We start from the raw sequence: 114,685 nt of genomic DNA on the forward strand, positions 1-114,685 counted from the left end.
CTCATGCGCCGAAGTCTTTTTCCATGAGAGTGTTTTATGGAGAAGACGTCGAAGCCGTCAGGCTTCGCAAGGCCGACCGGCCGCCGCCGCTTATGCGGCGCGCCCGTGCAGCGCCAGCACATCTTTGATGTGCGGTACGGCGCGTGAACGATAAATGAAGGTCATTTAATGCGAAGCATTTGATGACCGCCTGACAGCGTACCTTTTGTATAATGGGTCAGCGACTTAATTTAACGAGCAAGCTTAAGCCGATAGGTGTAGGCGCAGCGAAAGCGAGTCTGAATAGGGCGATGAGTTCGTTGGATTAGACCCGAAACCGAGTGATCTAGCCATGGCCAGGTTGAAGGTGCGGTAACACGCACTGGAGGACCGAACCCACGCCTGTTGAAAAAGTCGGGGATGAGCTGTGGCTAGGGGTGAAAGGCCAATCAAACTCGGAAATAGCTGGTTCTCCGCGAAATCTATTTAGGTAGAGCGTCGGATGAATACTCTCGGGGGTAGAGCACTGGATGGGCTATGGGGGCTTACCGCCTTACTGATCCTAACCAAACTCCGAATACCGAGAAGTACTATCCGGCAGACACACAGTGGGTGCTAACGTCCATTGTGGAGAGGGAAACAACCCTGACCGCCAGTTAAGGTCCCTAAGTTATGGCTAAGTGGGAAAGGATGTAGGACTCCCAAAACAACCAGGATGTTGGCTTAGAAGCAGCCATCATTTAAAGAAAGCGTAACAGCTCACTGGTCTAAATAAGGGGTCCCGCGCCGAAAATGTACCGGGGCTCAAGCCATACACCGAAACTGCGGGTGCATCTTTGATGCGCGGTAGCGGAGCGTTCTGTAAGTCTGCGAAGGGATACCTGTGAGGGGTCCTGGAGATATCAGAAGTGCGAATGCTGACATGAGTAACGATAAAGCGGGTGAGAGACCCGCTCGCCGAAAGTCCAAGGGTTCCTGCGCAACGCTAATCGGCGCAGGGTTAGCCGGCCCCTAAGGCGAGGCCGAAAGGCGTAGTCGATGGGAATGCAGTTAATATTCTGCAGCTTGGTGGTAGTGACGGATGCAGTGTGTTGTATCTCCTTATTGGATTGGGGGTGCAGCGAATGTGTTCCAGGAAATAGCTCCACCTTATAAACCGTACCCGAAACCGACACAGGTGGACTGGTAGAGCATACCAAGGCGCTTGAGAGAACTATGCTGAAGGAACTCGGCAAAATGCTCCCGTAAGTTCGCGAGAAGGGAGACCTCAGTTCGGGCAACCGGATTGGGGTGGCACAGACCAGGGGGTGGCGACTGTTTATCAAAAACACAGGGCTCTGCGAAGCCGCAAGGCGACGTATAGGGTCTGACGCCTGCCCGGTGCTGGAAGGTTAAGAGGAGGTGTGCAAGCACCGAATTGAAGCCCCAGTAAACGGCGGCCGTAACTATAACGGTCCTAAGGTAGCGAAATTCCTTGTCGGGTAAGTTCCGACCTGCACGAATGGCGTAACGACTTCCCCGCTGTCTCCAGCATAGACTCAGTGAAATTGAATTCCCCGTGAAGATGCGGGGTTCCTGCGGTCAGACGGAAAGACCCCGTGCACCTTTACTACAGCTTCACACTGGTATTCGTCACGACATGTGTAGGATAGGTGGTAGACGTTGAAGCCTTGGCGCCAGCTGAGGTGGAGTCACCCTTGAAATACCACCCTTGTCGTCATGGATATCTAACCGCGGTACAACAATATCCGGGACCGTGTGTGGCGGGTAGTTTGACTGGGGCGGTCGCCTCCCAAATGGTAACGGAGGCGCGCGAAGGTGGGCTCAGAGCGGTCGGAAATCGCTCGTTGAGTGCAATGGCATAAGCCTGCCTGACTGCGAGACTGACAAGTCGAGCAGAGACGAAAGTCGGCCATAGTGATCCGGTGGTCCCTCGTGGAAGGGCCATCGCTCAACGGATAAAAGGTACGCCGGGGATAACAGGCTGATGATGCCCAAGAGTCCATATCGACGGCATTGTTTGGCACCTCGATGTCGACTCATCACATCCTGGGGCTGGAGCAGGTCCCAAGGGTTTGGCTGTTCGCCAATTAAAGTGGTACGTGAGTTGGGTTCAGAACGTCGCGAGACAGTTCGGTCCCTATCTGCCGTGGGTGTAGGAGAATTGAGAGGATCTGTCCCTAGTACGAGAGGACCGGGATGGACGTACCTCTGGTGGACCTGTTGTGGCGCCAGCCGCATTGCAGGGTAGCTATGTACGGAAGGGATAACCGCTGAAAGCATCTAAGCGGGAAACCCACCTCAAAACCAGTTCTCCCTGAAGAGCCGTGGAAGACCACCACGTCGATAGGAAGCGTGTGGAAGTGTGGCAACACATGAAGCTTAGCTTTACTAATAGCTCGTTCGGCTTGATCGCTCTCATTAATCAATGCTTATCTGAAATAGACCAGTTCACGACAAAACTGCGCTTCGCCGGCCTGGTGGCCTCAGCGGGGAGCCCCCACCCGATCCCATCCCGAACTCGGCCGTGAAACTCCCCAGCGCCAATGGTACTGCATCTTAAGGTGTGGGAGAGTAGGTCGCCGCCAGGCCTGCTAAACGCAGTTTGAAACTCAACGATGAAACCCTCCGGGCAACGCCCAAACCAGCACCCAGTCAAAAAATGCGAAGGTGCCGGCACCAGGAGCAGCCCCGCGACGCCCGCAGATCCGCCAGGATCGAGGACGCGCAAAACAAAAATCACCGGGCAAGCACAAGCCCGCGCCGGAAACCTAGGTTCCCGTGCACCAAAAAACAACGCGGGATGGAGCAGCCCGGTAGCTCGTCAGGCTCATAACCTGAAGGTCGCAGGTTCAAATCCTGCTCCCGCAACCAACAAAACAGCCGCCCAACAGGGCGGCTTTTTTGTTGGAAGGGGTCGCCGATTTTAACTTGACGGGGTCCCCGGAAGGAGGACAACGTCCGACGCAACGGGGCAGAAAACAATCAAATCCTGCTCCCGCAACCAAATTCGACAACAGCCTCATCCCGTAAGGGGTGAGGCTGTTGTCGTATCTGGACAGTGGATACAGGCAAGAACCTCTCAGGGCCCCATCAAGGAGGGCAAAGCCCGACGCAGAAGGGCAGAAAACATCAAATCCTGCTCCCGCAACCAAAACACCCACACACAGCCCGCACGGCAATTGCCTGCGGGCTTTTTCTTTGTTCGCACCAGACAGACTTCAGCTTAAATCGGGCTGACGCGTTCATAAGAGGGAGGAGCAACCACCCCCCTCCAAGAACCTATCTCTGCGCCAACCTTGGCCCGAGCTATCCTGAGGCAGCAGCCCCGTGCCGGAACGCAACATGGGAGGCTCCGAGAGTACCGGCGCATACGTCTGCCTGAACGTCCCAATTGGCCCAGGACGGATCTGATGGGCGCTTTTCAGGATGCTCTGACGTGTCATCGTCCGGCGATCAGCTTTTCCAAGTAAGGCCAAACCGCCCAATCATGCCCCGCACGCGGCATCAGACGACCTTGACGGACAGTGTGCCGACGGATTCGATGCTAGCTTCCATGGTATCGCCTGGCTCGACGGCGTTCACACCCGAAGGGGTCCCGGCCATGATCACATCTCCCGCCGCGAGTTCGAAATATTCCGAGAGATAGGAGATCATTTCCGGCACTTTCCAGATCATCTGGTTCAAATCACCTTCCTGCCGCAGGTCTCCATTCACCGTCAGTGAAATCCGCCCCTGATCGGGGTGCCCGACATCGGACACCGGATGCAACGGGCCCACTGGCCCGGACCGCTCGAAGGCCTTGCCGATTTCCCATGGGCGTCCCATCTTCTTCATTTCGCCCTGCAGGTCTCTCCGTGTCATGTCCAGCGACACGCCGTAGCCCCAGACATGGTCAAGCGCGTCAGACAGGGCGATGTTCGTGCCGCCGCTCTTCAGGCCGACCAGGAGTTCGACCTCGTGGTGCACGTCGGAGGTGTGAGGGGGGTAGGGAAATTCGCCCGAAGCATCGAGATTGTTTGGGTTCTTCTGAAAAAAGAAAGGCGGTTCGCGATTGGGATCGTGCCCCATTTCAACAGCATGCGCTGCAAAGTTCCGGCCGATGCAGTAAACACGGCGAACCGGAAATGCGCCGCCGTCGCTCGTGGGAATCGTGTGAACCTTGGGTGTCTCGATAACATGCTCAGACATCGTTTTCCTCGCTTGCGGTCTGTTGTCGTTAGCCTACAGGCTCGCGATACCGATTTGGGACCGCTCACTTTGTGACTTGGACCGAATGCGCAAAAAATAAACGTGTTGGCAACGAGTTTGGGGCAACCATTTCTTAGATTGGTTGGGCTTCAATCTCGCCCAAAACGACTTCCGGCATCATCCGTGAATACACCGAGCGCAGGTGTTGCTGCATCATTTGCTTGGCCAGTTCTCCATTTCTGGCCGTGATTGCGCGCACGATCGCGTCGTGTTCGATGAAGCTGGTATAGCCGGGCACGGGCTTGCGGGTATCGCGCGGTTGGCCCCAGACAATCGAGCGGCGCACCGAATTCAGCGTTTCGAAAAAATACAGGTAGAGCTGATTGCGTGTGCCGCGCGCGATGACGTGGTGCAACTTGTTGTCCCAGGCTTCGTAAGCGCGCCAGTCTTTTGCTTCGCGGCACTTCTCAGCGCAAATTTTCATTTGTTTACAATCAGAATTGCTCGCATTCAGGGCCGCGAGCCGCGCCAGCTCGGGCTCAATGTTGTAGCGGACCGTGACCACCTGTTCCGGCTTTATCTGGTCGCGAAGGTAGGTGACATCCTGAAGGTTCAGGACCGGCCTTGAGCCGACAAACGTGCCGCGTCCGACGTGCCTCCAGATCAATCCCTGAGCCTCCAGATCGGCGAGGGCCTTGCGCAGTTGGTTCCGTGTTGTGTCCAGACGTTTGCACAGTTCGCGCTCGGGCAGGATGCGGTCGTTCAACCGATATCCGGCACTGTCGATCAAGTCGCGCAGTCTTTGTGATAGTTCGGCTGTCTCGTTCATACCGCCGCCCAATTTGCTGATTGGTTGATTGAATTAGAGCGAGAGTCATTCAACTCTTGTCAGCAAGGTTAGCAAGAGATCGCAGAACATTGCGACACTCTGCCGCAAAAAAAGCCAGCGTCGGGAGGAGAAGATCGTGCGTCTAGCCACAGTGTCAGCCGGTGGGGAGAATATTTGTGCGGCCGTCCTGAATGACGACCGTCTTTTGAACCTGTCCAAGGCTGCGCACCACCTGACGCACCCTGCTGCGGAGGCATTGAAGGCGAATTCAATGCTCAATCTGATCGCCGGACCGCCGGAGACGCTCGATATCGCACGCAGCCTCGTGGTCGACGCGGAAGCCGGTGTCCTTGACGCGTCAATTCTGCCGGAAGGCGCGGAACTGCTGGCGCCGATCCCCAACATCCGCAAGAACGTTCTGTGTGTCGGTCGCAACTATGCCGAACACATTACCGAAGGAGACCGGGCGCAGAAGCAACAGGTCGGCGTAACCGAGTACCCGGTTTTCTTCACGAAACCGCCGACGTCCATCGTCGGCCCCGGTGGCGATGTGCTGACCTTTCCGAGCGTTTCGAAGCAAACCGACTACGAAGTCGAGCTGGCCGTGATCATCGGCACGCCCGGGCGCAACATCGCCAAGGCGGACACAATGAAACATGTCTTCGGCTACACCATTTTGAATGACATCTCCGTCCGGGACGTGCAGCGCCGCCATGGCGGGCAGAACTTCAAGGGAAAGGCCTTTGACGGCTCCTGCCCCATGGGTCCGTGGATCGTGACCGCGGACGCTATTGATGATCCGCATGCGTTACCGATTTCGCTGACCGTGAATGGTGAGATCCGGCAGAACGGCAACACCGCGGACATGATTTTCGACATCAAGACACTTATCGCCTCGTTGTCGGAAGGCATGACGCTGGAGCCCGGCGACATCATCGCCACCGGGACGCCGGCGGGCGTGGGATACGCCATGGACCCGCCGAGTTTTCTAAAGGATGGCGACACCGTCGTTTGCAATATCTCAGGGATCGGCACGCTCACGAACTCGGTGCGCGCCGTTTAAGCGATCTTCCGAAGACGCCGGTTGGACGAGGGGGATTGGAAAGAATGCGAAGGGAGGAATAAGCGTATGATGAACCGTAGAACATTCACATCGTTGCTGGCGGCGGTGCCCGTCGCCGGATTGGCTGCAAAGGGTGCCTTTGCACAAGGCCTGCGTGATATCACCTTTGTGCAGCCGAGCCCGTCTGCCATCAACTCGTTTCCGGTCTTTGTCGCCATCGGCGAAGGTTTCTTCGAGGACGAGGGCTTGAACGTGACTGTCGAAGCCATCAACGGTTCAGGCGCCGTTTTGCAGGCGTTGTCGGCAGGACAAGCGCATTTCGGCCGCCCGGGCCCCGGTCCGCTCATCGCGGCGCGCTCGCGCGGCGTGAATGCGGTGCACATTTACAACGTGGCCGCACGGAGCAACTTTGGCATCGCCGTCCAGGAAGGCTCCGACTACCAGTCAATCGAGGACCTGCGCGGCAAGGTTATCGGGACCGGAACGGCGGACGGCGCGGAAGTCGGCTTTGCCCGCAACGTGCTGACAGGTGCCGGAATGGTCGAAGGTACTGACTTTGAGTTCCTCACCGTCGGTGACGGCGGTCCGGCAACCGCGGCGTTTCTGAACGGCGAGATTGATGCCTACTCTGCGTCTACCGCGGATACGGCCATTCTCAATCAGCGCGGCATGAAGGTGCGTGACATAACGCCCGCCGAGTTCGGCCGGTTCTTCGGCAACGGCATCGCCACCATGGCCGATACCATTGCAAACGACCGGGACCTTGTCGAAGGGTGGAGCCGTGCCTTTGCCAAGGGCCATGCCTTCGCGCTCGATGACGCCAATCGCGAAGCCGTCCTTGCCCACCTTGCCGCGGGCAATCCGCAGGAAGGCGAAGACAAGGAGTTTCAGTCGGCACTGTTCGACGCGGTTCGTTCCAAGACGATCGCGGCCGGCGACACGCCGCATCTCGGCTGGTATCCGGAGGAAGTCTGGGGCGAGTGGCAGGACGCTCTTGTCGCCGGCGGAGAGATCTCCGCGCCTCTCGACGATCTGAACGCGATCTGGACCAATGAGTTCGCTGAACTCGGAAGTGCGGCCGTCGACAGATGAACGCCTCGTTGGCACATGAAAACTCCGGCGCTTCATCTGACGCGCCGGTTTACGAACTGACCAATGTCAGCAAGACCTACGCGCGCAACGCGGTGGTCGCGCTGGAGAACGTGGACCTCACCCTGCGTCACGGGAGCTTCACGTCGGTCATCGGATCAAGCGGCTGCGGGAAATCGACCCTGCTGAAGATCATGGCAGGGCTCATTCCACCCACGAAAGGCCGCGTGATCCTTCAGGACAAGCCTGTTACAGGCCCGCGTCGGGACATCGGAATGATGTTCCAGCAGGCCACGCTCTTCCCCTGGAAGACCGCGGTCGAGAACATCGTGCTGCCGATCGAGATCCGTGACGGCAAGGCGGCCGCCAAGCAGGCGAGAGCAAAGGCGCATGACCTTCTCGACATTGTCGGCTTGAAAGGGTTCGAGAACGTTTATCCCAATGAACTGTCGGGCGGCATGGCGCAACGCGCGTCGATCTGCCGGATGCTGATTACCGAACCGGCGGTTCTGCTTCTGGACGAGCCGTTCAGTGCACTCGACGAGTTGTCGCGCGACATGATGAATATGGAATTGCAGAGAATTTGCCGTGAGCAGGACGCCACGGCCTTTCTGGTCACGCACTCCATCCAGGAAGCTGTGATACTGTCGGATGAGATTGTCGTGATGAAACCCCGCCCGGGCCGGATTGCAGAGATCGTCCACGTCGATCTGCCCCGGCCGCGCACGCTCGACATGATGACGACGCCGAGATTTGGCGAGATCGTGGATCACATTCGCAGCATGTTGGACAAGGGAGAAAACATGTGACTGATGCGCCCACCAATCAGCGGCTGGAGACCGGGGCGGCGGACGACACCGTCTGGGTACAGGAAGTAGCCTTCATCGATTCCGTGCCCCGTTCGATCGCCATGACATTCGTGTTCGTGGTTTTCATCGGCACGTGGGATCTGGTGACGCGCCTGGGGCTCGTTTCGCCGATCATTCTGCCCACGCCGTGGGAGACATTCAGCGACATGATTTTTGTCGGAAGCAATCTGTTGAGTGGCGGCTACATGCTTGGCGCGCTTTGGATCACGGTCAAGGAGGTGATCTACGGGTTCGCGCTTGCCATCGCCATCGGCTTCTCGCTCGGCGTCCTCGTCGGCGAAACGGCGTTCGGGGAAAAGGCTGTCATGCCCTATCTGGTCGCCATCGACACCATGCCGAAAGTCGCCTTTGCGCCCCTCTTTGTTGCCTGGCTGGGTTTCGGCATCGAATCCAAGGTGGCCTTGGCAGCGTTTATCGCCACCTTCCCGATCGTGGTCGGAACGGCGGCGGGCCTGCATTCGGCCGATGAGAATGCCCGCATGCTCTTCAAGACCATGGGCGCAAGCCGGATGCAGACATTGATCAAGATGAAGCTTCCCACCGGGCTGCCGCAGATCTTCACGGGGCTCAAGATCGGCGCGGTTGGCGTCATGGCCGGCGCGATTACGGGCGAATTCCTGGGCGGCGGCAAAGGCTTTGGCGAGCTGATCAGGGTCGCGGCCTCCCAGCTCAACACGCCTCGGGTGTTCTCGCTGATCCTGTATCTGAGCCTCGTCGGGTTGGTGCTGTACCTGATCGTGCAATGGACCCAGCGCAGGATCGTCTTCTGGCAGAAGGAATCCGTAGGTGCACACGATCACTGACCCATCCACCATACCGGTGCAGCGCCTGCGCGATTTCGTTTCGGCGGCGCTGCAGTCGAAGGGCGTGCCGCAACATGATGCCGTCAAGGTCGCCACGCTCATGGTGGAGGCGGATATCTTCGGCTACGGCACACACGGTGTTTTCCGCCTGCGGCAGTACCTGGCGCGTTTGGACGGCGGCGGCTGCAATCCGACCCCGTCGGTGACGGTGGCACATGAAACGATTGCCACCGGCGTGATCGACGGGGATGACGGGCTCGGTCATCTTGCAATGTCCGCGGCGCGTGATCTTGCCATCGAAAAGGCACGTGCGGCCGGGATCGGCTGGGTTGGCGTCCGCCGCGGCAATCATGCCGGGCCCCTGGCGCTCTATGTGAGGCCACAGGCCGAGGCTGGTCTGCTTGGCATGGCGGCGGCAGTCGGAAGCGCAAACCACGTTCCTCCATACGGAGGAACCGACCTTCTTCTGGGGACCAACCCGATTGCGTTCTCCGCGCCTGCGGCCGGTGCCGATCCTTTCGTATTCGACATGGCCACCACCGTTGCAGCGATGGGAAAGATAAAAACGCTTCTGCAACAGGGCAAGGAGATGCCGGAAGGCTGGATGGTTGGACGGGACGGCAAGCCGCTCACCGATCCGAGCCGAAAATCAGAGGGCTTCCTCCTGCCGATCGGCGGCCCGAAGGGATTTGGTTTGTCGGTTGCTATCGGCCTTATGGCAGGTGTCCTCAACGGGGCAGCCTTCGGATCAGACGTCGTCGACTTCACGAACGACACGACGTCTTCCACCAATACCGGGCTGTTTGTCATGGCACTTGACCCCGCTGCCTTCGGAATTGGGGACGACTTCGCGAGCACCGCCAGCCGGGTCTTTGACGAGATGCGGGCCTCCGAACCCCTTCCGGGGCATGACCCTGTGCGTTTGCCGGGTGATGGAAAGACCGCGGCGGCCGATGCACGCCGATCCGGCGGCCTTGCCCTGAACCCCGCTCTGCGGCGCGACCTGAATGTGCTTGCTGCTGATTGCGGACTGGAAGCACCGTTTCCGGATGAACCCGCAAGAGGCTGACAAAGTGACTGTGTGGCGCCCGTCCGCGTGAGAAGCGATGCGGGCGGTGTCACTCCGACAGCGGCAAGTCAAAGGCGCACTCAGACCAATGTGCCTTAGGCGCCGTTATCGTCGGGTGCATTCTGCAACCAGCGCATCACCGAGTTCTGCTTGTTTTTCATGTGAACAACCAGGATTGACGCCAGCTTCTTGCCATCGCGCGCTTCCAGCGCCTGAATAATCTGATTGTGTTCGTCAACCGCCTCGCGCCAGCGCTCGTCAGACATGTTGGCCGCATATCGTGCGCGCAGCATGCGTGCTGACAATGCCATGCTGGAGTTGGCCAGGGTCTCGTTTCTTGCTGCCGAAAGTATGCCGAGATGGATGTCCTGGTTGAACTTGAAATAAGCGGCCAGGTCCCTGTCACGATAGCTTTGTATCATCGCGTCGTGAAGCGAGCGGATCCTGGCGATCTCCTCGTCCGAGATCTTTTCGCAGGCCAGTTCCCCCGACAGGCCCTCCAGAACGGCGAGCACCGGAAAGACCTCTTCGACCTCTTCGATCGTGATCGCGGTGACCCATGCTCCGCGATTTGGTTCCAGGCGCACCAACCCTTCTGCGGCCAAGACCTTCAACGCTTCGCGCAAGGGGGTCCGTGAGACACTGAATTGTTCGCAAAGGGCCTTTTCGGGGACTTTTTTGTCCGGGGCCATTTGGCCTTCAATGATCAAAGGACGCAGACGCTCCACCAATTCAAGGTGAAGCGACCTTCGTTCGATTATCATGTTCGCGGATAGATCAGTCATTTTCCTGCGTTTACACTCGTTTCAGTGCCAAGTCGAGAAGTTGGGCGACGTGCATCGGATTGCGATCGGTGTTATCTGCGATCTGGTGGCGACAGGACGTGCCATCGGCCACGATAATGGCATCACCGGACGCGGCGCGCGCAGCGGGAAGAACGTCCAGTTCGGCCATCTTTATCGACGTATCATAGGTGTCCGCACCGTAGCCGAATGCGCCTGCCATGCCGCAGCAGCTGCTTTCGATCTTGGTAACCTTGGTGTCCGGCAAGAGTGCCAGCGTTCGTTCGATTGCCGGCATGATCCCCATTGCCTTCTGGTGGCAGTGCCCGTGCAAAGTGACCTCGGGCGCCGGAGATTGCAGGTGTGACGTGAACTGCGGATTGTCCTTCTGATCGGCAATGAACTCCTCGAGCATTAGTGCCAGCTTTGCGATCCTTGCGCTGTCCTCTCCGGGGAACAGCACCGGTATCTCGTCGCGAAGCGTCAGGAGGCAGCTGGGCTCCAGGCCGATGATGGGAACGCCGCGTTCTGCAAAAGGCAAAAGAGCGTCGACAAGCCGGTTGGCCTCCTGCCGCGCCTGGTCAACCAGCCCGACCGACAGAAACGTGCGGCCGCAACACAACGGACGGCCATTGCCGGCAGGTTTTACCACATCAACCGAACTGCCCGTGGCGTTCAGAACCCGGATTGCCGCGCGCAGGTTTTCGGGCTCGAAATAGCGGTTGAAGCTGTCGGCAAACAAGACGACGTCCGGTGCAGATGTCGCGCTGACCTCGGCGTCCTTGAACGGTTTGGCGTCCCATCTGGGCAAGGGGCGTCTGGCTGTGAAACCCGTCAATCGTTCGGTGGCTTTGGCCAAACCGGGCACCTTGTCCCGCAGGTTCATGAGAAAGGGCAGTTTCGCCGCCCAGGGAGCGTATCTCGGCATGTAGCCAACAAGCCGATCATGAAGGCTCAGGCCATGTGTCTTGGCGCGGGCGGAAAGCACCTCGATCTTCATCCGCGCCATGTCCACGCCTGTCGGGCACTCGCGCTTGCAGCCCTTGCAGGACACGCAAAGCTTCATCGCGTCTGCCATCTCGTCGGATGCCAGTGCGTCCGGTCCAAGCTGTCCGGAAATCGCAAGACGGAGGGTATTGGCGCGGCCGCGGGTCAGGTCCTTTTCCTTGCGCGTCACCCGAAATGACGGGCACATGACGCCCCCCTTCAGTTTGCGGCAGGCTCCATTGTTGTTGCACATTTCAACCGCGCCCTGAAATCCGCCGTCTTTCCCCGACCACTCGGACCAATCCAGTTCGGTTTTCAAGGGTGAGGTCTGGTAGTCCGGTCCATAGCGAAACAGCCTGCGGTCATCCATCTTTGGCGGATTGACGATTTTGCCGGGATTGAACACGTCGGTCGGGTCGAAGCGGTTTTTCACTTCTTCAAAGGTCGCGACCATCCGGGAGCCAAACATCTTTTCATGAAATTCCGAGCGGACGATGCCGTCACCGTGCTCACCTGAATGCGACCCCTTGTAGCGGGCGACAAGATCAAAGCACTCTTCGGCAATCGCGCGCATCGTGGCGACGTCTTTGTCCAGCTTCAGGTTCAGCACCGGGCGCACGTGCAGACATCCGACCGACGCATGTGCGTACCATGTACCTGTGGTGCCGTGGCGTTCAAAAATCTCCGTGAGCCCTGCCGTGTAAGCGGCAAGGTCAGGCAGTTCGACCGCACAATCTTCCACGAACGATACGGGCTTCCCGGCGGTCTTCATGGACATCATTATGTTGAGGCCGGATTTGCGCAGTTCAGCGATCTGTCCCTGCAGGCCAGCATCCGTCACCGCGGTGACGCCGCCCCAGGCCTTGCCGGTCCCTGTCCAGGAGTACCCGAGGTCACCCATCATCTGGTCGAGGTCTTTTAACTTTTGCGCCCCGTTGGCTTGCGTGAATTCCACCAGAAGCAGAGCCTCCGGCGCGCCGGTCACAAAATTCTCGATCGTCCTGGCAAAAAGCGGAATGTCGCGGGCCAGCGCGATCATCGTGTGATCGACCAACTCAACGCCCTCGGGATCGAGCGTCACCAGATGTTGTGCGGCGTCCATTGCCTGATGGAAGGTCGGGAAGTGACACACACCCAGGGCCTTGCCGTCCTGAAGCGGGGAGAGCTTCAGCTCGATCGCGGTGGTGTAGGCAAGCGTGCCTTCCGAGCCGACAAGAAGATGCGCGAGGTTCTGGGTCTCGGGTCCGGAAGTCAGGGCGTCGATGTTGTAGCCACCCACGCGGCGCATGACATTGGGGAACCGGGCAGCGATTTCCGCCGCTTCCCTCTGGCCGATCGCCGCAAGATCATGGGAAAGCGCCTGATAGACCGCATTCTGCTCGGCAAGACCCGTCCCGAATCTGTGTTTGCTGCCATCAGCCAGGATCGCGTCGATCGACAGGACATTGTCCCGCATCATGCCGTATCGGATGGATTTCCCGCCGCAGGAGTTGTTCCCCGCCATCCCGCCAATGGTCGCGCGCGACGCGGTGGAGACATCGACCGGGAACCAAAGCCCATGCGGTTTGAGCACCCGGTTCAGTTCATCGAGCACGATGCCCGGGCGCACCACACAGCGCCTGTTGTCGACGTCGAGTTCGAGAATGTCGTTGAAATACTCGGTGTTGTCCAAAACCAGAGCTTCGTTGACGGTCTGCCCGCACTGGGACGTGCCGCCGCCGCGGGCCAGGATCGGAATGCCTTGATTGCGCGCGCAGTCAATCGCCGCCAGAATGTCGTCTTCGGATCTCGGCGCCAGCACGCCAACCGGCATCATCTGATAGATCGATGCGTCCGTCGCGTAGCGCCCGCGCGAGAACGGATCGAACATCAGGTCGCCCGACACCCTTTTTGAAAGTTCACGCGCAATGTCGTTCAACGGAGGAATCCTCGGCTTGCCTACTCAAAAAATGAATTATGAATTAAAAATTGCATATTCACAACTTCAATGTCATTCTGTGGCGCACGTTCAAACGCAGGTCCCACAAGGTTCGATTTATGAGACAAGCTGGTCGTCATTTTCTGCAAATTCCCGGCCCCAGTTCGGTTCCGGACCGCATATTGCGCGCGATCTCCGGTCAGGTGATTGACCACAGGGGACCAGCGTTCGCCAAGGTCGGTGCGCAGGCGCTGGAAGGGATCAAGACCATCTTCAAGACCGAGCAGAACGTGGTGATCTATCCATCCTCGGGCACGGGCGGTTGGGAGGCGGCCCTGGTCAATGTCCTGTCGCCGGGCGACCGGGTGCTGATGTTCGAGACCGGACATTTTGCGACATTGTGGAAAAAGATCGCCGAAAAACTGGATTTGAAGCCCGAGTTCATTGAAGGCGACTGGCGCGGCGGAGCCGACCCGGACCAGATCGAAGCCTATCTGGCTGAGGACAGAAATCACGAGATCAAGGCCGTCTGCGTTGTTCACAACGAGACGTCGACCGGGTCCGTTTCACCGATTGCCGCCATCCGCAAGGCGATCGACAATGCGGGACATCCGGCCTTGTTCATGGTCGATACGATCTCGGGTCTCGCGTCGCTCGACTATCAGCACGACGAATGGGGTGTTGATGTCACGGTTTCCGGATCGCAAAAGGGGCTGATGCTGCCGCCGGGTCTTTCGTTCAACGCGATAAGTGCAAAGGCCATGGCGGCGAACGGTTCGGCCATGCTGAAGCGGTCATACTGGGATTGGGCGGATATGGTCGGTCCGAACAAGACGGGATACTTCCCGTATACGCCCGCCACGAACCTTCTTTACGGGCTGAATGTCGCCATTGAGATGTTGCACGAGGAAGGGCTGGAAAATGTCTTCGCCCGGCATGCGCGTCACGGCGCAGCTGCACGTACTGCCGTCCGCACCTGGGGACTTGAAGTCCTTTGCAACAAGCAGGGGCAGGAAAGCGGTGTGCTGACGGCTGTCATGGTCCCGGAAGACCACAGCGCAGATGCTTTCAGAGCAACGACTTTGGAGCACTACGATATTTCTCTGGGCAATGGCCTCTCGAAGGTCGCCGACAAGGTGTTCCGCATTGGCCATCTTGGTGACTTCAACGATCTCATGCTGGTCGCAACACTGGCAGGCGTCGAAATGGGTCTGACAAAGGCCGGAATTCCCCACAACACAGGGGGAGTCGGAGCTGCGATGGCGATGCTGGAGAACACGCAAATCGCGGCAGAGTGACGAAAACAGTCACATTTCCAAGGGAGGAAACACACATGACCATCAAGGCAATTCTTATTGCAACAGCCGCTGCGATTGGCGGAACAAGCGGTGCCTTTGCCGCCGACATCACCCTGAAGTTTGGCCATGTCGGCAATCCTGGTTCACTGTTCGAGGCAAGCGTCGACAATTTCGCGGAATGTGTGAACTCGTCGATGAGCGGCAAAGTCGAGGTGCAGACCTTCGGCTCGTCTCAATTGGGCAAGGACAAGGAGCTTCTGCAGAAGCTGAAGCTGGGTCAGGTCGATTTCGCGCTTCCCTCGTCCGTCATGTCTTCGGTCGATGACACGTTCGGCATTTTCGAGATGCCCTACATCATCCGCGACCGCGATCACATGCGCCGTGTTCAGGATGCGATGATGGACAAGTTTCAGGCAGCCGCGAACGGCGGCGGATATCACATCGTCGGTCTGGCCGAGAACGGCTTCCGCCACATCACCAACAACACGCGGCCGATCAATGTGCCGGGTGACCTTGAAGGCATCAAACTTCGCACGCCCAATGGCGTGTGGCGTGTGAAGATGTTCACGGAATACGGTGCAAACCCGACGCCAATGGCGTTTTCGGACGTGTTCACCGCGTTGCAGACCGGCGTGATGGACGGCCAGGAAAACCCCTATGCGCAGATCGCATCCGCAAAGTTCCAGGAAGTCCAGAAGTACCTGTCAATCACCGGGCATGTCTACACACCTGCCTACATCCTCGCGTCGCAGAAGGGATTTGCGAAACTGCCGGAGGACGTGCAGGCCGGTCTGACCGAATGTGCCGCGTCCACGCAGGACTTCACCTACGAAAAGGCAGCCCAGCTGGAAACCGAATTGCTGGACGTCATCAAGGCCGCCGGTGTCGAGGTGAATGAGGCGAACAAGGATGCGTTCGTCGAGGCATCCGCGCCGATCTACAAGGCGTTCGCCGACGAGGTCGAAGGCGGGCAGGACATGATTGACCAGGTTCTGGGCCTGGCAAATACCAACTGACGCTTGTAACGGGCAGCGGGCAATCCGCTGCCCTTTCATTCTTGTAGCCATACAGATCCGCGTGAGCCTCCATTTGGCTCCTGCAAGAAGACAAGGCGCGACGTGAACCAGCTCTCGAACTCACTCCTACCTCGGATTGTCACGATCCTCGGCAAAGTGCTTGAATGGATCACGATCTCGCTGATGGTGCTTCTGACCATCGTCGTGATTTCAGCGGTGATTGCACGTCTCTCGGGCCAGAGTTTTTCGTGGTATGACGAAGTCGCCGCGATCATGCTCGCCTGGATAACCTATTACGGCTCGGCGCTCGCAGCGCTTCACCGCCGTCACATCGGGTTTGACACGGTGCTTCTGGCGATGCCGGTCAAGGCACGGCTGGCGGCCTTGCTCGCAGCCGAAGCGATCGTGTTGATCTTCTTCGTGCTGATGGCGCGCGCCGGCCTTCAGGTTCTTGAAGTTCTCGAAGGCGACACGCTGATCTCGCTCACTTGGGTTCCCGTTCAGTTCACCCAGTCGATTATCCCGATTGGCGCGATGCTGTTCATCCTGTGCCAGCTTCTCAGCCTGCCGAACTACTGGAAAGTCACCGCCGCCGGCATTTCGCTGGAACACGCGGAGATCGAGGAAGAGGTCGAGGCCGAGATGATCAAGAACAAGGATCGTACCTGATGCTGATGGCTGCGATCTTCTGCGCCCTGCTGGTGATGATCTGCATCAATGTGCCGATTGCGGTCGCGCTCGCCATGTGTGGCGTGATCGGGCTCCTGGCGGTCGAGGGCACAGGCAGTTTGGTCACGATTGCCCTGGACATGTATGACGGCTCCACCAAGTTTTCGTTGATCGCGATTCCGATGTTCGTGCTGGCCGGTGCCATCATGAACGCGGGCGGGATCACGGATCGGCTGATCAACTTCGTGTCCGCCATCATCGGCTTCATCCGTGGCGGTCTGGCGATGGTCAACATTGGCGTGTCGCTCTTCTTCGCGGAGATTTCGGGATCGGCTGTCGCGGACGTCGCTGCGATGGGTTCGATTCTGATCCCGCAAATGAAAAAGCGCGGCTACTCGAAGGAGTTCTCCGCCGCGGTCACGTCGTCCTCGGCCTCGCTGGCAATTATTATCCCGCCATCGATCCCCATGATCCTTTATGCAGCCTCGGCCAACACCTCGGTCGAGCAGTTGTTCGTGGCCGGCGTTGTGCCCGGGCTCCTGGGGGCCGCCGGGTTGATGGGCGTCGCCTATGCTTTCGCGAAACGCTATGACTATCCGGTCGAAGAGGCCTTCAACCTGCCGCGCGTACGCGAGACGTTCAAGGACGCGCTGCCCGCTTTTGCGTTGCCGGTGATCATTCTGGGCGGAATATTCGGCGGCTTTGTCACCGCAACCGAAGCCGCAGGCTTGGCCGTGCTTGCGGCACTTGTTGTCTCTGCCTGGTATCGCAACCTGAACCTGGCGCATCTGCGCCGGGCGATGCTCGATGGCGGCATACAAACCGCCGTGGTCATGCTTCTGGTCGCCGCATCGGTTCTGATGGGCGGCTTTCTGACCCGTGCGCAGATCCCTCAGCAACTGGCAGAAGCGATCTTGTCCGTCACCGCTCAGCAATGGGCGATCTTGCTGATCCTGAACTTCTTTTTCCTGATCATCGGGTTCTTTCTGCATTCGGCGGCCGCGATCATACTGGTTGTCCCGATTGTGATCCCGCTGATCTCTGCCGCGGGCATCGACCCGGTGCATTTTGGTCTTGTCGTGACACTGAACCTGGCGATCGGCCAGCAGACACCGCCGGTGGCATCCGTTCTGATCACGTCCTGCTCGGTGGCGCGCGCGAATATCTGGGCCGTGTCGAAAGTGAATATCTTCTTTGTCGCGGTCCTGTTGGCTGTGCTGATGCTCTGCACGTACGTGCCGGCGGTGCCGATGTTCCTTGTCGAGTACTTCTACCGATGACCGAAGAGCTTACGCAGCATCTGGAAGACGGTGTCTTGTGGGTGGCATTCAACCGCCCGCAAGCGCGCAACGCGCTGACATTTGCGATGTACGACGCGCTCGCAATTCTCTGCACGTCGCTGCCAACCGACGGATCGGTCCAGGCCGTCGTCATTTCCGGCAATGGCGGAAAGGCATTCGCGGCCGGCACCGACATGAGCCAGTTTCGCGATTTCAAGACGGCGCAGGACGCGCTGGACTACGAAGCCCGCATCGCGCAGGCGCTGGACGACCTGGAGCGGTGCCCGGTGCCGACGATCGCGGCGATCAATGGCGCGTGCACGGGCGGCGGGGCCGCGATTGCGGCGGCGTGCGATCTGCGCATTACCTCTGCCAGCCTCAAGTTCGGGTTTCCGATCGCACGCACCTTGGGAAACTGCCTTGCCAGCGACAACCTTGCCCGCCTGTCGGATCTGATGGGAGCAGGCCGCGTCCGCGAAATCATCTTCACCGCGCGGCTGATCCTGGCGGAAGAAGCCCAGGCGATTGGCCTGGTAAGCGAGGTTCTGCCGGATGAAGCGTCCCTTATGGCGCGCGCCAGGGAACTGGCGCAATTGGTCGGCACCATGGCGCCCCTGACCTTGCGCGCCACAAAAGAGGCCATGCGGCGGCGCCGTGCCGCGATTGCAGTGGAAGACGACGACCTCATCGCGATGTGTTACACCAGCGACGATTTCCACATCGGTATCGATGCATTCCTGAGCAAATCCAGACCGGAGTGGACCGGGAAATGACGGCCGCCACGGGCCCCTTGACCGGTATGAAGGTCATCGAACTGGCGCACATCATGGCAGGTCCGGTGTGCGGCCTGATGCTGGCGGACATGGGCGCGGATGTCATCAAGGTGGAAAAGCCGCAAGGTGATGATTCCCGCCGGTTCGTTCCCCCCCAGATTGAAGGCGAATCCGCAGCCTACATGATGATGAACCGCAACAAGCGGGGAATAGCGCTGAACCTCAAGGACCCGTCGGCGCGAGACGTCTTGCACAAGCTCCTGTCAGACGCGGATGTCGTGATAGAAAACTATCGTATGGGCACGATGGAACGGCTGGGTCTTGGCTATGACGATCTGGCGGCAATCAACCCGCGCCTGATCTATTGCGAAATCTCCGGGTTCGGACGGACCGGCCCCTACGCGGAGCGCGGTGGTTTCGACTTGATTGCCCAGGGCATGGCCGGCCTGATGTCGATCACCGGCGAAGGGCCGGGGCGTCCGCCGGTCAAGGTGGCCGCACCGATCTCGGACATCAATGCCGGTATTCTGGCGGCCATGGGTGTGAGCGCGGCTTACGCAAATGCGCTGAAGACCGGCCGGGGTCAAAAAGTTGACACGTCGCTGTTCGAGGCCGCGATCGTGCAAACATACTGGCAATCGGCAATCGCTTTTGCCACGGGAGAAAATCCAGAGCCGCTTGGCTCCGCGCATCCGCTCAATGCACCTTATCAGGCGTTCGCGACCAGCGACGGCTGGATCAACGTCGGTGCCGCGAACCAGCGCAACTGGCTCCGTTTGCTGGATGTCATCGAGACGCCTGAGCTTGACGCCGACCCGCGGTTTTCATCGAACCTGGCGCGGATGCAGAACCTGCCCGCGCTTGTCGAAATCCTGAATGAAAAGCTGCAGCGGGACACGACTGCCAACTGGTTGGCCAAGATGGAAGCGGCAGCGCTTCCAGCCGGTCCGGTTCTGGGCATTCAGGAGATGCACGAGGACCCTCAGGCGGTCGCGCGGGACATGATCGTGGAGACAAGGCACGCCGTTGCGGGCGATGTCAAAACCATCGGGCATCCGGTCAAATTCAGCGAAACACCTGCCAAGGTTGCAAAGGCTGCGCCGGTGCTGGGACAACATAGCCGCGAGGTGCTGGAACAGCTCGGGTATGACCGGGAAACGGTCGCGGGCCTGATAAAAAGCGGAGCGGTCATCGCGGCGGTGTCCGCCAATCCGTCAAGGTGAAGATGCAGATCGGGGGATGGAGTGAAACTTGATTTGGATACAGCGCAGAAAATTGTCTCGGCCGCACTGGACTGGCGGCGCGACCATGGCATGAAGCCGATAACAATCTCGGTTCTTGACAGCGGTGGCTTTTTGATCGCGCTGGCCCGCGAAGACGGCACCAGCAATCTGCGTCCGGACATTGCGCAGGGCAAGGCGCGGGGCGCGATCGGCATGGGGCTTGGCTCGCGTGCCCTGTTTGAGCGCGCACAGTCACAGCCCTATTTCATCCAGGCAATGAACAGCATTGCCGAAGGATCGCTTGTGCCGGTTCCCGGTGGCGTTCTGGTTAAAGAGGAGGGCCAGGTCCTCGGCGCGGTCGGAATAACCGGTGATTCCTCCGACAATGACGAAACCTGCGCAATCGCAGCAATCGAGGCCGCCGGATTTACGGCAGACGGAGGCTAATCGACGCAAGGCCGCCAGAAACAGTCAGGCCGCTCCACCCTCAGGCCTTCCAGTCAGGATTGCTCTGAAAGCACGGGTCCGAGAAACTAGCCGGTGCAAAAACCCGAAAACGGCGCGCGCAGACCCGGTCTATGTCAGCCATCCGAGCGTGTCTTCGGTCTTTTCCGTCGGCCGGTACTCTGCCCCAAGAGGCTTCGTCCATCCCAGGGCTTCAATTTCCGCAAACACCGTTTGATAGTCGATTTCCCCGTGATCGGGGGTGCCCCGGTCCGGAACGGATGCAAACTGGATGTGTCCGATGATCGGCAACAGGTTCTTCAGCCGGGTGATCACGTCTCCTTCCGTCCGGCCGACGTGGTAGCAGTCGAACATCAGTTTCAGATTGTCTGCGCCGACGTCGTCGATGATGTCGGCCGCCTGTTGCGTTGTGCGCAGAAAATATCCGGGAGCGTCATGCTCGTTGAGCGGTTCGATCAGCATTGTCAGGCCGTGCCCTGCACCCCGGCTGCAGGCATAATCCAGATTGTCTATGAAACAGTGCCCGCCCGCGATGCTCTGATCGAACCCCGCCATGACATGGATGCCGCTTGCACCGATGTCCACTGCATAAGCGATCGCTTCGTCAATTGCGGCGCGGGCTTCTTTCTCTCTCCCCGGGATCGCCGACAAGCCGTTGTCCCCGCGCGCCACGTCGCCGCGCCGCGTGTTCAGCCCAAGCATTTCCAGACCGGTTTCGGCAAGGGCCTGACGCACCTCGGATGACGGTGTGTCATAGGGCCAGTGACACTCGACCGCGTGAAATCCTGCGGTTTTGGCTGCGCGGATCGCGTCTGGCAGCGGTCTGTCGCTGAAAAGGAAGCCGAGATTGGCGGAAAACCGGATCATCCGTCCCACTCCACATTGAATTTCGTGACAACTTGCCGGACCTGGTCACCGGTCAGTGCCCGCGCATTGACACCGCGCAGCATCATGGCCAGCCGGGCGGTTTCCTCAAGTTCCTCGATCGCGTTGCAGGCGGCTGCCACGTCTTGCCCGGCGACCACCGGACCGTGGTTTGCCAGCATCACGGCGCTGCGCTTGCCGGCCAGGCCGCGCACCGCCTCGCCCATCGCCGGGTCGCCCGGCAGGAAGAAGGGCAGGAGTTTGACCTTGCCGAGTTGCATGACCGCATAAGGTGTCAGCGGCGGCAGGAAATCGTCCTCGTCCGCGTCAGGCATCATCGACCAGGCCACAGAGTGGCAGGCGTGAAGGTGGACGACCGCGCCGGCGCTGCCGCGCGTCTCGTAGAAGGCCGTGTGAAGCGGCATCTCCTTGGTCGGCGGGTCGCCCGAGATCAGGACACCTTCGGCGTCGAAGCGGCTGAGACGGTCCGGATCCAGGCGTCCGAAGCTCGTGCCGGTCGGGGACACCAGCAGACCGCCGTCCTCCGTACGTGCGGAGATGTTACCGGTGCTGCCATGCGTAAGGCCCCGGTCGAAGAGCGATTTTGCCAGGAGGCACATCTGTTCTCGAAGGGTGTTCTCGCTCATGCGTCACCTGCGAGCAGCCTGTCGGCCTTTTCGAAAAAGTCTTCGGACCCGAAATTTCCGGATTTCAGGGCGATCACCAAATCATCGCCCGCCCTGAGCGCGGGGACTCCGGGATCGATCTCCGGCCCGATTTCAAGACTGTCCAGGCCAAGGCCCTCGACGACGGCGCCGGATGTTTCGCCACCCGCAGTGATGATGCGGCATGCCCCGCCCTGAACGGCCAGCCTTGCGACTTCTGCAAAAAAACTTTCCAGCGATTCGGACGAAGCCGCGCGGCCGTGCGCTTCCTGAACCCGTGCGACCTCTTCCGGATCGGCGGAACTGTAGGCGAGCGGCAGCCCGTCCGCGCCAAGGAGCCAGTCGGCAACGTCCCGGGGCGCAAGGCGGTCATTGATGACATCCACGGCGTTTATTTCCCGGGCGGGATGCCGGGCGGCGTGGTAATCAACCTGCGCACGTGTCGCAACGGAGCAGGATCCGGACAGAACGACCGATTTTCCCGCCTGGCCCGCCCACGGGGGGCGGGAGGCCGTGCAGCCGAAATTGCCCGGAAGCCCGAGCGCGATGCCGGACCCGCCGGTGATCAGCGGCAGATCCCTTGCTGCCCTGCCGATCTCGATCAGGTCCTCGTCGCGGATCGCATCGACGACGATATGCCGATGCCCCGCATGCTGCTGGTCGTCCAGGGCCTGTTTGATCTCTGCGGCCCCCGCAAAGACCTGTGCGGCGGCAACATGCCCGACCGAATGCCGTGTCTGCGGCGCAAGCCAGCGGCGGATATCGGGGTCCGTCATCGGGGTGAGCGGATGGTTCTGCATGCCGGATTCGCTGAGCAGCCGGTCTTTCACGAACAGGTGCCCCTGGTAGACGGACCGGCCGGTCCCCGGGAACGCCGGACAAACGATAACCTTTGCGGCATCAAGCGCGTCAGCCAGCGCATCCGCGACCGGGCCGATGTTGCCGTCGGCGGTGGAGTCGAACGTTGAGCAATACTTGAAGAAGAACTGCGTGCAGCCCTGGCGCGTCAGCCATTCCAGCGCGGCCAGGGACTGTTCGACGGCTTTGCCGGGATCGATGGAGCGGGACTTCAGCGCGACGACCCCGGCCTGGACGTCATCGCCGGCGGGTCCATCTGGCACACCGGTGTACTGAACGGTGCGCATGCCGCCCTTGGCCAAAGTGTTGGCCAGGTCGCTTGAGCCGGTAAAGTCGTCGCCGATACATCCGAGCAGCATCATGCTTCTCCCGGCAGTGTGAGCCCTGCATTGCGGGCATAGACCTTCGCCACTGCCGCGTCGTCCTCGCGGCCCAGCCCCATTCCCGCGGCCGCGAGATACTGCTGGAGCGCGGCTGCCGTGATCGGTGCGCTGAAACTGGCCGACTTCGCGATGTCCAGCACGATGCCCAGATCCTTCGGCCAGATATTCACCTGGCTGAGCGGCGTGTAGTCGCCTGCCACGATATGGGGAGCCCGGTTTTCCAGCATCCAGCTCGTGCCCGCACACTGGCTGATGACCTCGACGAATTTATCCGGTGGCACGCCCTGGGTCATGCCGAATGTCAGGGCTTCGGCCATCGTTGCGATGTGAACCCCGGCGAGCAGCTGGTTGACGGCCTTCATTGCCGAACCGGCTCCGGCAGCGTCCCCCAGCTCGAACACGGTTTCCGCGGCGGCGTCCAGAACCGGGCGGGCAGCAGTAAAGGCATCGGCCGATCCGGAGGCCATGACCGACAGCTGGCCCTTGGCCGCCCTGGCCGAGCCGCCGGAAATCGGTGCGTCGAGATAGTGGATCCCGGCGGCGTTGCACCTGGTTTCCATGTCCCGGGCGAATTGCGGGGGCACCGTGGCACAGGCCATCACGACGGATCCTTTGCGCATTTCCGGCACGATACCCTTGTCGCCGAACAGGACCTCTTCCGTCTGTTCGGCGTTCAGGACTACAAGGACGGCGGCATCCAGAACCCCGGCGGTCTCGCGGAGCGAACCTGCAGCGCCACCCTCGGACTGAAATCGCTCGACCTGCGACGGAACAACGTCAAATCCATGCGTGACCAGACCGGCCCGTAGGCACGACTGCGCAATTCCATAGCCCATGGACCCAAGGCCAATGACAGCAGTTCGGAACGGATCCGTCATTTCGTGAACCTCATTCAGCGACAACATTTACAATCGGCTTCATGACTGGTATCGATACCGGTACCGATACCAGTTGTCAATTGGCGGTGGTCTCGTGGCCGGCCGATTGTGCCGGAAGCGCTGAGGCGATAGATCCGTCAGGGGCAGAACCATCGGGGAGAACAGGCGCTTGGACGAAAAGAACCGCATTACGCTGGCGGAAGTCGCCACGGCGGCGGGCGTCAGCAAGATGACGGCATCCCGCGCGCTGCGCGGTGCAGGCGACGTGTCCGGAAAAAATGTCGAGAAGGTCCGGCAGGCGGCGCGGGAGATGGGCTATGTCGGGAACCACCTGGCGTCGTCGCTCTCGGGGCAGCGGTCCAGCCTGATCGGTGTTGTCGTGCCCAGCATGGCGAACATCGTCTTCGCCGAGGTGCTTGCTGGGATCGCCGAGGGCATCGAGGGGAGCGGCATGCAGCCGGTCTTCGGGGTCACCGACTACGATCCGGAGAAAGAATACGAGGTCATCCGGAACATGCTGTCCTGGAGCCCGGCGGGTCTGATTGTCACCGGACTTGATCAGTCGGACGACGCACGGCGCATGCTGGAAAAGGCAAACATACCCGTGGTTCAGATCATGGACCTGGACGGTACCCCGGTGGATGCCTGCGTCGGCTTCTCCCAGCACGCCGCCGGGGTGGCAATGGCCGAAGCGCTTCTTGGCCTGGGCCGAAAGCGATTTGGGTATGCCGGTTGCGGTCTCAACGTGGATTTTCGCGCCCGCAAACGCTTTGAAGGCTTCAGCGAAGCGCTTTCGCGTGCCGGCCTGGCCTTTGAAATCACCCGGATCGCCGCTGGTCTTTCGAATGTGAAGGCGGGGCGGCAACTCACGGCGCAATTGCTAGAAGCGCAGCCCGGCCTGGACTGTATCTACTTTTCCAACGACGACTTGGCCGCTGGCGGGGCGTTTCACTGCATCTCGGCCGGGCTGTCCGTGCCGGACGCGCTGATGCTCGCCGGTTTCAACGGGCTCGAATTTGTGGAAAGCCTGCCGGTCAAGGTGGCGACCTCCCGGACCCCGCGCCGGGAAATCGGCCAGGCGGCAGCCAGGATCGTGCTCGGATCGGCCGGGGGCAGTCAGGCGGAAACACCGGCACAGATCGCGTTCCTGCCCGAAATCGACCTCGGTGTCTGAATCCGGAGGAGTTTCGGCCCGGCTTCGACAGCCTAGGTTCTTTTGCTTTGGGGAATTTTTACAAAAAAGCCTTAGGGTACGGCTTCATTTACGAGCCCGTACCCTTAGGGTCGCAATTGTTTGACGATGCCCGTTATGGTGTCGGTCAGCCGCCGACCAACCGATGGAAACACCTCGCGGAACATGCCGATACCACCCAAGACCCAGCACTTTCTGAAAAAGCTGAAGGCAACCGCCGACCCGGCTGACATTGCCGCACGCCTGAAACCGCGTGAAGACGCGCCGCCGCCGCTGATGACCATGCCGAAACCTTCAAGGTCGGCGATCGCCCGGATCTGGTCGCGCCTGATCAAGTTCGGCGTTCCGGACACCGCCAGAACCGTGCTGGCGGATGAGCAGACGCTGGCTGACGCCGGGCACTATGTCGGCAATATCGAGAACATGATCGGGACCGTGAAGGTTCCCGTCGGCGTGGTCGGACCGCTTCGGGTCAACGGTGTCTTCGCAAGGGACGATTTTTTCGTGCCGCTGGCGACCACGGAAGCCGCGCTTGTAGCCTCCTATGCGCGCGGTGCGAAAGCGGTCGGCAAAGCCGGCGGTGTCAGTGTCGCAACACTCGGTGAAGGTGTCCTGCGTTCGCCGGCATTCCGGTTTGCCTCGATTGCGGAGGCGGGCCTGTTTGTGGAATGGGCGATCGGGTCAGCTGAACAGCTGGTTGCCGCCGCCGAAAGCACGACCCGCTACGGCAGGCTTCTATCCATCGATCCCGTAATCGACGGCGAACTCGTGTTCCTGATGTGCCGCTACGAAACGGGTGACGCCGCAGGCCAGAACATGGTGACATTCGCAACGGAAGCCTTGTGTGAATTCGCGCTGCAGTTTTCTCCTGTCACCCCACGATCGTGGTTCCTGGAGGCGAATTTTTCTGGCGACAAGAAAGCGAGTTTTCTCGGTGTGATGCTTGGCCGCGGGCGCCGTGTCACGGCACAGGCCGACATTCCGGAAGAGGTCGTGGAAGCAACGCTCGGCTCGCCGATCGAGCAGATCCTGGAATATGGCCGCGTTGCAAATCTCGGGGCGCTCATGACGGGCCAGGTCGGCGCGCAGGCGCATTTCGCCAATGGTCTGGCAGCGCTTTACCTCGCGACCGGCCAGGACGTTGCCTGCGTCGCCGAATCCGCTGTCGGTTTCACGCGCATGGAACGCAGCAGCACGGGTCTTCTTGTCACCGTAACCTTGCCCAATCTGATCCTTGGAACCGTTGGCGGGGGAACGAAACTTCCCTCGCAATCGGCCGGTCTCGATGTGCTCGGCCTCAGGGGAACCGGCCATGCCCCCGCGCTGGCTGAAGTTGCGGCTGCGCTGTGTCTTTGCGGGGAGCTGTCGCTGACCGCGGCCGTGGCGGGCGGCCAGTTCGGCAGCGCGCACAAGCGCCTGGCGCGCGGGGACAAGTCGTGACAGGCACGCCGGAACGGGACGCGTCCCTTCTTGCGCGGTTGTGGATCTATCAGGGAGAACGCTTTCCCCTGATCCAGACGGTTCCGCTCCTGGGTGCTTTTTCCGCGGCATCGGTCACGGCGTCCGCCAGATTGGCGGGGCGGCCGCTGCCGGATGTCGCGACCTACCTGGCCGCGTTCCTGATCGTCATGGTGTTTTTCTGGCAGATGCGGGCGCTGGACGAGGTCAAGGATGCGGAGATCGACCGGTGCTACAGGCCGGAGCGTCCGATACCGCGCGGACTGGTGTCGCTGCGGCTGATCCTGGGGCTCGCTGCGGTGGCGGCGGTTCCGGCGGCTGCCGCAGCCTATGCGCTTTCCCCGGGCGTGCTGATCCTGGTGCTCGTCGCCTGGGCCTGGCTGGCCCTGATGGGGTTCGAGTTCTTCGTTCCGGAATTCCTGAAGAAAAGTCCGGCGCTCTACCTGGTTTCGCACATGGCGATCATGCCGCTGATCGATCTTGTTCTGACCGGGTGTGAATGGGTGCCTGCAGGCGCGGTGCCGGAGGGTATCTGGACGTTCCTGCTGATGAGTTTCTGCAACGGCTGCGTCGTCGAGTTCGGCCGCAAGATCTGGGCGCCGGAGCAGGAGCGCGAAGGGGTGGAGACCTACAGTTCGTCCTGGGGCATTCCGCGGTCCCTTGCGGCCCTGGCAGCAATGACCGGCGTCGCCTTTCTGTCGCTCGTCATTTGCGGCTACTATCTTGACCGGCCGCTGCTGACGACGGTCTGCGGGCTGGTGTTTCTGCTGCCTTTCCTGTTGGTATTGGCCGACTTCTGGAAGACACCTGACGGCAGGCGGCAGAAACGGCTGGAGACCCTTTCCGGGATCTGGGTGCTGGCCTGTTATCTGATCGCCGCGTTCACACCGGTTCTGGGGGGGCAATCGTGACCGCACTCGTCAATGACAAAGACGCGCGCACAAGGTCGTCGCAGGCGATCGGCGGCAAGGCGTTGGCGCTCGCCGAGCTTGTGGAAGCCGGCTTCAAGGTGCCGCCTTTCTTCGTGATCCCGTCGAATGTGTTTCAGGACGGCGGTCTGCCGGAAGACCGGCGATCGGCGATCGATGAAGCCTGCAGGGCGCTGGCGGGCGTGCGGTTTGCCGTCCGTTCCTCCGGCGCTGCCGAAGACGGTGCTGAAGAATCCCATGCCGGACAATTCCTGTCGCGCCTGGAGGTCGCCGTGGAAGATGTTCCGGCAACGGCCGAGGAGGTGTTCGCATCCGGGCTCGCCGACGGCGTGGCGGCTTACCGTGAAGCGCGCGGGATTGCCGATGTGAACATGCCGTCGGTGATCGTGCAGGAGATGGTGGATGCCAGGGCCGCCGGTGTCGCGTTTGCTGCCGACCCGGTGACCGGCCGGCGCGACCAGGTGCTTGTAACCGCCACCGAAGGCCTCGGCGACGCGCTGGTTTCGGGTGAAGTCAGCGGCGAAATCTGGCGGTTTTCCTGTCCGCGGCTGGAACCACTTGAGCGGCCTGGTGAGAAAAGCGCGCTTTCGGAGGACGAGGCGCGCGAGATCGCCCGGCTGTGCCTGTCGGTGAGCGAGTTGAAAGGGGCACCGCAGGATATCGAATGGGCCTTCGCGAAGGAAACGCCGGAGCCGTATCTCCTGCAGGCGCGGCCGATCACCACGCGTCTTTTGCCGGCCGGCGTGGCCGAACAGCGCCTGCTTGTCTTCGACAATTCCAACATCGTCGAGAGCTATCCGGGGATGGTATCGCCGCTGACCTACAGCTTCGCGGTCGCGGCCTACGCGCGGGTGTACAGATCCTTCCTGCAGCTGATCGGAACCCGGCCCGGCGTGATCAAGACGCATTCTCCGGAACTCGACAACATGCTCGCCCGCATCGACGGGCGCTTGTACTACAATCTGGGCAACTGGTACCGCCTGTTGTCGCTCCTGCCGTTCTTTTCCAGCAACCGGGAACACATGGAGACCATGATGGGGGTCTCCGAGCCGTTGCCGGACGAAGTCATGGCCGGGATTTCGCCTGCAACGGGCCTCGCGTCGGGGGGGAAGATGGTCGCAAGGCTTGGGCTTGCCGCCCTTCGCCTGAAAGCGACAAAGTCGCGCTTCATGAACCGGGTCACCGCAACCGTGCCGCCGCGAAAGGAGTGGTCGTCGCTCACCCGGCTGCCGCTCTCTGCACTCGCCGTGGAATACCGGAGGGTCGAAGCGGCTCTTCTGGACGACTGGGATGCGCCCATCGTCAACGATTTCCTCTGCATGATGGCTTTCGGCGGATCCCGTGCACTCCTGCTCCGTTGGGCGGGGGAGCCGGGTCTTGCGCTGCATAACGACGTGATGATCGGCCAGGGGGATATCGTGTCCGCCGAACCGGCCCGCCTCATCCGGCAGATGGGCGAGCGCGTTCGGGCAACGCCCGGTGCTGCCGACATCCTGGCATCTGGTGACGGGGACGCGATCTTCGCACTTCCGGAGATCGGACCGCTTCTGCAGGCCTATCTGGAAAAATTCGGCGACCGGCGCATCGGCGAGCTGAAACTGGAGGAGCCGACGCTCGATGAAGCGCCTTTGCCCCTGTTTCGCGCCGTGACGGCGGCCGCGTCCCGGTCCGGGGCCGAACCGGAACGGACGGAACCGGATGCGGAGCTTGCGCGCCTGTTCAAGGGCCGCCCGGCGAAGCGGCTTCTGGCACGATGGGCGCTCAGCTACGCCAAGGCGCGGGTCAGGGATCGCGAGAACCTGCGTTTTGAAAGGACGCGGATTTTCGGCTACGCGCGCCGAGTCTTCCTCGCCATGGGGGCCTGCCTTACGGCAACGGGGCATCTCGAGCAGCCGGAGGATGTCTTTTTCCTGACGCTGGATGAATTGCTGGCCGCCGCCGAGGGGTCTGCCTTGAACCCGGCGATCACGGATCTCGTTGCACAGAGGCGGAAGGAGCAGGAAAATGCGACGCGCCTGCCGGACCCGCCAGAGCGCATTCTGATCCGCGGATCGGTGCTTGACACTGCAGGCAGGCTGGCGCTGGCGGCCGGACCCGGGGAGGCCGGAGTTTCAGACGATGACCGGCAGCGAAAGGGCACGGCTTGCGGCGGCGGCCTTGTCCGGGGAACGGCGCGGGTGATCCATGAGCCGGCGGAAGAGCAGGTTCAGCCCGGCGAAATTCTCGTTGCCCGCCACACGGACCCGGGCTGGATTTCTCACTTCGCCAATGCGGCCGCCGTGATCGGCGAGCGCGGCAGCGTGTTGTCCCATTCCGCGATTGTTTCGCGTGAACTCGGCATTCCCTGCGTCGTCGCGGTTCCTGGGGCCTGCGACTGGATAAAAACCGGAGATCAGCTCGAAGTGGACGGCTCCGCAGGCTGGGTGACAAAGATCTCATGACCGCATCGATTGATCAGCGCGCCAGTTTCGAGGCGGTCCGGTATGCCCAGGCCTGGGAAGACGCCGATGTTCTGCTGGGAGCCTTCCACAAGCGGCCGGGGCAGCGCTTCCTCTCGATTTGCGCGGCGGGCGACAATGTGCTGGCGCTTCTGCTTCTCGATCCGCGGGAAGTCGTTGCCGCGGACCTGTCCGACGCCCAGATCGCCTGCCTGCGCCTGCGCATGGCAGCCTTCCGCGTTCTCCCGCACGATGCGTTCCTTGAGCTGTTTGGCGCGCGTCCGTCTTCCCGAAGGGCTAAGTTGCTCAACGAGGTCCTTGTTGCCTGTGATCCGGAAACCAGGGCATTCTGGCAGGCGCTGGAACCGCAGGTCGCGGAATTCGGTGCCGGCAATGTCGGCAAGTTCGAGAACTATTTCCGTCTTTTCCGCCGCTATGTCCTGCCCCTGATCCACTCAAGGGCAACCGTCGAGAGCGTCTTTGAAAAACGCGACAGGGCCGCGCGGGTCCGGTTTTTCGAGGAGCGCTGGAACAACCGCCGCTGGAACCTGTGCACCAGCCTGTTCTTTTCCAGGACCGTCATGGGGTGGCTCGGCCGGGACCCGGCTTTTTTCGATCATGTGGAAGGCAGCGCCGGCGCGCATGTCCGCAACAAGGTCCGCTTCGCCGCGGTCGACCAGGACCCGAGCGAAAACCCTTATATGCGCACGGTCCTGACCGGCCGTAGCGCCGCTGTCCTGCCGACAGCCTGGAGGGAAGAAACCTACCGGGCGATCGCTGATCGCGTCGACCGGATATCGGTCGTGAAAGGACCCGTTCAGCGCGCCGCCGAGGGACCGTTCGACGGCTTCAATCTTTCGGACATCTTCGAATACATGTCCGTGGACGAGACAGCGAAGATTTACGCCGAGCTGTTCGCGCAGGCGGCCCCCGGCGCACGGTTTGTCTACTGGAACATGATGGCACCACGCTCCGCGCCGCCGTCCCTGGCCGGCAGCATCGCAAGGCTTTCCGATCTGGAAGCGGAGCTCAAGCAGATCGACAAGGCCTTTTTTTATGCTGACCTGATCGTCGAGGAGAAGACGCCTTGACGGCGCAGGTACTGATCGCGGTTGCGTCCGTCGTTGCGCTCTTCGCACTGGCCACGGGCATCCGGCGGATTGCAGGCCGGTTCGTCATCGGCGCGGAAAGCCAGCGCAAGGCCGTTCATGTCGGCGTCGGCATTCACGCGATGCTTCTCCCGCTTCTGCTCAACCGGGAGGGGTTCCTTGTTTTCGCGGGACTGGCCGCCGCCGCACTGCTGGTGCTGCGCTTGCCCGGAATCGCGACGGATGGCATCGGCGCATCGCTCCACTCCGTGCAGCGCCGGTCCTGGGGAGATTTCCTGTTCCTGGTCGCCGTGACGCTGCTCTTCGTGCTTTCGGCGGGGCATCCGGCGCTCTACACGCTGCCGATTGCCGTGCTCACGCTCTCAGATGCCGCTGCCGCCCTGGTCGGTACCAAATACGGTCAGCTCAGGTTCGGCGGCGACGACAGGATCAAGAGCGTCGAGGGCAGTGTCACGTTTCTGGTCGTGACCTGGATCGTTGCCGTCGTCATCCTGCAACTCGGCACCGAGATCCCGCGGGCCAACGTCATCTGGCTCGCGACCCTCGTGGCGCTGTTCGCCACCTATGTCGAGGCCGACAGCTGGCGCGGACTGGACAATCTGTTCGTGCCGGTCGGGATCTTTGTCCTTCTGAGAACCTGGTCGGACTCTTCCCCGGTCATCTTGGCTCTCATCACGTTCGTCTGGCTGTTATTGCTGGTGGCAGCGCAGCTTTTTGCGCCGCGCCTTGGCATGACGGCGCACGCGGCCAGAACCGCGCTGGTCGCGCTGATCCTGTCGACGATCGCGGCTTCCCCGATCAACTCCGTCCTGCCGGTCATGGCATTTTTCGCGGCGATGATGGCAAGATCAGCGGTCGAGGACACGGAGCCGGTCCTGGACTTCGTGGCAACGCTGGTTCTGACCGGTGTCATCTGGCTTCTGACGGGCAATGTCTTCGGAGACAATGCGGTCGCCTACTACTCTGCGACCTTTGTTGCGGTCGGGTCGGGCTATGTTGCATTTGCTCTGCGCAGGACCGGGTTGCGGTTTCCGGCGGGAGCGGCCGCCGCCGCCGCATTTCTTTGCGTCTATTGGTTCCTGCTGCCTCATATCGTCGAATTCATCGGCTGGAACCCGGAAATCCCCTTGTTGCTGGTGGCCGGGATCGTCACGATTGTCACGTTGCTGAGCGAAGTGTTGCGGCCGAGATCCTGGGGCAATCGGAACCCGGGTCTGCGGCTGGCCATCACTGCGCTCGTGATGCTTCTTCCTGTTTATGTCTACGAGGTTCTGTCATGACAAAGCCGCCGAAAGTTCACCGGGACGTTCCCGCCTGGAAGGGATTGCGCACCGCGGCGGTCGGAACGGCTGCGTTTGATGATGCGGAAAGCGGTGCCGCGTTTCTGGAGGAGGCCTGCGACACGCTGCGCGGTGAAGGTTTCGAGGCGGTGGTCGGCCCGATGGACGGATCGACATGGGGGACCTACCGGCTTCAGACATGGTCGGACGGGAGCCCGGCATTCCTGATGGAACCCGCAGGTGGTCCCGAAGATCTCGCCGCCTACGAACGCGCGGGCTTCAAGATCGCGGAGTTGCATGTTTCGGCGACGGCAGCGCCCGGATCGCGCGGATTTGCCGAAAGGGTCCGGGGCGTTTCGGTTGAAAGCTGGAACGGCAGGGATCCCGAAGCATTGCTCTCCGGTGCACATGCGCTCGTGATGGAAGGCTTCCGCACGACACCCTTTTTCACGCCCGTACCGGAAGCCATGTTCCTGGAGCGCTACGCGCCGTTGCTGGCGCACGCCGATCCCCGTTTCATCCTGCGCGCGCTTGACCACGACGGGAACCTGCGCGGCCTGACCCTCGCGTTTCCCGATCCGATGCGTCAGGGCGCCATCGTGCTCAAGACCTATGTCGGAACCGTTCCGGGCGCCGGGCGGGCAATGGCGGACCGCATTCATGCCCTGGCCGGTGAACTCGGCTTCAGGGAAGTTGTTCATGCATTGATGCGCTCGGGGATCGCGTCGGAAGCGCAAAGCCGGAAATTCGGCGGAACGGTCTTCCGCCGCTATGCGCTGATGGGCCGTCTGCTGTGAATCTCATCAACGACTTTCTGCGTGAAGCGGAGCGTCATCCGGAGCGCACCGCGATCATCGACAGGTCGGGTACCGCGATCAGCTACGCCGACCTTGAAAGGAAGTCCGCGCGCCTTGCGGCGACATTTGCCGCAGAGGGGATCGGCAAGGGAGAGAGGGTTCTTGTCGGAACCTTCCCGGGCATCGGTCTTTATGCAGGCCTCGCCGCGCTCTGGCGGCTCGGTGCGGTCGCGGTCTTTCCGGAACCGGCAATGGGGCTCGCCGGGTTCCGCAACGCGGCAAGCGCTGCGCGACCGGCGGCCCTCCTTGCAAACTGGAAAATCGGCCTGCTCGCGCGTCTTCTGCCGGAGACCCGGCGCATACCGCTGCGACTGTCCCCCGAGGCGGAAGGGGCCGGTTCCCTTGATCATTGCGAATCGCTTGCGCCGTCGGAATCGGCCCTGATTTCCTTCACCAGCGGCAGCACGGGCCTGCCCAAGGCCATCGAGCGCTCCCATGGCCTCATGCGTGCCCAGCATGTGGCGCTGGGACCCGTCATTGCCCCCGGTGAGGGCGTCGAGACCGACATTGTCGCCTTTCCGGCCTTTGTCCTGACCTGTATCGGGCATGGCGGGACGGCGGTGATGCCCAATTGGAACCTGCGCCGTCACGACAGAACGCCTCCAGACGCAGTCTTCCGGTTGGCCGAAGAAACCGGCGCGACACGGCTCCTGGTTCCGCCCGTCGTCGTCGAGCGTCTGCTCCGGATCCGGCTGCCGAAAACCGTCAAAAGGGTCATGACCGGCGGCGGGCCGCTCTATCCGGACATCGCCCGCCGGTTTCTCGACGCCAATCCCGGCAAGGGCCTGACGGTGGTCTACGGATCGACGGAGGCGGAACCCGTTTCCCACATTCATCTGGAAGAATTGAGCGATGCCGACTGGGACGCCGCGGCGTCCGGAAAGGGGTTGCCGGTCGGAACGCCTGTTGACGAGGTGTCGCTGAAATTCGTCGACGGCGAGATCCTGGTCGCCGGCCCGCACGTCAATCGCGGTTATCTCGACCCAAGCCGAGATCGGGAAACCAAATTGATCGAGGGCGGCACGGTCTGGCACCGCACGGGCGATGCCGGCCGCCTGGACGAGCGCGGCCGCCTCTGGCTGCTCGGACGGCACAGCGCTTTGAGCGGGGACTATTCCGCCTTCTCAATCGAAACCGCCGCGCGCCTCTGGCCTGGTGTTTCCGGGGCAGCCTTTGCCGTCGATCCGACCGGAACGCCGGTCCTGTTCCTGGCAGGAGATGTGCGGCACCGGGAAGAGTGGCAAGCGCGCGTTGTCACGCTCGGGAATATCGACTTGCAGATCGTGAGCGAAATCCCGACCGACCGCCGGCACAGGTCCAAGCCGGACACGGCGAAATTGTTGGCAGAGTTCCGGGCTCGCCGAAAGGCGCCCTGATCCTAGATGTGCAAGGAAGACATGTTTCCATTCACGCCCTGACCGGCAGGAGAATCACCTGATGATCACGCTTCCACCGCTTCCCTATGCCGACTGGTCCGATACGAAGGACACGCTCCATCTCTTCCTGCAGATCATCGGAAAGATCAGGCTTAAAGCCCACCCCAAGCTGAACCACTGGTGGCATGTGACGCTCTATCCGCATGTGCGCGGCCTGACGACGGGACGCATTCCGTATGAGGACAGCGGTTTTGAAATCCTCTACGACATGTTCGATCACGAGGTCATCGTCAGCCGCAACGACGGACGGCAATCCTCCTTTTCCGTTCCCGGACTTAACGTTTCGCAATTCTACGAAACCCTGTTTTCGCACCTGAGCGATCTCGGCATTTCCGTTGCGATCGTGGCTGTTCCCTATGACAACAAGTCGAAGACCCCGTTCAGGGAAGACCACGCGCCGCGTGCCTACGACGCGGCGGCGGTATCCGCTTTCTGGAAAGCGCTATGCGCGATCTCGAGCGTGTTTGAGGACTATCGCTCCCGCTTCGTCGGTAAGCAGACCCCGGTCCAGCTTTACTGGCATTCCTTCGATCTGGTCGTCACGCGCTTTTCAGGGCGTGCCCACCCGCTTGAAGGCGGCACCCAGTCCGACAGGGAAGCCTATTCGCACGAGGTCATTTCGATCGGTTTCTGGCCAGGTGATGACAGTTTCCCCGAACCCGCGTTCTACGGCTACGCCTATCCGGAGCCGGAGGCGATGAACGAAGCGCCGCTGCAACCCGCAAGTGCCTTCTGGGCCGAAAAGAACGGCGGTGCGCTGGCCATCCTCAAATACGAAGATGCCCGCACGGCGGCAAACCCGGCAGAAGCGATCTCGGCTTTCCTTGAAAGCCTTTACGAAGGCGCATCGGAAAAGGCGAACTGGCCCACTGATGACCTGAAGCACGTTTACCGCTGACACATCCGGCCATAGGATAGCTGCATGAGTGAATCGCACCCTGCCATTTCCGGTTGCCGTGTCAGGCCCGTGCTGGCGCCCCTTGCAATACCGCACAAGACCGCGTCCGGAACCCTTGAGGCCGCGCCCCTGGTGCTGATCGACATCACGGCGGAAGACGGTGTCACCGGCTCCGCCTACATCTTCGCCTATACGCTGGTAGCGCTGGAGCCTCTTTCGGTTCTGACCCGGAACATCATCGACGGCTTGTCGGGTGAGGCCGGCGGTCCGGCAGATATAAATGCCCTGCTGGATGCCAGGTTCCGCCTGCTCGGCAATCAGGGCCTGGTTGCCATGGCGATCGCCGGGATCGACATGGCTCTGTGGGATGCGGCGGCCAAACGTGCCGGGAGGCCGCTGTCATTGCTGATCGGCGGCAGTTCTGACCCCGTGCGTGTCTATGACAGTCTCGGTCAAATGCCGCCGGACGAGACCGCGCGCGAGGTTGAAGCCTCACTGGAGCGCGGCTTCCGTGCCTTCAAGGTCAAGGCGGGTCATCCCGATGTCGGTGTCGATGTCGCCGTGGTCCGTGCGATCCGGAAGGTGGCAGGGGCGGACACCTGGGTTGCGGCGGATTTCAATCAGGCGTTCAGCCCGGGCGAAGCGGTGCGCCGCATGAAGGTGCTCGACGACGAGGGGCTTGCCTGGATCGAGGAACCCGTCCACGCGACCGACCACGACGGACATGCCGCCGTGCGCGCCGCCATCCGGACACCCGTTCAAACCGGCGAAAACTGGTGGGGCGTTGCGGACATGCGCAAATCGGTTGCCGCGGGCGCGTCGGATTTCGCCATGCCGGATGTCATGAAAATCGGCGGCGTCACCGGCTGGCAGGCGGCGGCCGGTCTCGCGCAGGAAAGATCCGTACCCGTTGCGAGCCATCTGTTCCTGGAGATCTCTGCTCATCTTCTGGGCGCGACGCCGACCGCCATGATCCTGGAGTGGTTCGACGTTGCAGGGACCCTTCTCACCAGCACACCAGCCGTGAAAGACGGCCATACGGTTCCGTGGAGCGAACCGGGCATTGGTGTTGTCTGGAACGAAAACGCGATCTCGAAGCTGACAGGGTGATCTATCCAAGGACACGAAATCACCGCAGGTGTGCGGGGCAAAAGGGAAACCGGTATGGGCGTCAAGATCAACGCGGCAGCGTCAACTCTGGCTGCAGAGGAAATCGAGGCCTGGCGGGAGATCGCCGTCAGCATTGCCGTTGACCTGCTGCCCGAACAGCAGATCGATCCGGCGATACGTCCGCAAACTTTCGGCGGCAACCCTTTGCGTCTTCTGGGGCCGGCCCTGACGGTCGAAGTCACGCCGCCGGATTTCGGAGCTGTCATCCATGCGCTCGATCACGTGCGCGCAGGCGACGTGGTCGTCATTGCCGCCGGTGGCCAGATCGACAACGCCATGATCGGCGAAATTCTCGGCGGACACCTCAGGGAAAAGGGATGCGCCGGTGTCGTCGTCGACGGCGCGGTGCGCGATATCGATGTTCTCGGCAACTGGCCGGATTTTCCCGTCTTCTCGCGCAGCATCACGCCGCGCGGTCCGGTCGGGGCCGGGAAGGGCGAAATCAACGGAGCCGTCAGTTTCGGAGGCTGCACGATCAACCCGGGCGACCTCGTCATGGGGGACCGCGACGGCCTGATTGCGCTGTCACCGGAACTGGCGCGTGCGCAGCTAGACGATGCCCGCGCAAAGCTGGTGATCGAGAGCGACTGGATCAAGGGCCTCAGGAGCGGCAGGCCCGCAACGGAGGTCTTCGGTCTGAAGATCTGATAGACGTCAGCCCCGCAGCCGAGCAAAATCCGGATCATAGGGGCTGGCCGCGATGACGGTGACATCTGTCAGGTCGCCGCACAGATCGAGCTGCATCCGGGTTCCCGCCTCCGACAGACCCGGATCGACGAACGCGTAGGCGAGGTTCATGCCGACGCGATGCCCCCAGTCGCCGGACGTGACCGTGCCCACCACCTTGTCGTCCTGCATCAGCGAGGCACCGCCCGGTGCGGGTGCGCGGCTTGTCCCTACCTGGAGCGTGACCATCTTCTTTGCCGGACCCCTGGCCACAAGCGCCTCCAGCGCCGCTTTCCCGACGAAGTCGCCCTTCGACAGTTTGACGAACCGGTCGAGACCGGTCTCGAAAGGATCGAATTCCGTCAAAAGGTCCGCCTTCCAATGGAAGAACCCCTTTTCCATGCGCATCGATTCAACCGCGCGTGCTCCGAAGAGCGACAGGTTGAAAGGTTTCCCCGCCTCCCGGATTGCAAGATAGGCCGCATAGAGGGACGCGTTCGGCACGTGGATTTCATAGGCCAGTTCCCCGGAGAAGCTCACGGATATGACCGTTGCCGGGGCAAAGCCGACGAAACATTCCCGGACACTGAGCCAGGGAAACGCGTCTTTCGACCAGTCGCCGCGCGCACAGGCCGACAGGACCTTGCGTGCATTCGGCCCGGCGAGAACCAGGATCGTCTGGTCGTTCGTAAGGCTCCGGATCGTGACGTCCTCGCCGTCACGCAGATGCGCGGTCAGCCAGTCCATGTCATGAAATTCACTGGCAGCGGCCGACCCGTACCAGACCCTTGCCGGGCCTCGGTCGCTGGCGGGCAGATTTGTGAATGTGGCCTCGCATTTGATCCGGCCATGATGATTGAGCAGGTATCCGAGACCGACCCGCCCGTCGCGCTTCGGAACCGTGCCGCAGGCGAGCCGGTCCAGAAAGGCATGCCGGTCCGTGCCGGTGATTTCGAAGCGGTTGAAACCGTTGACCTCGCACAGGCCGACATTGTCCCGGACGTTTTCCACTTCCCGTTTGACCAGGTCGAAGGCCTCGTCGAAATCAAAGCTCAAGCTCGGATGAAAATCGGCGCTCGGTTTGATGTAGTCGACACGTTCCCAGCCGTTGACCACCGTGAATTCCGCGCCCTCTGCGGCGAGCACCGGTGTGAGCGGGGTTGTTTTGGCCGGTCTTCCGGCGGGCCGGTGTTCATGCGGAAAATGGAAGCGGAATTCGTTCTGGTAGTCTTCGATCGCCTTGAGAGATGTCAGCTCCACGTTCGCGTGGCCGGTGAACCGGCGCGGGTCCAGGCACCAGGTGTCGTAGCAGGCCTCGCCATGAACGATCTGCTGGGCGAGCAGCCAGCCATGTCCGCCGCCTTCACCGAGACCGGCGCGCAGGCCGATGATGCAGAACGCGTTGCGCTTGCCGGGGATGGGGCCGACCAGCGGCGCGCCGTCGATCGTGTAGGTGATCGGGCCGTTGATCACCGAGCGGATCCCGGCCTCCATCAATGCAGGCATGCGCGCAAAAGCGCCTTCCAGCACATCGGTGATGCGGTCGAGGTCATCCGGGCAAAGCGCGTTGACGAAATTCGGGTCGATCCCGTCCATGCCCCAGGTCTTGCAGCCCTGCTCGTAGAAGCCGATCAGCAGGCCGTTCTTTTCCTGCCTACAGTAATAATCGCTGATCGGACAACGGATCAGCGGCATGCGGTGCCCGGCCTGAACGATCTCCGGAATGTCCTCCGTCAGGAAATACTGATGCTCCATGGATGCCACCGGATGGTGAACATTCATCATTGCCGCCACTTCGTTGACCCGGTAGCCGCAGGCATTGACCACGATGTCGCAATCGATGTCGCCGTGTTCGGTGTGCACCGTCCAGGTATCGTCCCGGTGCTGCGTCAGCGCCGTGACGGGCGTGTTCCGGTAGACCTCCGCACCGGCCTTCCGGGCGTGAAAGGCAAGCGCCTGGCACAGCTGCGCCGGGTCGATGTCGCCGTCGAGGGGATCCCACAAACCGCCCAGAAGATTATCCGTCGACACCAGCGGATGCCGGCGCGCGCATTCGTCCGCGTCGATCACTTCGAAATGAACGTCCATCCCGCGGGCCATGGAGGTGAAGTGCCGGTAGCCCTGCATTTGTGCCTCGGTGTTGGCCATGCGGATGCCGCCGTCGCCATGATGGTAGTTGATCGGGTAGTCCGGGTTCTCGGCCAGTTCCTTGTAGAGCCGGATGGAGTGGGTCTTCAGGCCGACCATCGTCTGGTTCATGCCGAAATTCGTCACCTGCGCGGCGGAGTGCCATGTCGTGCCGCTTGTGAGTTCGTTGCGCTCGACCAGGACAACGTCGCTCCAGCCTTCACGGGTCAGGTGATAGAGGGTCGAGCAACCGGCAATGCCACCTCCGATGACGACGACTTTGGTGCGGGATTTCATAAAACATCACTCCGGGCCTTCAAGGAAGACGCATAGAGCCCAAGACCTGGTCATGCCACAATACGCTATTCTTTAAATTCGAAAAAATCGAAGTTTAGCACTCAAAAAAATGAAATAACTCTATTTCTGTTGCGCGAAATCCAGGCATCTCATTCAGTGGCGCTTCTAACTGATTTGGGAGAGTGTCGAATGAGCGGTGGCCGCGCGAAACGGGGAGGCCGGAAGGAACGCCTGGCGATGCGGGCCGCCAAGCCGCAGGTCGATCCGTGCCCGCCGGGGCAGGCGGGGGGTAGGTACAAACCGCTTCTGGACGACGAACTGCAGCAGATCTACCGCACGGCGCTGGATCTGCTGTGCAGGCTCGGGATGGGCGAAGTGCCGGAGCGCCTCAAGGCGGACCTTCTGGCGGCAGGGGCCGAAGACGCCGGAAATGACCGTGTCACCTTCCCGGTCGAGCTGGTCGAGGCCGCCATCGCGTCCGCTGCCAAGACCTTCACATTCCATGGCCGCGATCCGGCGAAATCCATCGTGGTCGGCGGCAGCAATGTCTATTTCGGTACGGGCGGCGCGGCGGTTCAGACGCTCGACATGGAAACCGGTCTCTATCGCCCGTCGACGCTGGAAGACCTGCACAACTTCACCCGGCTTCAGGACGTTTTGCAGAATGTCAGCTGGTTCACCCGCTGCTGCGTGGCGACCGACGTGCCCGACACCTACGATCTGGACGTGAACACGGTCTACGCGCTGCTGAGGAACACCACCAAGCCCGTTGCGACCTCGTTCACGCTGCCCGAGCATGTCACGCCGATCGTCGGTATGCTCGACATCGCCGCCGGTGGCGCGGGGGAGTTCGCCAGGCGGCCGTTCCTGAAGGCCCATATCAGTCCGGTCATTTCACCGCTGCGCTACGGCGAAGATGCGGTCGGTGTCGTTTACGAGTGCATCCGGCACAACATCCCGATGTCCTGTATCACCGCCGCCCAGGCCGGCGCGACCGCACCGGCAACGCTTGCTGGCTTTCTGGCGCAGTCACTTGCCGAAACGCTTGCAAGTCTTGTGATGGTGCACGCGATCCAGCCGGGCTTTCCGATGATCTTTTCCAACTGGCCGCTCGTCATCGATCTGAGAACCGGCGCCTTTTCGGGCGGGGGCGGCGAGACTGCCGTCCTGAATGCGGCGTCTGCCCAGTTGACCAACTGGCTCGGTCTTCCCTCCGGCGTGGCCTCGTCGATGACCGACGCCAAGGCGATCGATGCACAGGCCGGGGTTGAGAAGGGCATAACATCGCTTGCTGCCGCGCTGGCCGGCGGCAATCTGATCTATGAAAGTTCCGGCATGACCGCATCGCTGTTGGGCGCCAGTTTCGAGGCGTTCGTGCTCGATGACGAGATGCACTCCATGACCTATCGGGCCCTCAGGGGGATCGAGGTGACGCCGGACACGCTGGCCTTCGACGCGATCTGCGAAGCGGTTCTGGGAGAAGGCCACTTTCTGGGTGGCCAGAACACCTACCAGGCCATGGAGCGCGACTATTTCTACCCGTCGCTGGCGGACCGGGATGAGCCGAGGACCTGGGCGCAGAATGGAGCGCAGGATGCCTGGACGCGCGCCCGGGCCCGTGCGGGCGAGATCCTGGCGAGCCACCACCCGGCCTACCTGTCCCCGGAGCAGGACAGGACCATTAGGGACCGTTTCAACATTCTCTGAAGTCGTCCACACGGTCTAAGGCGCTCAGTCGATCAGCTTCAGGCTGTCTTTCAGCCACGGCGTCTTCTCAAAGAACGGCGTGAGCAGGGTGTCGTCAATGAGGGTTCTTATGGACTCGTCGACAAGGTTGAGCACCGATCTGGAGCAATCCGCATTGGCCAGGATCGCCAGCGTGCGCGCAAATCCCTTGCCCGGAAACCGGTGCATCTCGACCTCGGGGTGAAAGCGCCGTGCCCTGGAAAACAGCAGAGGTGTGGTGATGGTCCAGCCCGTTCCCGCCGCCACCATGGCCAGAAGTGTCTGGTTGTTGCCGCATTCAAACCGGTGCGGCGGCGAGATGTCCATGCGTCGGAGCTGGGCTTCGATATGCTTGGCCATGATGAGATTGCTCGTGAATCTCAGGAACGGAAGCTCGGCCTTGCCGTGGATGATTTCGCTCGGTGTCCTGTCCAGCCCCTTGGGAACGACCATGACATAGGGATCGCGCAGGAGCGGCCGCTCGATGAAATCGCGCAGGCGTTCGTTTGATGTTGCCGCGACACCGATGTCGAGCTGCCGGTTGCGCAGCATCTGCACGATCATGTGACTGGAATCGGTGTGGTACAGGAAATCGCAATTCGGCATGGCCTCGAACAGCGAGACGGCGAGTGCGGGAAAAACGTCGCTGTCGAAATCCTCGATGGTTCCGAGCCGGAGATAGCTTGCCTCGGCCATGGTGCCGCCCGACGCTTCCGCCCTGGCCCTGCGCAGCGCGTGCAATGCATCGTCGATGTCGCGCAGAAAGATCTTGCCTTTCGGTGTCAGCACGAGGGGGCGCCGGGAGTGGTCGAAAAGCTCCACGCGCAGCGCTTCTTCCAGGTTGCGCAGATGATGGGAAACGGTGCTTGCCGAAAGGCCCGTTTCCGCCGCAACGGCCTGAAGCGAACCGCTGCGGGCGCACAGCTGGAACAGCTCCAGTCCCTTGAGGCTGAGATCCTTGATGTCAGGGCGTTGCGGCATGGGTATCCCGGGCGCTCTTCATTACAAAAATTTATGCTGATTTTTTCGAATTTGTACTGCAAACTTTTCGAAATTTCCTGTCGTTCCTGTTTTTGTTGGAGAAAATGTGGAAGCGTTGTAGGAATTATATTCACAGGGCCGCAAAAAGGTCTGAGCCAAAAACAGAGGTGAGAACACAACAAGCAATAAACAAACGCGTTCGTGCTTCGGTCATTCAGAACAATGTTTGCGCTCGATCCGGCGGCACGACTTCAGCGATACAAATCAAATTCCGACAGGGGAGCCTGACAATGAGTGATGGAAAGTTTTCAATAGGGTCGATGAACCGCCGCAGGTTCTTGCAGACAACCGGTGCAGCCACCGTCATGGCCGGCAGCACGTTGTCGCTGACCGGTACCGCAAAGGCGGCGCCGAAGCGCGGCGGCACGCTCCGCGTCGCCAAGGGTCACGGACAGACCACGGACACGCTTGATCCGGGCACATGGGAACATGGCTTCGTGATCGCGCTGGGGTATGGCTATTGCGGTTACCTGACCGGTGTTGCGCCCGATGGCTCCGTTGAGCCGCAGCTTGCCGAGAGCTGGGAAGCGGACGACGAAGCAAAGGTCTGGCGCTTCAAACTGCGTCCGGGAACAACGTTCCATTCCGGCAAGGCCGTCACGCCGGAAGACGTCATCGCGTCGATCAATTTCCACCGTGGCGACGATTCGACATCTGCCGCCAAGCCGCTGCTGGCCGCCATTGACGACATCACTGCCGAAGGCGACACGGTTGTCTTCTCGCTGTCGTCCGGCAGCGCCGACTTCCCGTTCACCTTCACCGATTACCATCTGCCGATCCAGCCGGCCAAGGACGGCTCCGTCGACTGGAAGTCCGGCGACGGCGCGGGCCCATACAAGCTGACGAACTTCACGCCGGGTGTTTCCGCAACGCTGACACGGAACGAAAACGACTGGAACAGCGATCGCGGTTTCTTCGACACGATTGAGCTGCTGGCCATCGTGGATCTGAACGCGCGTACGACCGCCCTGATTTCGGGCGATGTTCATGTCATCGACAAGCTGGACCTGAAGACAATCGGACTGATGGGGCGCCGCCCCGGCCTGACGATCCACGAGGTCGCCGGCAACCAGCACTACACGTTCGCCATGTCCACCAACAAGGACCCGTACACGGACAGAAATGTACGCCTTGCGCTCAAGCATGCCGTCAACCGCCAGGAAATGGTCGACAAGATCCTCTTCGGCTACGGCGCGGTCGGCAACGACCATCCAATCGGACAGGGCCAGCAGTTCTTCAACAGCGAACTGGAACAGCGCACCTACGATCCGGACAAGGCCAAGTTCTACCTGAAGGAAGCCGGTCTCGACAGCCTGTCGGTGACCCTGTCTTCAGCCGACGCGGCCTTCCCGGGCGCGGTCGATGCAGCTGTTCTGTTCCAGCAGTCGGCCAAGGATGCCGGTATCAATCTGGAAATTAACCGCGTGCCGAATGACGGCTACTGGTCGGATGTCTGGATGAAGGATCCTTTCACCGCGGTTTACTGGGGCGGCCGTCCGGTCGAGGACGCCATGTTCTCGACGGCCTACGCGAAAGGCGTCGCCTGGAACGACACCTTCTGGGACAATGACCGTTTCAATGAACTGCTGGTCACCGCGCGCGCCGAACTCGATCCTGACAAGCGCCGCACGATGTACTACGAAATGCAGGCCATCGTGAACGAAGACGGCGGCGTGATCATTCCGATGTTCGCGAACTACGTCTTTGCGACGTCGAACGACATCGTTGTCAGCGACAGCATGGCCTCCAACTGGGACATGGATGGCGAGCGCTGGATGGAGCGCTGGTCCTTCGCCTGAACCTGACAGGCATGAACGAGACGGGGCGGGTTTTCCCGCCCCTTTTTTTTGGCCTCGATCACTTGGTACCGACCGCCGTCTGCGCTTCGCCTATAGACCAGGCAGCCACAAAGCGATCTGCGGAAACAGCACCAGAAGCGCGACGAGCAGCAGTGAGCAGCCGATGAACGGGAAGGCGGACGTATAGATCGTCCGCATGGTCGTGCCCGGTGGCGCCACGCCTTTCATCACGAACAGCAGCAGCCCGAAGGGGGGCGTCGTGAAGCTGATTTCCAGTGCCAGCAGCATGATCAGTCCGAACCAGATCGGGTCGTAGCCGAGATTCATTGCGAGCGGAAAGAAGATCGGCACGGTCAGGAGCATCATGGAAATCTGTTCCATGAACATGCCGAGAAGCAGCAGCACCGCGAACATCACCATCAGCATTGCGAGAGGTGCCAGTTCGAACGAGATGGCCCAGTTCACCAGGCCGCGCGAGGCCCCTGAAAACGCCAGCAACTGGCTGAATGTCGCCGACCCGAACACGATCAGGTAGGCCATCAGCGTCACCTTGAGCGCGCCGGTCACGGACTTGCGCATGGCCTCCCATGTCAGGCACCGGAATACGGCCGCGAGGATCAGAACACCCAGGGCCCCGAATGCGGCCGCTTCCGAAGGTGTGACGAAGCCGTTGATCATCAGGATGATGATGACGACCATCACGCCGACCATTGGAACGACTTCGCGCAGCAGCAGTCCGATCTTGCTGGCAAGGGACATCGGCGCGACGTCATAGGCAGGGGCTGCCGCCGGATCCAGTTTCGTCTGCAGCCAGATTGTGCCGATATAGAAGCCGGCGAGGATCAGCCCGGGAATGACCCCGGCAATGAGCAGGGCGCCGACATCGATCTGTGCGAGCGTGGCAAGCAGGACTGCAAGAGCCGAGGGAGGAATGATGATCGCGAGGCCGCCCGTGCCGAGGATCGGGCCGATGCTCATGTGCGATTTGTAGCCACGCTGGCTCATCTCCGGAACCATCAGCGAGCCGAGCAGGGCTGTGGACCCCATCGACGAGCCGGACAGGGTCGAAAAAGCCGTGCCGCCGAGCACGGTGACATAGCTCAACCGGCCCGACAGTCTGCCGAGCAGCTTGTCGATGGCGTTGAACATGCGCCCGCCCAGCCCGGTATGAAAGAAGATCTCGCCCATCAGCAGGAAGAGCGGGATCGGAACGAGCGCGAATTTCGTCAGTGATCCGAGGCCGTTGTTCAGGAGCTGGCCGATGCCGCGTTCGCCGCCCATGAACACCCAGGCGCCGACGATGTTGGCGGCCAGGAACGCGAGAGCGACCGGCATGCCCATCGCCATCAGAAACACGATGACACCCAGCAGGAGGGCGAGAGCCTCGTACCATTCCATTATTCGTGTATCCCCGCTTCACCGGTATGCATCAGCTCCGAACCGACGACGAAACGCATGAATTCGACTGCCATCAGGCCGAAGCTCAGCGGAAAGGTGACCGTCAGCAGCCAGCGCGGGTAGTAATAGGCGCGGGTGTCGTAATCGCCCCGCTCGATATTCTTCAGAAACAGTTCCAGGCCCTTCCAGGCCAGGATGACGCAGACCAGCACGCAGGCGAGCGCGACAAGGCGGCTGACGACGTGGCGCGGACCTTCCGGCAACGCGGACGTGACCAGCTCGATATGAACGTGGCCCTTTTCGCGCACCAGCCACGGTGCCCCCAGCATGGTCATGTAGAGGAGGCCGTATTCGGACGATGTGAACAGCCACGCAAAGGGCTGCAGTCCGAGGTTCCGCATCACGACGGAGATGACGACGGACACCATCAGCCACACCAGTGTTGCACCTGCAAACACTGCCATGGCGTCAATCACGTGCCCGTAAATCCTGGAAACAGCCTTCATGCATCAGCCCCGGCATCATGCGTGATCAGGCCCGCCGGGGGCGGGCCTGTCTTACCGTTATTTTGCTGAATCGAGATCGTAGAAGAGTTCGATCAGCGTGTCGTAGTTGTCGGTCCCGCCCGGCTGTTCCGCCATGAGGCCTTTCATGCGCTCCCAGGTCTTCTCGCGCGCGGCGGCCAGGTAATTGGCTTTCGCCTCGCCTTCCAGTGAGACCACCGTCATGCCGGCAGCTTCCAGCGCGGCGAAATCCTCGTCGCGCTTGGCGCGCAGGGCTTCGACACTGTCCTTCTCGTGCTGGATGGCGACATCCTGAAGGATCTTCTTGGATTCGTCCGACAGCGAGTCCCACTTCTCCAGGTTGACGATCACGCCGAGATCCGTTGAGAAGAAGCACGGCTCGATCCGGTAGTTCAGGAACTCGTTCCACTTCAGGTCGATCAGGCCGATCTGCGTCCAGCCGGTCGCATCGACAACACCGCGCTGAAGCGCGGAATAGACTTCGCCGGTCGGCAGATCGATCACCTGTGCACCGAGATAGTTGGTGAAGAAGGCGTTGTAGACGTTGTTTCCGCGCAGCTTGAGGCCTTCGACTTCCAGGTTGCCGTTCTCATCGAAGGTCGGCTCGTTGCGCGTCCAAAGATTGTAGCAGACGCCGCTGTCGAACCAGCCCAGATACTTCAGGCCCATCTTGTCCTGGTGGATCTTGTCGATCAGCTCGGTGCCGCCGTTCTGGCGTGTCTCGACAGCGGTCAGGTTGGACGCGACCATCGCGTCCTTTTCCGGCAGCGCGCCGCCGTAGAAGGACCCCGGCGTGTAGACCATGTCGACAATGCCGTCGCGCACCGCGTCGGGCTGCTGGAACATGCCGATGGCTTCCGGCCCGCCGCGCACCTCGATCTGAACCACGCCCTTGCCGGCCTCGTTCACCTTGTCCACGAAGGACAGGAAACTCTTGGTGTAGATCAGCGTTTCGGGAAACGCGTGAACGGCGGTGATCTTGTCTTCCGCCTGCGCAGACGCTGCCATCAGCGCCGATCCGGCAACAAGGCCGGCGAATATCATCCTCATCATTTTCTCTCTCCACTTCACAGGATGGCTTTTGCCTTTATCCCTCTGGTTGTTCAGGCTGTGCCCTGATGCTTTGTGCCCTTGCGCTTCAAGAGCCGGTTCATGTCGGCGATGGCCGTACCCATGGGGCTTGACCGTCGAGTCTCCGTTTGTGTTGTCCGATTGCTTCTGCGTGCTGCATCGTCAGATCGATGTCGTCCCAGCCGTTGATCAGCTTCGTGCGCCAGCCCGGATCGATGTGAAATTCGATTGTCCTGTCATCGATGTTCAGGTGACCGGCCTCCAGGCAGAGATGGGCCGGTCTTGAGCTGTCTTCGAGCACGCGCAGCAGGACATCGAAATCCTCTTCCGAGATGCGTGCCGGGAGAAGTCCGTTGTTGACGGCATTGCCTGCGAAAATGTCGCCGAAGCTTGGTGCGAACACGGCCCGGATGCCCGCATCGACCAGCGCATAGACGGCCGCTTCACGCGACGACCCGCTGCCGAAATTGCGCCCGGCGACCACAATCGACGTGTCCTTGTGCCGGTTCAGCGGAAAATGCGGATGTTCATCGCCGCTCTCGTCCCTGCGCAGATCATGCAGCAGAAAGCCGCCATAGCCTTCGCTGCGCGGCGTTGACATGAAACGCGACGGGATCAGCTGATCCGTGTCGATATTGTGAAGCGGCAGGGCAACGGCCTGTCCGCTGTGTTTGGTCCAGCCGCTCATGGTGCGCGTCCCTTCAGGAGCGGCCGAACGTCCGTGATGGTTCCTGTCACCGCCGCTGCGGCCACCATGGCGGGAGACATCAGATGTGTCAGCGCACCCGGTCCCTGACGCCCGCGGAAATTCCGGTTGGTCGAAGAGGCGCAGCGCTTGCCGGGGTCGACGAGGTCGCCGTTCATGCCGACGCACATCGAACATCCGGACGCGGCCCATTCGAGCCCGGCATCGACGAAGATGCGGTCGAGACCTTCCTGCTCCGCCTGCGCCTTCACGAGGGCCGACCCGGGCGAGACCAGACCGGACACCCTGGCCTTGCGCCCCGACAGGACGGCGGCCGCCTGCCGCAGATCCTCGATCCGGCCGTTCGTGCAGGACCCGATGAAGACCTGGTCGACCGGCACGCCCTCGATGGGACGTCCCGCCGGCAGCCCCATATAGTCCAGCGCATCGCGCACGGCCTGCGCCCTGCCGTTGGCAAGGGCTTCCGGGTCGGGGATGGGAGAGGTCACCGGGATTGCGTGTTCCGGGCTGGTGCCCCAGGTCACGGTCGGTGCAATGTCACCTGCGTCGAGCCGGATGTCCCGGTCAAACGGGGCCTCTTCGTCAGATGACAGTTTCGCCCAGTGTTCCAAGGCGGCGTCCCATGCGGACCCCTGCGGGGCATGCAGACGCCCCCTGACATAGGCAAATGTTGTTTCATCCGGCGCGACCATCCCGAAGCGGGCCCCGCCTTCGATCGACAGGTTGCACAGGGTCATCCGGCCTTCCATCGACAGGCAGCGTACGGCGCTGCCGGCATATTCGATCGCATGTCCCTGGGCGCCGTCCGCGCCGAGCATTGCGATCCAGTTGAGCGCAATGTCCTTCGCGCTCACACCCGGACCAAGCTCCCCGTCTATCCGGATGCGCATGGCGGCGGGTTTTTTCTGCCAGATCGTCTGCGTTGCCAGCACATGCGCCACTTCCGTTGCACCGATGCCGAATGCAAGTGCGCCGAATGCGCCGTGGGTCGAGGTGTGGCTGTCGCCGCAATTGACCAGCAGGCCGGGAAGGGTCAGGCCCTGCTCCGGGCCGACGACGTGAACGATCCCCTGTCCGGGATCGTTCAGGTCGAACAGCTTCAGACCATGTCTTGCGGCGTTGGTCCGCAGCGTCTCGATCATGTAGGCAATCCGGGGTGCAAGATCGCGATCGCGCGTGCGCGTAGGGGCATAGTGATCGACCACTGCAAAGGTCAGCGCCGGTTCCGCGACCGGAGCTCCGCGCTCCGCCAGTTTTGCGAACGCATGGTGCGAGCCTTCGTGAACAAGGTGCCTGTCGACCCACAACAGGGAGGACCCGTCTGCGCGCAGCACGATCTCATGCGCAGCCCAGAGCCTGTCCAGAAGTGTGTGCGGCGCCGTCATGCGGGATCACCCGGGGGTTTCCCGATCGCAGGTTCCCAGTGGCGCGTGTTGCCGTCGCCGACCCTCGTGAGCGGCATTTCGAGCCGGAACATGTCTGGCCGGTAGAGCCCGGACAGATATTCAACCCCGTTGCCGTTGACATCGCGCACCACGCGCCGCAGCGAAAGCAGGGGCGATCCGACAGCAATTCCGAGTGCCTCGGCAACGTCCGGTCCGGCAAGCGTGGCCGAGACGGATTGATGGGCGTCCTTGATCTGGACCCCGCTCAGCTCCAGAAGCTTGAACAGGGGGGTCGTCGCCAGATCGTTTTCTGAATAGTTCGCGGCAATCGTCGCGGGCACGTAGGTCGTCAGATGCGAGAACGGCGTTCCGCCGGTGCTGCGCACGCGCGTTGCGATCTGAACCTGTTCCTTGGGCTCGAGCCGCAGCGAACTGGCAACGAATTCAGGCGCAGGTCCGTAGGAAAAGGACAAGAGGCGGGCAGTGGTGTTCTGTCCCATCTCCACAAGCTGGGGCATCAGCGTGGCGAGGTTCATCGCCATCGGTTTTTCCCGTTGCCCCGATGTGCGTACCGTCGTGCCGCTGCCGGCACGCCGGACGATCAGACCGGCCTCGGACAGTGCATCCAGGGCCTTTCGGATCGTCACGCGGGAGACGCCGAACAGCTCGGCAAGCTTTTGTTCGGGGGGAAGGTTCTTGCCGTCTTCGAGCCGGCCGTCCGCGATCTGGTCGCGGAGGGACAGATAGACCTGCCGCGCCTTGGCCCCTTCCGGAAGCAGCGATTTTGCAGGCTTGTTCACGACCAAAAATCCTCCCTGATCCTCGCATAATGTTATCGCCGGTTTTAAAAAGATCAAGCTTCGGTACGATTGATTTGTCTTTTTCTGTCTTAACAACATATACAAATTAGTATTATAAAAAATACAAATATCGGGAGGGAGGCGGAATGCCGATCGTTGAACTGCATCTCTTGAAAGGCTATGGGGCCGACGAGAAACGCCGCCTCCACGAGGCGCTGACGGATGCCGTCCGCCTTGTCGTGCCAGCCGGGCCGGATGCCATCACGGTCATGGTCCACGAGATGGAAGCCGAAAACTACTCCCGCGGCGGCAGGCACCGCGCAGGCGCCCCGGCATTGCCGGACCCGGCCGACATCGTCCGACGGTTCCTCAATGCCATGGAGGCTCGCGAGATTGAAAAGGCCGAGTCGATGCTGGCGGCCGGCTTCTCGATGCGCTTTCCGGGAACGAAGCCGATGCACACCCTGCCGGAACTGCTCGACTGGGCCCGGCTGCGCTATCGGTTCGTCAGGAAAACCTATGACGGATTCGACGCCATGCAGAGCCGTGACGAGGCCGCAATCGTGTACTGCCGGGGCACCCTGTCCGGCGAATGGCCTGACGGGACACCGTTCGAAGGCATTCGTTTCATCGACCGGTTCGAAATCGAAGCGGGCAGGATCACGCGACAGGACGTGTGGAACGACATAGCGGAGGTTAGGGCGCAAGCATGAGCGAAATCGATGCCATTACCTTGTCGGTCCTGTCCGGCCGCATGGAACAGATCGCCGACGAGATGGACGCGACGCTGTTCCGGGCGGCGTTCAACCCGATCATTGCCGAGGCGCATGATGCCAGCCACGGACTCTATAACGCGGCGACCGGCGACACGCTGGTGCAGGGAAAATCCGGGTTGCCGATTTTCGTCGGCGTGATGGCCTTCGCAGTCAAGGCCGTAATTGAAAAGGCCGCCGCCGACGGTGATTTGCAGGACGGTGACATCTTCATCTTCAACGACGCCCATATCGGTGGCACGCATCTGTCGGACATGCGCCTTGTCCGCCCCTACTTTCGCGACGGAAAGCTGTTCTGTTATCTCGCATCGGTTGGCCACTGGCACGATGTCGGCGGTGCTGTTCCGGGCAACTACAATCCGGCGGCAACGGAGGTTTTTCAGGAAGCCTTTGTTCTGCCGCCCGTGCGTCTCGCCCGGGCCGGTGCAATCAATCAGGACATCATTGACATCCTGCTCAGGAACACGCGGCTGCCGCAATCGGCAATGGGCGATCTCAATGGCCAGCTCGGTGCACTGGATCTCGGCGTCAGGCGGATGGACGAACTGCTGGATGAATACGGGGCGGAGACCGTATCCGCCGCGCTTGATGCCCTTGGTCACCGTGCTGAAGCGCTGATGCGCTCGGAACTTCAGGACCTGCCGGACGGGCGCTGGGAGGCGGAAGACTTCCTCGACAATGACGGCATCACCGACGAGCCGCTTGCAATCCGGGTCGCGCTGGAAATCAGCGGCGACCGGATGACGCTCGATTTTGCGGGGTCTGCGCCGCAATGCGCCGGGCCGGTGAACATTGCCCTGCCGACGACGGTCGCCACCGCCTATGTCGCAATCAAGCATATTTTTCCGGCGCTTCCTGCAAATGCCGGCGTGATGCGGCCGATCACCGTAGAAGTCCCCGAAGGCTCGCTGCTCTCGGCAGAGTTTCCAAGTCCGACGGGCGGATACACCGAAACGATCCTGCGCATGATCGACGTGATTTTCTCCGCCTTTGCCAAGGCGGCACCCGAGCGAGTGGTCGCCAACGCCTACGGCACGATCAACGCGCTGTCGATTGCGGGCAAGCGCAGCAACGGCAAGCCATGGGTCATGTTCAGCTTCTATGGCGGCGGCCATGGTGGTTCGCCGGAAAGCGACGGCCTCAATCACGGCAACGCGCCGATTTCGACGGCGACGATCCCGCCGATGGAAATCCTCGAAGCCGCCTATCCGGTGATGTTCCGCACCTGGGCTCTGCGCCCGGACAGCGCCGGCGCGGGCCAGCATCGCGGCGGGCTGGGTGCGGTTTACGAGATCGAGGTGCTGGAGGAAAACGGTGCAGAAGCGTTTCTCTTCGGCGAGCGCGGCCGGTTTGCACCCAAGGGGATCGCGGACGGCGGTGATGGTGCCTTGAATCGGTTTTCCTTCGAGCAGGATGACGGCTGGCAGACACCACCGCTCGCCTCGAAAATGCGCGGCATCAGGCTGCGTCAGGGACAGGCTGTCCGCCTGGAAACGCCAGGCGGTGGCGGCTATGGCAAGGCGGAAGACCGCGCGCCGGCAGACGTCGCGCGCGACGTGGCAAGAGGCATGATGGACGAGGGCAGCGCTGACGAGCTCTATGGCAACAGCTGGCGGGAGGTGTCCTGATGAGCGGTCGCATGATCGGGGTCGATGTCGGCGGCACCTTCACGGATGTCTTCGTTCTGAACGAACAGGACGGAACCGCGGAAGTCGCAAAGGTTCCCACCACCCGGCCGGACCAGTCGGGAGGTTTTCTGGACGGGATCTCGCAGCGGGTGTCGGATCTTTCGGAGATCTCCGTCGTGATCCATGGAACAACGGCCGGCACCAACGCCCTTTTGGAGCGCAAGGGTGCAAAAACCGGGGTCATCTGCACTGACGGCCTGCGCGACGTGTTGGAAATGCGCCGCCGGGACCGGCCGCGCACCTGGGGGCTGCGTGGCGATTTCGAGCCGGTGGTCGATCGCCGCGACCGGTTGGAGGTTCCCGAACGAACCCTTGCGGACGGCACGATCCGCACACCCGTCGATCTTGAAGCGGTGCGCGGCGCCGCGCGTCAGCTGCGCGAGCAGGGCTGCGAAGCCGTGGCGATCCTTTTTGCCAATGCCTACGCCAATGCGCAGAACGAGGCAGCGGCGGTTGAGGCCGTGCGCGAGATCTGGCCGAACCCGCACGTGTCGGCTTCCTCGGAAATCCTTCCCGAGATCCGGGAGTTCGAGCGGTTTTCGACAACGGCGCTGAACGCCTATCTGCAGCCGGAAGTGTCCGGATACCTGCACAGGCTGGAAAACGCGCTGAAAGCGGGCGGGTTCGACGGCGAGTTCATGATCGTGCAGTCCAACGGCGGTGTGATGGCAGTTGATACCGCGTGCCGCCTGCCGGTGCGCACCGCCCTGTCCGGTCCTGCCGCAGGCGTGATCGCCGCGGGCTACATCGCTTCGTCCGCCGGATTTCAGAACGTCATCACGGGCGACATGGGCGGTACCAGCTTCGACGTCTCGCTCATTTCGGACGGGCATTCCATGCTGTCGCCACAGACCTCGATCGATTTCGGCATGGTGGTACGCACGCCCATGATCGAAATCACCACCATCGGCGCGGGTGGCGGCTCGATTGCCTGGGTGGACAAGGGCGGTTTGCTCAATATCGGTCCGGAAAGTGCCGGATCGGACCCCGGCCCGGTCGCCTACGGCCTCGGCAACACCCGTCCGACGGTGACCGACGCCAACGTCGTCCTGGGACGCATCGATCCGGACAACCCGATCGGCGGAAAGCTGACGCGGCTTGACGTCGAGGCTGCAGCCGCGGCGATCAACACACATGTGGGCGAGCCCCTTTCGCTGGATACGGTCCAGGCCGCCGAGGCGATCCTCCGGGTTGCCAATTCCAGAATGGCAGGCGCGATCCGTCTCGTCAGCATCGAGCGCGGGTTCGACCCGAAGCATTTCGCCTTCATGCCCTTTGGCGGCGGCGGGGCCTTGCATGCAGGTGCCATGCTCAGTGAAGTCGGGATCGCCCGGGCCATCGTCCCGCGCTATCCGGGCGTCACGTCCGCCATGGGCTGCGTCATCGCGGACATGCGCCAGGACTTCGTGCAGACGATCAACACGCTGGTCGATACGCTCGATGAAGCTGCGCTGGGCAGCTTCATGCAATCGCATGTCGACCAGGGCATGTCGCTGCTGGATGCGGCCAGAACCAGATTTGAAACCCGCGGGCTGACGTTCGAACTCGACATGGCCTATGTCGGTCAGACCCACACCGTGTCTGTCCCGCTGAGCGTTTCAGCGGAGAACGGCAAGGTGACGCCACCGACGCGGGCCGACATCGAAAGCGCGTTCGATACAGCCTATCAGGCAACGTTCGGCCGGCTTCTCAAGGGGGGCGTCAGGCGGATCCTGAATCTCCGCAGTTCGGTTACGGGACTGCGTCCGAAATTCGATCTCAGGGCGCTCGCGCCTGTGGGCACCGATGCGCCCGATCCCAAGGCGCGCCGCAAGGTGCACTTCGGCAATGAATGGCACGAGACGGGGATTTTCGACCGGCTGTCGCTTCCGGTCGAAACAGTGATCAACGGCCCGGCGATCCTGGAACAGCCGGATACGACGGTGCTTGTCGAGCCGGGCCTGCAGGCCAGGGTCGACGCCTTCGGCAATACCATCATCGAACCTTCGGAGGGCCAGTCATGAGTGAACCGACCCAGTGGGATCTGAAAAGAACCGCCCTTCTGACAATCGATCTGCAGAATGACTTCCTCCATCCGGAAGGCGCCTATGGACGCGCCGGTCAGCGGTCCGACAGCATTGCGGCGCTGCCTGCCCGCATCAGGCCGCTTGTCGATGCCTTGAGAAAACGCGGCGGCCACTACATCTCGGCGCAGTTCACGCTTGTGCCGGACGCCGACGGCGAACCGTTGATCGCCGCACACCTGAAGAAGTTGAGACCCTTCCTCGGCAAGGGCGACTTTGCGCCGGGCAGCTTCGGCAACACGCTGGTGGATACGCTCTACCCGGCGGACTTCGTTGTCGAGAAGGTTGCCTATTCGGCCTTCTACCAGACCCGCCTGGAATACATCATGCGGGCCGTCGGTATCGACACGCTCATCGTCGGCGGCATTGTCACCAATGGCGGTGTCGCGTCGACTTTGCGGGACGCGCATCTGCGCAACATCGACACGGTTCTTCTCACCGACGGCTGCGCGGCCTTCGACAGCAAGGTGCATGAGGCAACGCTGCTGTCGCTCGGAACGGTGACCACTGAAATGTCGTGTGAAGAAGTGCTGGCCTGGCTGGAGAAAACGTCATGAGCCTCAAAACCCGTCTCCAACAGCACAAGATCCTTGTCGCGCCGGGTGTCTATGATGGCCTGACGGCGGCAATCGCGGCCTCGGCGGGCTTCGAGGCGCTCTATCTCAGCGGCGCGGCGGTGGCCTATACGCGTCTCGGCAGGCCCGATATCGGGCTGACTTCCGTGACTGAAATGACGGAAACCATGGCGCTGATCGCGGACCGGACCGACCTGCCCGTCATCATCGATGCGGATACCGGCTTCGGCAACGCGCTCAACGCACAGCGCACGATGGGGCTGTACGAGCGGGCGGGCGCGTCGGCGCTTCAGGTCGAAGACCAGACATATCCGAAACGCTGCGGTCACCTGTCGGACAAGTCACTCATTCCGGCCGCGGAGATGGCGGGCAAGGTGAAGGCGATGGCGGATGCGCGCCGGTCGGCCGAAACATTGATCATTGCGCGCACGGATGCGATTGCCGTTGAGGGATTTTCAGCGGCGATCGACCGCGCCGAAACCTACCTTGAGGCCGGTGCCGACGTTCTGTTTGTCGAAGCGCCGCAATCCCGCGAACAGCTTTCCGGCATCGCAAAGCACTTCGAAGGAAGGGTTCCGCTCCTGGCCAACATGGTGGAAGGCGGCGCTACCCCGATCACCGGGGCGGATGATCTGGAAGAGCAGGGCTATTCCATCGTGATCTTTCCAGGCGGGATCGTGCGCGCCATCGCGCGCACGGCGGGCGATTATTATCAAAGCCTCCTTGAGAACGGCAGCAACAGGCCCTTCGCCGCGCGGATGTATGATTTCGACGGTCTCAACGGAGTGATCGGAACGGCCGAGTTGCTGGCGAAGGGGGCCGCCTATGATCGTGACGAAAGCTGAGGTCGCGCCACCACCCGACACGTTCGACCTGGACTGTGAAACCCTGATTGTCGGTGCGGGTGCGGGCGGGCTGGTTGCAGCGCTTGCCGCACACGAAGCCGGGCAATCCGTTCTCGTGATCGAGGCGGACCCGGTTCCCAGGGGCTCGACCGCGCTTTCCGCCGGCCTGATACCGGCAGCCGGAACGAAGGCACAGGCACAAGCCGGGATTGAGGATACTGCCGCGCAGTTTGCCGCCGACATACAGGCGAAGGCCGGCAACGAGAACGAGCAGGCGCTGGTCGACCGGCTGGCGGTCAATTCCGCTCCCGTGATCGACTGGCTGACCGAAACACACGGCCTGCCCTTCACGGTGATTACAAATTTCGACTATCCGGGTCACAGCCGGCGGCGGATGCATGGCCTGCCGGCAAGGTCGGGCGCTGAACTGATCGACACCTTGCGGGCGACCTGTGAAAGGTCGGAAATCGATATCATCTGCGAGCGGCGTGCGGTGCGCCTCTTTCGCGACGGCGATCATGTTGCAGGTATCGGGGTTGTGTCTCCGGACGGCGGCGCTGAGACGATTGGCTGCCGGAAGCTGATCCTTGCCTGCAACGGTTTTGGCGGCAATCGGGGACTCGTGACAAAACATCTCCCCGAAATAGAGAACGGCCTCTGGTTCGGTCACGACGGCAATCGTGGCGAAGCCGTCTTGTGGGGCAGCGAGATCGGTGCGGATCTCAAGCATCTCGGAGCCTACCAGGGGCATGGAAACGTCGCCCATCCGCACGGGATCCTCATTACCTGGGCCGTGATCACCGAGGGCGGCGTGCAGGTGAACAGGAATGGCAGGCGGTTCTGGAACGAGGCGCAGGGCTATTCGGAAGCCGCGCGGGCTGTCCTTTCCCAGCCCGGCGGAGAGGCATTCGCGATTTTCGACAGCCGCATTGCGGAGATCGCGCGCCAGTTCGAGGATTTCAAACAGGCCGAAGCCGCCGGGGCGATCAAGACGAGCGCGACGCTCGAGGGGTTGGCGCTGGAACTGGGTCTACCCGATAGGCCTTTTGCGGAAACCATCGGCTCGATACCGTTGGGCGGTACCGATGTTTTCGGCAGACGGTTCGCAAACCAGAGCCTGGAAGCGCCCTATTGCGGGGTGCGGGTCACGGGAGCTCTGTTTCATACGCAAGGAGGTTTGCGCACCGATGAGCAGGCGCGCGTCATGCGGATCGATGGATCGTCGTTTGCCAATCTCTTTGCCTGCGGCGGCGCCGCGTGCGGCGTTTCAGGCATGTCCGACAGCGGTTACCTGTCAGGCAACGGCCTCTTGAGCGCCGTTGTTCTGGGCCGTCTGGCGGGAGCTGCACCGCTGGTCTGACGCGAAGCGGTCGCGTTCGGGCCCGCCGCGCCTTCACGACGCCTGCAGGAGTGCCTCGGCTTCGATTTCAACCTTGTGGTCGCCGATCAGTCCTGCGACGACAACAAGCGTGTTGGCCGGTTTGATGCCGGAAAAGACGCGTCCATGCGCCCGTGAGATGTCGAGTACATCCGCCTCGTCGACGATGTAAATTCGCGTCCGAACCACGTCATTGGCGCTGGCGCCCAATGCGGTCAGTGCCGCCAGGATCTTGTCGAGTATGTAGGTTGTTTGCGCACCGGCATCGCTGGGCGCGACTGCCCGGGCAGCGCCGGCGACGGCCGTCGTGCCCGAGACGAGGATCCTGTCGCCGATCTTCTGGGCACGGCAATAGCCGGCAATCTCTTCCCAATCAGACCCCGTCAGCACTTTTGTGGCGTCCGGACGATGGGTTGCGGCGACCGCATCATGGGCGAGCGGCATCTCTGCAAGATGATGGCTCAGGTCCCCCGACGCGGTCAGGAACGGCGGTTTGCGATACTCGTCGCCGCAGTCTCCCGGAACCTCCTTGGTTGCGTGAAACGCCTGTTCGAGCCGCGCGTGATCCTCGGGGTCGAACTGGAAGGAAAAGGGCCTGCGGTTGTCGGCGATATGCTCTGTTTCACCGATCCGGGCGCCGACGATGATCCCGGCGACCGCCTCCTGTTCGAGAACCCAGCGTGTTGCCACATTTGCGATCGAGACGCTATGCTTTGCGGCAATCTCGCTCGCGGCGGAGAGGATACCCTGAAAGCCTGACCACCCACCGGCAGCGTCGATGAAGCGCTTGTACTTCATCTTGGACCAGTCGGTGATATCCGCGGGTTCAGGCTTTCCGAGCCACCGGTCCGACAGGAAGCCGCCGCACAGCGTGCCGTAGCCAAGCAGCCGGACACCCCGCTCGGCGCAAAGCTGCGACAGCGGACCGCGTGCGCGCCGGTCAATCATCGAGAAAGACACTTGGTTGGTGACCAGCGGGATGCCGTCCGACAGAGCCAGCCGGAGATGTGCGGCATCGAAATTGGTGACGCCAAGCGCCTTGATGAGGCCTTCCTGTTGCAGCCGCGTCATCTCGTGGAGCGCATCCAGCCAGGCGGGATGCTCGAAGCTCCACCAGTGGAACTGCAGAAGATCGATACAGTCCGTGCCGAGCCGGTCCAGCCGCTCCTGAACGCCCCGTCGCACGATGTCCGCCGTCATCGGACCGGGTTCGGGGCACCACTTGGTGAAGACCTGGGGGCGCTTGCCTGCGCCATACCTTGCCAGCAGACGGCCGGAAATGATCTCGGCGCTGCCGTAGTGATCGGCCATGTCGAAGGTGGAAAAGCCGGCAGAGAAATAGGCCTCCAGGTCGTCGGCGGCTTTCTCCGGATCAAGCGTGACCCCGTCCTTTTCCATGTCCGCCACCTGCCAGAGGCCGGTCAGGATGCGGCTGATCTCCAGTCCGTCTGCAAGTGTCTGGCGGGGCGGTACGGCTGTCATCACGGTCCCTCAGCTTTCCGGCAGCAGCAGTTTGAAACTGCGCTCAATATCCAGCGCAAGCGCCCGTTGCGCGGCCTTGCGGTCGGATTTCCTCAGGGCGGCGATGATCTCTTCGTGGTGAATGTGTTCGGGGATTTCGTTCGCGGCCCGCTCCTGTACCACGAGGTTCAGAAAGGCGCCGTATTGAAGCCAGAGCGCCTCGACGAGCGGCAGGATCACCCGTGAGCGCGCGTGGCGGTAAAGGCTGAAGTGAAAATCGTAATTCTGTTTGAGGTCCGGCATGTCGCTGTCGGTGCGTGGCGCTGAAATGATGTCTTCAAGCGCATCGATACCGCCCGCGTTCAAATGATCCATCGCCTCTTCAAGCAGCAGCGCCTCGAGGGCAAGACGTGCGGATTTCAGTTCGCGCATCCGCTCCGCGTCGAACGGCGGAACTTCCAGCGTCCGGCTCGGCGTATCGACAAGCGCACCCTCGGCGACCAGACGCCTGACCGCCTCGCGGACCGGCGTCATGGAGGTGCCCAACTGGTCCGCCAGCGTGCGCAGGCTGACCGTCTCCCCCGGGGCAAACGCGCCGCGCGTGAAGGCCTCGCGCAGAGCGTCATAGGCACTCTCGCGCAGTTTTGACTGGTCTATCCTTGCGATTTTCGGCGCACTCATCTCCGCCCCACGGACCCGTGCCGGGTTTCTTTCCTTGACAAGCTCATTTTGTGACATGGTATAAAATATCACAGATCACACGCAAGGCGCCAAACCTAAAAAAGTGGGGAGCGGTGGCGGGTAAAGGGAACACACACCTGGATGACACGATGCCCGAGCGAGACGACGGTTTCTGGCTGTATGACCTGAAGGTCGAAACGGTGCTGGACGGCCGGACGCCGGTCTGCCGGCATATTGAGGGGGAAAGTTTCTCCGTCGAGGGGGAGGCGCTCGTGTTCGACAAGTGTCAGCGTGTCTCCATGTATGCGCTTGCGGCGGTCTTGCCGCTGCTGCCGGCAAAGCAGCGTGACACGCACCCCAATGACTGGATGTCGACGGATGCCGAAGTCGCCTGTGCCGACCCGCATTGCGGCGGCCGGTTCCGGATCACACGCACCGCCAGGCGCTGGTTCACCCATTCTGAAACGACGGGCCTGCCGGAGACGCGCAGCACGCCGTATTGGCGGAAGGAAGACGCCAAATGAGCGTGGAAACCGCAGCGCTGCGCCCCGGCTACGAGATCTCGCGCGTCATCAAGGGCGGCTGGCAGCTTGCGGGCGACCACGGGCCGGTCGAGCCGCAGGCAGCCATCGCCGACATGGAAGCCTTCCTGGATGCAGGCATCACGGCATTTGATTGCGCCGATATCTATACCGGTGTCGAGGACATGATCGGCACTTTCATTGCCGATCTGCGCAAGCGCCGCGGCTCGAAAGTGGCTGATAGGGTACAGGTGCACACGAAACTCGTGCCCGATCTCGAACGCCTGGAAAACCTCTCCGATGCGGAAGTCGAGGCAATTGTCGACAGGTCGCTGAAAAGGCTCCGGATCGAGCGTCTGCATCTGGTCCAGTTCTACTGGTGGGACATGTCGCTCGGCAGTCCGGTTCGCGCGATGGAAGTCCTCAAACGCTGCCAGGAAAAGGGCAAGATCGCCAATCTGGGCGTGACCAACTGGGATGTTGCGGAGACCGCGCCCTTTCTCGACGGCGGGATCAATCTCGTGTCGACCCAGGTTCAGTATTCGCTGCTCGACCGGCGGCCGGAAGCCACACTTGTTCCCTGGTGCGCACGGAACAATGTCGGCCTGCTGTGCTACGGCACCCTGGCCGGCGGATTTCTGACCGAAGCCTGGCTCGGACAGCCCGATCCCGGATACACTTTCGAAAACAGGTCCCTGGTGAAGTATCGCCTGATCATCGATGAATGCGGGCCCTGGTCCGCGTTTCAGGCCTTGCTGCAATGCCTCAAGCAGATCGGCGACAGGCACGGCGTGTCGCTGAGTTCTGTCGCAACCCGCTGGGTTCTGCAGCAGCCGCAGGTCGCGGCTGCGATCGTCGGTGCAAGATATGCGCGGCACTTGCCGAAGACACTGGAGGTTTTCCGCTTCCACCTTGATGAGCAGGATCTCGCGCGCATAGCCGGTTGCCTCGACGCGGCGCCGGGCCCCTCCGGCCCGGTGTTCGCATTGGAGCGTGACAGAAACGGCCGCCACGGGCGCATCATGAAGTACAATCTGAACACGAGGCCTGACGACGCGGTGCTGGGGGCGTCAAATGGATGATGCGATCCTCAAGCTGACCGGTGTCAGCCGGTCTTTCGGTGACTTCAAGGCGGTGGATGACGTCACGCTGGCTATCCGCGAAGGATCGATCACCGGCCTGATCGGACCGAACGGTGCGGGCAAATCGACGCTTTTTAACGTGATTGCAGGCGAACTGGCACCGTCATCCGGGTCGGTCAGCCTGTCCGGCACGGACGTCTCCCGGCTTCCGCCTGACCAGCGGTTTGCGCTTGGACTTGGCCGGACCTTCCAGGTCCCGCGTCCCTTCGCCCGCATGAGCGTTCTGGAGAACGTCATGCTCGCTCCGCTGCAGCAGACGGGAGAAACACTTCTCGGTGCCGTGTTCGGCAAGGCGCGCATTCGCGAACAGGAAAAGGCCATCCGCAACCGCGCGCTCGAGGTGTTGGACTTTCTGACGCTACGCCCCGTCTCGGATCAGCCGGCCGGCAAGATTTCGGGCGGCCAGATGAAGCTCCTGGAGCTCGCGCGCGTGCTCATGGGTGACCCGCGACTGATCCTGCTGGACGAACCCGCAGCCGGCGTCAATCCGGCTCTGACCGAAGTGCTCATCGAAAAAATCGAGGAACTCAATAGGGGCGGGAAGACCTTCCTCATCATCGAACACGACATGGACTTCGTGATGCGCCATTGCGATCCGGTGATCGCACTGGCCGAGGGCAAGGTGGTGTTCCAGGGCACGTCCGCTGAAGCCCAGTCCAACCCGGTTCTGCTGGAAGCGTATCTGGGGGCGCCGATCGATGCCTGACACGTTGCTGCGGATCGAGACACTGACGGCGGGATACCGGCCGGACCTTCCGATCCTGCGCGGTGTGTCGCTGGAAGCGCGAGCCGGGAAACTGACGGCGATCATCGGCCCGAACGGGGCCGGCAAGTCCACCCTGATCAAGGCCGTTGCCGGTCTCTTGTCGATCACCGAGGGCCGCGTCCTGCTGGAAGACAGGGAGATCACCGGCCTGGCGCCGGACCGCCTGTCGCAGGCCGGGATCGCCTATGTGCCCCAGACCGACAATGTCTTTCGCACGCTCACCATCCAGCAGAATCTCGATCTGGTCCTGAAGTCGCATCGCAATCCGGCGGAACGGGTCCGGGCGCTCTTTGAGCGGTTCCCCGTGCTTGGCGAAAAAAGACGCGACAGGGCCGGGTCGCTCTCCGGCGGGCAGCGACAGTTTCTGGCCGTTGCCCTGGCACTCGCGGTCGAACCGCGGCTGATCCTCATGGACGAACCTTCCGCGGGCCTGTCGCCCAAGGCCGCCGAAGAGGTGCTCGATCACGTGAAGCAGCTGACCCGCCAGGGCGTTTCCGTGCTCTTGGTCGAGCAGAATGTGAAGCAGGCCCTCAAGCGTGCCGACCATTGTTACGTGTTGGCCGAAGGCCGGAACCAGATCGACGGCCCGGCGCAGGAGCTGCTGGCGGATCCGGCGTTGGGCCGGATCTATCTCGGCGGCGAACGGAAGGGGGCGGCATGATCCAGCATCTTGTTGACGGCATCCTGGTCGGTTCTTTCCTGTCGCTCGGCGCGATCGGACTGACGATGGTGATGCACATCCTGCGGTTCGCCAATTTCTCGCACGCCGAACTCCTGTCGATCGGCGCCTATTGCGCGCTGGTCTTCGACAGGCTGTTCGAGAGCCTGCTGCCAGTGCTGGCGGCAAAGATCGGCCCCTTGTCCATGACGGGCGCGCTCCTGCTTTCGATCCTCTTTTCCATGGTCGTGACGGGCCTGTCTGCGGTTCTGATCGACAAGCTGGTGTTCCGCCGGGTCCGGCAGAAAGGCGGCGAACTGTCGATGGTGTTCGCCTCCTTCGGCATGTCGCTTGTCATCCGCAATGTCATCGGGCTCGTCTTCGGCCTGTCCAGCGAGCTTTACTCCCGCGACATCGCCTTTGCCATGGTCCTGTCCCGCGACCCGCTGCTGCTGGTGAAGCCCGATCAGGTGTTCGTTTTGATTGCCGCCCTGGTCATCATGTTCGCGCTCTATATCCTCTTCTCGCGCACGACGATCGGGTTTGCGCTCAGGGCGATTGCCGAGAACCCGAGCCTTGCCCAGGTGCACGGCGTCAACCTGAAGAAGATGATCGCGCTTGTCTGGATCATGGGTGGCGCGCTGGGCGCAATTGCCGGTGTCTTTTACGGCCTGAGCTACCAGATCACGCCCGTGATGGGGCGGGACCTGGTGCTGCCGATATTCGCCGCGACAATTGTCGGGGGGATCGGCAGTGTCTACGGCGCGGTGCTCGGCGGGTTCATTGTCGGCGTCGCGTCCAACATTGCCCTGGTGGTTCTGCCGTCCGGCTACAGCCCGTCAGTTCCCTTCCTGATGATTCTTCTTGTTCTTCTCATCCGGCCGAACGGTCTCTTCGGGGAGGCGAGGACATGATCGGCGTCGTCTCCTATCTCGTGTTCTTTACGACGGTTGCCGCCATTCTCGGCATCGCGGTGCTCGGCCTGAACCTGCAATGGGGCAACACCGGCCTCTTCAACGGCGGTGTCGTCGCTTCGTTCGGGGCCGGCGCCTATGGCACGCTCATCCTGGGCGGCGCGCCGCAGGACAGCCAGCTGGGCGGGTTCGAGCTGTTCTATCCGCTCGCACTCCTGGGGGGCATGGTTGCGGCCGGCATTCTGGCATGGGCGGTGGGGCGGCTTACCCTGCGGCTGCGGCACGACTATCTGGCGATTGCCACATTCGGTGTGGCGGTCGCCTTTGAAAACGTCATGCGCAATGCGACCAGCATCACAGGCGGCGCCCAGGGCATCCGCGGTTTCGAGCGCCCGTTCAGGCAGATGCTCGGCGACGGCTTCACCTACAACGTGGCGTTCCTGATCGTCGTCCTTCTCATTCTCTGTGCGGTCTACATTTTCCTTGAGCGCCTTACTGTCTCACCGTTCGGCCGGTTGCTGCGCGCCATCCGGGAAGACGAAACCGCGGCCAGATCGCTGGGCAAGTCACCGGACAGAATCCGCCTGATATCCTTCGTGACCGGTTCCGTTGTCATCGGTCTAGCCGGAAGTCTCTACGGTACGTTCTACGCCTTCGTCAGCCCGCAGGATGTTCTTCCCATCCTGACGTTCCAGATCTGGGCCATGCTGATCGTGGGCGGCGCCGGAAATGCCAGGGGTGCACTTGCCGGCGCCTTTCTGATCTGGGGCGCCTGGACCTTCTCCGGCTGGGCCCTGTCCCGCTTCGCACCTGTCGAAGCTCAACTCTACACCGGCTCGATCCAGTTTGTGCTGATCGGTCTGGTGATTGTCGGTATGCTGCTCTGGAGGCCTCAGGGCCTGTTCCCCGAGCGGCTGATCGTTTCCCAACCCGGCCGGAGCCGGGAGAAAACACAAGCAGAGGGGTTCACATGAGAACGTTACTTACGATTGCGGCCTTCGCGGCCGGCGTGTCGGCTCTTGGAACGGGAGCGCACGCACAGGACTGCACGACCAAGATCGGTGCGACGCTGCCGACGTCGGTCGACTGGGGCCGGCCGATTGCCGAGGTTGCGCAGTTCGCCGTCGACCAGGTGAACGAGGCCGGCGGTGCTGCGGGATGCCAGATCGAAATGGTTCTGCGCGACACCCAGGTCGATCCCAAGGTCGGTGTCGATGCAGCCAAGGCACTGGTCGATCTGGAAGGCGTCAATGTCCTGCTCGGCGCGGTCTCGTCGGGTGTTTCGATGCCCATCCTGACCTCCGTCACGGTCCCGGGCGGCGTCATGCAGATGTCCTGCTGCTCGTCCTCGACAGCCTTCACCAAGCTCTCCGAGGAAGGCAAGACCAACGGTCTCTGGTTCCGCACATTCGCAACGACGGCCGTCCAGTCCGCGATGGCCGCGAAAGTGGCGTCCGACAAGGGCTACAAGAAGATTGCCGTTCTCTACAAGAACGACGACTGGGGCCAGGACATGGCCCGTTTGATCGCGGCTGACTTTGCAGCGGCGGGGATCGAGATCACGTCGTCCGTCGCCATCAACGATGCCCAGCCCTCCTACCGCGCCGAAGTGACCGAGGCGATCGGCGGCCAGCCGGAGGCGCTTTACCTTGCGCTTTACCCGAATGAAGGCACATCTGCAGTCCGCGAGTGGCTGTCGCTCGGCGGGACACAGGACATGATCCTGGCGAACTCGCTCAAGTCCGACGAGTTCAGGGACAATGTCGGCCTGCAATATCTCGGCAATGCGCTTGGCACCGACACCGCGTCGCCGCGTGTTGCCAGCGCCGATGCGTTCAAGGCAGCCTATGTGGAGAAATTCGGTTCCGAGCCGAACGGTCCCGGCCTTGCCAACAGCTTCGATGCCGCAATGCTGGCCCTTCTGGCGATGGAAGCGGCCGGCAAGGACGCATCCGGCGCCGATATCGCCGCCGCGGTCGCGAAGGTAACGGATCCGAACGGCACCCCGGTCACGGCGGATGTCGCCGGCTTCACCGCCGCCAAGGAGACGCTCGCGGGAGGCGGCACGGTCAAGTATCAGGGCGCAACCGGCGATGTCCGCTTCGATGCAAACGGCGACGTGTCCGCACCGGCCGTTGTCTGGAAATTCACCGACAGCGGCACCGAAGAAGTGGAGTATCTCTCCCTCACCCAGGTCGATGACTTCATCGCGTCGTTGAAGAAGTAACCGAAAAATTGATCGATACCCGCCGTTGCTACCGGCGGGTATCGATCAAAGACCTAAAGCTCGTTCACCGGCACTTTCAGGAATGTCTTGCCGCTGTCATCGGCGGGCGGCAGCTTGCCTGCGCGCATGTTGACCTGGATGGACGGAATGATGAGCTTGGGCATGGAGAGCTGCGCATCCCGTTCGGTGCGGAACTTCACGAACTCTTCCTTCGTCTTGCCGCCGCCGACATGGATGTTGTGTTCCTTCTCGTCGCCGACGGTCGTTTCCCACTGGATGTCCCGCCCGTTCGGGCCATAGTCGTGGCACATGAAGAGGCGCATGTCCTCAGGAAGCGAGAGCACCTTCTGGATTGAATCGTAGAGGATCGCCGCGTCGCCTCCGGGGAAATCCGCGCGGGCCGAACCGCCGTCCGGCATGAACAGCGTGTCTCCGGCAAAGGCTGCATTGCCCATCACGTGCACCATGCAGGCCGGCGTGTGGCCGGGAGTTGCCATGGCGAAGGCCGTCATCTCGCCGATCTGGTAGGTGTCGCCATCCTGAAACAGGCGATCGAACTGGCTGCCGTCACGCTGGAACTCCGTGCCTTCGTTGAACACCTTGCCGAAGGTTTCCTGAATCACCGTGATCTGATCGCCGATGCCGAGCTTGCCGCCGAGTTTCTGCTGGATATAGGGGGCGCCAGACAGGTGGTCCGCATGGACATGGGTTTCGATCAGCCATTCAAGCTCAAGCCCGTTTTCCTCGATATAGGCAATGATTTCGTCCGCATTGTCATAGGTGATGCGGCCGGCGGCCATATCGATATCCATGACACTGTCGACAACGGCGCAGGCCTTTGAGGCCGGATCCTTGACGACGTAGCTGATCGTGTTCGTTGCCGGATCGAAAAAGGCCTTCACGTCCGGAACGATCGCCATGTCGACAGGATAATTGGACCTGATCATCTGTGTCTCCTCTGACAGGTGCCTGCCCCAACGATATTTTTTCAAGAATCGCCCATCCGAAGGACCGATGCAACGTCTTTCGCCGGTCATCGGGCATCAAAATCGTCACAGGAGAACGTGAAGTGACAGCGCCGTTCAAGCCCGCCCGGGCGCCGTCAGATGTGTTGCGCGACATCGTCGGCATGGATGCCGGCACAGTCGACAACCGGAAACGCTGTCTCATCGGCTGTGAAAACGGCGTTCAGATCCGTGCCTCCCAGCAGCACGGCCTCGGCTCCCCGGTCGACAAGCGCGCGGCCTGCGCGAAGAAAGACGTCTCTCAGTTCGTCTTTCAGTTCCCGGCTCGGCACTCCCGACTGTACCAGCGTCACATAGGCCTCGTGGACATGTTTCAGGTCACTCCCTGCCGGTGCCAGGACATCGACGGGTGCGAGCTTGCCGTACATGCCGGAGCGCATCACCGGTTCCGTGCCGAGGATGCCGACACGCGCCATGTCCTTTGCACGCAACCAGCTGGCAAGGCTTTTGGTGAGATCGAGGATCGGCAAGGGGGAAATCTCCGCGAATGCATCGATGCAGAAGTGACCGGCGATGGAGGTGATGACGACGTTGTCGGCGCCGGCCGCCTTTAGTCTTCTGGCAAGGCGCAAATAGATGTCGCACTGTGCAGCGCCGTCGTCCGCCGTCAGGTTGGCGAGCAGGGTTGGAGCGTCAGCGTGAACAATGGTCAGTTCCAGGTCGCGGCCCTTCTCGGCGGCCAGTCTGATCAGCCGGCGGTAGTAGAAGTCGGTGGCAGCTGGGCCTATGCCGCCGATCAAGCCGATGTGCAAGATGCGCCTCGTGAATGTGAAAGAACTTGTTCGCAGAACCTTAGCCGGACCAACTGCAAACTCAAGTCAGGTCGTTTCGATCGGTTTGCTTCTGAGCCGTCCGACCGTTTCCGGCTCCGCACGCCGGCAGGCAACGGGGGGCAGGCCCTTCGCGATTTGCGTCATGTCTTCAAGGACGAGCGCGCCGATCTGCTGGAGGGCTGAGGTCAGGGCACCCGCGCGATGGGCGGAAAACAGAATGCCCGGCACCTTGCGGATCGGGTCGTCGGCAGCGACGGGTTCTTCCGGAAACACGTCCGTCGCGATGCGCAGGCGGCCGCTGGAGGCTTCTTTCGCGAGCGCGTCGAAATCGGCAATCGCCGCCCGGCTCAGGAGAACCAGCATCGCCTGATCCTGCATCATCGACAGCTTTTCGGCGTCCAGTAGGTGGGCATTCTCGGTGGTAATCGAAGCCACCACGAAAACCACCCGGTTCTGCCGCAACAGGTCGTCCAGCGAAACGGGTTCGACACCGAGACGGCGCAGGTGATTGTCGGGCAGCCAGGGATCGAACGCCGAGACCTTTGCCAGGAACGGGGCAAGCAGCTTGTGAAGGGCGCGTCCGAGGTCGCCGAAGCCGATGAAGCCAATCCTGCTTCCGGTGATAAGTTCGGCCTGCGTGTTGCCCTCAAGACCGTATTTTTCGGTTCCGGACAGAAAGTCGCTGTGGCTGGAGTGTACGCCGCGCGCCAGTGACAGCGCCATGCAGAGCCCCATCTCGGCGACGGGCAGCGCAAACACGGACGCCGGCGTCAGAACGTGCACGCCGCGCCGCAGGCAAGCGCCATAGTCCACATTCGGGAGAAAATTCGTCTCGACATTGATCAGGGCCTTGAGCTTCACCGCCTGCTCAAGCCGGTCGGCCTCCATGGTGTCCTGGCTGATGACGATGTCGGCTTCCGGCAGATATCGGTCGAACGCCGCGTCGCGCTCGGCTGGGTCTATCTCGATCACGTCAAATTCGGAAAAGAACCTGCTGCGGTCGGCAGCGCTGAAGATCTCGTCAGTCTGGCGCGGAGCGGGATCATAGAGAACGCGCATGTTTCGTTTCTCCCAAAAAACGATTTACAACATAAAACGTTTTTTCTAGCATTGACGCAAGGAGGAGTTTGTCGATGCCCGACAAGGCTGCGCAAAAGCAGCGGGGGTCGAGGCCGTCCATCCGCGATGTCGCGCGGCGGGCGGGCGTTTCACCCGGTTGCGTTTCCAATGTGATCAACGGCCGCCGCAAGCTGGACGATCCCATCGGCCGCGCCGTGCTCCAGGCGGTGCGCGATCTCGGATACCGCCGCAACACCATGGCCTCCAATCTGCGCAGAAGCCAAAGCCGCATCATCGGCCTCGTCATTCCCGATTTCGAAAACCCGTTTTTCGCCGAACTGGTCGCAAAGCTCGAGCATCGCGCCGAGGCTACCAATTACCGCATCGTTGCCACATCCAGCCGCGAAGACGCGGACATCGAGGCGCGGGAGATCGACGAACTGGTGGGCTGGCGCGTGGCGGGCGTCTTCGTGATCCCCTCGCTTTATTCCCGGGCCGCGGAGCTTGTTCAAACCAACGAAACACCGTTCGTCTTTCTGGACCGCATCCAGCAGAACGCGGCAACTGACGGTGTCGGCGTCGACAACGCCGCCGCCAGCGCGGCACTCATGCAGAAACTGTTCGATGCCGGGCATCGCCGCATTGTCGTGGCGTATCTGGGAGACGGCATCGCCAACGTCGCCGAGCGGCTGGACGGGGTGCGTGCCGCTGTCGACAGCCATGTGCAGGATGTCACAGTCGATTACGTTCCGACCGGGGACAGCATCGAGGGCGCGCGCACCGCGCTGGCCGCCTATCTCGACAAGAACCCGGCTCCCGATGCAGTGTTCTGCCTGTTCAACACGGCAACTCTGGCCGCCTATGGCCTGTTGCAGGAACGCGGCCATGTCATCGGCACGGACACCGCCTTGGCCGGTTTCGATGACAGCGCCTGGATGGCCCATGTGCATCCGCCTGTCGCAGCCATTGTCCAGCCGACGGAGGAAATCGCCCGGGTCGCTTGGGAGCGTCTCCTGGCAAGGATCGAGGGCGGCAACGCCTCCCCGGAGACGATCCGCATCAATTGCCGGCTCGAGGCAAGGCAGTCGCTCGGTCCGCTGCACAGGTAAGCGGGCGCAAGCAACAGCGCCGGTGCCTGAGCGCCGGTCACAAAACAGAAGGTGACGAAGAAGCGCCGGTACAGCAGAGACGAAAAAGTGGAGGAAAGCAAATGTTCAAGCAATTGACCGTAACTGCCCTCGTGGCGCTGCTGGCGGTACCAGCACAGGCCGAAACTTACGGTGTTCTGATGAAAACCCTGTCCAACCCGTTCTGGGGTGCCATGGAACTCGGCGTCCGCGACGGGGCCAGCGAAGCAGGCGTGGAATATTATCTGCAGGCCGTCGAGAGCGATCAGGCGGCTGAGCCGCAGCTCAATGTCTGCAACACGATGCTGGAGCGCCAGCCGGACGCGATGATCACCGCAGCGATCAACTCGACCATTCTTCTGCCCTGCCTGAAACGGGCAACGGAGATGGGCATTCCGGTCGTCGATCTCGACGGCAATCTCGATCACAAGATCGCAACCGATGCCGGCGTCGACATCGCCTTTTCCATCGGCTCCGACAACGTTGCGGCCGGTGCGCAGGGCGCCGAGTGGCTCGTCAGCCAGGTCGGTGCGGATGCCAAGGGACCGGTTCTGGTCATCGAGGGTCTGTCCGGTAACGTGACCGGGCAGAAACGCGCCAACGGGTTCTCCGAAAAGCTCGCCGAATTAGCGCCGGGGCTCGAAATCGTCGCCTCCCTGCCGGGTGACTGGGACCGGGGCAAGGCGGCCAACATCACCAACGATATCCTGACCTCCAATCCGGAACTCGTTGCCATCTTCGCCGCAAATGACGGCATGGCGCTCGGTGCGGTCGAAACGGTTTACGCTGCCGGTAAGGGCGATCAGGTCACCGTCATCGGCGTCGACGGCAACTCGGATGCGGTCAAGTCGATCAAGTCCGGCCGTCTGAACGCCTCGGTCGCGCAGTTGCCCTACCTCGTCGGCAAGCAGGCCGTTGAAATGGTCAAGGCCGGCGGCGACCAGCCGGACTGGGTCTATGTTCCGACCATGGTGCTGACCAAGGAGGTGCTGGAAAGCGGCTCCGACCCGATGCTCGAATACGTCAAGTAAAAGCGGCCATGCGGGCCTGGAGCCTGGGGCGTTCGCGAGAACGCCGAAGATCCTCCGGGCCCGCGTTTTCCGGGTGGGCATATGCTGAAAATTCTTGAAAGAACACACGTTCGGGCGGAGTCGCTGGCCGTTCTGCTTGTGCTGGTCGTCGTCATGGCGATCCTGTCACCGGTAACCGGCTCCGGGGTGCGGGTCTTTCTGACCGCGAACAACTTCTTCAATATTATCCTCGCCAGTGCCACCTTCGGCATCCTGGCCATCGGCGCGACCTTCGTCATCAGTGCGGCGGGGATCGATCTCTCGCTTGGCTCCGTTCTGGGCCTTGCGTCGGTCACGGGCGCTGCCCTTGTCGTCACCCTCGAACTGCCTTGGTACTTCGCCATCATCGGCGCGCTTGGCGCCGGCGCGGCCGCCGGTGCGGTTAACGGCTTCATCATCACAAGGGGTCACGTGCCCGCCTTCATCGTGACCCTCGGCATGCTCGGTATTGCCCGGGGTCTTGCGCTGATCATCTCCAGCGGACGCGGTATTTACGGTCTGCCGGAAGAGATCCTGTTTCTCGGCCAGGCGCGCCCGTTCGGAGTGCCGACCCCCGTCTTCATTCTCCTGTTCGTCGCACTGGCCTCCCACTACGTGCTGGCGCATACCCCGTTCGGGCATCACACCCTGGCGCTCGGCGACAATGAAAACTCCGCACGCGCGACGGGCATCAACATCCGGCGTCAGCGGATGCTGCTCTATACGATCTCCGGCCTGATGGCCGGCATTGCCGGATTGATCTTCACCGCGCGCGTGAACACCGGCGATCCGACCGCCGGTCTCAATTACGAACTCCTTGCGATCACCGCCGCCATCATCGGCGGGACCAACCTTTTCGGCGGCCGGGGTTCGATCCTCGGCACGATGATCGGTGCGCTCATCATGGGTGTGCTGCAGAACGGTCTCAATCTGATGGCCGTTCAGGCCTACTACCAGCAGATGGCGATCGGCGCCGTCCTGATTGCCGCCGTCTGGCTCGACCAGATCCGGACACGGGGGAGGTCGCTGCAATGAGCCTTCTTGAGCTTTCAGGCGTAGAGAAGAGTTTCGGTCCCGTGCAGGTGCTGCACGGCGTCAACCTGACGGTCGATGCGGGCGAGGTGATCGGCCTTGTCGGCGACAACGGCGCCGGCAAGTCGACGCTCATGAAAACGATCACCGGCGTCTACACGACGGACAAGGGACGTATCAGTTTCAACGGTACCGATGTCACCGGACGGAACCCTGGAGAGCGCCGCGAAAGCGGCATCGAAATGATCTACCAGGATCTTGCACTCGCGCCGCAACAGGACGTTGCCAACAACATCTTCCTCGGACGCGAACCCACCAAACGCTTTCTCGGTCTGTTGCCGGGTTTCGTCGACAAGTCGAAGATCGATGCCGAGGCCCAGCACATGATCGACCGGCTGGGTGTGCACGTACCCTCGATCCACCTGCCGGTCGGCATGCTCTCGGGTGGCCAGCAGCAGACCATCGCGATCGCGCGCGCGCTCACCTTCAAGCCAAAGCTGGTGATCATGGACGAACCGACGGCGGCCCTGGCCGTGCGCGAGGTGGAAAGCGTGCTGAACCTGATCCGGCAGATGCGCGATGAAGGCATCGCGACGATCCTGATCAGCCACCGCCTCAACGATGTCTTTGAAGCCTGCGGCCGTATCGTGGTACTTCGACGCGGAAATGTCATTGCCGATCTGAAACGGGACGAAACCGACATGGCGGAAGTCGTTTCATACATCGTCGGCGCACACGGATAGGATTGCGATATGCCCCGGTTAGGACTGCATGGCCTCGCCTTCACCCCGCTCTGGAATCCGGCAGAGGCGGACCGCCTGCTTCCGCCGATCACGGCGCATGGCGTAACGGTCATCGAGACGCCTCTGCTCGACCCGAAAAACTACGACAGCGTCGGCACCCGGCGCGCGGCCGAACGCAATGGCGTGGAAATCGTCTGTTCGCTCGGTCTTCCGGCCGAGATCGATATCCTGCGCAATCCGGGCGATGCGGTGGACTATCTGGGCTTTGCCCTTCAGGTGGCCCGGGATGCCGGTGCTGCTGCGCTTTCCGGCGTGACCTACGGGACCATCGGCAAGACCAGCGGTGCGCCGGTCACTGCGGCGGAAAGCGATGCCATCTGCCGGCTGGTCGACCGCGTCGCCCAGAAGGCACGCGATCTCAACATGCGTCTCGGGCTTGAACCCTGCAATCGCTACGAAACCCACTTGCTGAACACGGCCCGGCAAACGGCCGAGATCATCGAGCGTGTCGGCGCGCCCAACGTTTTTATCCATCTCGACACCTATCATATGAATATCGAGGAAGCCGGCATGGCCGAGGGGTTTGCCGATGCGGGCGAGCATCTGGGATATGTCCATCTGTCGGAATCCAACCGCGGTGTACCGGGCAGGGGCACGCTCGACTGGGCGGCGACGTTCAAGGGCCTGGCCGACGTCGATTTTCAGGGAACGATGACATTGGAAAGCTTTGTCTATCTGGCGCCGGAGATCGCATCCGGACTTGCGGTCTGGCGCCCGGTGGCTGACCGCGCGGAGGATGTTGTGGAAGTCGGCCTGCCCTTCCTTGCCGAACAGGCCGAAGCCGCGGGGTTGAGCCTGTCGTGACCGCTTCGCAGGACATTTCGGTCGAGGATCTCGCGGCACGGATCGTGGACCGCGGACAAACGAACCGCAGCATAACCGCCGTCTGCGGCCCGCCCGGAGCAGGCAAGTCGACACTCTCCGACGAACTGGCTGCAAGGCTGAACGAGAGAGATCCGGGCAGTGCCGCCGTCTTTCCGATGGACGGCTACCATTATGACGATCTGATCCTCAATGCCCGTGGATGGCGCCCCCGGAAAGGCGCGCCGCACACATTCGATGTCGGCGGCTTCCGGCACATGCTGATGCGGCTCAAGCGAAACGAGGAAGACGAAATCGCCGTCCCCGTCTTTGACCGCAGCATCGAGATCGCGCGCAACAGTGCCCGCGTCATTCCGAAGACGGTCCGGCACCTGATCGTCGAGGGCAACTATCTGCTTCTTGACGAAGCACCCTGGCGCGACCTTGGTCCGCTATTCGACACCACCGTCTTTCTGAGCGTGCCGCTTGCCGAACTGGAGCGGCGTCTTGCCGAACGCTGGCAGGACCTGTCGGAAGCGGACCGCAAGGCGAAGCTGGGAGAAAACGATCTTCCCAACGCCCGCAAGGTCGCCGGCGGCAGTCTTCCGGCCGAGTTCCGGATCGTCTTCACGCCCTGAAACGGATCCTGCAACTGCCGCGCGCCGCTATCGGCCCATCCAGCCTCCGTCGACGGTCATGACGGTGCCGTGCATATAGTCCGAGGCGGCGGAAGCCAGGAAGACGGCCGGACCGGCAAAGTCCTCCGCGTTGCCCCAGCGCCCGGCCGGGATACGTTCCAGGATGGATTTCGACCGCACGGGATCGTTGCGCAGCGCCTCGGTATTGTCCGTCGCGATGTAACCTGGGGCAATCGCGTTGACATTGATCCCCCTGGCGGCCCATTCGTTTGCGAAGGCCTTGGTCAGCTGGCCGATTGCGCCCTTGGAGGCCGCGTAGCCCGGCACCGTGATGCCGCCCTGGAAGGTCAGGAGCGAAGCCGTGAAGATGATCTTGCCGGAACCGCGCTCCACCATGCGCGCGCCGATTTCGCGCGTCAGCACGAACTGGGAGGACAGATTGACCTCGATCACCTCGTCCCAGATGTCGTCACCATGTTCGGTCAGCGGCGCGCGTTTGATCGTCCCGGCATTGTTGATGAGGATATCGATCACCGGGTGCGCTTCGTTGACCTTGGCCGCGAAAGATTTCAGAGCCTCACGGTCGCCGAAATCGCAGCTGTAGCCGGTGAAGTTCCGTCCGAGGGCACGGACCTCCTTCTCGACGTCGCTGCCCGTGCTTTCAAGGCTGGCGCTGACGCCGATGATATCCGCGCCGGCATCGGCGAGGGCGACGGCCATCGCCTTGCCGATCCCGCGCTTGGCGCCCGTGACAAGCGCCGTCTTTCCGGCGAGGCTGAAACTGTCCAACACACTCATTCTGCATTCCCGCTGATCTGGATCATGGATTTGATGGCGCTCGGGTTCTGGGTCAGCGCTTCGAACGCGCCCTGAATATCCTTGAGCGGTTGGATATCGGTGATGAAGGAGGAACAGTCCACGACACCTTCAGCCAGAAGCTGCATGGCCTGGTCGTAGTCCTCGGGCCGGTAGACACGGGCGCCGAAGAGTTCAAGTTCCCGCCAGAAGAACCGGAACATGTCGACGTCCGGCTTCATGGCGTGGATGGCCACCATGACGATACGGCCGCGCGCGGCGGCGGCATCGGTCATCAGGTCGACGCCGGGCTGGCTGCCGGAGACTTCGAAGACGACATCCGCCCCCTTGTTGCCGGTCAGCGCGTTCACCTGCTCTGCCGCGTCCGACAGTTTCGGGTTGATCGTGGTGAAGCCGAGCTTTTCCGCGTAGGCAAGACGGCTCTCGCTGATCTCGCTGATCGTGACCTTGCCGCCTGCGTGCCGCGCGACCAGCGCGACCAGGAGACCGATCGGGCCGCCGCCGATCACGAGAACGTCTTCCCCGGATTTCACCTGTGCGCGGTTGACGTCGTGACACGCGACCGCCAGGGGTTCGATCAGCGCCGCATGCGCAAGATCGAGGCCCTCGGGAAGCACGTGGATGGTGTGAGCGGGGACGTTCCAGTATTCCTGGAAAGCGCCTTCCGTGTCGATACCGATGAATTTCAGGTTGTGACAGATATGCTCGTGACCGGCGTGGCACGCGGGACACTCGCCGCAATGGTCCAGCGGCCTGACGACGATCCGGTCACCCGGCTTCAGGCCGTCGACGCCGGTGCCGACCGCGGAGATGGTTCCGGACATTTCGTGACCGATCGTGCGTTCAAACCCGACGCGCTGGTCCATGTGGCCAAGGAAGATGTGCAGGTCGGTTCCGCAGATGCCGCAATAGGCGACCTTGATCTGAACTTCGCCGGGACCGGGATCGGACACCTGCTTCTGTTCAAGGGAAAACGTCTTGTCGCCGCGATAAACGGCAGCGTGGCTGAGCATGAGGACCTCTAGAGTGTCAGGACTTTGTGGGGGGCAAGGAGCGTCCAGTCGAATTCGACGCCCGTGCCCGGGGTTTCCGGCGCAACGGCAAGGTGGTTTTCCACCTGCAGCGGGCGCCGCGTGTATTGGTCGATCGGAAACGAATGAACTTCGATCCAGCCGGCATTCACCTGCGCGGAAACAAGACTGACGTGTAACTCCTGCATTCCGTGACTGCATACCGGGATCTTGTGTTGACGTGACAGATCAGCAACCTGAAGGAAGCCGGTCACGCCGCCGCAGTTGGACGCATCCGGCTGGATGAAGCTGAGTTTGGACTGGTCGAATGCATATTCGAATTCATGGATAGTATGAAGATTTTCGCCCATGGCAAGGGCACATCCGGTTGCATCCGTGATCTCGGCGTATCCCTTGTAATTGTCCGGGATCGTCGGCTCCTCGAACCAGAGAATGTCATAGGGGGCGAAGGCCCGCGCCGCGGCGATCGCTTCGTCCACGGACATGGAGTAGTTGGCATCGACCATGAACGCGACATCGGGACCGATGAGTTCCCTGACGGCCGCGATCCGCGCAACGTCCTCTTCGAGGGTTGGCTGGCCGATCTTGATCTTGACCCCGTTGAACCCCTTTTCAAGATAGCCCCGCACACTCTCCAGCAGTTTCGGCAGCGGGAAATTCAGATCGATGCCGCCGCAATAGGCCTTGCACCTGTTGTCGGCGCCGCCCGCCAGCTTCCACAGCGGCCAGCCCCGTGTCTTGCCGCGAATGTCCCATAGGGCGATGTCGACGGCCGAGATGGCGAATGAGGCGATCCCGCCGCGCCCCACGTAGTGGATGTGCCATTGCATGCCTTCGTAGAGATTTTCCACCGCGCCGGCATCCTGACCGATCAGGAAGGGCGCCAGATCGTGATGGATCATGGCCGCGATCGCCGACCCGCCCTTTCCGCCCGTATAGGTGTAGCCGGTCCCTTCCGTGCCGTCGGCCAGGACGACGGTCGCCGTCACCAGTTCGAACAGGGTGTGGTCGCCATGTTTGGCGTCCACCAGGACCTCGGCCAGCGGAACGTGGAACAGCTGCGTGCGGATCTGCTTGATCGCGGTCATTTGGCGAACTCCACGCCCGACTGCCGGTTCATGACCCGCGTCTGGAACAGGATGACCGCGAACAGGAACGCCCCGCGGATGACCATCTGCCAGTAGGCGCTGAAGCTGATCCAGCCCTTGCCGTTTTCAAAGTTCAGGATGTTGAAGACCAGGCCAAGCAGAAGCGCACCCGCCACCGTCGCCGGAATCGACCCGAGACCTCCGGTCAGGAGGGTTCCGCCAACGACCACCGAGGCAATCGCCGAAAGCTCCCAGCCGACACCTTCGAGAGGCTGACCGGCCCCGAAACCGGAGGCAAGAAAGACACCCGCCAGCCCGGCACATCCGCCGGACAGACCGTAGGCAAAGACCTTCGCCCGGTTGACCTTCAGGCCCATCATCACGGAGGCGTCCTCGCCGCCGCCGACGGCGAGAATGGTCCGGCCGAGGCTGGTCATTTCCAGGACCACCCAGAGACAGACCACGAGAATGCCGACGAGGACGATCGTCCAGGGAACGATGCCCATGGCCTTTTCCATGCCGAGCTGGGTGAAATTCGAGCCCCAGTCGACGGCAATCGTCTGGGCGCCCGAGATCACCAGCGAGCCGCCCTTGGCGCCGAGCATCGTGGCAAGCGTCGCGATGAAGGGCGGGATGCGCCCGAAGACGATGCAGACCGCATTGAAGAGACCGAAGCCGACACCCGAAAGCACCGCGAGCGGAAGCGCCACTTCAATCCCGTAGGGGCTGAGATAGGCGGCAATGACGGAGGTGAAGGCCGCCACGGATCCGACCGAGAGATCGATCCCGCCGGTCAGGATGACGAAACACATGCCGACTGAAATCGCGATGAACATCGCGTTGTAGTTCAGGAACGAGGTGATGTTGTAGGCACTGCCGAAATTGTCGTAGCGCAGCAATCCGAAAACGATCAGCACGAACAGGGCGATCCAGACCGCGACCGATTGCGGGTTGCGGGAAATGTATTTCCGCATGTCGAAAGCATTTTGATCAAGCACGGCTTCTATTCCTTTCGCGCTTGCTGAATGTAGACCGCAGCCAGGATGATCGCGGCCTTGGCAATCAGAGCGACTTCGTCTTCAACGCCGTTGGCCAGAAGCGTGTATTTCACCAGCTGGATGATGACGGCTCCGAGGATGGCGCCGAAGATCGGAGCCTTGCCGCCCTGGAGCAGCGCCCCGCCGACAACGGCAGCCGCGATGGCGTCGAGTTCCATCAGGTTGCCATTGCGGGCCGCGTCGGAGGCCGAATTGATCGCGACGACGATGAGCCCGGCGAGGCCCGACAGGACCGAACAGATCACATAGGCGCCGATCTTGACCTGGCGCACCGGACCACCGGCAAGCTTGGCGGCGCGCTCGTTGCCGCCGATCGCGAGCAGGTAGCGACCGAAGACGGTCCGGTTCACGACCCAGAAGAGAAGGCAGGCGATGGCAAGCGCCAGCCATCCCTGAAACGGGAAACCGAGGATCTTTCCGGTGCCGAGATAGCTGAACTCGGGATAGGAGAAGGTCTGCAGGTTGCCGTTCGTCAGCACCTGCGCGATGCCGCGTCCCGAGATGAACAGGATCAGCGTCGCGATGATCGGCTGAACCCGCAGCACGGCGACGATCACCCCGTTGAAGAGCCCGCAGACAAGGGCGGCAACCAGTGGCAGGAAGAGCGCGCCGATCAGCCCCAGCACAGGGTAGGCCTGACCGAAATCCGACAGGAAGATCAGCGGAGCCAGCGCTCCTGAGAGCGCCATGACCGCGCCGACCGAGAGATCGATCCCGCCCGTTGCAATCACCAGGGTCATGCCCATGGCGACGATGGCAATCGTCGCGACCTGCGAAATGTTGACGGCCAGCGTTTGCGTTTGCAGGAAATTGGGCGTGACGATGATGTTGAAGATGAGGATCAGGCCGAGCGCGATCAGACCCCCGTGGTTCTTCAGCTTGGCGGTGACGTCGGTTCGCATCGTGTCTTCTGATGTCAGGCTGGTCATGCGGTGCCCTCCTCATGGTGGGCAAGCGCCTTGACCAGGGCGTTTTCGGTGATCCCGGGATTGGTCAGCTCGGATACCGCCTTGCCTTCATGCATGACGACGATGCGGTTGGCACCTTCCACCAGTTCCTCGAATTCGGAGCTGATCAGGATGACGGCATGTCCGTCGTCGACGAATTTCCGGATGATGGACTGGATCTCGCGCTTCGCGCCGACATCGACCCCGCGCGTGGGCTCGTCGAGGATCAGGATATCCGGCCTTGTCGCCAGCCAGCGCGCCAGCAGAACCTTCTGCTGGTTGCCGCCCGAGAGCTCGCGGATCGGCTGATCCATGTGCGATGTCTTGATCCCGAGCTTCTGGATGAACTCGCCGACCAGTTCCTTTTCGCGGTCCCGGTCGATCTGACCGTTCTTGCGCAGGTTCGGCAACAGCGCGAGCGTGAGATTTTCGCGAACCGACATGTCCGGGACGAGCCCCTCGGCTTTGCGGTCCTCGGTCAGGAACCCGATCCGGGACCGGATGGCCACGGAGGGCTCGGACGGTTCGAATTCCCGGCCCTTCAGATGCATGGACCCGGCGGTCAGGTGATCCAGCCCGAAAATGCTTCTGGCCGCCTCGGTGCGTCCGGACCCGAGCAAGCCGCCGAGGCCGACGATCTCGCCGCGGTGAAGCGTCATGGAGAAATCGCTGAGGCGCGGTCCCGTAGCGACCTTGTCGACTTCGAGAACCACCTCGTCAAACGCGGCGCGGCCGCCGGCCAGTTCCGTCAGTCCTTCGGCGGCGATCTCTTCCGCATTGCGTCCGAGCATGCCGGCGATCAGATCGAGCTTGGTGGTCTCCGGGATGGGCTGGCAGCCGACCGTCCGGCCGTCACGCATGATGGTGACCCGGTCGCAGATCTGGAAGAGTTCGTCCAGAAAGTGGGAAACGTACAGGACCGAAACGCCCGAGGACTTCAGCTCCCGGACGACACCGAACAGGATTTCCACTTCGGAGCTGTCCAGCGACGAGGTCGGTTCGTCCATGATGACGAGCTTTGCGTCCATGGAGACGGCGCGCGCAATCGCGACAAGTTGCTGGATCGCCGTTGAATAGCTTCCGAGCGGGGCCGTGACGTCAATCTCGATGCCGAACCGCGCGAGGATTTCGCGTGTGCGCCGGTGCGCCTCGGGCCAGTTGATCATGAAGCCGAAGGACCGCGGCTCCTGTCCCATCACGACATTTTCGCTGACGGACCTGAGCGGGACCAGGTTCAGTTCCTGGTAGATGGTGGCGATACCGGCATTCTGGGCTTCGCGCGGCGAGGCAACGTGGCTCGGTTCGCCGGCGAAATCGACGGTGCCTTCGTCACGGCGGTAGAGGCCCGTCAGAATCTTGATGAGCGTTGATTTTCCAGCACCGTTTTGTCCGATGAGTGCATGGACTTCGCCGGGTTCGACCTCAAGAGACGCACTTCGAAGAGCCGGAACGCCGCCGAAGTGTTTCTTGATCCCGGCCATGGTGAGCAGAGGTGCCATGGTGGCTCCTGTCAGCATGAGAGCATCGCGTGATCGCGGAAACGCGCCTTGATGCCCGATCACATCAGAACCGATCAGCCGCGGAATGTTCAGGCAGGTCCGCCTGAACATCCGCTGATCTGGGAGAAAGAAGCCGGAAGGGTTTACCCTCCCGGCAGAGGGCCTCAGTAGGCTTCGTCAATGTGCTCCGGGGCATTTGCAGCCGTGAAGATCCGGTCTTTCACCTGCACCCAGGGCTCGATGGTTTCGCCGGCGGTATAGCGTTTCATGGTTTCACAGGCGAGCGGTCCGAAGAACGGGGAACTCTCCACAGTGACACCCATCTTGCCGTCGATGATGGCCTGAAGCGCATCGCGCGTTCCGTCGATGGAGACGACCAGAACGTCTTCGCCCGGCTTGCGTCCGGCAAGCTCGAGGGCCTGGATGGCACCGATCGCCATTTCGTCATTATGGGCATATACGATGTTGACGTCCGGGTGGGCCTGCAACAGCGTTTCCATGACCTGACGTCCGAGATCGCGGGCGAAGTCGCCAGACTGGGATGCAACAATTTCAAAACGCTCGTCCTGAACGATGCGGTCGTCGAAACCCTTCTTGCGGTCATTGGCCGGCGAGGATCCCGTGGTGCCTTCCAGCTGGACGATGATGCCCTTGTCGCCCTTGAAATTCTCGATGGTCCATTCCGCGACGCGTTTGCCCTGGTCGATGAAGTCGGAGCCGAGGAAGGCGACGAAGTCCTCACCCGGCTTCGCTGCATTCGGGTCGACGGAGCGGTCGACGAGGAAGGTCGGAATGCCGGCGGCCTTGGCCTTCTTCACGGCAGGAATGAGCGGCTTTTCTTCGCGCGGCGGCAGGAACAGCACGTCGATGCCCTGGGCGATCATGCTGTCGACATCGGCGACCTGCTTTGCCGCGGAGCCGGCAGCATCGGTCGCGATCAGATCCCAGCCGCAGCTTTCGGCCGTGTCATGGAAGGACTTGGTTTCGGCGATCCGCCAGGGGTTGTTGGACTCCATCTGCGCAAAACCGACCTTGTAGCGGTCCTTCTGCTCAAGCGGCGGCAGCCCGGCAGCCGAAGCGATTGAAGTCACTGCGCCAAAAGCAATCGCAGTAGCCAGCAAGAGAGTACGTTTCATCATTTCCTCCACTATGGTGCGACCAGAATCCCCCCGGTCGCAAGAGCTTGAGGCGCTAACCCCAATTCAGGTAGGCCGTCTGCTTGCGCAGATAGCCATCGAAGCCGTAACGGCCGTCTTCTCCCCCCAGCCCGGACAATCCCCACCCGGTGTGGAAGCCTTGCACGGCCTCTCCGTTGGAGCGGTTCAGGTAGAGTTCTCCGAACTTCAGGCGATAAGGAGCTTGTGCGAGACGCTTGTGGTCCCGGGTGAAGAGGTAGGCGGACAGCCCGAAAGACGTGTCGTTGGCAAACCGGACCGCCGTGTCGAAATCATCGACCCTGACGGCCGTTGCAACGGGGCCGAATACCTCGTTCTGGACGGCCGGATTGTCGTTCTTCGACGCTTCCAGGACCGTCGGCGCGAACCAGTGGCCCTTGCTGTACGGGCCATCCTCGCGGATGCCGCCTTCAAGATGGATATCCGCGCCCGCACGCACGGCCTGCGCAACGATATCGGCAACCTTGTCCCGCTCGATGCGGCTCACCTTGGGACCCATGTCGACGCTGCCGAGCGGGTCTCCGAGGGTCAGCGCTTTCGAGGCGGCGACGAATTTTTCCAGGAACTCGTCCGCGACGGCACGGTGCAGATACATGCGTTCGTTGCAGGTGCAGATCTGGCCGCAATTCGTGTAGCGCGCGGCAACCGCCGCCTGGACGGCGCTGTCGATGTCGGCGTCTTCCATGACCAGGAACGGGGCCTTGCCGCCCAGTTCCAGGCGAACGACCTTGATGTTGTCGGCGCCGGCCCGGTAAATTTCGCGTCCCGCGCGGGTGCTCCCGGTCATTGTGACGAGATCGGACATCGGGCTCTGCACGAGGGCTGCGCCAACGAGGGGCCCGCGGCCGGTCACCACGTTGAAGACCCCGGCGGGAAGACCGGCCTTTTCACTCAGACGTGCAAGGGCGAGCCCGGAAAGCGGGGTCGCCTCGTGGGACAGCAGCACGAAAGTGTTCCCGGCCACCAGCGCCGGCCCGAGCTTTCTTGCCGCCAGCGCGAACGGGTAGTTCCAGGCGGTCAGCCCGACCACGACGCCGTAGGGGTGCCGCCGGATATGAATTTCCTCGTCCCGGTTGTCGGACGCAACGATATCGCCTTCGATCCGGCGTGCATTCTCCGCCGCGTATCTCAGGAAAGTTATGCCGGCGTCGATCTCCTGGTTCGCGTGAGCGAGCGGCTTGCCCTGTTCGAGGGTGACCAGGCGTGCCAGCTCTGCCTTGTGCGCTTCGACTTCGTCCGCAAGGGCTGCGATCAGTCTTCCGCGCTCGATCGCGGGACGGCCGGCCCAGGCACCAAAGGCACGGCGCGCGGCGTCAAGCGCTTCGAGCGCGTCGGTCTCGGTCCCTTCCGTGATTGTCGCGATGATGGTCTCGTTTGCCGGGTTCTCCACCTCCACCGCCGCCGATGACGGCGCGCGCGCAATCCACTGGCCGTTGATGTACATCCCGGCAGCGATCGGACTTTCCGAGGAGAGGGTAATATCAAACACGAACGAAACGCCCTTTGGTATGACCAAACTAATCAAAGTAAGTTAAGAAAAGAGACCAAAGTCAATCTTAAATTGAGAAATTTAGTACGTAAAAATAATAAACACATGAAAAATAACGGAAAACTGGCGAAAATTTCTGACGCTTCGAAAAAATTGCTTTACGAACATCAATTTTATGTCGTACCAAAAAGCGTGAAATTGATGACAAGGGAGAGTTTACGCCCAATGGACATCGGCAACGAAACGGGTCGGGCAGCGGACAATGTGGTCGCAATGCTGGAAGCGAAAATCGTTTCCGGTGAGCTGGAAGACAGGACGCCCTTGCCCGCCGAGCGGGAGTTGATGGAACAGTTCGGCGCAAGCAGGACCGTGATCCGCGAGGCGATTTCCCAGTTGTCCAGCCGCGGGCTGATCGAAACGCGGCCCCGCTTTCGCCCGATCGTGCGCAAGCCGGATTACGCGACCGTCCTCCACGCCTGCGGCAATGTCGTCCAGCATCTCCTGACGGACAAGACCGGCATCAAGAACCTTTACGACAGCCGGGTCTTCATCGAACGTGCCCTGGTGCGCGAAGCTGCGTTGTCGGCACGCAAGGAGGACATCGCCGGCCTGCGGGAAGCGCTCGAGGAAAACCGGAAAGCCATTCCGGACTCGAACGAATTCTACCGGACGGATGTCGCCTTCCACGGTGTTCTCTACCGCATTCCCAGGAACCCGATTTTCCCCGCCATGCACGAAGGCTATACGTCCTGGCTGGCGCCCCAGTGGGACCGCATGCTGCGCTCTCCTGAACGCAACGAGGTCAACTACCTGGCGCACAAATCCATACTCGACGCGATTGTCGAGCGCGACCCGGTCGCGGCGGAAGAAGCGCTGAACAACCATCTGAAGGCGGCCTGGGAATTCGTTCGCGTCACATTTGAGTGGGGGGACGAATGACCTCGGACTACGACTACATCGTCATTGGCGGTGGTTCCGGCGGTGCTGTCGCGGCAGCGCGGCTCGTGAGCGAGGGCGGCGCGCGCGTGCTCCTGCTGGAAGCAGGCTATTCCCATCGGCATCCGCTGCTTGATATGCCCCCCGGCATCTTCAAGATGATCAACGGTTCCAAGTACATGCGGTATCACAAGACGACGCCGCAAGCGCATCTGGACGGCAGGGTCCACGACATCCCGCAGGGCAATGTCCTGGGCGGCGGATCTTCCGTCAACGCACAGGTCTACATGCGCGGCCGGCCCGGCGACTACGATGCCTGGAACGATGTGCTGCGCGCCAACAACGACAACCCCGGCTGGGGCTGGGCGGACGTGCTGCCCCACTTCAAGGGAATGGAAGCGAACAACCGGCTTGCCGGCGATCTTCACGGCACGGATGGCGACGTCATGGTCTCCGACCCGGGTTATGTCGACACCATGTCCCGCTGGTTCGTGCAGTCGGTCCAGACCCTTGGCGAGCCCTACAACACGGACTTCAACGGCCCGTCGCAACGCGGTGTCGGTTTCTACCAGTTCACCAACAGGAACGGCCGCAGGAGTTCAACGGCCTACGCGTTTCTCGAACCGCTGCGCGGCAATCCGAAACTGACCATCAAGCTGCAGGCGGCGGTGGACAGGATCATCGTGGAGAACGGACGGGCAGTCGGCGTGTCCTACACCGATCCCTCGGGGACACACACCGTCAATGCGTCGGCGGAGATCATCTTGGCGGCGGGGGCGCTGGTGTCGCCCAAGATCCTCATGCTGTCGGGGATCGGTCCTGCGGATCATCTCGGCGCGTTCGGTATCCAGGTTCATGCCGACATGCCCGGTGTCGGCCAGAACCTGATCGATCATCCCGAAGTCCCGATCACGGCCTGTGCCAGCGGGCCGCACGGCTATTACCGTCAGGGCGAAGGCTGGCGCATGCTCCTGAACGGACTTCAGTTCAAGCTCTTCGGAAGCGGCCGCATCACCTCCGCCGGCGTCGAGGCCGGGGCTTTCGTCAACCCGCGCAACCGCGACGGCGAACCGACGATCCAGGCCTTCTGCGTTCCCATCGTCTACCTGGACCGGGATGCGCAGTCGGAGCTGAAAGACGGCTACGGGGTCACGGTCACGACGGTCGTCGTCAAACCCAAGTCCCGCGGTGAAGTCAGACTGGCCTCCGGATCGCCGGCCGACATGCCGATCGTGTGTCCGAACCTTCTGAAGGACGAAGACGACATGCAGGAGATGATGGCGGGCCAGCGCTTCTTCCTTGAGGCGCTCCAGTCGAACCCGATCGCCTCGAAGCTGAAGAAAGTCGCAATCCCCGACCCCGGCAAGTGTTCCGACGAAGATCTCAGGAGCCACTGCAAACGGTTCGTCAAGACCAACTATCACCCGGCCGGAACGGCGCGCATGGGGGCAGATGGCGATGAAATGGCCGTGCTTGACGGCAGGCTTCGGGTCCGGGGTGTTGACAACTTGCGGGTCTGCGACATGTCCGCCGTCCCGGACATCAACGCGGGCAACACCAATGCGCCAGCCATGATGCTGGGCTCGCGCTGTGCGGAGTTCATCCTCCAGTGACGTCGACACAAAAGCGGACGCCGGCGCCAAAGGCTTACCGGCCCTGGCGAAAATCTTCTATACGTTTGACGACACGGACTTCGAAGGGTTGAACGCATGAAGATAACAGGCGTCAAAAGCCATGTGCTGCAATACGACCTGCCCGGTGAACTGGGCTACTCCCAGCAATATTACGAAAAACGCACGGCCCATCTGGTCGAGGTTCAAACCGACGAAGGCGTGACCGGCTGGGGGGAGTGTTTCGGTCCGGGCAATGTCGCGGTCGCAAACAAGGGGATCGTCGAGAAGGTCATCCAGCCGATCATACACGGCAGCGACCCGTTGGATCGCGACGTGCTCTGGCACCGGGTCTACAATCTCATGCGAGATCACGGCCAGAAGGGCATGCCTCTGCAGGCGCTCTCCGGGGTGGATATCGCGCTCTGGGACATTGCCGGCAAGGTCGCCGGACTGCCGCTTCACAAGCTGATCGGCGGGGCGCACCGCGATCGCATTCAGGCCTATGGCTACGGCATGATGCTCAAGCGTGAAAGCGTCGACGATCACGTCGCGCGCTTCCGCGACGAAGCGGCCGGGATCATGGACATGGGATTTGCGGCGGCCAAGATGAAAACCGGGCTTGGTCCTGAAAGTGATGTCAGGCTCTGCCAGGCGGTTGCCGAAGGCGTGGAAGGCCGCGGCAAGTTCATGGTCGACGCCAACCATTGCTACACCACGTCCGACGCCTTTTATGTCGGCCGGGCACTCGAGGAACTGGGCGCCTACTGGTTCGAAGAACCCGTCGCGCCGGAAGATCTTGACGGATACCGGGAGCTGCGCAGCGGCCTGCGTGTGAACATTTCCGGCGGCGAAGCGGAGTTCAATCGCTGGGGCTGGCGCCAGATCCTGGAGAACCGCGGCCTCGATATTGCCCAGCCCGAGGTCTGCGCGCTTGGCGGTGTCAGCGAGTATCTGCGCGTGCTCGCCCTGTGCCATGCCCATTTCACCCCGGTGATCAATCACGTCTGGGGATCGGCCATCGCGGTTGCCACAAACATCCAGCTCCTGGCGGCAATGCCAGCCCTGCCTGGCGGTCTTCATCCCTGGGAACCGATGCTGGAATTCGACACGACGGACAACAGGTTCCGCGACGAACTTCTGCAGGAGCCTCTGGATATCCAGGGGCAGGTGAAGTCGTCCGGTGGATATGTCTCCATTCCGCCGGGTCCCGGGCACGGCGTGACCCCGGACATGGATTTCATCCGGCGCTTCGAACTGGATCTCTGAATGGGTCAGGCCCAGACCTGGTCGGGGTCCGGCAGCGGAATCGCGTCCAGCAGCGTGCGCGTATAGTCCGCCTGCGGATTTGCAAAGAGGTCGGCGGTCGCCGAATTCTCGACAGTCTCGCCGTGATGGAGCACGAGGATACGCGAGCACCGGCGGCGGATCACCGAGAGGTCATGACTGACGAAGTCAAGCGTATAAGAAGCTATGATCAACCATTTTGTTGCTTCATCCCAAGTATTTATCAAGTTGTTCAAGGTATATTTCGCTGGAATTTATTTCCTCTGGCCATTTACCGTAGCTATAATCAAAGGCAGCGAAAAGACGTTTTATTATATTTGAATATTTTGAAATTTCTTCCGGGTACTGACTAAAATAAAAAGAAGTCTTTGCATGCCTCACGATGTCTACTTTACCGTCGCCAGCATCTCGTATTTCTTCTTCGACAATTAAATCAATATCTTTTTTGCCGTCGAAAATTGAAAACACCTCGATACCTTCGTTTGCTCTTGATTCTGTCCGTGTCAAAAATATTCCTGTTTCAACATCGATCGTCTTTCTGTTTTCTGGTTCACTTAGAATCATCGTTGCCTCTTTTTTCTTCCCGACGGCCGTATTGCAAAGTCTATGGTATCGTCAAAAAGCGCGCCTGAGGACGCTGTAAAGCCACCCGCCTTCTAAGAAACTCACTTTTGAACTCAACGATTTGTGCTCCTTACAAACTCAACAATTGAATAGCCCCTAAATTTGTAGACGGCTTCTTCCCTAGCTTTGAGGCAAGGAGGTCATGATGGGCGCAAGCGACTTCAGTGTCGATTTCAAGCGGGACACGGTGGCTCAAATCACGGAACAGGGCTATCCGGGTCGCGGTCGCGAACAAGCGGATCGTCGAGAAGGTCATCCAGCCGATCATACTCAGCAGAGATCTCGTGGATCGCGACGTGCTCTGGCGCAGGGTCTACAATCTCATGTGCGATCATGGTCAGAAAGGCATGCCTTTGCAAGCGCTCTACGGGGTGGATATCGCGCTCTGGGACATTGCCGGCAAGGTTGCCGGACTGCCGCTTCACAAGCTGATCGGCGAGGCGCACCGAGATCGTATCCAGGCCTATGGCTACGGCATGATGCTCAAGCGCGAAAGTGTCGACGATCACGTTGCACGCTTCCGCGACGAAGCGGCTGAGATCATGGAAATGGGATTTGCGGCGGCGAACCGGCGCTTCGAACTGGATCTCTGAATGGGTCAGGCCCAGACTTGGTCGGGGTCCGGCAGCGGAATCGCATCCAGCAGCGTGCGCGTATAGTCCGCCTGCGGATTTGCGAAAAGGTCGGCGGTTGCCGAATTCTCGACGATCTCGCCGTGGTGCATCACAAGAATGCGCGAGCACAGTCTGCGGATCACCGACAGATCGTGACTGACGAAGGCGAGCGTCAGGCCGAGGTCGCGCACCAGCTGTTCCAGCAGGTTCAGCACCTGCGCCTGCGAAGAGACGTCCAGGCCCGACACGATTTCATCGGCCAGAATGAAATCCGGTTTCAGGGCGATGGCGCGCGCAATGCCGACCCTCTGCCGCTGGCCGCCCGACAGCTCATGCGGATACCGTTCGGAAAAGTTCTTCGGCAGGCCGACCATGTCGAGGGCCTCATCGACCCGCGCCGGAATGGTGTCGAAGCCCTGCAGGCGCAGCGGCCCGGCGATGATGCCGCCGACGCGCCGGCGCGGATTGAGCGACGACATCGGATCCTGAAAGATCATCTGGAACCGCTTGCGCAACGGTCTCAGGGCGTCCTCGTCCAGGTGCGCCACTTCGGTTCCTTCGAACAGGATCGAGCCGGAATCGGGCCGGAGCAAACGGATCATGGCGCGTCCGAGGGTCGATTTGCCGGAGCCGGAGCCGCCGACAATGCCGAGCACATCACCCTTGGCGACATCGAAGGTCAGGCCCTTGAGCACCTGTGTGCGCGGTGCGGAACCGAACAGCGGCTTGTGCGCCAGGTCGGGGAAGGACACCTTCAGGTCGCGGACTTGATAGACGGGATCGCTCATGGTCCTGCTCACTCCATCAGCTGTGCGTCGAAGGCGGCGACTTCCTGCTCCACCGCGGAAATGACGCTGTCCGGAACCGGCATCAGCGAGCCGTCGGGGTCGGTGTATTTAGGCGTCGCCGCCAGGAGGGCCTTCGAGTAGGCATGTTTCGGCGCGGCAAAGAACGACCTGACATCCGTATCTTCAATGACCTTGCCGGCGTAGAGCACCGTCAGGGACTGACTGATCTTGGAAACGACGCCGAGATCGTGCGTCACGAACAGAAGCGCCGTGTCGTGTCGTTCCTGCATCTCGCGGATGAGCTTGAGGATCTGTTTCTGGACCGTGACATCGAGCGCCGTCGTCGGTTCGTCGGCGATGATCAGTTTCGGTTCGGCGGCAAAGGCGGAGGCGATCAGGATGCGTTGGCGCATGCCGCCGGACAGCTCGTGCGGATAGGATCTCATCACCCGGTCCGGCGACTGGATATGCACTTCGTCAAGGAGTTCGACCGCGCGGTCTTCTGCCTTCTTGCGCTGCCATCCGAGAATGTCGACGAGACGATCCGTGATCTGCGGCCCGACCCTGCGCGACGGATTGAGCGCCGTGAGCGGGTCCTGCGGGATCAGCGCGACCTTTGCTCCGATCCTTGTCCGCCGCGCCCGCGGCGGCAGCTTCAGAAGGTCTTCGCCGTCGAGCAGGATTTCACCGCCGGTGAGCTTCGCGGCACGCGGCAGGATGCCGAGCACGGCCTTGCCGATCATGCTCTTGCCCGCTCCGCTCTCGCCGACCAGCGCGCGGACCTCACCCGAATTGACGTTCAGCGAAACCTTGCGCAGCAGCGGCGCGCCGTTCTTCAGCCGGACCGTCAGGTCCTTGATCGTCAGATAGCTCATCGCAGCACCGGGTCGAAATAGTCCTTCAGGCCTTCACCCAGCTGCGAGAAGCTGAGCACCGTCAGGAACAGCGCGGCAAGCGGGAACACCAGAACCCACCAGGCCTGATAGATCGATGTGCGCCCCTCGGCGATCATGCCGCCCCAGGTCGGCTGGTCGGTCGAGATGGACAGGTTGACGAAACTCAGGATCGCCTCGACGATCACGGCGATGCCCATTTCAAGCGTCAAGAGCGCAACGATCGTCGGCAGCACGTTGGGCAGGATCTCGGCAAGCGCGATGCCGAGCCGGCTGCGACCGGCGACCTGCGCGGAGGCGACGTAGTCCATCGCACCCTGGCTCATCGCTTCGGCGCGCACCACGCGCGAAAACCGTGTCCAGTCGATCACGACGATGGCAATGATGATCGACGTCAACCCCGTTCCCAGAACGGCGATCAGCAGGATCGCGAAGAGCACGGGCGGAAAGGCCATCCAGATGTCGACAAGCCGGGAAATCACCAGATCGGCCCAGCCCCGGTAGTAACCTGCGATCAGGCCGAGCGTCGCGCCGACAAGGCAGGTGAGTGTCCCGGCAACCAGCGCAACGGTCAGCGCCAGCCTCGCCCCGTAGAGCATCCGGCTCAGGAGATCGCGGCCAAGGGAATCGGTTCCGAGCAGATAGGCAGGATCGGCGCCCTGCTGCCAGAAGGGTGGCAGCCGCGCTGCGAAAAGATCCTGTTCCAGCGGATCGTGCGGACTGATCATCGGCGCGAAGATGGCGGCGAGAATGAGAATGAGCAGCCAGCCGCCGCTGAGCCAGAGACGAAGGCCGGGCAGGCGGCGGATCTGACCACGGGCGTCACGCATGGCGAAGCCTCGGGTTGAGCGCCGCGTAGGTCATGTCGACGAGCAGATTGACGAGCGTGAACAGAAGCGCGAACACCAGGACAATGCCCTGGATGAGCGGCAGGTCGCGGTTGATCACGGCATCGATCGCCATGTTTCCCAGACCTTCATAGGAAAACAGGCGCTCGATGATGACGGTCCCGCCAATGAGGAAGGTGAACTGGACGCCGACGAGTGTCAGCGTCGGCAGGATGGCATTCGGCAGCGCGTCCCGCGCAATGATCGATGTTTCCGAATAGCCCTTGGTCCGTGCCAGCGTAATGTAGTCGTCGTGCATGCATTCCTTGAGTGATTGTTTCAGCAGCTGAAGAATGATGGCCGCCAGCGGGATTGCCAGCGCAAGCGCGGGCAGGAACATGTGGCCAAGCAGATCGAGCACCACGTCGAAGCGAAACCGCAGCAGCGCCTCGATCAGGTAGAAGTCGGTGTTGAAATCGAAGCCGAGGGAAGGCGACACGCGTCCGGAAATGTGGAACAGCGGCCAGACGACACCAAGCACGAGGATGAGCGCGAGACCCCAGAGAAAATCCGGCAGCGAAAGGGCAACGCCTCCGGCGACGTCGATACCGCCCTCGACCTTCGTGCCGCGGTAGAGCGTGGCGGTCAGTGCGGCCGAGCCACCGGCGACAATCGCGATCAGCAGCGCCATCACGGACAGCTCCAGCGTTGCCGGAAGGCGTCCGATCACAAGATCGAAAACGGGCTGCCGGCTCGTGATCGATGTTCCGAAGTCGCCCTGCAGGACGTTTCCGATCCAGATCAGGAACTGTTCGAGGATGCTCTTGTCCAGCCCGTACAGAGCCTCCAGCCGAGCAATGTCGGCATCGGTTGCGCCGGGCGGCAGCATCATCGCGATCGGATTTCCGGGCACGACCCGGATCACGACGAAAACGATGATGGCGGCCCCCAGGAGGGTGATGAGTGTCGTCGCCAGGCGCGTCAGCAGGGTACGCACGATTTGCATGAAAAGCTTCGCAGCCCTTTATTCAGGAAAAAGAGCCGCCGCAGCACCCTAAGGAGCAAGCAGGAAGGGCACTGCGGCGAAGGTGAGGTAACGTTTTCCTGACTTAAGAACGTGTCATCAGATGCGGCAGCAAGGCACCCGATGCGTGCGGTGTAACCTTGACCTGGTCACTGTGCAGGATTGGCTGCACGTACTGGATCAGCGGCAGAACGAGCGCGTTTTCGGCGATGTGCTTGTCGACGGCCTTCCAGCCTGCGATGCGTTTTTCCTCGTCCGCCTCACCCCAGAGCGGCAAGATCATCTGCATCAGGTCTTCACCGTCCCAGACAGAGTGCGGGGACGGGCCGAACATGGCGAAGCCGGTGGACGTGGTCGGATCGCCGATCGCGTTGCCCCAGTTGTAGAACGCCGCCGGGGCCAGTTGATCCGCTGCCCGCAACTCGAAATGCTTGGCGATTTCGTAGACCTCGATCTCGGCCTCGATACCGACCTTGCGCCACAGGCCGACGATCACCTGGATGATCTCGTAGTCCTTTGGTTTGAAGCCGCGGGTGGTCTGGATCTTGAATGTGACCGGGTTGTCCGGACCGTAGCCGGACGCGGCCAGCAGTTCCTTGGCCTTCTCCGGATCATAGGGAACGGTGATGGACGGATCATAGGCGGTGTAGTCCGGTGTCTGGAGCGTATCGATGGCAACTCCGTATCCGGACAGCAGCCGCTCGATGATGGTTTCCTTGTCGATGGCATGTGCCATGGCCATGCGCACGTTCGGATCGTTCATCGGCTCGACATCGTTGATGAAGATCATGCCGATATCGGAAATCGGCGCGGCGGTGCCGACAATGCCGTCCTGTTCCTTGAGGCGGTCGAATTCCTCGTAAGGCATTTCCAGCGTCACGTGAGAATTGCCCGAGCTGACCTCGAAGGTGCGGCTGGAGGCATCTGTGACGAACTTGATGGTGACGGTCTTGAATTCGGGCGCGCCGCCCCAGTAGTTCTCGTTGGCTTTCAGGCGCACGAACGCATTGCGTTCGAAATTGTCGACCATGTAGGGGCCGGTTCCGATCGGTTTGGCCTCGAAACCCTCGGCGCCGACTTCCTCGTAGTACTTCTTCGGCAGGACATACCCGGTCAGGAAACTCATCCACTTGAAGATTGTCGGCTCGTATTCCTTGACGTCCGCCGTGACCCGGTTGCCGTCGATCTGGAAGTTGCCGATCTTGCCCCAGATGAACTGGATGGGGTTGCCCGTATCGGGATTGCCCGCCCTTTCAAGCGACCAGACAACGTCCTCCGGCGTGAGCGGATCGCCGTTGTGCCAGGTGACCCCTTCCCGGACTTCCAGCCAGATCTTGGATCTGTCCTCGGTCCATCCCCATTCGCTGACGATGCCCGAGCCGAAGCTGAGGTCCGGATTCTGGTGGATGAACATGTCGAAAACGGACTGGTAGATGCCCTGGATGGTCGGATTGACCGCGGAGGGGCCGACCGTCGGATCCCAGCTGGGCAGATTGACGTTGTAGGCAATCACCAGTTCATCGATCTCGTTCGCAAAAGCGGGCGTTCCAACGGCTGTCAGCACTCCGCTGGCAGCGGCACTTTTCAAAAGCGTGCGTCTTGATACCTTCATTGTCCTGTTCCCCATGTTTACGTTGGCCGGATGTGTTTTCGTTATCGCTATCCGGCGAGCTTCTGCGCGAGCAGATATCCGGGCCCGGCGCCGGTGCCCGCACCCGGCCAGACGGCTGCCCCGGTGTGGAACAGGTTCCCCACCGGTGTGCTGCCGTCGGCAAAGCCGCGTACGGGCCTGAACATGAAATGCTGCGTGAGGTGATGGCTGCCGCAGATCTGGTCGCCGCCGACCAGATTGGGATTGTCCGCCTCCAGCATCAGCGGTGTGACGACGTGCCGTCCGAGGATCTTCGAGCGCGTGCCCGGCGCATAGCGTTCCAGGATATCGAGCACCCGTTCGGCATATGTGTCCGCGACAGTCTCCCAGTCGGTCTCCCCGATCTGCCCCGCCGCATCTCCCTTGATCTCGGCCGGAACCATGCGCACCTGAAGCCAGAGCACGTGCTTGCCGTCCGGTGCGCGGCCCGGATCGATCACGGTCGGTTGTCCGCAGACAATCACCGGCTCGTCGGGCAGCAGGCCCGCCTGAGCCTGGGCATAGGTGCGTGCCATCTGGTCGACACTCGGCGCCAGATGAACATAGGCAAATTTCTTCAGCTCCTCGCCGGCACTCCAGTCAGGCAACGCATCGACCGCCAGGTGGATCATCATGGTGCCGGGCGCGTGGGAGAAGGTCTTTAGCCCTTTATCATAGCGTTGATCCCCGGTCTGCCCGGCGAGCTTCAAAAGGGCTTGCGGCGCAACATTGGCGATCACGGCATTGCGCGCCATGACCTTGCGCCCGTCGGCAAGTTCGATGCCTTTCGCTTCGCCGTTCTCGACAAGAATGCGCGTGACCTCGGCGTTCAGCGTGACGCTGCCGCCGCGCGCTTCGAGCGCGGACACCATTGCATCGATCGCCGCACCCGCCCCGCCCTTGCCGAGAACCATGCCGAATGCCTGGTTGGCCATGCCTTCCAGATACGGAAACAGCGCGCCGCCGGAGATATCCGGCGCGAAATCCAGATGCATGCCCCAGGCGCCGAGCAGGGCACGCACCTTCGCGGAACGGAACGTCTCGTTCAGCCAGTCACGCGGCGAGGACAGCAGGAAGCGGCTGAGGTCAAGCACGCCGTCCGTGCCGGACTTTCGCCAGTGCTTGTAGAGAATATATGCAAATGCACGTTTCTTTGCCGGGCTGCCAAGCAGGCCGACAAGCGGTTCGGCCATGGCCGGAAAATCGGCAGTGAGTTGCCGCCAGGTCTTGCCGTCTTCAACGTCGATGGCTTCGATCCGCTTTGCCGTTTTTTCAAGATCATTGCTGACGCCAAGCCAGGAGCCGTCTGGAAAAACGGAAGAAAAACAATCGGATGCAGGTGCAAATTCCAGCCCGTTCCGGACCAGCTCATCGCCGTATTCCTTGAAAAAGGCGGAGCCGGCGAAGAGGGACAGGTTCATGGCGGCCCAGTCGTGACTGTATCCGGGGAGCGTGTATTCACCGGTCTTCACCGCACCGCCGGCAACCGGTGCGCGTTCGAACACACCGACGTTCCAGCCCTGCGCTGCCAGATGAACGGCGCAGGCGAGACTGTTGTGTCCGCTGCCGATTATCACGCCGTCCAGAGTGTCATCCATGGTCCAAGCCTTGCCTCCCTCGAAATAGATAATTGCAAATACAAATAAATCTGTCTAGCATCAAAGTTGCGATAAGGAGCCAAGCGGCCAAGACGTAGAGAGGGAGCATCAGATGTCAGCAGAGAATGCACTCAGCGGACTGGGATCAAAGATTTTGTCCGGCGAAGTCGAGGTGGTGGACTGCACCGGCGTCCTGGGTCCCAACACGCCGATTATCCAGTTGCCGCCGGACTTCGCCAAGAACACGCCGAAGGTCGAAATTCACAAGATCAGCGAATACGATTCGGACGGGCCGTTTTTCGCCTGGAACTGGATGGTGCTGGGCGAGCACTCCGGAACCCATTTCGATGCGCCGCATCACTGGATCACAGGCAAGGACTACGAGGACGGCTTCACCGACACGCTGAATGTCCAGCGCCTGGTCGCACCGGTCAATGTGATCGACTGCTCGAAGGAAAGCGCGGAAAACGCCGATTTCCTTCTGACCGCCGACCTGATCAAGGCATGGGAAGCCGAGCATGGCGAAATCGGTGCCGGGGAATGGGTTCTCATGCGCACCGATTGGGACAACCGCGCCCACGACGAGGATCTGTTCCTGAACACGGATGAAACCGGTCCGCACAGCCCCGGGCCGACGCCCGATGCGATCGAGTATCTGCTGTCGAAAAAGATTGTCGGCTGGGGTACGCAGTGTATCGGGACCGATGCCGGCCAGGCCGGCGGCATGGAGCCGCCCTATCCTGCGCACAATCTCCTTCACCGGGACAACTGCTTCGGACTGGCCTCGCTCGCCAATCTGAGCAAGCTGCCGGCAAAGGGTGCCATCCTGATCGCCGCGCCGCTGAAGATCGAGCGGGGAACAGGCAGCCCGATCCGCGCCCTGGCGCTGGTGCCCAGGAGCTGAGGCCGATCCCGTGACCGCGCCGCATGTCATTATCGGGTCCGGGATCAACGCCCTTGTCGCGGCCGCGCTGCTGTCGCGCAAGGGTGAGAAGGTGCTCATGCTCGAGCGTTCGGAGCATCTTGGCGGATGCATGCGGACCGAGGAAATCACCTTGCCCGGCTTCCGGCATGATGTCCTGGCCGCGACCTTCGTTCTGTTCCTGACGTCTCCCGCCTACGCGGAGCTCGCCGAGGACCTCGGCCGGCACGGACTGGACTTCTGCCACACGCAAAATCCGACCGCCGTGCTGCGTCCTGATGGCCAGTCTGCGGTGCTCACCATGGACCGGGCTGCGAACATCGCGGCTTTTGACGTGCTTTCAGCCGGTGACGGCAAGCGGCACGGGTCTGATGTCGGCGGTGTCGAGGCGGATGCTGAATTCCTGTTCGCCCTGCTGGGCAGCCCGCTGTGGTCGGGGAAGATGGCCCGCCTGATGGCGAAACAGGCCTGGAAGCGCGGCCTGAACGGGCTGAAGACCTGGTTCGGAGATGCGCTGCAGCCGGCGCGGGCCTGGCTGGAACACGGCTATGGCAGCGAAACGGTGCAGGCGCTCTGGGCACCCTGGGTGCTGCACACGGGCCTGACGCCGGAAAGCACCTATTCCGGTCAGATGGGCCGTGTGATCGCCTTTGCACTTGAGGCCGCCGGCGCGCCGGTGGCCAAGGGCGGCGCAGGGTCCGTGCCCGATGCCTTCCGCAAACTGATCGAGGAAAAGGGCGGGGAGATCCGCACCGGCGTCGACGTCACGCGCATTCTCGTGCAAGGCGGCAAGGCAGTTGGCGTCGAAACAGCGGCCGGAAACAAGATAGACGCTCAGTCGGTCATCGCGTCGGTCACGCCGACACAGCTTCATCAGCGCCTTCTGGGCGATGAGCCGCCACCGGCCCACGCCGAACGCTACAGGTACGGCCGCGGAAATTTCCAGCTGCACTATGCTCTTGACGCCGAGCCGGAGTGGATTGCCGGCGGGCTGGAAGACGTTGCCTTGATCCACCTGACGGACGGGATCGACGCCGTTTCCAAATCCTCGAACGAGGCTGAGCGCGGTCTGCTGCCGGAAACACCGACCCTTTGCGTCGGGCAGCCGCACAGGCTTGATCCCGCGCGCGCACCGGACGGCAAGGCCATCCTATGGGTCCAGATCCCGGATGCGCCGCGCGTGATCAAGGGAGACGCGGCGGGGCAGCTTGAAACCAGTCCTAACTGGACGGAGACCATCCGGGAGGCCTTTGCCGATCGCATCGAAGCCATTCTTCAAAGGCACATCGGCAACTTCGACCGGATCAAGCTGGCAAGGCGCGCCTATTCGCCGGCGGACCTGAACCGGCTCAACATCAATCTCGTCGGCGGAGACCCCTATGGCGGGTCGTGCAACATCGACCAGTTTTTCGTCTGGCGTCCGTTCACCCGTTCCGTTAACAGCGCCACCACGATCGGCAACCTCCACATGATCGGCGCGTCGACCCATCCGGGTCCGGGCCTCGGGGGCGGGTCCGGCTACAATCTGGCAAAAGGGATGGGGGCATGAAGAACGAAAACGGGCTGGAACTGGCGGAACAGAAGACCCCGGTGCCACGCCTGGGTGAAATCGGCCTCGAGAATTTTCCGCCCTACCTGATGAACCGCATCATGGGACGTTACAACGGCGCCTTGCGGGACGAGATGGCAAAGCTCGGCCTGACGACGCCAAAGATGCGGACGCTCGCCGTTTTGTCTGTCCTCGACGGTCTGCTGATCCGTGACCTCTCGGTCTACGCCGTCGTCGAAACGTCCACGCTCAGCCGTGCGCTGGATGCGCTGGAACGGGACGGGCTGGTCAAGCGCGTCACCGACAGTGAAGACAGCCGGGCCGTGCGCATTCACCTGACGACAAAGGGCCGCCAGACGCACGACATGCTCTGGCCGCACCTGGCAACCGCGTATCAGCAGATGTTCCGCGGCATCAGCGACGCCGAGCAGCGGGCTTTCACGGCAACGCTGCAGGCCATTTTGAAAAACATACGCAAACATCCGATTTAGCACCTGGAAACTGTGCAGGGAGGGGCCGATGGCCGAAAGGTCGTTCAAGGCTGAGGTAGAGCATCTTCGCAAGGGAACCGGAGACGTCTTCACGGGCGAGGGTATCCTTGCGATTACAAAGGCGCTTCTGGAAAACGGCGTCGGGTATGTCGGCGGCTATCAGGGTGCACCCATCTCCCACCTGATGGATGTGCTCGCCGATGCCGAGGACCTCATGAGCGAGCTCGGCATCCGTTTCGAAGCCAATGCATCGGAAGCTGCCGCAGCGGCCATGCTGGCCGCCTCGGTGCATTATCCGATCCGCGGTGCCGTCACCTTTAAGGGCTCGGTCGGCGTCAACGTGGCCTCCGACGCCCTTGCCAACCTGTCCTCCTCCGGCGTGAACGGCGGCGCCCTTGTCATCGTCGGCGAAGACTACGGCGAAGGCTCCTCGATCATGCAGGAGCGCTCCTACGGTTTCGCCATGAAATCGCAGTTCTGGCTGCTCGATCCACGCCCGAACCTGCCCTCCATCGTCAAGGCCGTCGGCGACGGCTTCGCCTTGTCCGAGGCCAGCAACACGCCCGTGATGCTGATGGTCCGCATTCGCTCATGCCATGTCACCGGCAGTTTCGATACTGCCGACAACGTACCGCCGCCGCTTTCGGTCCGGGACGCGCTGTCCAACCCGCAGCGCGATTTCAAGAGGGTGGTGCTGCCGCCCATGTCCTATGCTCACGAGCATGACAAGATCGACAATCGCTGGCCGGCCGCCGAAAAATACATCCTGGAAAACAAGCTCAACGAACGGTTCGGCCCCGAGGACGGCAAGGTCGGGATCATGTGTCTCGGCGGCATGTACAACAGCGTCATCCGTTCCCTGCAGCGCCTCGGTCTAGCAGATATCAGCGGCAACACCTCCGTGCCGCTCTACGTCCTGAACGTCACCTATCCGATCGTCAAATCGGACGTTCTGGAATTCTGCAGCGGCAAGGACGCGGTCCTGCTGGTGGAGGAAGGACAGCCCGAGTTCATCGAGCAGCAGCTTGGCGCAATGCTCTACAAGGAAGGCGCGACCACGAAGCTCGAAGGCAAGGGCATCTTTCCAAAGGCCGGGGAATATACCGGACAGATCATGTTCGACGGTCTGGAGGCGTTTGTCCGTCAATACGCACCTGAACTGCTGCCGGGCAAGGTCCTGGCACCGAACACGCCCAAGACGGAGCTGCCCGATCTCAGCAAGACCGTGCCGATCCGGCCCCCGGGCTTTTGTACCGGCTGTCCCGAGAGGCCGATTTTCGCGTCCCTGAAACTGGCGGAACAGGAGCTGGGATCCCGGCAGATCACCGGCGATATCGGCTGCCATTTGTTCGCATGCCTGCCACCGTTCGAGATCGGCGGGTCGACAATGGGCTACGGCCTCGGACCGGCCTCGAACGCTGCCTTCGATGGCGGCGGCGAAAAACGCGCGATTTCCATTCTCGGCGATGGCGGTTTCTGGCACAACGGGCTCAGTTCCTCCATCGGCAACATGGTCTTCAACAAGTCCGACAGCGTCGCGATCATTGTCGACAACTATTATTCGGCGGCGACCGGTGGGCAGGATGTCATGTCCAGCCGCGCTGACAACGACACGAAATCGACCAACAATCCGATCTCCAAGGCCCTTGCCGGTGTCGGCGTGGAATGGATCCGTCAGATCGACCGTACCTATGACGTGACCAAAATGCGGGACACGATCCGCGAAGCGCTGACGACGGACTACAAGGGGCCGAAGGTGATCGTTGCGTCTTCGGAATGCATGCTGAACCGGCAGCGGCGCGAAAAGCCGCTCCGCAACAAGGCCATCGCCGACGGCAAACGTGTCGAGCTGCCGCGTTTCGGTGTTGACCAGGATGTCTGTACGGGCGACCACGCCTGCATTCGCCTGTCCGGCTGTCCGTCGCTCTCCCTGAAGAAACTCGACGATCCGCTCCGGGACGATCCGGTCGCGCATATCGACCAGTCCTGTGTCGGCTGTGGCAATTGCGGCGAGGTTGCCGATGCAGCAATCCTCTGTCCGTCCTTCTATGAAGCCATGGTGGTGCACAATCCGTCCGGCTTCGAGACCTGGTACGCGGGCGTCCGGAGGAAGGTCATCACGTGGCTGCAGAACCGGCGGTCCGCCAAACGGCTGGTCTTTTCGGGGGAGAATGCCTGATGTCGCTCGCCCTGCCTCTCGACGCCCAGCCGACGGATCCGGCCCTGGAAGGCATTATCAAGCTCGCGGTCATGGCCGTTGGCGGCCAGGGCGGCGGCGTCCTGACCAACTGGATCGAGACGCTCGCACGGTCCGAGGGCTATCACTGCCAGGCGACCAGCGTCGCCGGTGTCGCCCAGAGAACCGGCGCGACCATCTACTATATCGAGATGGCACCGGGCGACGTCGCCTCGCCGGTCTTCTCGCTTGCCCCCTCCGCTGGTGATGTCGACATCACGATTGCAGCCGAGATGATGGAAGCAGGCCGTGCCATCATGCGCGGCTTCGTGACCCCCGACCGGACCACGCTGATCGCGTCCACGCACAGGATGCTGGCGGTTTCGGAAAAGACCGTGCCCGGCGACGGCATGGCGTCTTCCGAAGAGGTCAAGGCCGCGGCGGAAGTCGTCGCGCAGAAACTGATCCTCGCGGATATGGATACGGCCGCCGTTGCTGTCGGTTCGGTGATCTCGGCGTCCCTGTTCGGGGCCCTGGCGGGCTCCGAAGCGCTGCCCTTCAAACGCGAAGCCTTCGAGGAGGCCATCCGGACAGGCGGCAAGGGAGTCGAGGCGAGCCTCAGGGCCTTTGCTGCCGGGTATGATCTGGCGCAGAACGGCGAAGCGCCGAAAGCGCCCGAGCCGGGACCTGTCGAACAGGAGATCGTCGAACCCCGGGGGCCGGCGGCCAGCCAGACGGCCTGGGCCGCGCTTCAGGCGCGCGTTGCCGCGCTGCCGGAGAACATTCAGGACATGACAAGGGCCGGCCTCGCGAAGGTGGTCGACTTCCAGGATTGCGACTACGGCTCCGAATATCTCGACCGGTTGCAGACACTTGTGAATGCGGACAGCGCCGGGATGAACTACGAGCTTTCGCTGGAGGCGGCCAAGTACATCGCCAATGCGATGACCTATGACGACGTCATCCGGGTCGCGGACCTGAAGACCCGCGCGCAGCGCTTGCGCCGCATCGAGGATGAGATGCGCGTCAAGCCGGAGAACCTCATGCACCTGACCGACTATCTGCATCCGCGCGCGGAGGAGATTGTCGGCCTCATGCCGGAAAAACTGGGCCGGAAACTGGAAAACGATCCGGCCTGGATGAAGCGCATCGACCGCTGGTTCAATCGCGGGCGCCGGATTCGGACCGATAGCCTGCGCGGCTTTGCAATGCTCTATGTCCTCGGAGGTCTGCGCAAATGGCGGCTGAAGACGCTGCGGCACAGGATGGAACAGGATCATCTTGATGCATGGCTCAAAATGGTCTCCGGCTATCTCCCTGACCGCTACGACATGGCCGTGGAGGTCCTGCGCTGCCGGCGGCTGATCAAGGGCTATTCAGACACCCATGCGCGCGGCCTTTCCAAGTTTGACAAGGTGCTTTCCGGCGCCCGGCTCGTGGAAAACCGCGAGGATGGCGCCGCGTGGGTCGCCCGGTTGCGCGAGGCGGCACTCAAGGATGAGCAGGGTACCGATCTCGACGGCGCGTTGAAAACGGTCGAAAGTTTCGCCGGCTGAGCGTCAACTCAGGGCGCGTGCCCCCGCAAACACGTCAAGAAGCGCGCGCGTTGCTTTTTCGGTGGTCTGAACGCCGGGGGAAAGGCGGAGGGTGGCGCCGCGCGTATCTGCGGAATACCCGGCCCGCTTCAGATCGGTGAGCATCTTCGCGGCGGCATCCGTCGTTGTCAGGTCCAGCATCAGGCTGCCGCCGCGCTTTGCGCGGTCGCGCGGTGACAACAGGCCGACACCGAGATCATCCATGCCGTCGATCAGGATGTCGCACAGCAACCTGTTGTGGTGGAGAAGCGCCGCGCGATCCGTTTGCGCGTGCCACTTAAGCGCCGGCACGGTGGCCGCGGCTGGCAGGATCGCCGGCGTGCCATTGTCGAACCGGCGGATGTCGGGTGCATACTCGAATGCACCGATGTCCCAGTTGAACGGGTTGTCCTGGCTGAACCAGCCGCGCAATTCGGGCCGGCAGTCTCCGATCAGGTCGGGCCGGACATAGAGCATGCCTGCGCCTGGCGCGCCGCACATCCATTTCAGGCTCGTTGAAACGGCGAAGTCGATCTGGGGCTCGAGAACGGAAAAGGGCAGAAGCCCGGCCGCCTGTGTGATGTCCACGCCGATGAGACTGCCCATGGCGCGACCATGCGATACCAGCGCCTCAACGTCGGTCTTGTGCGAGGTTGTCGAACTCACCCAGGTGATCAGGGCAAGGGCGACATCACCGTCCCATTCCGCAATCATGTCCTCGTCGGCAACCCAGTGCGCGCCCTGTCGCGGATGAACGGTCTTCAGCTCGAAACCGAACCGTTCCTGAAGCCTTGAAAGCAGAAAGTGGTTCGAGGGAAAGCAATCGGCGGCGACCAGAACCTTCCGGCCACGCAGAAGATCGGCAGGCAGCGAGGTGGTCAGCATGTGAACGCCCTGCGTGACATTCTCGCAGGTGGTGACCGAGCCTTCCGATGCTCCGATCAACTGGCGCCACAGATCGATGAACTCCGCGCGCTTGCCCAGCATGTAAGTCCATTGCTGGTCGTCGTTAGCGCTCCAGACGGACGCAAGCTCCGCCATCGCATCGCTGAGATCCGCCTCTTTTCCAGGATACTGGCCAATGGAGTGGTACAGGAAGTAACCCGCCTTCCTCTCTGTCATGCCTGTCTCCCGAAAACCGGTTCTTGGAACGTTTACCCTTGTTGACCGGGCACGGAATATTCGTATACAGTTTTGAAGTTAGTTCAAGCTTAAAAGACCGGGAAATCGCCAGATCGAACGGCTTGAAGCAAGGATGGGAGCGTCATGCTCCTTTTTCTGTATACGGTTTTGCGGCTGAAACAGGGAGGAAAACATCGCGATCTTGAAATCCTCCCAGACCTCCAGCGCACCGCCGGGCACCAGCGTCCAGATCCACGACGTTCTCATGGCCCGCATCCACAATGGCGAAGTCGACCCGCAGACACGGCTCGTGGATACGGCAATAGCGACCGAGTTCGGCGTGTCGCGCATGCCGGCGCGCGACGCACTGATGCGGCTCGCTCACGAAGGATATCTGGAGCAGACCACCAAGGGCTTTGTGCTGCCGAGAATTGACCATCGGGAAATCCTGGAAATCTTCGACCTCCGGCGGCTGCTTGAGCCGCGGGCGGCGGCCCTGGCCGCGCAATCCCTTTCCGAAGACGCGGTCTGCCACCTTGAGACGGCACTGCAAAACGCGCGCCGGGCGATGACGGCGCGTGACCGGGAAATGCTGTTCCGGTCCTGCGAGATCTTCCGAAACGGCTGGATCAACGCCGTCCCGAACGTGTCGCTCCGCAAGGCGGTGCAGCGCTACATGACCCAGGTCCAGGCCGTGCGCATGATGACATTCGCCGATCCCGCGAACCATCCGGTCATCGTGGACGGCAACAAGGGTCTCCTGGAATCCTTTCGCCGCCGGGACGCCGTGGCGGCTGCCGACCGCATATTGCGCTTCGTCTTCGACGGAGAAAGCGCCTATCTCGCTGCGCATGAGGCAGCGGAAATGAACGACGAATCTGAAACGCGGGCAGCTTCCGGTGCCCGGAAAGACATCACGCTGACGGGACCGCGATAATGGAAACGCGCGCTGAAATGCGATTGCCCACCGACGATCTTGCGAAGGATCTACCGTTTTTCACCGGGACGCTGAAGATGCGCCTCGACATGATCTATCCTGCGGACAATCCGGAAATCGCGGTCTTTTCCGGCCATGGCATGCGGGTGCGGATCGAGAAGGGCGCGCCGGAGGGGCCAGGAACGCTGCGCATCCTGACGGATGCGCCCGACGACTTCGCCGGCGGCGAACGTGTTCTTCTTGCACCCAACGGCACGCGCGTGGAGATCGATGAACTGAACCCGCCCCTGGTTCTGCCGCAGACGGAACATGCCTTTGTTGTTCGCAGGCTCGCCGACCAGGCCCCCTGGGTGATCGGCCGTGCCGGGATGGAGTACCGCGATCTGGTGCCGACACGCCTTGGCGGGGCCATGATCGCGTCCCACATCCGCGTGCCGGACGGCCCGGTGCCCGACATGGTTCATTTCCACAAGGTCGGTTTCCAGCTGATCTACTGCGTCAGGGGCTGGGTCGACGTTCTCTATGAGGACCAGGGCGGCATGCGCCGGCTGACGGCGGGCGACTGTTTCATCCAGCCACCGGAAATCCGGCACAGGGTCATGCACGCCGCCGACGGCATTGAGGTGATCGAAATCGGCGTTCCTGCCGAACATGTCACCGAGATCGATCATAAAATGACGCTGCCGACGGAGACCGAGCGCCCGGACCGGGAGTGGCAGGGTCAGAAATTCGTGCACAATCTTGCAAAGGACGGGGTTTTCGACCCGTTCAGGATCCCGGGCTTCGAGGCCCGCGACACCACCATCTCCGACAACACCAAAGGAGTGGCATCTGTTATGGTGGCCCGTGCGACCGGAGAGACCTCTCCATGGACGCGGCACGATTGCGATATTCTGTTCAACTTTGTGCTGGCAGGTGAAATGACACTCGAGGGCGAAGGAAAAGACCCTTACCGCCTGTCCGCCGGAGACGCCTTTGTGATCCCGCCTCAAATGGCGACACGATACACGGGCGCGACGACCGACCTGGAGCTGCTCGAAGTCAGCCTGCCGGGACGGTTCAAAACCGAAGTTCTGGAATCGCCCGGGAGGTAGGGACGGGCGTATCGGACACAATGAAAAAGCGATGAGGGGAAGTAGCATGAAAAAACTGACGACACTCGCAGCCGCAGCACTGATGCTGGGCACCAGTTCGCTGGCCCATGCCGAAACCAAGATCGGCATTCTGATGGATATTACCGGACCGATCGCGAACTTCATTCCACCGCTGCAGAACGCTGCGAACCTGGCCGTCAAGCATGTGAACGACCAGGGCGGTCTGCTCGGCGGGGAAGTGGTCGCGGTCTATGGCGATACAACCGGAACCGCGCAGGGCGCCGTCGATGCCGCCCAGAAGCTGGTCAACATCGAGAACGTGCCGATCGTGATGGGCTCCCTGATGTCCGGGACCACCATCGCGGCAGCCGAAGCTGCCATCATTCCGGCAGGGGTCGCACAGATCTCGCCGACGGCAACCTCGCCGGCCATGACGGACCTTCAGGATGACGGTCTCGTTTTCCGGATCGTGCCTTCCGACAACTATCAGGGCGAAATCCTGGCCAAGATGGTTCTCGACGAAGGCCTCAACAAGGTCGCGGTCACCTATGTGAACAACGACTACGGCGTCGGCATCGGCCAGACCTTCATGGACGCCTACAAGGCTGCCGGTGGCGAGATCGTTGCCGAAAACAAGCACGAGGAAAAAAAGGATTCCTACCGCTCCGAACTGGCAAGCCTTGCCAAGGGTGATGCGGACGCGCTCGTCGTCATCGCCTATGCAGGGGACAGCGGCGGCAAGATCGTGCGTCAGTCGATTGAAGGTGGTCTCTTCGACAAGTTTGTCGGCACCGACGGCTTGCGGGACGAACTCCTGATCCAGAATGTCGGCGCGGATGCGCTCAAGACCTCGTTCTTCTCCTCACCGACATCGCCTGCGGAAAACCCGGCGCAGAAAACACTGCATGATGCGTTCAACGCCGAATATGGCGAAGGCGCGGACAAGGCCTTCGTTGACCAGACCTACGATGCGACCTTCCTGGCTCTGCTTGCCGTCGAAAAGGCCGGATCCACGGACCGCGCCAAGATGGCGGAAGCCCTGCGCGAAGTTGCCATGGCACCGGGTGAAAAGGTCGGACCGGGCGAGTGGGCAAAAGCCGTTGCGCTGATCAAGGAAGGCAAGGACATCGACTATGATGGTGCCAGTGGCTCCGCCGAGTTCGACGAGAATGGCGATGTCGGCGGTTTCATCGGCAAGTTCGTCGTCGACGGCGACGGGTACAAGCAGATTGCAATCGTCGAATAAGCCGCGTCTGACGTGATCCGGCTGGACGAGATCTGCGTCGATTTCGGCGGTTTGCGGGCGGTTGACCATGCAAGCTTCGAAATCGGCGCAGGGCGCATCACAGGTCTGATCGGACCCAATGGTGCGGGCAAGACGACGGCATTCAATGTCATCGCGGGGGCGATCCGGCCGAGTGCGGGCCGCGTTTTCTTCGACGGCGGGGACGTCACCGGGCTGAAGCCTTACCAGAGGGCCGAGGCGGGCCTGGCGCGCACGTTCCAGATACCGCACGAATTTGCCCAGCTCTCGGTGCTTGAGAACCTGATGGCGTCCGCGTCTGCGCCACAGGGCGAAAACGTACTGAACGTCATCTTCCGGCGGGGGCGCTACTCCGCCGAGGAACGCGCGATCTACGAGACGGCGCGCGACACGGTGCGCCTGCTCGAACTGGAACATGTCATCGACGAAAAGGCCGGCAACCTCTCCGGTGGCCAGAAGAAACTGGTCGAACTCGGCCGTGCCCTGATGCGCGACCCCAAGATCATCCTGCTGGACGAGATCGGGGCGGGCATCAACCGGACGCTTCTGGGAAAACTCGCCGACAAGATCCTGATGCTGAACGCGGAGCGTGGCCTGACGTTCTGCCTAATCGAACACGATCTCGACTATGTCTCGAGGCTGTGCGACCACGTCCTTGTGATGGCGCAGGGGTCTCTTCTGACGGAGGGGACCGTCGACGAGGTGAAGCGGGACGAACGCGTGATCGAAGCCTATTTCGGCGGCGGTAAATACGAGGCCCAGCTATGACCGAACAGCTTGCCGTATCCGGGCTGTCGGCCGGCTATGGCGGCCCGCCGATTATCGAGGACATCTCGCTCACGGTGGAAGCCGGTGAAATCGCAGTGGTGCTCGGGCCGAACGGGGCGGGAAAATCGACTCTGCTGAAATCGATCTTTGCGCTCACCGCCGTTTCGGCCGGGTCGATCCGGCTCGGGGAGCGGGAACTGGCCGGGTGCAAGACCTCGGCTCTGGTTCCCCTCGGTGTGTCGGCTGTGCCTCAGAACAAGAACGTGTTCGCCTCCATGACGGTTGACGAAAACCTCGACGTCGGCACCTATGCCGCACCGCCCCCCGATCAGAAGGCGACCCGCGAGAAGGTGCTGGCGTTGTTTCCCGACCTCAGGGACAAGCTGAAACAGCCGGCAGGTGAATTGTCCGGCGGGCAAAGGCAGATGGTCGCCATGGGCCGCGCGCTGATGAGCGAGCCCAAGCTGGTGCTCCTGGATGAACCGACCGCGGGTCTCTCGCCCGCCTATCTTGAACGCATTTTCGACCTGCTCCTGGACATCCGCAAGACCGGGATAACGGTGCTGATGGTGGAGCAGAACGCGCGCCAGGCGCTGCAGATCGCCGATCACGGGCATATCCTGGTGAATGGCCGAAATCATCTCAGCGGCACCGGCGAGGAACTGCTGGCCGACGAGGACGTGCGCCGCCTCTTCCTCGGAGGCACGGCCGCATGAGCGAATTCGTCAATTTCTACCTGTTTCCGGCACTCACCATCGGCAGCATCTATGCGCTCGGCGCCGTCGGCATCTCGATGATCTTCGGCATCCTGCGCTTTGCCCACTTCGCCCATGGCGACCTGATGACCCTCGGCGCCTACGGGATCATGGCGGCGACGGCGCTGATGCCCGTCAATCCCTTGCTGCTTGTCCCCTTCGGCATGGCGCTGACGATCTTCTCCGCGCTCTTTGTCGACCGGTTTTTCTATCGCCCGCTAAGGGATCTGCCGACCATTTACACGGTGATTTCCTCGTTCGGGATCGCGCTTGTCTTCCGGTCGATGATCCAGCTCATCTGGGGGTCGGAGAACCAGGTGCTGGTTGCGGGCGTTCGTCCGCCGCTGGTGCTCTTCGATACATTCCGCGTTTCCGTCCTGCATCTGCAGGCGATTGTCACGACAGCCATAATCGCCGTCCTGCTGCACTATTTCCTGACGGCCACGAAGACGGGCCGGTCGATGCGGGCGGTTGCCGACGATCCCGAACTTGCGGAGGTCTCCGGTCTCGACACGGCCAAGGTCGTGCGCTGGACCTGGATCATCGGCGCGGCGCTCGCCGCGGTGGCAGGCGCGTTCGCCGCCCTCAACACCAGCGCCCATCCCAATCTCGGCTGGAACCTGCTGCTTCCCATGTTTGCCGCCGCCATTCTGGGCGGGATCGGCAAGCCGATGGGGGCGATGGCGGGCGGTTTCATCATCGGCATGGCGGAGGAGCTCTCCTCCTATCACTGGATCGGCGATGACGCGCTGATCTCGCCTTCCTACAAGACGGCGATTGCCTTCGTGATCATGATCGGACTGCTGATCTTCCGGCCGCAAGGGCTCTTCAAGGGGAGGTTGCTATAGGTCATACCCTCATAAACCAGGCCGCAATGGTATGGATGAATTTGTTCGGACACGCGGCGCGAAGCTGCAGGAAACCGTCCGGTTTTCAAAGCGTCGCAACAAAGTGTCCGGGCAAATTCACCTTATCCCGGAGGGACGCAGAAACGGCTTCGATCTGCTGCGTCAAAGCGCTTAACCGGGCAGGAAGCCCGCTTTTCGCGCTTTTCCTTGCATTTCATCGCCGTTTGCTGCGCCATTGCGACCTGTTTTGTGAGGGTTTGACCTAATGGAATTGACCGGTCTCTTCTTCTACATTGTCAGCCTGCTGATCCTGGGCGGCATCTACGCGCTGCTGTGTCTTGCGCTCAATGTGCAGTGGGGCATGGGCGGGCTGTTCAATGCCGGGATTGCCGGTTTCTACGGCGTCGGGGCCTACACGTCCGCGATCCTGACGACGGCGGCCTCCGGCAGGCACCTCGGCGGCTTTTCCATGCCCGTTCCGATCGGCCTCGTTGGAGCGGCGATTGTTGCGGGCGTGACCGGCTGGGCGGTTGCCAGGATCTGCGTGCGCCTCAAAAGCGATTACCTCGCCATGGCCTCGATCGGCATCGCGGAGATCCTGCGCCTGGTGTTCGTCAATGAAAGCTGGCTGACCAATGGCAGTCTCGGCGTGTCGCGCATCCCCCGGCCGTTTGCCGACTTTACCACCGGGCGGATGTCAGACGTTGCTTTTCTCGGCTTTGTCTGGGTCATCGTCCTTCTGGTTTATGTCGCGACCACCCGGCTCTACGACAGTCCCTGGGGACGGAGCCTGCGCGCAATCCGCGACAATGAAACCTCCGCCTCTGCCGCCGGCAAGAACGTGGAGAAATTCCGCGTCCAGACCTTCGTCATCGGCTGCGCGGTGATGGGCATCGCGGGCGGTCTTTCAGCGCATTATTTCCGCTTCCTGTCGCCGACGGCGACGGACCCGTTGCTGACCACTTTCCTGGTCTGGGTGATGCTGATGGCGGGCGGCTCCGGCAACAACAGGGGTGCGATCCTTGGCGCCCTCAGCATCTGGACGATCTGGTCCGTGACGGAAATCTTCACCAACCGCCTGCCGCCGGAATGGGCGACACGCAGTTCCTTCATCCGTATGCTTCTGGTCGGACTGTTGCTGCAGGTCGTGCTGCAGCGGTTCCGGGCGGGGCTCCTGCCGGAAAAATCGCCGCCGGTCCGGTTCAGGAAGGAATAGCGGAAGAAATCGCCGATGGAAAACGGAGTGCCGCGCCGAATTGGGACCCTTTCTGCCTGCTGCAGATCTTTGGGCAGACCGCTCCCGAAACGGTGTGTCTGACATGCGCCTCGTCTTCTGGAACTGCAACATGGCGCTCCACCGCAAGGCGGATGCCCTCTTGTCCGAGCGTCCGGACATTGCCGTCATATCGGAGTGCGCACGTCCCGACATACTCGAAAAACGGGGCGAAACGATCTTCTCGGCAGCGTCGGCACTCTGGATGGGAACCAACCCCAACAAGGGCCTTGGGGTCTTCGCCTTCAACGGCTACGCGGTCACGCGGTTCGACCCCTTCTATCCGACGCTCCGCTTCATCCTGCCTGCGAGGGTCGAGGGTCCGCGTGCCTTCAATCTGATCGCAGTCTGGGCTCAGAACGCCAGCGCCGGCGTGACCCGCAAACACCAGAGCGGGCCGCTTCGGCGGGCGTTTTCGAAGTACCGCGACTTCATCACGTCCGGTCCGACGGTGATCGGCGGTGACTGGAACAGCAACAGGATCTGGGACAAGCCGGGCTGGCGCATCAATCACATGGCCAAAGTCGACATACTGGAAGGGATGGGGATACGAAGCGCCTACCATGACGTGACAGGTGAGCCGCAGGGCGAGGAAACAACGCCGACACACTATTGGCGCGACAGGCGCATCGACGGGCCCACATATCACATAGACTTCGTCTTCGCACCGAATGACTGGCTGCGCGGGATCAGGGAATTCTCGATCGGAAGCTTTGAGGACTGGGTTGGAAATGGCCTGAGCGACCATGTTCCGATCACGATCGAGTTCTGACGCTCACGCGGTATGCTTCGGGCTGAACAGCAGTTTCAGATAGGTGCGGAACAGCATGATCTGCTCGGACGCATTGTTGTGTTCGCGCAGCGCACGCTGCAGGACGAGACCGCCTTCGACAACCCCTGACACCATGTCGCCGAGCGCGTCCAGATTGACTTCTTCGCGTGGTTCGTAAAGGTCCGCGATGTCCTCGAACATGCCTCGAAACCGCTTGCGCCAGCCGAGAATGGCCTGCCGGTTCAATTCCCGCACCCCTTCATCGAACAACCGGTCCTGATAGGCGGTCGAGGCGATTACGCATCCCGGATGCCCGGTCGGCATTTCCTCCAGCATCTCCGCCAAAAGCTTCAGGCCGATGAGCATGCAATGGAGCGGGTCGTCATTGAGTTCCCTTGCACGGGCGAACAGGTCGTCGTAGAGCGCGTTCTCGACCTCGATATAGCGTTCCAGCATGGCCCGGGCGAGCGCATTCTTGTCCTTGAAATGATAGAAGAAACCGCCCCGGGAGATCTCGGCGCCGGCAACGATTTCCTCGATGGAGGTTGCCTCGAAGCCTTTCTCCAGCACCGCGGCTTCCGCGATGTCGAGGATCCTCGTCCGCGTATCGGTTTTACCGGTCACTGCTTCCCCCACTGTACCGCGAGTCCAGTTGACGCCCTGCCGGGCACGAGTCAAACGAAACAACCACGCCTTACGCACTGAAAATAAAGCGGAAAATGAATCCCCGCAACCGGACCACGCGACCACTATCTGCTTGACGGCGGAACGCATATCTCTCCTGGCATCGAAACAGGAGAAAAGTGCCATGCGATTTCATGATCTTATTCATGCCGAACGGTTCTATCTGTCCGATGGTGGACTGGAGACCTATCTGATCTTCGACAAGGGCTACGAGCTGCCATGCTTTTCCGCAGCGGTTCTGCTCGACAGCGAGGAAGGACGCCAGGACCTCGCCGAGTATTACGAACGTTTCCTGCAGATTGCCCGACAATCCGGCCGCGGATTTGTGCTGGACGCGCCGACCTGGCGTGCCGGTGTCGCCTGGGCGGGACCGCTCGGCCAGTCGGTCGCCGACGTTCTGAAGACCAACGAGCGGGCCGTGCAGTTCGTCTCCAAGATCCGGGACCGGCATGAGACGCCGGCGCTGCCGATCCTTGTCAACGGGCTCGTCGGGCCGTCCGGCGACGCCTATGCTCCGGATGAGATGCTTTCGTATCAGGACGCCCTTCTGATCCATGCCCCGCAAATTCATGCGCTGGGCCGCGCCGGCGTGGACATGATCAGCGCCATGACGCTGACCCATGCCGGTGAGGCCGTGGGTATCGTGCGCGCGGCGGCGGAGATCGACATCCCCGTTGTTATCGCCTTCACGCTCGAAACCGACGGGCGGCTGCCGTCCGGCCAGTCCCTGGCGGATGCGATCGGCGAGGTTGACGAGGCGACAGTCAACGGCCCCGCCTATTACATGATCAACTGCGCCCATCCCGATCATTTCCGGAATGTGCTGGAAACGGGCGGCGCCTGGACATCGCGCATCGGCGGCATCCGGTCGAACGCCTCGCGCATGAGCCATGCGGAACTGGACGAAGCCGAAACACTCGACGACGGCGACCCGGGTGAACTTGGCCGGTTGAATGCCGAACTGATGCGCTACCTGCCCAACATCCGCGTCGTCGGCGGGTGCTGTGGCACGGATCACAGGCATGTCGGCTGTATTGCGATACATGAACGGTGCCGGCCGGCTGCCTGAAAGTCCAGTGCCAGGTAATTTTTAAAGAAGAGAGCAATCACAATGAATTTTCAGTCCAGTCCCCTGATCCGGCAAGCAAACGCCGAGGATGCAGCAGCTCTTGCCAGGTTGATCGACATCGCCGGCGAAGGCATTCCGAACTGGCTTTGGAGCCGGGCCTGCGAAGGCAACCAGACACCGCTCGACGTCGGTACGGAACGCGCAAGGCGGCCGTCGGGCGGATTTTCCTTTACGAATGCGCTTGTATCCGAAAGGCAGGGAATGGTCACCGGCATGGTTCTGAGTTACCCGATCGATGCCATGCCGGAAGATGATCCCGATGCGCTCCCCGCACCCATCGCGCCGTTCGTTGAGCTCGAAAGACATTCGGTCGGAACCTGGTACATCAACGCCCTGGCAGCGTTCCCGGGATATCGGGGAAAGGGTCTGGGCAGTTCCCTGCTTGCTGCGGCGGAACGTCTTGCGCGGGAAAACGGCACATCCGCCATGAGCATTCAGGTCTATGCCCAGAATAGTGGCGCGGTGCGCCTCTATCAGCGCCTCGGATATGAGCTGCACGAAAGGGCGCGCGTGCGGTCGCATCCGTGCCAGCCCTACTACACCGGCGATGTCCTGCTGCTCATCAAGGATCTGGCCTGACGGCGGTGGGGCGCGGCCGTCCCGGCCGCGCCCCACCCTGCGTTTAGAGAGCCTTCCAGAATACGATCTTGTCGTCGCCGGGGCCCCAGAAGTCCCGGATGCGTGCTTCCTGGGTGTAGCCGCACCTGAGGTAAAAGCGGCGCGTTCCGGAAAAGCTCTCGGTTCCGGACGTGTCCACGATGAGCACCCTGTTGCCGCCGGACTGCAGCAGCCTTTCGAGCGTTGCGACAACGGCACGGCCAACGCCGTTGCCTTGTTTTTCGGGCAGGACGGCGAGCGCCAGCATGTTCCATGTGCCTTCGGCAAATGTCTCCGCGCTGGCAAAGCAGAAAGCGATTGCCTCGCCGTTCTCTTCGCAGGTCAGCCACAGGCTGTTCCCGTCTCCCTCCGACAGGAAGCCGCCCATCATCTCCGGCAACAGGTCGGGCGGAAACAGCCCGGTGCTGTCGGCAATCTTTTGCAGGGACGGAATGTCGTTCGCGACGGATGGTCTGATTTTCATTTTTGATGCTCTTTCACGATGCCTGCGCCGGTGCGATTGAATCGCCCGGCAAGGGTCTGTGCCGGCCGTCCGCGCAAAGGTTCTGGTGCAGGAAAACCGGCAGCACAATGGTGGGCGACACTCCGGGAGGGGGCCGCCGATCCTGATTTGCTGTCTCAAAGGCAGAGATCAGCCGTTGTGCGCATTCGTGAACATAAAGTCTCCGCCGCCTGTCACCGTGACAGGCGCAGCCGACGGTAGCACCGGTCAGGTCGAACGGCAAACGGGTCTACGCACCCGGGCGGACTGTGCCGGGACGGCCAAACCGTTTCCCCAATGGGCATAAGTCACTGAAAAATGACGTTGCGTTGTCCCGGGCGATGACCTTGCGCGGCTCTGAATGATGTTGTGAAGAACACTCATTTGATGCAGATCTTCACCCACTGTTAACCATAAATTGCAATGACTGGATGCACCTATTGCGCGAATTCAGCGAAATATTTCCACTTGGGGCAGGGCTAATGTTCAGGGCGATTTCAGCGTTATTGTGCTTACTCTTTCTACCACAGGGCGGTAATGCTGCAAATTACAATTCACCGGTGCCGACAGAGTTTCAGACCTCGGTCCTCAGGGGCAGTATCGGCCTTCGGTACTGGTACAGCCAGAACAATTCGGAAATCGATACCGGTGATCTGAACTGGAACACCGTGAATGACGTTACCTCGCACACGGCCGAGATTTTCGGCGAGCTCGAGGACACGACCACGAATATGTTCATGAGGGCCTATCTGGGGCTGGGCCGGAACTTTGGCGGGGAAGGCGATTTTTACATTTTTCCGAGCGGCGATCTGGAGTCCAGCGCTCTCGGATATGTGGTCGTCGACGGCGGCGTCCGCTTCGCCGAATTCGCAAACAACCAGATACGGCTGAAGGGCTATGTCGGCTACCAGTATCTCAATGACAGCATCGATGCGGTGGATGGGCGCTTCATTGCCGAGCAGACCCGTCAGTGGCATGCCCTCCGTGTCGGGCTGACGGCGGAAGGCGACATCGGCGAACGCTTCGGCTGGATGGTCG

General features: G+C 61.6%; 104 protein-coding genes, 1 tRNA gene and 2 rRNA genes (2 of these 107 cut by a window edge). 67 read left to right on the forward strand and 40 right to left on the reverse strand.

From position 1 onward, the window contains the following. From ACO07N_RS08755 to ACO07N_RS08765, 3 genes are all read left to right on the forward strand, one after another. Positions 1–2,395 (forward strand): 23S ribosomal RNA (locus tag ACO07N_RS08755) (it extends 631 nt beyond the left edge of the window). 60 nt (positions 2,396–2,455) lie between these two features. Next, a 5S ribosomal RNA gene (gene rrf, locus ACO07N_RS08760) occupies positions 2,456–2,570 on the forward strand. A gap of 206 nt (positions 2,571–2,776) precedes the next feature. Beyond that, positions 2,777–2,853: transfer RNA gene (locus tag ACO07N_RS08765), tRNA-Met, on the forward strand. A gap of 633 nt (positions 2,854–3,486) precedes the next feature. Here ACO07N_RS08765 and ACO07N_RS08770 read toward each other — a convergent pair. Together ACO07N_RS08770 and ACO07N_RS08775 are read right to left on the reverse strand one after the other, a co-directional pair. Next, positions 3,487–4,170, reverse strand: coding sequence for a fumarylacetoacetate hydrolase family protein (locus ACO07N_RS08770; RefSeq protein ID WP_421980647.1), 684 nt, complete (start codon positions 4,168–4,170; stop codon positions 3,487–3,489). 133 nt (positions 4,171–4,303) lie between these two features. Further along, positions 4,304–4,999 (reverse strand): FadR/GntR family transcriptional regulator, encoded by a 696-nt coding sequence (locus tag ACO07N_RS08775; protein ID WP_421980648.1) that lies wholly within the window; start codon positions 4,997–4,999, stop codon positions 4,304–4,306. A 136-nt stretch (positions 5,000–5,135) separates the two neighbouring features. On the opposite strand from ACO07N_RS08775, the gene ACO07N_RS08780 reads away from it, so the two are divergent. The 5 genes from ACO07N_RS08780 (at position 5,136) to ACO07N_RS08800 (ending at position 9,892) form a co-directional block, all read left to right on the forward strand. Further along, positions 5,136–6,062, forward strand: a complete 927-nt coding sequence (locus ACO07N_RS08780) for a fumarylacetoacetate hydrolase family protein (protein WP_421980649.1) — start codon at positions 5,136–5,138, stop codon at positions 6,060–6,062. A gap of 66 nt (positions 6,063–6,128) precedes the next feature. After that, positions 6,129–7,154 (forward strand): ABC transporter substrate-binding protein, encoded by a 1,026-nt coding sequence (locus ACO07N_RS08785; RefSeq protein ID WP_421980650.1) that lies wholly within the window; start codon positions 6,129–6,131, stop codon positions 7,152–7,154. 8 nt (positions 7,155–7,162) lie between these two features. Further along, positions 7,163–7,960: an ABC transporter ATP-binding protein gene (locus ACO07N_RS08790; RefSeq protein ID WP_421980651.1), complete on the forward strand. Its 798-nt coding sequence runs from the start codon at positions 7,163–7,165 to the stop codon at positions 7,958–7,960. Further along, positions 7,957–8,823, forward strand: a complete 867-nt coding sequence (locus ACO07N_RS08795; RefSeq protein ID WP_421980652.1) for an ABC transporter permease — start codon at positions 7,957–7,959, stop codon at positions 8,821–8,823. Before ACO07N_RS08790 ends, ACO07N_RS08795 begins: the two co-directional genes overlap by 4 nt. Further along, on the forward strand, positions 8,807–9,892 hold the full coding sequence (locus ACO07N_RS08800) for an Ldh family oxidoreductase (RefSeq protein ID WP_421980653.1): 1,086 nt from the start codon (positions 8,807–8,809) through the stop codon (positions 9,890–9,892). Before ACO07N_RS08795 ends, ACO07N_RS08800 begins: the two co-directional genes overlap by 17 nt. Before the next feature lie 95 nt (positions 9,893–9,987). On the opposite strand, the gene ACO07N_RS08805 is transcribed toward ACO07N_RS08800, so the two are convergent. Both ACO07N_RS08805 and ACO07N_RS08810 read right to left on the reverse strand, forming a co-directional pair. Continuing rightward, positions 9,988–10,620 (reverse strand): GntR family transcriptional regulator, encoded by a 633-nt coding sequence (locus tag ACO07N_RS08805; RefSeq protein ID WP_421984401.1) that lies wholly within the window; start codon positions 10,618–10,620, stop codon positions 9,988–9,990. A 67-nt stretch (positions 10,621–10,687) separates the two neighbouring features. Beyond that, positions 10,688–13,531, reverse strand: a complete 2,844-nt coding sequence (locus tag ACO07N_RS08810) for an FAD-binding and (Fe-S)-binding domain-containing protein (protein ID WP_421984402.1) — start codon at positions 13,529–13,531, stop codon at positions 10,688–10,690. Between the two features lie 167 nt (positions 13,532–13,698). Between ACO07N_RS08810 and ACO07N_RS08815 the strand changes: the two genes are divergently transcribed. The 7 genes from ACO07N_RS08815 to ACO07N_RS08845 all read left to right on the forward strand — a co-directional run bounded on the left by ACO07N_RS08815 (position 13,699) and on the right by ACO07N_RS08845 (position 20,285). Next, positions 13,699–14,877 (forward strand): pyridoxal-phosphate-dependent aminotransferase family protein, encoded by a 1,179-nt coding sequence (locus ACO07N_RS08815; RefSeq protein WP_421980654.1) that lies wholly within the window; start codon positions 13,699–13,701, stop codon positions 14,875–14,877. A gap of 35 nt (positions 14,878–14,912) precedes the next feature. Continuing rightward, complete coding sequence (locus ACO07N_RS08820; RefSeq protein WP_421980655.1) at positions 14,913–15,893, forward strand: TRAP transporter substrate-binding protein; 981 nt, start codon at positions 14,913–14,915, stop codon at positions 15,891–15,893. A 102-nt stretch (positions 15,894–15,995) separates the two neighbouring features. Further along, the gene (locus ACO07N_RS08825; protein WP_421980656.1) at positions 15,996–16,562 is read left to right on the forward strand and encodes a TRAP transporter small permease; all 567 of its coding nucleotides are present in this window, start codon (positions 15,996–15,998) and stop codon (positions 16,560–16,562) included. Beyond that, the gene (locus ACO07N_RS08830) at positions 16,562–17,842 is read left to right on the forward strand and encodes a TRAP transporter large permease (protein WP_421980657.1); all 1,281 of its coding nucleotides are present in this window, start codon (positions 16,562–16,564) and stop codon (positions 17,840–17,842) included. Before ACO07N_RS08825 ends, ACO07N_RS08830 begins: the two co-directional genes overlap by 1 nt. Next, positions 17,839–18,615: an enoyl-CoA hydratase gene (locus ACO07N_RS08835; RefSeq protein ID WP_421980658.1), complete on the forward strand. Its 777-nt coding sequence runs from the start codon at positions 17,839–17,841 to the stop codon at positions 18,613–18,615. The genes ACO07N_RS08830 and ACO07N_RS08835 overlap by 4 nt, the downstream gene beginning before the upstream one ends. Next, on the forward strand, positions 18,612–19,838 hold the full coding sequence (locus ACO07N_RS08840) for a CaiB/BaiF CoA transferase family protein (protein WP_421980659.1): 1,227 nt from the start codon (positions 18,612–18,614) through the stop codon (positions 19,836–19,838). The genes ACO07N_RS08835 and ACO07N_RS08840 overlap by 4 nt, the downstream gene beginning before the upstream one ends. 21 nt (positions 19,839–19,859) lie before the next feature. Further along, on the forward strand, positions 19,860–20,285 hold the full coding sequence (locus ACO07N_RS08845; RefSeq protein WP_421980660.1) for a GlcG/HbpS family heme-binding protein: 426 nt from the start codon (positions 19,860–19,862) through the stop codon (positions 20,283–20,285). Between the two features lie 129 nt (positions 20,286–20,414). On the opposite strand, the gene ACO07N_RS08850 is transcribed toward ACO07N_RS08845, so the two are convergent. Genes ACO07N_RS08850 through ltnD form a run of 4 tightly spaced genes read right to left on the reverse strand, consistent with a single transcriptional unit; the run spans position 20,415 to position 23,951 of the window. Continuing rightward, on the reverse strand, positions 20,415–21,170 hold the full coding sequence (locus ACO07N_RS08850) for a hydroxypyruvate isomerase family protein (RefSeq protein WP_421980661.1): 756 nt from the start codon (positions 21,168–21,170) through the stop codon (positions 20,415–20,417). Continuing rightward, positions 21,167–21,814 (reverse strand): aldolase, encoded by a 648-nt coding sequence (locus ACO07N_RS08855; protein ID WP_421980662.1) that lies wholly within the window; start codon positions 21,812–21,814, stop codon positions 21,167–21,169. Before ACO07N_RS08855 ends, ACO07N_RS08850 begins: the two co-directional genes overlap by 4 nt. After that, complete coding sequence (gene otnK / locus ACO07N_RS08860; RefSeq protein ID WP_421980663.1) at positions 21,811–23,049, reverse strand: 3-oxo-tetronate kinase; 1,239 nt, start codon at positions 23,047–23,049, stop codon at positions 21,811–21,813. The genes ACO07N_RS08855 and otnK overlap by 4 nt, the downstream gene beginning before the upstream one ends. Further along, a complete protein-coding gene (gene ltnD / locus ACO07N_RS08865) occupies positions 23,049–23,951 on the reverse strand; it encodes an L-threonate dehydrogenase (protein ID WP_421980664.1) in 903 nt (300 codons plus the stop codon). The genes otnK and ltnD overlap by 1 nt, the downstream gene beginning before the upstream one ends. Positions 23,952–24,120: 169 nt before the next feature. On the opposite strand from ltnD, the gene ACO07N_RS08870 reads away from it, so the two are divergent. From ACO07N_RS08870 to ACO07N_RS08920, 11 genes are all read left to right on the forward strand, one after another. After that, on the forward strand, positions 24,121–25,125 hold the full coding sequence (locus ACO07N_RS08870; RefSeq protein ID WP_421980665.1) for a LacI family DNA-binding transcriptional regulator: 1,005 nt from the start codon (positions 24,121–24,123) through the stop codon (positions 25,123–25,125). A gap of 183 nt (positions 25,126–25,308) precedes the next feature. Then, positions 25,309–26,583: a 3-hydroxy-3-methylglutaryl-CoA reductase gene (locus ACO07N_RS08875; protein WP_421980666.1), complete on the forward strand. Its 1,275-nt coding sequence runs from the start codon at positions 25,309–25,311 to the stop codon at positions 26,581–26,583. Then, positions 26,580–27,512 (forward strand): UbiA family prenyltransferase, encoded by a 933-nt coding sequence (locus ACO07N_RS08880; protein ID WP_421980667.1) that lies wholly within the window; start codon positions 26,580–26,582, stop codon positions 27,510–27,512. Before ACO07N_RS08875 ends, ACO07N_RS08880 begins: the two co-directional genes overlap by 4 nt. Then, positions 27,509–29,971 (forward strand): PEP/pyruvate-binding domain-containing protein, encoded by a 2,463-nt coding sequence (locus ACO07N_RS08885; RefSeq protein ID WP_421980668.1) that lies wholly within the window; start codon positions 27,509–27,511, stop codon positions 29,969–29,971. Before ACO07N_RS08880 ends, ACO07N_RS08885 begins: the two co-directional genes overlap by 4 nt. Continuing rightward, the gene (locus ACO07N_RS08890) at positions 29,968–31,059 is read left to right on the forward strand and encodes a DUF3419 family protein (protein ID WP_421980669.1); all 1,092 of its coding nucleotides are present in this window, start codon (positions 29,968–29,970) and stop codon (positions 31,057–31,059) included. Before ACO07N_RS08885 ends, ACO07N_RS08890 begins: the two co-directional genes overlap by 4 nt. Continuing rightward, positions 31,056–32,357 (forward strand): hypothetical protein, encoded by a 1,302-nt coding sequence (locus ACO07N_RS08895; protein ID WP_421980670.1) that lies wholly within the window; start codon positions 31,056–31,058, stop codon positions 32,355–32,357. The genes ACO07N_RS08890 and ACO07N_RS08895 overlap by 4 nt, the downstream gene beginning before the upstream one ends. Next, the gene (locus ACO07N_RS08900; RefSeq protein WP_421980671.1) at positions 32,354–33,154 is read left to right on the forward strand and encodes a hypothetical protein; all 801 of its coding nucleotides are present in this window, start codon (positions 32,354–32,356) and stop codon (positions 33,152–33,154) included. Before ACO07N_RS08895 ends, ACO07N_RS08900 begins: the two co-directional genes overlap by 4 nt. After that, positions 33,151–34,590, forward strand: coding sequence for an AMP-binding protein (locus ACO07N_RS08905; RefSeq protein WP_421980672.1), 1,440 nt, complete (start codon positions 33,151–33,153; stop codon positions 34,588–34,590). Before ACO07N_RS08900 ends, ACO07N_RS08905 begins: the two co-directional genes overlap by 4 nt. Positions 34,591–34,651: 61 nt before the next feature. Beyond that, positions 34,652–35,548 (forward strand): DUF5996 family protein, encoded by an 897-nt coding sequence (locus ACO07N_RS08910; RefSeq protein WP_421980673.1) that lies wholly within the window; start codon positions 34,652–34,654, stop codon positions 35,546–35,548. Between the two features lie 24 nt (positions 35,549–35,572). After that, positions 35,573–36,658, forward strand: coding sequence for an enolase C-terminal domain-like protein (locus ACO07N_RS08915; RefSeq protein WP_421980674.1), 1,086 nt, complete (start codon positions 35,573–35,575; stop codon positions 36,656–36,658). A gap of 54 nt (positions 36,659–36,712) precedes the next feature. Beyond that, positions 36,713–37,366 carry an RraA family protein gene (locus ACO07N_RS08920; RefSeq protein WP_421980675.1) on the forward strand — a complete coding sequence of 218 codons (654 nt, stop codon included), beginning with the start codon at positions 36,713–36,715 and terminating at the stop codon, positions 37,364–37,366. Positions 37,367–37,372: 6 nt separating this feature from the next. Here ACO07N_RS08920 and ACO07N_RS08925 read toward each other — a convergent pair whose 3' ends face one another. Then, positions 37,373–39,808: a GcvT family protein gene (locus ACO07N_RS08925; protein WP_421980676.1), complete on the reverse strand. Its 2,436-nt coding sequence runs from the start codon at positions 39,806–39,808 to the stop codon at positions 37,373–37,375. A gap of 189 nt (positions 39,809–39,997) precedes the next feature. Between ACO07N_RS08925 and ACO07N_RS08930 the strand changes: the two genes are divergently transcribed. Further along, entirely contained in the window at positions 39,998–41,515 is a 1,518-nt protein-coding gene (locus ACO07N_RS08930) for a trimethylamine methyltransferase family protein (protein WP_421980677.1), read from the forward strand. A gap of 24 nt (positions 41,516–41,539) precedes the next feature. On the opposite strand, the gene ACO07N_RS08935 is transcribed toward ACO07N_RS08930, so the two are convergent. After that, entirely contained in the window at positions 41,540–42,514 is a 975-nt protein-coding gene (locus tag ACO07N_RS08935) for a LysR family transcriptional regulator (RefSeq protein ID WP_421980678.1), read from the reverse strand. A 290-nt stretch (positions 42,515–42,804) separates the two neighbouring features. On the opposite strand from ACO07N_RS08935, the gene ACO07N_RS08940 reads away from it, so the two are divergent. Beyond that, positions 42,805–44,373: an ABC transporter substrate-binding protein gene (locus tag ACO07N_RS08940; RefSeq protein WP_421980679.1), complete on the forward strand. Its 1,569-nt coding sequence runs from the start codon at positions 42,805–42,807 to the stop codon at positions 44,371–44,373. A gap of 90 nt (positions 44,374–44,463) precedes the next feature. Here ACO07N_RS08940 and ACO07N_RS08945 read toward each other — a convergent pair whose 3' ends face one another. The 6 genes from ACO07N_RS08945 to ACO07N_RS08970 all read right to left on the reverse strand — a co-directional run bounded on the left by ACO07N_RS08945 (position 44,464) and on the right by ACO07N_RS08970 (position 50,257). After that, the gene (locus ACO07N_RS08945) at positions 44,464–45,771 is read right to left on the reverse strand and encodes a TRAP transporter large permease (RefSeq protein WP_421980680.1); all 1,308 of its coding nucleotides are present in this window, start codon (positions 45,769–45,771) and stop codon (positions 44,464–44,466) included. Further along, a complete protein-coding gene (locus tag ACO07N_RS08950) occupies positions 45,771–46,277 on the reverse strand; it encodes a TRAP transporter small permease (protein ID WP_319385070.1) in 507 nt (168 codons plus the stop codon). The genes ACO07N_RS08945 and ACO07N_RS08950 overlap by 1 nt, the downstream gene beginning before the upstream one ends. A gap of 57 nt (positions 46,278–46,334) precedes the next feature. After that, positions 46,335–47,348, reverse strand: a complete 1,014-nt coding sequence (gene dctP / locus ACO07N_RS08955) for a TRAP transporter substrate-binding protein DctP (protein ID WP_421980681.1) — start codon at positions 47,346–47,348, stop codon at positions 46,335–46,337. Between the two features lie 97 nt (positions 47,349–47,445). Further along, entirely contained in the window at positions 47,446–48,054 is a 609-nt protein-coding gene (gene leuD, locus ACO07N_RS08960; RefSeq protein ID WP_421980682.1) for a 3-isopropylmalate dehydratase small subunit, read from the reverse strand. Then, entirely contained in the window at positions 48,051–49,457 is a 1,407-nt protein-coding gene (gene leuC / locus ACO07N_RS08965; RefSeq protein ID WP_421980683.1) for a 3-isopropylmalate dehydratase large subunit, read from the reverse strand. Before leuC ends, leuD begins: the two co-directional genes overlap by 4 nt. Next, positions 49,454–50,257, reverse strand: a complete 804-nt coding sequence (locus tag ACO07N_RS08970) for a GntR family transcriptional regulator (RefSeq protein ID WP_421980684.1) — start codon at positions 50,255–50,257, stop codon at positions 49,454–49,456. The genes leuC and ACO07N_RS08970 overlap by 4 nt, the downstream gene beginning before the upstream one ends. Before the next feature lie 146 nt (positions 50,258–50,403). On the opposite strand from ACO07N_RS08970, the gene ACO07N_RS08975 reads away from it, so the two are divergent. From ACO07N_RS08975 to ACO07N_RS09000, 6 genes are read left to right on the forward strand one after another with little or no spacing between them, the layout of a single operon-like run. Beyond that, positions 50,404–50,970 carry a tautomerase family protein gene (locus ACO07N_RS08975; RefSeq protein ID WP_421980685.1) on the forward strand — a complete coding sequence of 189 codons (567 nt, stop codon included), beginning with the start codon at positions 50,404–50,406 and terminating at the stop codon, positions 50,968–50,970. Then, positions 50,967–52,658 (forward strand): hydantoinase B/oxoprolinase family protein, encoded by a 1,692-nt coding sequence (locus ACO07N_RS08980; protein WP_421980686.1) that lies wholly within the window; start codon positions 50,967–50,969, stop codon positions 52,656–52,658. Before ACO07N_RS08975 ends, ACO07N_RS08980 begins: the two co-directional genes overlap by 4 nt. Then, positions 52,658–54,721 carry a hydantoinase/oxoprolinase family protein gene (locus tag ACO07N_RS08985; protein ID WP_421980687.1) on the forward strand — a complete coding sequence of 688 codons (2,064 nt, stop codon included), beginning with the start codon at positions 52,658–52,660 and terminating at the stop codon, positions 54,719–54,721. The genes ACO07N_RS08980 and ACO07N_RS08985 overlap by 1 nt, the downstream gene beginning before the upstream one ends. Continuing rightward, on the forward strand, positions 54,718–55,338 hold the full coding sequence (locus ACO07N_RS08990) for a cysteine hydrolase family protein (RefSeq protein WP_421980688.1): 621 nt from the start codon (positions 54,718–54,720) through the stop codon (positions 55,336–55,338). The genes ACO07N_RS08985 and ACO07N_RS08990 overlap by 4 nt, the downstream gene beginning before the upstream one ends. Beyond that, positions 55,335–56,201, forward strand: coding sequence for an isocitrate lyase/PEP mutase family protein (locus ACO07N_RS08995; RefSeq protein ID WP_421980689.1), 867 nt, complete (start codon positions 55,335–55,337; stop codon positions 56,199–56,201). Before ACO07N_RS08990 ends, ACO07N_RS08995 begins: the two co-directional genes overlap by 4 nt. Beyond that, on the forward strand, positions 56,182–57,561 hold the full coding sequence (locus ACO07N_RS09000) for an FAD-dependent oxidoreductase (RefSeq protein ID WP_421980690.1): 1,380 nt from the start codon (positions 56,182–56,184) through the stop codon (positions 57,559–57,561). Before ACO07N_RS08995 ends, ACO07N_RS09000 begins: the two co-directional genes overlap by 20 nt. 33 nt (positions 57,562–57,594) lie before the next feature. On the opposite strand, the gene ACO07N_RS09005 is transcribed toward ACO07N_RS09000, so the two are convergent. Together ACO07N_RS09005 and ACO07N_RS09010 are read right to left on the reverse strand one after the other, a co-directional pair. Further along, positions 57,595–59,061, reverse strand: a complete 1,467-nt coding sequence (locus ACO07N_RS09005; protein WP_421980691.1) for an aldo/keto reductase — start codon at positions 59,059–59,061, stop codon at positions 57,595–57,597. A 9-nt stretch (positions 59,062–59,070) separates the two neighbouring features. Beyond that, positions 59,071–59,721 carry a GntR family transcriptional regulator gene (locus tag ACO07N_RS09010; RefSeq protein ID WP_421980692.1) on the reverse strand — a complete coding sequence of 217 codons (651 nt, stop codon included), beginning with the start codon at positions 59,719–59,721 and terminating at the stop codon, positions 59,071–59,073. Between the two features lie 149 nt (positions 59,722–59,870). Between ACO07N_RS09010 and ACO07N_RS09015 the strand changes: the two genes are divergently transcribed. The 7 genes from ACO07N_RS09015 to ACO07N_RS09045 are packed head-to-tail and all read left to right on the forward strand — an operon-like array spanning position 59,871 to position 65,949. Further along, complete coding sequence (locus tag ACO07N_RS09015) at positions 59,871–60,245, forward strand: TIGR04076 family protein (RefSeq protein WP_421980693.1); 375 nt, start codon at positions 59,871–59,873, stop codon at positions 60,243–60,245. Further along, entirely contained in the window at positions 60,242–61,324 is a 1,083-nt protein-coding gene (locus tag ACO07N_RS09020; protein WP_421980694.1) for an aldo/keto reductase, read from the forward strand. The genes ACO07N_RS09015 and ACO07N_RS09020 overlap by 4 nt, the downstream gene beginning before the upstream one ends. After that, positions 61,317–62,090, forward strand: a complete 774-nt coding sequence (locus ACO07N_RS09025; RefSeq protein WP_421980695.1) for an ABC transporter ATP-binding protein — start codon at positions 61,317–61,319, stop codon at positions 62,088–62,090. The genes ACO07N_RS09020 and ACO07N_RS09025 overlap by 8 nt, the downstream gene beginning before the upstream one ends. After that, positions 62,083–62,811, forward strand: coding sequence for an ABC transporter ATP-binding protein (locus ACO07N_RS09030; RefSeq protein ID WP_421980696.1), 729 nt, complete (start codon positions 62,083–62,085; stop codon positions 62,809–62,811). Before ACO07N_RS09025 ends, ACO07N_RS09030 begins: the two co-directional genes overlap by 8 nt. Next, on the forward strand, positions 62,808–63,722 hold the full coding sequence (locus tag ACO07N_RS09035; RefSeq protein ID WP_421980697.1) for a branched-chain amino acid ABC transporter permease: 915 nt from the start codon (positions 62,808–62,810) through the stop codon (positions 63,720–63,722). The genes ACO07N_RS09030 and ACO07N_RS09035 overlap by 4 nt, the downstream gene beginning before the upstream one ends. Further along, positions 63,719–64,696 (forward strand): branched-chain amino acid ABC transporter permease, encoded by a 978-nt coding sequence (locus ACO07N_RS09040; RefSeq protein WP_421980698.1) that lies wholly within the window; start codon positions 63,719–63,721, stop codon positions 64,694–64,696. The genes ACO07N_RS09035 and ACO07N_RS09040 overlap by 4 nt, the downstream gene beginning before the upstream one ends. Next, on the forward strand, positions 64,693–65,949 hold the full coding sequence (locus tag ACO07N_RS09045; RefSeq protein ID WP_421980699.1) for an ABC transporter substrate-binding protein: 1,257 nt from the start codon (positions 64,693–64,695) through the stop codon (positions 65,947–65,949). The genes ACO07N_RS09040 and ACO07N_RS09045 overlap by 4 nt, the downstream gene beginning before the upstream one ends. Positions 65,950–66,002: 53 nt before the next feature. On the opposite strand, the gene ACO07N_RS09050 is transcribed toward ACO07N_RS09045, so the two are convergent. The 3 genes from ACO07N_RS09050 to ACO07N_RS09060 form a co-directional block, all read right to left on the reverse strand. Next, entirely contained in the window at positions 66,003–66,896 is an 894-nt protein-coding gene (locus ACO07N_RS09050; protein WP_421980700.1) for an MBL fold metallo-hydrolase, read from the reverse strand. Between the two features lie 155 nt (positions 66,897–67,051). Then, positions 67,052–67,726, reverse strand: a complete 675-nt coding sequence (locus ACO07N_RS09055) for an aspartate/glutamate racemase family protein (RefSeq protein WP_421980701.1) — start codon at positions 67,724–67,726, stop codon at positions 67,052–67,054. A 66-nt stretch (positions 67,727–67,792) separates the two neighbouring features. Continuing rightward, positions 67,793–68,806, reverse strand: a complete 1,014-nt coding sequence (locus ACO07N_RS09060; protein ID WP_421980702.1) for an NAD(P)-dependent oxidoreductase — start codon at positions 68,804–68,806, stop codon at positions 67,793–67,795. Between the two features lie 74 nt (positions 68,807–68,880). Here ACO07N_RS09060 and ACO07N_RS09065 point away from each other — a divergent pair, with 74 nt between their 5' ends. The 6 genes from ACO07N_RS09065 to ACO07N_RS09090 all read left to right on the forward strand — a co-directional run bounded on the left by ACO07N_RS09065 (position 68,881) and on the right by ACO07N_RS09090 (position 74,256). Next, positions 68,881–69,915, forward strand: a complete 1,035-nt coding sequence (locus ACO07N_RS09065; RefSeq protein ID WP_421980703.1) for a LacI family DNA-binding transcriptional regulator — start codon at positions 68,881–68,883, stop codon at positions 69,913–69,915. A gap of 101 nt (positions 69,916–70,016) precedes the next feature. Further along, complete coding sequence (locus ACO07N_RS09070; protein ID WP_421980704.1) at positions 70,017–70,964, forward strand: substrate-binding domain-containing protein; 948 nt, start codon at positions 70,017–70,019, stop codon at positions 70,962–70,964. 81 nt (positions 70,965–71,045) lie between these two features. Further along, positions 71,046–72,017 carry an ABC transporter permease gene (locus tag ACO07N_RS09075; protein ID WP_421980705.1) on the forward strand — a complete coding sequence of 324 codons (972 nt, stop codon included), beginning with the start codon at positions 71,046–71,048 and terminating at the stop codon, positions 72,015–72,017. Continuing rightward, positions 72,014–72,757 carry an ATP-binding cassette domain-containing protein gene (locus ACO07N_RS09080; RefSeq protein ID WP_319385096.1) on the forward strand — a complete coding sequence of 248 codons (744 nt, stop codon included), beginning with the start codon at positions 72,014–72,016 and terminating at the stop codon, positions 72,755–72,757. The genes ACO07N_RS09075 and ACO07N_RS09080 overlap by 4 nt, the downstream gene beginning before the upstream one ends. A gap of 9 nt (positions 72,758–72,766) precedes the next feature. Then, positions 72,767–73,621: a sugar phosphate isomerase/epimerase family protein gene (locus tag ACO07N_RS09085; protein WP_421980706.1), complete on the forward strand. Its 855-nt coding sequence runs from the start codon at positions 72,767–72,769 to the stop codon at positions 73,619–73,621. After that, the gene (locus tag ACO07N_RS09090) at positions 73,618–74,256 is read left to right on the forward strand and encodes an AAA family ATPase (RefSeq protein WP_421980707.1); all 639 of its coding nucleotides are present in this window, start codon (positions 73,618–73,620) and stop codon (positions 74,254–74,256) included. The genes ACO07N_RS09085 and ACO07N_RS09090 overlap by 4 nt, the downstream gene beginning before the upstream one ends. 27 nt (positions 74,257–74,283) lie before the next feature. Here the strand turns inward: ACO07N_RS09090 and ACO07N_RS09095 are convergent, their stop codons facing one another. From ACO07N_RS09095 to ACO07N_RS09130, 8 genes are all read right to left on the reverse strand, one after another. Continuing rightward, complete coding sequence (locus ACO07N_RS09095) at positions 74,284–75,048, reverse strand: SDR family oxidoreductase (RefSeq protein WP_421984403.1); 765 nt, start codon at positions 75,046–75,048, stop codon at positions 74,284–74,286. Positions 75,049–75,050: 2 nt separating this feature from the next. Continuing rightward, on the reverse strand, positions 75,051–76,085 hold the full coding sequence (locus ACO07N_RS09100) for a zinc-dependent alcohol dehydrogenase (protein ID WP_421980708.1): 1,035 nt from the start codon (positions 76,083–76,085) through the stop codon (positions 75,051–75,053). An 8-nt stretch (positions 76,086–76,093) separates the two neighbouring features. Continuing rightward, a complete protein-coding gene (locus ACO07N_RS09105; protein ID WP_421980709.1) occupies positions 76,094–77,191 on the reverse strand; it encodes a mandelate racemase/muconate lactonizing enzyme family protein in 1,098 nt (365 codons plus the stop codon). Continuing rightward, positions 77,188–78,165 carry an ABC transporter permease gene (locus ACO07N_RS09110; protein ID WP_421984404.1) on the reverse strand — a complete coding sequence of 326 codons (978 nt, stop codon included), beginning with the start codon at positions 78,163–78,165 and terminating at the stop codon, positions 77,188–77,190. Before ACO07N_RS09110 ends, ACO07N_RS09105 begins: the two co-directional genes overlap by 4 nt. A gap of 29 nt (positions 78,166–78,194) precedes the next feature. Continuing rightward, positions 78,195–79,178, reverse strand: coding sequence for an ABC transporter permease (locus ACO07N_RS09115; protein ID WP_421980710.1), 984 nt, complete (start codon positions 79,176–79,178; stop codon positions 78,195–78,197). Then, positions 79,175–80,695: a sugar ABC transporter ATP-binding protein gene (locus tag ACO07N_RS09120; RefSeq protein WP_421980711.1), complete on the reverse strand. Its 1,521-nt coding sequence runs from the start codon at positions 80,693–80,695 to the stop codon at positions 79,175–79,177. The genes ACO07N_RS09115 and ACO07N_RS09120 overlap by 4 nt, the downstream gene beginning before the upstream one ends. A 164-nt stretch (positions 80,696–80,859) precedes the next feature. Continuing rightward, positions 80,860–81,834, reverse strand: a complete 975-nt coding sequence (locus tag ACO07N_RS09125) for an ABC transporter substrate-binding protein (RefSeq protein WP_421980712.1) — start codon at positions 81,832–81,834, stop codon at positions 80,860–80,862. A 52-nt stretch (positions 81,835–81,886) separates the two neighbouring features. Further along, positions 81,887–83,359, reverse strand: coding sequence for an aldehyde dehydrogenase family protein (locus tag ACO07N_RS09130; protein ID WP_421980713.1), 1,473 nt, complete (start codon positions 83,357–83,359; stop codon positions 81,887–81,889). Between the two features lie 225 nt (positions 83,360–83,584). Between ACO07N_RS09130 and ACO07N_RS09135 the strand changes: the two genes are divergently transcribed. The 3 genes from ACO07N_RS09135 to ACO07N_RS09145 all read left to right on the forward strand — a co-directional run bounded on the left by ACO07N_RS09135 (position 83,585) and on the right by ACO07N_RS09145 (position 87,174). Beyond that, positions 83,585–84,298: an FCD domain-containing protein gene (locus ACO07N_RS09135; RefSeq protein WP_421980714.1), complete on the forward strand. Its 714-nt coding sequence runs from the start codon at positions 83,585–83,587 to the stop codon at positions 84,296–84,298. Then, positions 84,295–85,908, forward strand: a complete 1,614-nt coding sequence (locus ACO07N_RS09140; protein WP_421980715.1) for a GMC family oxidoreductase — start codon at positions 84,295–84,297, stop codon at positions 85,906–85,908. The genes ACO07N_RS09135 and ACO07N_RS09140 overlap by 4 nt, the downstream gene beginning before the upstream one ends. Before the next feature lie 96 nt (positions 85,909–86,004). Continuing rightward, positions 86,005–87,174 carry a mandelate racemase/muconate lactonizing enzyme family protein gene (locus ACO07N_RS09145; protein WP_421980716.1) on the forward strand — a complete coding sequence of 390 codons (1,170 nt, stop codon included), beginning with the start codon at positions 86,005–86,007 and terminating at the stop codon, positions 87,172–87,174. A gap of 5 nt (positions 87,175–87,179) precedes the next feature. On the opposite strand, the gene ACO07N_RS09150 is transcribed toward ACO07N_RS09145, so the two are convergent. Together ACO07N_RS09150 and ACO07N_RS09155 are read right to left on the reverse strand one after the other, a co-directional pair. Beyond that, positions 87,180–87,386 (reverse strand): hypothetical protein, encoded by a 207-nt coding sequence (locus ACO07N_RS09150; protein ID WP_421980717.1) that lies wholly within the window; start codon positions 87,384–87,386, stop codon positions 87,180–87,182. 13 nt (positions 87,387–87,399) lie between these two features. Beyond that, positions 87,400–87,756, reverse strand: a complete 357-nt coding sequence (locus ACO07N_RS09155) for a hypothetical protein (protein WP_421980718.1) — start codon at positions 87,754–87,756, stop codon at positions 87,400–87,402. 224 nt (positions 87,757–87,980) lie between these two features. Between ACO07N_RS09155 and ACO07N_RS09160 the strand changes: the two genes are divergently transcribed. Beyond that, positions 87,981–88,409 (forward strand): hypothetical protein, encoded by a 429-nt coding sequence (locus tag ACO07N_RS09160; protein ID WP_421980719.1) that lies wholly within the window; start codon positions 87,981–87,983, stop codon positions 88,407–88,409. Positions 88,410–88,414: 5 nt separating this feature from the next. On the opposite strand, the gene ACO07N_RS09165 is transcribed toward ACO07N_RS09160, so the two are convergent. The 6 genes from ACO07N_RS09165 to ACO07N_RS09190 form a co-directional block, all read right to left on the reverse strand. Then, positions 88,415–89,218 carry an ATP-binding cassette domain-containing protein gene (locus ACO07N_RS09165; RefSeq protein WP_421980720.1) on the reverse strand — a complete coding sequence of 268 codons (804 nt, stop codon included), beginning with the start codon at positions 89,216–89,218 and terminating at the stop codon, positions 88,415–88,417. 8 nt (positions 89,219–89,226) lie between these two features. Then, a complete protein-coding gene (locus tag ACO07N_RS09170) occupies positions 89,227–90,093 on the reverse strand; it encodes an ABC transporter ATP-binding protein (protein WP_421980721.1) in 867 nt (288 codons plus the stop codon). Further along, entirely contained in the window at positions 90,090–90,941 is an 852-nt protein-coding gene (locus tag ACO07N_RS09175) for an ABC transporter permease (RefSeq protein ID WP_421980722.1), read from the reverse strand. Before ACO07N_RS09175 ends, ACO07N_RS09170 begins: the two co-directional genes overlap by 4 nt. Further along, on the reverse strand, positions 90,934–91,944 hold the full coding sequence (locus ACO07N_RS09180; protein ID WP_421980723.1) for an ABC transporter permease: 1,011 nt from the start codon (positions 91,942–91,944) through the stop codon (positions 90,934–90,936). Before ACO07N_RS09180 ends, ACO07N_RS09175 begins: the two co-directional genes overlap by 8 nt. A 103-nt stretch (positions 91,945–92,047) precedes the next feature. After that, positions 92,048–93,574: an ABC transporter substrate-binding protein gene (locus tag ACO07N_RS09185; protein ID WP_421980724.1), complete on the reverse strand. Its 1,527-nt coding sequence runs from the start codon at positions 93,572–93,574 to the stop codon at positions 92,048–92,050. 47 nt (positions 93,575–93,621) lie between these two features. Then, entirely contained in the window at positions 93,622–95,190 is a 1,569-nt protein-coding gene (locus tag ACO07N_RS09190) for a phytoene desaturase family protein (RefSeq protein WP_421980725.1), read from the reverse strand. Positions 95,191–95,302: 112 nt separating this feature from the next. On the opposite strand from ACO07N_RS09190, the gene ACO07N_RS09195 reads away from it, so the two are divergent. From ACO07N_RS09195 to ACO07N_RS09215, 5 genes are read left to right on the forward strand one after another with little or no spacing between them, the layout of a single operon-like run. Next, positions 95,303–96,094: a cyclase family protein gene (locus tag ACO07N_RS09195; protein ID WP_421980726.1), complete on the forward strand. Its 792-nt coding sequence runs from the start codon at positions 95,303–95,305 to the stop codon at positions 96,092–96,094. A gap of 10 nt (positions 96,095–96,104) precedes the next feature. Beyond that, on the forward strand, positions 96,105–97,661 hold the full coding sequence (locus ACO07N_RS09200) for a phytoene desaturase family protein (RefSeq protein ID WP_421980727.1): 1,557 nt from the start codon (positions 96,105–96,107) through the stop codon (positions 97,659–97,661). After that, a complete protein-coding gene (locus ACO07N_RS09205; RefSeq protein WP_319385123.1) occupies positions 97,658–98,152 on the forward strand; it encodes a MarR family transcriptional regulator in 495 nt (164 codons plus the stop codon). The genes ACO07N_RS09200 and ACO07N_RS09205 overlap by 4 nt, the downstream gene beginning before the upstream one ends. A gap of 28 nt (positions 98,153–98,180) precedes the next feature. Beyond that, positions 98,181–100,331: a thiamine pyrophosphate-dependent enzyme gene (locus ACO07N_RS09210; protein ID WP_421980728.1), complete on the forward strand. Its 2,151-nt coding sequence runs from the start codon at positions 98,181–98,183 to the stop codon at positions 100,329–100,331. Continuing rightward, positions 100,331–101,884 (forward strand): indolepyruvate oxidoreductase subunit beta family protein, encoded by a 1,554-nt coding sequence (locus tag ACO07N_RS09215; RefSeq protein WP_421980729.1) that lies wholly within the window; start codon positions 100,331–100,333, stop codon positions 101,882–101,884. The genes ACO07N_RS09210 and ACO07N_RS09215 overlap by 1 nt, the downstream gene beginning before the upstream one ends. Before the next feature lie 3 nt (positions 101,885–101,887). Here the strand turns inward: ACO07N_RS09215 and ACO07N_RS09220 are convergent, their stop codons facing one another. Then, positions 101,888–103,024, reverse strand: a complete 1,137-nt coding sequence (locus ACO07N_RS09220; protein ID WP_421980730.1) for an aminotransferase class V-fold PLP-dependent enzyme — start codon at positions 103,022–103,024, stop codon at positions 101,888–101,890. Between the two features lie 202 nt (positions 103,025–103,226). Between ACO07N_RS09220 and ACO07N_RS09225 the strand changes: the two genes are divergently transcribed. From ACO07N_RS09225 to ACO07N_RS09260, 8 genes are all read left to right on the forward strand, one after another. Further along, the gene (locus ACO07N_RS09225; protein WP_421980731.1) at positions 103,227–103,961 is read left to right on the forward strand and encodes a GntR family transcriptional regulator; all 735 of its coding nucleotides are present in this window, start codon (positions 103,227–103,229) and stop codon (positions 103,959–103,961) included. Next, complete coding sequence (locus ACO07N_RS09230; RefSeq protein ID WP_421980732.1) at positions 103,961–105,055, forward strand: cupin domain-containing protein; 1,095 nt, start codon at positions 103,961–103,963, stop codon at positions 105,053–105,055. The genes ACO07N_RS09225 and ACO07N_RS09230 overlap by 1 nt, the downstream gene beginning before the upstream one ends. Positions 105,056–105,101: 46 nt before the next feature. Continuing rightward, on the forward strand, positions 105,102–106,301 hold the full coding sequence (locus ACO07N_RS09235) for an ABC transporter substrate-binding protein (RefSeq protein ID WP_421980733.1): 1,200 nt from the start codon (positions 105,102–105,104) through the stop codon (positions 106,299–106,301). A 12-nt stretch (positions 106,302–106,313) separates the two neighbouring features. After that, complete coding sequence (locus ACO07N_RS09240; protein ID WP_421980734.1) at positions 106,314–107,087, forward strand: ABC transporter ATP-binding protein; 774 nt, start codon at positions 106,314–106,316, stop codon at positions 107,085–107,087. Next, entirely contained in the window at positions 107,084–107,803 is a 720-nt protein-coding gene (locus ACO07N_RS09245; RefSeq protein ID WP_421980735.1) for an ABC transporter ATP-binding protein, read from the forward strand. The genes ACO07N_RS09240 and ACO07N_RS09245 overlap by 4 nt, the downstream gene beginning before the upstream one ends. Beyond that, complete coding sequence (locus tag ACO07N_RS09250; protein WP_421980736.1) at positions 107,800–108,690, forward strand: branched-chain amino acid ABC transporter permease; 891 nt, start codon at positions 107,800–107,802, stop codon at positions 108,688–108,690. Before ACO07N_RS09245 ends, ACO07N_RS09250 begins: the two co-directional genes overlap by 4 nt. Positions 108,691–108,955: 265 nt before the next feature. Beyond that, entirely contained in the window at positions 108,956–109,906 is a 951-nt protein-coding gene (locus tag ACO07N_RS09255; protein WP_421980737.1) for a branched-chain amino acid ABC transporter permease, read from the forward strand. 103 nt (positions 109,907–110,009) lie between these two features. Continuing rightward, entirely contained in the window at positions 110,010–110,735 is a 726-nt protein-coding gene (locus ACO07N_RS09260; RefSeq protein WP_421980738.1) for an endonuclease/exonuclease/phosphatase family protein, read from the forward strand. A gap of 3 nt (positions 110,736–110,738) precedes the next feature. On the opposite strand, the gene ACO07N_RS09265 is transcribed toward ACO07N_RS09260, so the two are convergent. Further along, the gene (locus ACO07N_RS09265) at positions 110,739–111,359 is read right to left on the reverse strand and encodes a TetR/AcrR family transcriptional regulator (protein WP_319385135.1); all 621 of its coding nucleotides are present in this window, start codon (positions 111,357–111,359) and stop codon (positions 110,739–110,741) included. A gap of 184 nt (positions 111,360–111,543) precedes the next feature. On the opposite strand from ACO07N_RS09265, the gene ACO07N_RS09270 reads away from it, so the two are divergent. Further along, positions 111,544–112,488 carry a homocysteine S-methyltransferase family protein gene (locus ACO07N_RS09270; protein ID WP_421980739.1) on the forward strand — a complete coding sequence of 315 codons (945 nt, stop codon included), beginning with the start codon at positions 111,544–111,546 and terminating at the stop codon, positions 112,486–112,488. 42 nt (positions 112,489–112,530) lie between these two features. Continuing rightward, positions 112,531–113,127 (forward strand): GNAT family N-acetyltransferase, encoded by a 597-nt coding sequence (locus ACO07N_RS09275; protein WP_421980740.1) that lies wholly within the window; start codon positions 112,531–112,533, stop codon positions 113,125–113,127. Positions 113,128–113,170: 43 nt separating this feature from the next. Here the strand turns inward: ACO07N_RS09275 and ACO07N_RS09280 are convergent, their stop codons facing one another. Next, positions 113,171–113,629 carry a GNAT family N-acetyltransferase gene (locus tag ACO07N_RS09280; RefSeq protein WP_421980741.1) on the reverse strand — a complete coding sequence of 153 codons (459 nt, stop codon included), beginning with the start codon at positions 113,627–113,629 and terminating at the stop codon, positions 113,171–113,173. A gap of 578 nt (positions 113,630–114,207) precedes the next feature. Between ACO07N_RS09280 and ACO07N_RS09285 the strand changes: the two genes are divergently transcribed. Further along, on the forward strand, positions 114,208–114,685 hold the 5' portion of the coding sequence (locus tag ACO07N_RS09285) for a hypothetical protein (protein ID WP_421980742.1). The gene runs 248 nt beyond the window's last position; only the first 478 of its 726 coding nucleotides appear in the window; the start codon lies at positions 114,208–114,210; its stop codon lies off the right edge, out of view.

The sequence above is a fragment of the Roseibium sp. genome (genome assembly GCF_965229775.1).
GTDB lineage: Bacteria > Pseudomonadota > Alphaproteobacteria > Rhizobiales > Stappiaceae > Roseibium.

Excerpts from the sequence above, each read along its gene's own strand:
- ACO07N_RS08770 (WP_421980647.1), bottom strand. The coding sequence starts at position 4,170 with ATGTCTGAGCATGTTATCGAGACACCCAAGGTTCACACGATTCCCACG.
- ACO07N_RS08775 (WP_421980648.1), bottom strand. The coding sequence starts at position 4,999 with ATGAACGAGACAGCCGAACTATCACAAAGACTGCGCGACTTGATCGAC.
- ACO07N_RS08785 (WP_421980650.1), top strand. The coding sequence starts at position 6,129 with ATGATGAACCGTAGAACATTCACATCGTTGCTGGCGGCGGTGCCCGTC.
- ACO07N_RS08810 (WP_421984402.1), bottom strand. The coding sequence starts at position 13,531 with ATGTTCGATCCGTTCTCGCGCGGGCGCTACGCGACGGACGCATCGATC.
- ACO07N_RS08815 (WP_421980654.1), top strand. The coding sequence starts at position 13,699 with ATGAGACAAGCTGGTCGTCATTTTCTGCAAATTCCCGGCCCCAGTTCG.
- ACO07N_RS08820 (WP_421980655.1), top strand. The coding sequence starts at position 14,913 with ATGACCATCAAGGCAATTCTTATTGCAACAGCCGCTGCGATTGGCGGA.
- ACO07N_RS08830 (WP_421980657.1), top strand. The coding sequence starts at position 16,562 with ATGCTGATGGCTGCGATCTTCTGCGCCCTGCTGGTGATGATCTGCATC.
- ACO07N_RS08835 (WP_421980658.1), top strand. The coding sequence starts at position 17,839 with ATGACCGAAGAGCTTACGCAGCATCTGGAAGACGGTGTCTTGTGGGTG.
- ACO07N_RS08840 (WP_421980659.1), top strand. The coding sequence starts at position 18,612 with ATGACGGCCGCCACGGGCCCCTTGACCGGTATGAAGGTCATCGAACTG.
- ACO07N_RS08850 (WP_421980661.1), bottom strand. The coding sequence starts at position 21,170 with ATGATCCGGTTTTCCGCCAATCTCGGCTTCCTTTTCAGCGACAGACCG.
- ACO07N_RS08855 (WP_421980662.1), bottom strand. The coding sequence starts at position 21,814 with ATGAGCGAGAACACCCTTCGAGAACAGATGTGCCTCCTGGCAAAATCG.
- otnK (WP_421980663.1), bottom strand. The coding sequence starts at position 23,049 with ATGCTGCTCGGATGTATCGGCGACGACTTTACCGGCTCAAGCGACCTG.
- ltnD (WP_421980664.1), bottom strand. The coding sequence starts at position 23,951 with ATGACGGATCCGTTCCGAACTGCTGTCATTGGCCTTGGGTCCATGGGC.
- ACO07N_RS08875 (WP_421980666.1), top strand. The coding sequence starts at position 25,309 with ATGCCGATACCACCCAAGACCCAGCACTTTCTGAAAAAGCTGAAGGCA.
- ACO07N_RS08890 (WP_421980669.1), top strand. The coding sequence starts at position 29,968 with ATGACCGCATCGATTGATCAGCGCGCCAGTTTCGAGGCGGTCCGGTAT.
- ACO07N_RS08900 (WP_421980671.1), top strand. The coding sequence starts at position 32,354 with ATGACAAAGCCGCCGAAAGTTCACCGGGACGTTCCCGCCTGGAAGGGA.
- ACO07N_RS08910 (WP_421980673.1), top strand. The coding sequence starts at position 34,652 with ATGATCACGCTTCCACCGCTTCCCTATGCCGACTGGTCCGATACGAAG.
- ACO07N_RS08915 (WP_421980674.1), top strand. The coding sequence starts at position 35,573 with ATGAGTGAATCGCACCCTGCCATTTCCGGTTGCCGTGTCAGGCCCGTG.
- ACO07N_RS08920 (WP_421980675.1), top strand. The coding sequence starts at position 36,713 with ATGGGCGTCAAGATCAACGCGGCAGCGTCAACTCTGGCTGCAGAGGAA.
- ACO07N_RS08925 (WP_421980676.1), bottom strand. The coding sequence starts at position 39,808 with ATGAAATCCCGCACCAAAGTCGTCGTCATCGGAGGTGGCATTGCCGGT.
- ACO07N_RS08930 (WP_421980677.1), top strand. The coding sequence starts at position 39,998 with ATGAGCGGTGGCCGCGCGAAACGGGGAGGCCGGAAGGAACGCCTGGCG.
- ACO07N_RS08935 (WP_421980678.1), bottom strand. The coding sequence starts at position 42,514 with ATGCCGCAACGCCCTGACATCAAGGATCTCAGCCTCAAGGGACTGGAG.
- ACO07N_RS08940 (WP_421980679.1), top strand. The coding sequence starts at position 42,805 with ATGAGTGATGGAAAGTTTTCAATAGGGTCGATGAACCGCCGCAGGTTC.
- ACO07N_RS08945 (WP_421980680.1), bottom strand. The coding sequence starts at position 45,771 with ATGGAATGGTACGAGGCTCTCGCCCTCCTGCTGGGTGTCATCGTGTTT.
- ACO07N_RS08950 (WP_319385070.1), bottom strand. The coding sequence starts at position 46,277 with ATGAAGGCTGTTTCCAGGATTTACGGGCACGTGATTGACGCCATGGCA.
- dctP (WP_421980681.1), bottom strand. The coding sequence starts at position 47,348 with ATGATGAGGATGATATTCGCCGGCCTTGTTGCCGGATCGGCGCTGATG.
- leuD (WP_421980682.1), bottom strand. The coding sequence starts at position 48,054 with ATGAGCGGCTGGACCAAACACAGCGGACAGGCCGTTGCCCTGCCGCTT.
- leuC (WP_421980683.1), bottom strand. The coding sequence starts at position 49,457 with ATGACGGCGCCGCACACACTTCTGGACAGGCTCTGGGCTGCGCATGAG.
- ACO07N_RS08975 (WP_421980685.1), top strand. The coding sequence starts at position 50,404 with ATGCCGATCGTTGAACTGCATCTCTTGAAAGGCTATGGGGCCGACGAG.
- ACO07N_RS08980 (WP_421980686.1), top strand. The coding sequence starts at position 50,967 with ATGAGCGAAATCGATGCCATTACCTTGTCGGTCCTGTCCGGCCGCATG.
- ACO07N_RS08985 (WP_421980687.1), top strand. The coding sequence starts at position 52,658 with ATGAGCGGTCGCATGATCGGGGTCGATGTCGGCGGCACCTTCACGGAT.
- ACO07N_RS08990 (WP_421980688.1), top strand. The coding sequence starts at position 54,718 with ATGAGTGAACCGACCCAGTGGGATCTGAAAAGAACCGCCCTTCTGACA.
- ACO07N_RS08995 (WP_421980689.1), top strand. The coding sequence starts at position 55,335 with ATGAGCCTCAAAACCCGTCTCCAACAGCACAAGATCCTTGTCGCGCCG.
- ACO07N_RS09000 (WP_421980690.1), top strand. The coding sequence starts at position 56,182 with ATGATCGTGACGAAAGCTGAGGTCGCGCCACCACCCGACACGTTCGAC.
- ACO07N_RS09005 (WP_421980691.1), bottom strand. The coding sequence starts at position 59,061 with ATGACAGCCGTACCGCCCCGCCAGACACTTGCAGACGGACTGGAGATC.
- ACO07N_RS09010 (WP_421980692.1), bottom strand. The coding sequence starts at position 59,721 with ATGAGTGCGCCGAAAATCGCAAGGATAGACCAGTCAAAACTGCGCGAG.
- ACO07N_RS09015 (WP_421980693.1), top strand. The coding sequence starts at position 59,871 with ATGCCCGAGCGAGACGACGGTTTCTGGCTGTATGACCTGAAGGTCGAA.
- ACO07N_RS09020 (WP_421980694.1), top strand. The coding sequence starts at position 60,242 with ATGAGCGTGGAAACCGCAGCGCTGCGCCCCGGCTACGAGATCTCGCGC.
- ACO07N_RS09025 (WP_421980695.1), top strand. The coding sequence starts at position 61,317 with ATGGATGATGCGATCCTCAAGCTGACCGGTGTCAGCCGGTCTTTCGGT.
- ACO07N_RS09030 (WP_421980696.1), top strand. The coding sequence starts at position 62,083 with ATGCCTGACACGTTGCTGCGGATCGAGACACTGACGGCGGGATACCGG.
- ACO07N_RS09035 (WP_421980697.1), top strand. The coding sequence starts at position 62,808 with ATGATCCAGCATCTTGTTGACGGCATCCTGGTCGGTTCTTTCCTGTCG.
- ACO07N_RS09040 (WP_421980698.1), top strand. The coding sequence starts at position 63,719 with ATGATCGGCGTCGTCTCCTATCTCGTGTTCTTTACGACGGTTGCCGCC.
- ACO07N_RS09045 (WP_421980699.1), top strand. The coding sequence starts at position 64,693 with ATGAGAACGTTACTTACGATTGCGGCCTTCGCGGCCGGCGTGTCGGCT.
- ACO07N_RS09050 (WP_421980700.1), bottom strand. The coding sequence starts at position 66,896 with ATGATCAGGTCCAATTATCCTGTCGACATGGCGATCGTTCCGGACGTG.
- ACO07N_RS09060 (WP_421980702.1), bottom strand. The coding sequence starts at position 68,806 with ATGCGCGTTCTCTATGATCCCGCTCCGCGCCAGACTGACGAGATCTTC.
- ACO07N_RS09065 (WP_421980703.1), top strand. The coding sequence starts at position 68,881 with ATGCCCGACAAGGCTGCGCAAAAGCAGCGGGGGTCGAGGCCGTCCATC.
- ACO07N_RS09070 (WP_421980704.1), top strand. The coding sequence starts at position 70,017 with ATGTTCAAGCAATTGACCGTAACTGCCCTCGTGGCGCTGCTGGCGGTA.
- ACO07N_RS09075 (WP_421980705.1), top strand. The coding sequence starts at position 71,046 with ATGCTGAAAATTCTTGAAAGAACACACGTTCGGGCGGAGTCGCTGGCC.
- ACO07N_RS09080 (WP_319385096.1), top strand. The coding sequence starts at position 72,014 with ATGAGCCTTCTTGAGCTTTCAGGCGTAGAGAAGAGTTTCGGTCCCGTG.
- ACO07N_RS09085 (WP_421980706.1), top strand. The coding sequence starts at position 72,767 with ATGCCCCGGTTAGGACTGCATGGCCTCGCCTTCACCCCGCTCTGGAAT.
- ACO07N_RS09100 (WP_421980708.1), bottom strand. The coding sequence starts at position 76,085 with ATGCTCAGCCACGCTGCCGTTTATCGCGGCGACAAGACGTTTTCCCTT.
- ACO07N_RS09105 (WP_421980709.1), bottom strand. The coding sequence starts at position 77,191 with ATGACCGCGATCAAGCAGATCCGCACGCAGCTGTTCCACGTTCCGCTG.
- ACO07N_RS09110 (WP_421984404.1), bottom strand. The coding sequence starts at position 78,165 with ATGCGGAAATACATTTCCCGCAACCCGCAATCGGTCGCGGTCTGGATC.
- ACO07N_RS09115 (WP_421980710.1), bottom strand. The coding sequence starts at position 79,178 with ATGACCAGCCTGACATCAGAAGACACGATGCGAACCGACGTCACCGCC.
- ACO07N_RS09120 (WP_421980711.1), bottom strand. The coding sequence starts at position 80,695 with ATGGCACCTCTGCTCACCATGGCCGGGATCAAGAAACACTTCGGCGGC.
- ACO07N_RS09125 (WP_421980712.1), bottom strand. The coding sequence starts at position 81,834 with ATGATGAAACGTACTCTCTTGCTGGCTACTGCGATTGCTTTTGGCGCA.
- ACO07N_RS09135 (WP_421980714.1), top strand. The coding sequence starts at position 83,585 with ATGGACATCGGCAACGAAACGGGTCGGGCAGCGGACAATGTGGTCGCA.
- ACO07N_RS09140 (WP_421980715.1), top strand. The coding sequence starts at position 84,295 with ATGACCTCGGACTACGACTACATCGTCATTGGCGGTGGTTCCGGCGGT.
- ACO07N_RS09145 (WP_421980716.1), top strand. The coding sequence starts at position 86,005 with ATGAAGATAACAGGCGTCAAAAGCCATGTGCTGCAATACGACCTGCCC.
- ACO07N_RS09155 (WP_421980718.1), bottom strand. The coding sequence starts at position 87,756 with ATGATTCTAAGTGAACCAGAAAACAGAAAGACGATCGATGTTGAAACA.
- ACO07N_RS09165 (WP_421980720.1), bottom strand. The coding sequence starts at position 89,218 with ATGAGCGATCCCGTCTATCAAGTCCGCGACCTGAAGGTGTCCTTCCCC.
- ACO07N_RS09170 (WP_421980721.1), bottom strand. The coding sequence starts at position 90,093 with ATGAGCTATCTGACGATCAAGGACCTGACGGTCCGGCTGAAGAACGGC.
- ACO07N_RS09175 (WP_421980722.1), bottom strand. The coding sequence starts at position 90,941 with ATGCGTGACGCCCGTGGTCAGATCCGCCGCCTGCCCGGCCTTCGTCTC.
- ACO07N_RS09180 (WP_421980723.1), bottom strand. The coding sequence starts at position 91,944 with ATGCAAATCGTGCGTACCCTGCTGACGCGCCTGGCGACGACACTCATC.
- ACO07N_RS09185 (WP_421980724.1), bottom strand. The coding sequence starts at position 93,574 with ATGAAGGTATCAAGACGCACGCTTTTGAAAAGTGCCGCTGCCAGCGGA.
- ACO07N_RS09190 (WP_421980725.1), bottom strand. The coding sequence starts at position 95,190 with ATGGATGACACTCTGGACGGCGTGATAATCGGCAGCGGACACAACAGT.
- ACO07N_RS09195 (WP_421980726.1), top strand. The coding sequence starts at position 95,303 with ATGTCAGCAGAGAATGCACTCAGCGGACTGGGATCAAAGATTTTGTCC.
- ACO07N_RS09205 (WP_319385123.1), top strand. The coding sequence starts at position 97,658 with ATGAAGAACGAAAACGGGCTGGAACTGGCGGAACAGAAGACCCCGGTG.
- ACO07N_RS09210 (WP_421980728.1), top strand. The coding sequence starts at position 98,181 with ATGGCCGAAAGGTCGTTCAAGGCTGAGGTAGAGCATCTTCGCAAGGGA.
- ACO07N_RS09215 (WP_421980729.1), top strand. The coding sequence starts at position 100,331 with ATGTCGCTCGCCCTGCCTCTCGACGCCCAGCCGACGGATCCGGCCCTG.
- ACO07N_RS09220 (WP_421980730.1), bottom strand. The coding sequence starts at position 103,024 with ATGACAGAGAGGAAGGCGGGTTACTTCCTGTACCACTCCATTGGCCAG.
- ACO07N_RS09230 (WP_421980732.1), top strand. The coding sequence starts at position 103,961 with ATGGAAACGCGCGCTGAAATGCGATTGCCCACCGACGATCTTGCGAAG.
- ACO07N_RS09235 (WP_421980733.1), top strand. The coding sequence starts at position 105,102 with ATGAAAAAACTGACGACACTCGCAGCCGCAGCACTGATGCTGGGCACC.
- ACO07N_RS09245 (WP_421980735.1), top strand. The coding sequence starts at position 107,084 with ATGACCGAACAGCTTGCCGTATCCGGGCTGTCGGCCGGCTATGGCGGC.
- ACO07N_RS09250 (WP_421980736.1), top strand. The coding sequence starts at position 107,800 with ATGAGCGAATTCGTCAATTTCTACCTGTTTCCGGCACTCACCATCGGC.
- ACO07N_RS09255 (WP_421980737.1), top strand. The coding sequence starts at position 108,956 with ATGGAATTGACCGGTCTCTTCTTCTACATTGTCAGCCTGCTGATCCTG.
- ACO07N_RS09260 (WP_421980738.1), top strand. The coding sequence starts at position 110,010 with ATGCGCCTCGTCTTCTGGAACTGCAACATGGCGCTCCACCGCAAGGCG.
- ACO07N_RS09270 (WP_421980739.1), top strand. The coding sequence starts at position 111,544 with ATGCGATTTCATGATCTTATTCATGCCGAACGGTTCTATCTGTCCGAT.
- ACO07N_RS09275 (WP_421980740.1), top strand. The coding sequence starts at position 112,531 with ATGAATTTTCAGTCCAGTCCCCTGATCCGGCAAGCAAACGCCGAGGAT.
- ACO07N_RS09280 (WP_421980741.1), bottom strand. The coding sequence starts at position 113,629 with ATGAAAATCAGACCATCCGTCGCGAACGACATTCCGTCCCTGCAAAAG.